The following is a 115343-nucleotide window of genomic DNA, read 5'->3' as shown; positions in this document are numbered from 1 at the left end:
ATCGGGAAGTGACCCTTAGCCGTGCTCGCGCCGTCATCACCTTTCCGGCGGTATTTATGTTGGTGGGGAGTATGAATCCGTGTCCGTGCGGTTATTTCGGCTATGAGGAAGATCGCGCCTGTACCTGTACACCCCATCAAATTCAACGCTATCGCTCCAAACTTTCCGGTCCCTTGCTGGATCGGATCGATATCCATGTAGAGGTACCACGGGTGGATTACGGCACCCTAACCGATACTGCTGTAGGCGAATCTTCGGAGACGGTACGAGAGCGTGTGGAAAAAGCCCACGCCATCCAATCGGAACGATTTACCGCCTCCGATATTCGTACCAACGCCTTTATGCCCCCGGCGGCGATCCGTCGACACTGTGAGCTTACCCGCGAATCCCAGCAACTTCTTAAACAATCCTTTGACACTTTGGGCCTGTCCGCCCGCGCCCACAACCGCATCCTGAAGCTGGCCCGCACCATCGCCGACCTTGCCGGAGAGGAACAAATCCAGACAGCCCATGTGGCCGAGGCGATCCAGTATCGAACGTTGGATCGAAAGTGGTGGGAGTGAGGGGGTTTAAACCGTAACAACAGGGATGGTGGTTTAGCGATTCTGGTCTGGTCAGCATCGCCAAGAATCCTATATTCTTGATTGACTTTTCGTGCCGTTTCTATTTTTGAGGTGGTGTTAAAATGAAAAAATATTTGACAGCACTTTGTCTTTTATTCATGGTTGTTGTTCAACTGATTGGATTACAAACCAATTGGGGGCTTGCTAGCTGGTTCATTTCATTTGTTTTGCTCCTTTTAGCTGCAACCTTTACGAAATATCTGGATAACAAAAAACATTAAAGACCGATGTGGGTGAAGTAAAAAAGTCCATTATAGGGATTATCGTAAATATCAAGAGTCACAGATGCTTAGTAGTCTGTGACTCTTTTGCTTCAAAAAAGGTTAAGGACAGGAGGAAGTTATATGGGTATGAAATATGTATTCCAAATGAATAATAGATCGGAATATTAATTCCAGAAAAACGGTGAAATAGACCGAAATCGTATGGTAATCCCCGTATATGAACGTAAGCCACCCCAAACCGGAATTTGTGTTTACTTTTCCCACGAGTATAATGTGAAATAAATATTCCGATACGGATTAAAATCGGAATGTAAATTTCATAAAAGGGGATTCAAAGCATGAAGGTTAAGGCGGATCTTCATCATCGTTTCATAGAAAAAACGGCAGCTTCACGCCAATGGTTTGAACGGGCGCAAAAGGTGATTCCAGGAGGGGTGACAGCCAACATCAAATATTTTGACCCATACCCGCTCGTGATGGCTTCTGGGTCTGGGGCGAGGTTGATTGATACAGATGGAAATCGTTATATCGACTATAACCTCTGTTATGGGGCATTGATGTTGGGGCATGGACATCCCGTAATACAAAAAGCGGTGAACGAACAGTGGGATCAAATGGGTACCACCGTGACGGGAACCCCTCATTATCTGGAAGTGGAGATGGCAGAGAAACTGGTATCACTCTATCCGGGAATGGATCAGGTCCGATTTACCAACTCAGGCCTGGAAGCAACAATGTTTGCTCTCCGTTTGGCGACGGCTTGGAGGGGGAGAAACACCATCGCCAAATGTTCGGGACATTATCATGGCGGGTACGACCAGGTTCTTGTGAGCGTCCAGCAAGGAGAAGTGGACGAAAACGGATTTCCGGCAGTGACAGCGGATTCCAAGGGGCTTTCCGCTTATTGGCGGGAGAATACGGTTGTTCTGCCCTTTAATGACTGGGAGCGAACGGAAGCCCTCCTTATCCGCAATCATGAGCGGCTGGGAGCGGTGATTCTGGAACCGGTTCAGAGTGGTTTCCTGCCGCCGGAGAGGGACTATCTGCTCCGGCTGCGGGAGTTTACGACCCTGTACGGCATCCCTCTTATCTTCGACGAAGTGAAGACGGGCTTCCGTCTGGGACTGTCAGGCGCCCAAGGACGGTACGGAGTAATTCCCGATTTGACCGCTTTGGGTAAGGTGCTGGGAGGGGGATTTCCCGTTGGTGCCGTAGGTGGAAGACAGGAAATCATGGAGATCTGCTCTCCCACAGAGAAAGGTGACATTTTGACGCTGGGAAGATCAGGGCATGGTGAAGACGTGCTATTCCACAGCGGAACGTATAATGGCCATCCCTCCGTCATGGCGGCTGGCATGGCTACGATCCGTGTGTTGGAAGAGCCCGGTGTATACGAACGGGTAGAGCAGGAGGCATTTTTTCTGCGACAGGGTATGGAAGAAATTTTGGACCGCCATGGAGTTCCGGGGTATACCATGGGGGATGGAACGATTTTCAACCTGGTGATGCCAACGGATAAGGGGTATCGGTCTACGAACCTCCTCCAAGGGGATAAGACGTTGCGCCAAAGGCTGGATTTCGCTTTACTGGAAGAGGGAATCTATCTTAAACCGATGAGTCGGTTCTCCTTATCCACGGCTCATACACATGAGGTGGTGAAGGAAACCCTCACCCTGTTTGAAGAGGGGGTGAAGAAAATCAAGTAAAGGCGGTTGATAGGGATGGAAGAACGGGATCGCGTATGGGATCGAATCCGGAATAAGAGTGGGGAGATGAGTCGGGCTCACAAAAAAATCGCTTCCTGTCTGGAGAAACACTCCGAAAGTGCCCCATTCCTGACTGCGGCGAAGCTGGCGGAAGAAGCTGGTGTCGGGGAAGCGACAGTGGTACGCTTTGCCGTCTCTCTCGGTTTTTCCGGATATACGGAAATGCAGAAAAGCTTGCAGCGGGAGTTTCGGGAACGGTTGACTACCGTGGAGAGGCTGAAGATATCTGAAGAGGTCTATCCGGAGGAGTCCCGGATTGCCTACGAAATCCTCAAGGATGACCTCTCCAACTTGAGGCAAACGATGAACGGACTGGATGGTGCCGCTTTTAAGGAGGCCGTCGATCGAATCAACGGTGCAAGCCGGATTCGGGTTGTCGCCTTTCGCAGTTCCCATGCTCTCGGATACTTTTTCACTTTCTATCTACACTTGATCCATTCGGATACGGAATTGATCGAAAGCTCGGATACGATGCTGGAGAAACTTTCTCCCTTAGGAGAGAAAGATCTCGTCGTCGGGATTGGTTTTCCCCGGGTTACCTCCCGTACGGTACAGGCCCTCCAATTTGTCCGCTCCCGCAATGTTCCGATTCTCGCGATTACCGATTCTCACACCTCTCCCTTGGTTGGAGCGGGTGATACAGTGTTGACCGCTTCCAGCCGGCTTCCTTCAATTGTAGATTCCTTTACGGCCCCCCTCAGTCTGATCAATGCCCTCGTTACCGCCGTCGGCCGGGAACACCACTCCATTACCGCCCGCCGCTTGCAGGAGATGGAGGAGTTGTGGAAAAAGGAAGGCATCTATTTCACGGGGGATTAGGGTTAAATAATCGTTTTGCCCAGATGATAAAAAGAAAATGGAAAGCTCTACACCCTTCGCTGTAGACTCGGGCCGGGGTGAGTCTTTCCACATTAGAGGTTTTCTCTCGATCCCTCATAAATATTCTATTATTCAGATTTTATTGCAAAACTGTATTGACAGCGCTTTCAATTGTACCTACAATCAAAGTCAAGGAGATATTTGTACGTACAATTAGACGGGGAGTGGTCCAATGAAGCATGGTAAGTGGATTGGGTCCGTTCTCACTGCTGTCTTTTTCATGATCGGGAGTACATCGATTGCTGTCGCTGAGGAAATTCCAACACCCGATTACCCGTCCTTTGAAGAGGAGGTTACGATTACTTGGTGGACTTGGACTGCCAATACAGACAAGGTGATTAAGGAATTTAACAACGTTTACCCCAATATCGAGGTGAAACCCTTTCTGATCGGAGCAGGGAAGCCCCAATACAACAAGTTAACGACAGCAATCATGGCCGGAACGGGGGCTCCAGACGTGGTACAAATTGAGTATCAGTACCTGCCGAAATTCATTGATTCAGGTGGCCTTCTCGATATATCGGAGTATGTCGACCGATACGAACCGTTTTTTCAACCGTGGACATGGGAGCAAACTAGACGTGGAGAACACGTTTACGCTATTCCTGAAGACATCGGGCCGCTAGTTTTACTCTTTCGGCCGGATGTATTTGAGAAATACGGCCTTTCACAACCAGAAACATGGGATGAATTTGCAGAAAATGCAAAAGAGTTACACCAAAAGAACCCCGATCAATCCATGGCTTATTTTCCCGTCAATAACGGCGGGTGGATTACGGGGATGTTGTGGCAGGCGGGTGTTCAACCTTTTCAACGCACTTCTGACGGGTGGAAGATCAATTTGAACAGTCCCGAAGCAAAAAAGGTGATTAATTTTTGGGGGGATTTGATCGATAAGGGGTATGTCGATGCGACCAATGACTATACCCCATCATGGGAGAGCAACATCGGCAAAGGCAAGTACGCCAGTGCCATTGGTGCCGCCTGGTCTCCCACCTATATGATTGAACCCTATGTAAAACCGGAGACGAAAAATTGGAAAGCGGTAGATATCCCGCAGTGGGAAAAAGATGGATCTTTTCAGACGGGAAACTGGGGAGGCTCCTCCAATGCGGTGACAAAGCAGTCGGCTCACCCCGAGGCGGCCGCACTGTTTGCCGCTTGGATCAATAGCAGCCGTAAAGGTTTAGAGATGGATATTAAAGGGATCAAAGAGGGAGGACGCGGACAGGTACCGGCGAACAAATACGGCGTTCAATTGCCGGAGTTTTCCGAACCCAACCCGGCACTCAGCAATCAGGTATCTGGACCTGTGTTCGAGAAAGCCGCCAACAGTGTCAATACATCCTTTCAGTGGAGTCCATGGACGGACTTTGTCTACAACCAGATGACGATTGAATTTACCAAAGCAGCGACAGGAGAACAATCCTGGGATGAGGCATTGGACAATCTGCAGCGCAGTGTGACGGTGTTTGCCAAATCGATGGGGTATAAGGTAGTCGAGGACGAAGAAGCGGGTACTTCCGGTGAATCGGTTGGGGGGGCGATTAACTCCCCAGCAATACCTGTTTTACTGGTGTTAGCTGGCTTGGGCGTACTTACTTGGAGAGTTCGCCGTTCAAGTGTGTAGCTTAAGTGTGTTCTGTAGGATCGACAACGCTGACATTTGAAAAATCATGGGGGAGAACTTCTATAAAAGTGAGGGATGGTTGATGAACCCGATCCAACGGCGAGCTCCATATCTCTTTTTACTCCCTTTTCTGCTGTTGTTTGCGTTGTTTTTTGTCTTTCCCTTTTTATATTCCTTGTATTTAAGCTTTTTTGTGAACCAAGGGGGTTCCAATCGTTTTGTAGGATTGGAAAACTATCTAACCGCCTGGCAGGACTATGATTTTTGGTACTCGATCTATCGGGTGGCCTATTATGGCGTGGTTCAGGTGTCTGTCATGCTCTTTTTGGCGCTAGCGCTGGCGCTTTTACTGGACAGTCCGTTTATCAAAGGGAAAACTCTTTTTCGTCTGATCTATTTTTTGCCCTATGCGGTTCCCGGTGTCATAGCGGCGATTATGTGGGGGTTTTTATATTCTCCGGAATTGAATCCGCTCCTTCATGTATTCGGTATATTGACCGGAGGAAAGCCTTTGGATCTTTTATCGTCGGACCTGGTTTTGTACGGAATCGCTAATATGGCTGTATGGGCATGGACCGGCTATAACATGACGATCTACTTTGCCAGTCTAACTTCAATTCCACTGGAGTTATACGAAGCGGCCAAGTTGGATGGGTGCAGCGAGTGGAAGATGGCACTTTACATCAAGATTCCCTTATTGAAGCCGGTCATCATTATGACTGCCGTTCTCTCCATCATCGGTTCCCTGCAACTCTTTAATGAGCCCTTCATTCTATCCAATCTCACCAGCATTCCTTCATCTTTCACGCCGAATATGGACATTTACAATATGGCCTTTGCCTATGGGAATTTCACGTATTCTGCCACTCTCTCCATTATCTTGGTACTGATTACGTTTATGGCTTCGATGTTGTTTATGATCGCCACCGCCGACGGAACAATCGGAGGGCGGAAACAAGTTCAGTCGGGTAAGAAAACAAAGCGGTTTGCTTCCGCTCGAATCGATGAAAAAAGGGAGGGAGTAGATACATGAAAGGGAGTTCATTCATGGTAACGAGTCTCCAACGGAAACATCATCGCAACGCTGCCGTTCAATCCGCTTCAAAAACGACGGTATCGATGGTGTTGTTGCTGGTGATGGCTTTCTATTTCCTACTTCCCCTGTATTGGCTCCTTGTATCGATGACCAAGTCGACGGAACAGTTGTTCAGTACACCGATGCTGACCTTTCCGGATCAGCTACATTTCTTCTCCAACCTAAAGTGGTTGCACACTCATCAAGGAGGCGTTTTTTGGCAGTGGGTGGTCAATTCCGTAATCTATGCCGGAGGGGCGGCGTTGCTGGGTACCCTGATCAGCGCCATGGCAGGTTATGCAATCGCGATGTACACCTTCCGCGGGAAACGGCCTCTCTTCCTCGCCGTTTTGGGATCGTTGATGGTGCCGGCAGCCGCCATGACCATTCCTATCTTTTTGCTGGTAAAGGCTTTAGGTTTGATCGATACTTACGCCGGTGTGATTTTACCGATGTTGGTTCAACCCTTCGGTGTCTATTTCATGCTGGTATATATCAAAGAAACGATGCCCAGGGAGTTGATCGACTCCGGTAGGGTGGATGGTTGCAGCGATTTCGGCATCTTTTTCCGAATCGCGTTAGCGATCATCCGTCCGGGGCTGGCCACATTGTTTCTGATCATTTTCATCAGCACATGGAACAACTTTTTTCTCCCCTTGGTTTTGCTCAGCAAGATGGAGCTTTTTCCTTTGACTGTTGGCCTACAGATCTGGATGGCCAACTTGAATACCGCAGGAGCCGGAGAACCTCTGTATCCGTTGATTCTGATCGGGGCATTTCTGTCGATTCTGCCGATGCTGATTCTGTTTCCCTTGCTGCGAAAATACATCGTTTCCGGCATCGCCATGGGAAGTATCAAATCCTAATCCATAGGGAGGAACTTCAATCATGAAATCCTTTCAAACGTCCGATTTTCGACTGGGTGTCTGTTACTATCCAGAGCACTGGCCGGAAAAGCTTTGGTCCGATGATTACCGTCGGATGAGGGAAATGGGCTTCTCTGTTGTTCGGATGGCTGAGTTTGCCTGGTCTATTTTTGAACCTCGGGAAGGGGAGTTTCAGTATGATTTGTTTGATCGGGCGATCGATCTCGCTCATGAACATGGGCTTCAGGTCATCCTTGGAACGCCGACGGCCACGCCTCCGGCATGGCTGACCCATCGTTATCCAGAAGTATTGAATGTATCACAGGAGGGAATTCAGTATCAACACGGTCAGCGACGCCATTACAACTACAATGCCCCAGTATACCGGGAGCTTTCCGCCCGTATCGTGAGAAAGATGGTGGCACATTACCGGGATCACCCGGCGGTGATCGGTTGGCAGATTGACAACGAGCTCAATTGCGAGATAGATGTCTTTTATTCGGAAGCGGATCACCAGGCGTTCCGGCAATGGTTGAAGGGTCAATATGGTAGTTTGGACCGGTTGAATGAGGCGTGGGGAACCGTGTTTTGGAATCAGACCTATACAGAGTGGGAGCAGGTCCATCTGATCCGGCCGACGGTGAGCGATTCTCCCAATCCGCACCAGGCACTGGATGAAAAACGGTTCTTCTCCGATAGCGCCATTTCTTTCGCCAAACTGCAGGCGGACATCATCCGAGAGACGGCGCCAAATCACTTTGTCACAACAAACGGCATCTTTGGACACTTGGACAGCCATCGGATGACCGATGAATTGTTGGATTTTATCTCTTTTGATTCATACCCCAACTTTAGTACCCTCTTTCCCGACGAAGGGGAAGAACCGCTCTTGGATCGCAAATGGAGTTGGAATCTGAGCATTGTTCGCAGCATTTCACCCCATTTTTGTATCATGGAACAGCAGTCCGGTCCAGGCGGCTGGGTGAATCGGATTGAGCAGCCATCTCCGAAACCGGGGCAGATGCGGTTGTGGACCTATCAGTCGATCGCCCATGGCGCCGATATGGTCCTTTACTTCCGCTGGCGGACGGCGCCGATGGGGACGGAGATCTATTGGCACGGGATCAATGATGTCCATAACCGCCCCAACCGCCGGTTGAAGGAGGCATCCCAGGTGGGGGAGGAATTGCAAAAAGTCGGTCGCTCTCTGGTCGGGAAGAACGTGAAGGCCGAGGTGGCGATTGTGAAGGATTACGATAACGAGTGGGACGGTGAACTGGATAACTGGCACGGCCCCTATGAGAAAACAAGCGTCCAATCCTGGTTTAAGGCCTTTCAGTATAACCATATTCCTGTTGACGCCCTCTTCTTAAAGAAGGGGATCACACTGGAAGAGTTGCGCAAATACAAGCTCCTCGTCTATCCCCATCCGACCATTCTCTCAGATGAAACGGCGCATCTATTGACGGAATACGTGCGTAGCGGCGGGCAGCTGATATTGGGGTGCCGCTCCGGGTACAAGAATTCATCCGGTATTTGCGAGGTGCGTCCATTCCCCGGCCCAATCGCGGAGTTGTGCGGTGTGACGGTGGAGGATTTTACACGAATCGGCCCTTATGAACAGCCACCTCGCGTAGAATGGTGGCATGGGGAGAATGTCACAACGATGGCGGAGGGTTTTAACGACATCCTGTATATCGACTCCCCCAGTGCTGAAATTTTGGCCACTTACCAAGACGGCTATTATCAGGGGAAACCGGCCCTGGTGAGAAACGAGTTTGGAAGCGGTACTTCCTATTATTACGGAGCCGTTTTTAACGAGGAAACGGCTGACTGCTTCATCAATCTTCTCGGCCTAAAATCTCCTACCGCGGATTGGTTAATTCTGCCGAAAGAAGTAGAATTGAGTATTCGCCGCGATGATTCGACTGGAGAAACGATCATTTTTCTCTTAAATTACGCGGCTGATTCAAGGACCATACACTTAAATCGCAAGTCAAAAGATCTGCTGACAGACCAGGTTCACTTCGGTTCCACCACGATCGCTCCCTATGGCACTCTCCTGCTTGATGGTTCAACAAAACAATCCCTCACTTGATCAATGAGGGGTTGTTATTCACATAAATTGCAGAAAAAGAATACATAGAAGCGAAATTTTAAATGAATGCTTGATGGGACGGAGATACGGGTGATCACTTTTTATACGATTCAAACTATCGAGCTTGGCCCTAGCCGTGTTGACTTTTCAATACATATACACCGGTTTTCCTATATCCAATTCATCCATTAATCGTATTGCGTGACCTTCCATCTTCTTCTATCATGGATGTATCTTCCATATGGAAAGGAGATTCCAATGATACAGAGAGTCGGGCTCATCTTTTTCCTTTCTCTCATTCTCCTCACAGGATGCTCCGGCGACAAGGAAGTAACTTCCGAGGAAGGGGAAGCCGTCGAAAAGCAAACGAACGCAGAAGACAGCGCAGCGAGAGAAGTAAATGATGAAAAGGATGAAAATAAAAAAGGGAACAACGGGGGCTATGTCCCACCGGATCCCTATGTCCCCCCAGACCCTTATATTCCTCCTGATCCATATAAACCACCGCCGTCCTATGTGCCGCCGGATCCATACGAACCTCCGAAGTACGCTCCCCCCGATTTTGACTATCAGCCGCCCAGCTATATCCCCCCGGATGTGAGCATAAGCTCTGGTAAAAAAGATGTGGTGATCACCATCCCTGAAAACGTCCTCTTTGATACGGATTCCTACAAGTTAAGGAAAGACGCCTATTATGCCCTGGGGCAGATCGCTCAGTCGATCAAGAAGTCGAAGAACGCCACCTTTCGAATTGATGGGCACACTGATAGTCGCGGGTCGGCTTCCTACAATAAACAGTTGTCGGAAAAACGGGCACAAGCAGTAAAACAAGCCCTGACGGATAAACTGGAGGTATCGGAATCCTTGTTGGAAATCCAAGGGTTTGGTGAATCGAAGCCTGTCGCCTCCAACGACACCACCGAAGGCCGCCAAAAGAATCGTCGGGTGGAAATCACTGTCATACCCGATTGAACAGAGAATGAGACTGCCTACTAAGGCAGTCTCATTTGATTAAGCGCTAAAACGAGGCATCGTTTTATTATCGGCAACATTAGGATAAGACCTCACGTTGGGTGAGGTTCAACTCTCTTTTTTGTTTGAAATAACAAAACAACGGAGGGAGAGACTCCGCCCGTTGTTTTTCCATATGGATATTAACCGATTAACGGCTTTTCCTCGGGATAACGGAAATTTTTTGTTTCTACCCGTTGGGCAATGGCAAACGCCAGGGTCATGGGGCCTAATCTTCCGGCGAACATCGTAATGGTGATCAGTATTTTACCCAACGGGGTGAGCTCAGAGGTAAGGCCTAAAGAGAGACCGACGGTGCCGGCAGCAGAGACCGTTTCAAATAAGGAAGTCATCAGATCGGTATGATCAGTCAAGGTAAGTAAAATGGTTACCACGATAATCAGAGAAAGAGCGATCACTAACACTGTCAACGCCCGGTACACTTGTTCATGGGGGATTCTGCGCTGAAACGCCACAACATCCGCCTTTCCGCGGATCATGGCCCATACCGCCAACAAGACAAGGATAAAAGTGGTTGTCTTAATACCGCCGCCGGTGGAGCTGGGTGATGCTCCCACAAACATCAACATAATGATGATAAATTGTGTGGCAGGGTACATATCAGCGATATCCATCGTACTAAAGCCCGCTGTTCGCGGAGTGACGCCTTGGAAAAACGAAGCAAAGAACTTGGTGGCGAGCGGCATGGAGGCCAATGTTTCAGGGTTTCTCCATTCAATGATCAGGATGATGACGGTACCGATCAAAATTAAACCGCCGGTGACCGACAAAACCAGCTTGGTATGAAGGCTGAGTCGCCTAGTGGAAGGGTATTGCAGGATTTCCGCGATCACCACAAACCCAATACCTCCCAAGATAAATAGCGCCGTGATCGTCAGGTTGATGAGAGGATCGCCTACATATCCGATCAGGCTGTCGCCAAACAGATCAAATCCGGCGTTGTTAAAGGCGGAGATGGTATGAAATAAGGCGAGATAAAGCCCTTCACTCCATCCCCATTCCGGAATCCAACGAATCGCCAACAGGGTGAAGCCGATTCCTTCAATGATCAAGGTGAGGGTTAGAACAAGTAATGCCAGTTTCACCAACCCTTGCAGCTTCGTTTGGTGAAAGGTTTGTTGCAGAATCAGCCGTTCTTTGATGCCGATTTTTTTGCCCAACAACAGGGCGAACACAATACCGAAGGTCATAAATCCAAGGCCGCCAACTTGAATTAAAAGCATGATGACACATTCGCCAAAAGTGCTAAAGGTAGAGCCGGTATCAACCACAACCAAGCCTGTCACACAGACGGCAGAAGTCGCTGTAAACAGCGCATCGAGAATGGGAAGTGGCTCCCCGCTCTCCGTTGCAATCGGTAATGACAAAAGTATAGTTCCAATCAAGATCATCATGCCAAAACCCAATACAAGGGCTTGAGCAGGGGTAAATTGGTACTTGGCCATGAATCCAACTCCTTCTCTTGTTTCCACAATCGCTAAATCTTGAGTCTTATATTACAACTTTCGAATGAGTGGACGCAACGAAAAGGAGTGTTGATTCAGTTTATAAATGCACCGCAAACAAATAAACAGCACCCGTTATCAGGTGCTGAGTTGTTACAAAGTAGTTTCTCTTTCAGCGATGAAGGGCTAACCGTTCGATGAGAGAAATCGCTTTCATATTGCGGCGAGCGTTCATTCACATTCTTCCTTTATCCGGTATATTTTTCGCGGTCTTCCCCGGGCGGGTGGTGCTTCTTCCCCGATTACTTCTGCAAGGCTGTGCTGTTCTAGTTCATGCAAAATGCGGCGAGCGTTTCGTTGAGTCATCTTTAGCCACGCGGCCACATCGGATGATGTGATGGAGTGGTGATGACTGCTGTTTTGTACAGACAACAGTTTGCTATACGTTTTAATGGTGATTTTTGCTTCTTTCAATTTTTCTCGGATTGCTTTGCTCTCCGTCCGGTAACCGAAAGAGAGCCGGTTTGGGCTTTCGAGTGGACCTTCGATTTGATTGTTGTCATCCACCATAAACGTGCTGCAAGGACCGTAATTCTGCGCATGCAGAAGGGCGAGCTGTGCGTTTTGCTCTGCAGATAAGGCGGTGTTGCCGTAGCCCACCCCGACATTTGTAGATAAGTCGGTAACGACAGCCAGCCTCTCCGGCAATAACGCAGGAGAAGTTTCACCGCTCTCCAGGCTGCCCCTGGTAGAAAAGAGGAGGAATTTTTCGCTCCCTAAAGCGATAAATGAACCAGAGATGGATTCGGTATATTCGAGAACGGTTTCCTGCAATCGTAGATGGAGTCGATGGATATCGTAAGAGAGGGTATTTTGAGAGATCAACTGATCCATCCCACCGATCTGGATCAATAAGACTGCGATCTGTGATTTTTTGAAATGAAGCGTTTCTCCCTGTTGTAGAGCCATGCTCAACATTCGCCGAATACTGCCTCTAGTTTTGGTGATGCGATACACAGGAACACCCCGGCGCTTTAACTCTTCATATACCGAATGTAGGCAGGTGACACATGCATCCACCTGCCTGTTGATAAACAGCGAATGATGAAAATCAATCAATTCCGCTGCCGGTTTATAGCCGCTATAGGGGAGAAGGTGAAGCTGCTCGCTCGACAACCCCAGCTCAGTATACGCCTCCATGACTTCCAGCCGGGAGAGGGTATCAAAACTGAGGCGGAGCAGATTTTTTTGATCACGGTATCCGATTTCCAACAGGGATTTCATCAAACCGGCCCCTTCCATCGGAGGAAAGAGGAATTGTTGCTTTAAGCCGCTTTCTTGTGCGATTGCAAAGGGGGCTTGGCCGGAGAAGACCCAAATATCAATTTGGTGTTCATATTGTTGGATGATGGCGTTGGTTTCCTCTACGTTTTGATAGATAAAGGGTAAAACCGTTAAATCATCGGCAAATTCACGACCGACTTCACAGATGAGATCCACAGAATCTTGTGGACCGACGATTCCTACTCGTGTTTTCATGGGTTCCCCCTTTGTGCTTAACTCTCATCCGCATGGAGTGCACACACCGCGAGCGTCTTGGCGGCAAGTGGCAACACCTGTTCATCGATATCAAATTTTTCGTTGTGATGTTCCGCTGCCAAGGTGGTGCCAAAAACGAGATAAGAGGCGAGCCCCCCACGTTGCTTCACCCGCTCCATCATATAGGTGGCGTCTTCTGAACCTCCGGCTTGACGGGTTTCCGTGATTGTTTCTATTCCGTTTACCCGTTCTGCTTGGGTGCGAATAAAGGATAGCAACTGCGGACTGGGATCGCTGCTCTGGGCGGCACCCATCATTTTGATCTCTTCCTTGACGTTGTGCATGGCCGCCGCCGTTTGGATGACTTGTAGTGCCCGCTCATACATAAAATGATTGATTTCGCTCGTCTCTCCCCGTGTCTCCACCTTCAACAACGCTGACGCAGGGATGATGTTACGCCCGCTTCCCGCCTGTAGAACACCGACATTGATCCGGGAAGCACCACCGCTGTGCTGAGGAAGGCTATGCAGATTGAGTGTAGCGGTAGCGGCAGCCAACAACGCGTTTTGTCCGTGTTCCGGACGGCCACCGGCATGGGAGGCGCGACCGGTATAGGTGATATCCAATTTGGTGGTAGCGAGATACCCACGGGCTCCGCAAATCACCTCTCCCAAAGGAACACCGGTCCCGACATGGGCTGCAAAAAAGCGATCCACATCGTCAAGCACACCCGCTTCTACCATCGATTTGGCTCCACGCACTCCTTCTTCGGCGGGTTGAAAGATCAGCTTGATACGACCCTTGATACGATCTTTCATCTGCGACAATATCTGGGCGATTCCCAGACCGATGGTGGTGTGGGCATCATGACCGCAGGCGTGCATCATATTAGGGTTGACGGAGGAAAAATGTTGCTGTACGGGAAGGTGATCTGCTTCTGTCGATTCCTGTATATCTAAGGCATCCATATCAAATCGCAGCGCGACAACAGGACCGGGACGCCCGCCGTCAAGAATACCGACAACGCCGGTAAATCCGCCGGAAAAATGAGGAAGCCACTCCGCAATCGCCCCTTGCTTTAATGCTCGTCGCTCCTCTTGCTCCAAAAAAGATGGAGATGGAACGCCCATACGCGCCTCTTCCTTGATTACTTCTCGACCGGCCTGTACTTCAAACCCCCAATCAGTCAATAAGGCAGCTACCTTGGAAGCGGTACGAAACTCTACCCAACCGCTTTCTGCATAGCGATGAAAGTCTCGGCGCCATTCGACCATAGTGGGAGTTAGTTCATTTACTCTTTTGCTGATCTCGTCAATCATCGGTTTCGTCTCCTTTTTATGGCTTTCATTTAGGGGCTATTTGTAATTGACATAATAATTCGTTATCCCTATACTAGCATAAACGGATTACTTAAGGAACTATTCCTAAAAACAATTGACAAGAACTTGATTGGAGGGGAGGAGTTTCCATGGAAGATGTGTTTCACTATATTGAGCAAAATCAAGCTCAATATATCCGCTGGTTGCAGGAGATTTGCCGACAGCCCAGTGTAGCCGCCCAAAATCGGGGAATGGATGAGACGGCGAAAATGGTGCTCGATGCGATTCATACCATTGGTGGACAAGCGGAGTTGATTGAAACTTCCGGATATCCAGTGATATTAGGGACTTTCGGCAAAGAAGGCTTAAAAACATTATCCTTTTATAACCATTATGATGTTCAGCCGGAAGATCCGGTTGAGCTGTGGGATTATCCTCCTTTTGGCGCGGAGATCCATGACGGTAAAATGGTTGCGCGGGGAGTCGCGGATAACAAAGGCAACTTGATGGCACGCCTGGCGGCGATTCATGCCTATCAACAGGTGAGAGGGGAACTGCCGTTATCGATCAAGTTTATTGTTGAAGGGGAAGAGGAGATTGGGAGTGTCCATCTGGAAGAGTTTATCGAGAAACACGGGGATCGGCTTCATGCCGATGGCTGCTTGTGGGAGTTTGGATATAAAAACGCGAACAACCGTCCTCAAATCTCCCTCGGCGTGAAGGGGATGTGTTATGTCGAACTGGTTTGCCGTGGGGCAAATACGGATCTGCATTCATCGACGGCAGCCATTATTGAAAATCCCGCATGGCGCTTAGTGTGGGCGTTGTCAACATTAAAAACTCCAGATGAAAAAGTTTGCATCCCCGGCTTTTATGACAATGTGTTACCGCCGGATCATCTGGAAAAGCAGATCTTGGATCAGATGGAATACGAGGAAAAGGAAACATTGCAACATCTGGAACTTGAGTCCTTTTTGTCCGAATTATCTGGTTTCGATTTAAAAGAAAAACTGATTTTTCAACCCACTTGTACGATTTGCGGATTTGAATCCGGCTATACGGGGACGGGAGCCAAAACGGTTTTACCGGCAGAAGCAAGAGTGAAACTGGATTTTCGCCTTGTTCCTGAGCAAGATCCGGAGGAGATTTTAACCCATTTGCGCACCCATCTGGATCAGCATGGTTTTGAGGATATTGATATCATTCCGTATAGCCTTGAACATCCAGCTAAAACCAGTCCAAGCGATCCCTTGGTGGATACCGTACGGACAACGGCCCGCCAGGTCTATCAGACGGATCCAGTTGTGATGCCGATGTCACCGGGAACAGGACCGATGTACTCATTGTGTCAAAAACGAGGAATTCCGGCGGTATCGGTGGGCGTGGGTCATTTTGCTTCCAACAATCATGCTCCCAATGAAAATATTTTCGTAGAGGACTATGTACAAGGCATTAAACATATTGCGGCTATTATCGAAGATTTTGCTCAGCGAGAGGCGAAAGGGGCGAATGGATGATGCCATCGATTGAAGCCGGTTCACCATTTTTGCAGAAAGCCTGTCAACTGCAAGGTGAATTGACGGCATGGCGTCGCGATTTTCATCGACACCCTGAACTGGGGTTTGAAGAAGAGCGAACGGCGGCAATAGTTGCGGATCATTTGGAGAGTTTGGGGTTGGAGGTGAAAAGAGGCGTTGGCAAAACCGGTGTTGTCGGCTTGCTGCGGGGGAAAGAGCCGGGACCTTGCATTGGGATTCGTGCCGATATGGATGCACTGCCGATTCAAGATCAAAAGGAAATCGCCTATCGTTCCACCATTCCAGGCAAAGCTCATGTTTGCGGCCATGATGCCCATACCAGCATCCTGATGGGAACGGCACAGTTTCTCTCGCAACAGGCTAAGATTGCGAGAGGAAGTGTAAAATTTATCTTTCAACCGGCGGAAGAAGGTTTAGGAGGAGCCGAAGTGATGATCCAAGACGGAGTTTTACAGGATCCGCCGGTGGACGCCATTATTGGATTACATGTGAACACCACAATCCCGACGGGCCGCATCACTTTGGTGAAAGGGGTTGGTTGTGCCGCTGCGGATGAAATTTTGATCCGAATTATTGGAAAAGGGGGACATGCTGCCCAACCCCATCAAGCGGTGGATTCTGTCAGTGTGACGGCAGAAGTCCTTTCCGCACTGCAACATATCGTCAGCAGACAGATGGATCCCTTGGAATCGGCGGTAATCACCATCGGCAAAATCCAGGGGGGAGCGGCGGGCAATATTATTGCACCGGATGTGAACATGATCGGTACCGTTCGAACGCTCAATCCGTTGGTGCGGGAGCAAATGCCGGAACGGATTGAACAGGTGATCAAAGGGGTGACGACAGCCCTTGGCGCTGACTATGAATTTACCTATAACAAGGGCTACCCTTCAATCGTCAATGATGGTGTGATGGTGGACCGGATGAAGCACACAGCGACACGCGTGCTGGGTTCCGACCGCTATGAGATGGTGAAGCCAACGATGGGGGGAGAGGATTTTTCCTATTTTACACAACAAGTACCAGGAGTCTTTTTCCGTTTGGGCGTGCGAAATGAAGCTAAGCAGTGTACCTATCCAGGACATCATCCCATGTTTAACTTGGATGAAGCAGCGTTGCCTATCGGTGTGGCGCTTTTCTCTCAGTTTGTGCACGATTATTTAAATCAAGAGGAGGACCTGTCATGAAACGATTTGGCATGATGGTCGTTACAATGGTGCTTGCCGCTGCATTAACTTTGACAGGATGTAACAGCGGGGGTAGTGGTGCTGTGGGAAATGAAAAGGTGTTAACGATTGCCCGAGGCGCCGATATGGTTAGCTTTGATGTCCATAATCACAACAACACATCGACGGAAGCGATTCACGTCAATATGTTTAATTATCTGATCAAACTGGACGAAAATCAGGAACCGCAGCCGGATTTGGCTGAATCCTGGGAGCAAAAGAATGATACGACATGGGAATTCAAGTTAAAAGAGAATGTAAAGTTTCATAATGGAGATCCGTTTACGGCGGAGGATGTAAAATTTTCGCTGGAACGTGTAGCCAAGGATCAATCGTTGTTGGAGCATACCAGTTATAAGCAGATCAAAGAGGTAAAGGTGATCGATGATCACACGGTTGAGATTATTACGCACAACCCGGATCCGGTTCTGCTCAATCGCTTGTCGCGCCTGGGTTCCAGTATGCTTCCCTCCAAATATATCGAAGAAGAGGGGTGGGACCAATTTTTAAAACAACCGGTTGGAACCGGCCCCTATCAGTTTGAAGAATGGATTCGCGATGATCGGGTCGTATTGAAAAAATACGATGATTATTTCGGAGAAAAACCAAAATGGAATCAAGTGGTGTTTCGCGCGATTCCAGAGGAAGCCACTCGGGTGGGAGAATTGATGACCGGTGGCGTTGACATTGTTGAAAATACTCCTCCAAGTGATATTGAGCGTATCAACGGCAATGAGGGAACCCATGTCCAGGAAGCGCCGACCCAACGGGTGATGATGCTGGTGGTACGGATGAGTGAAGGGAATGTAACCGCAGATCCCAAAGTGCGGGAAGCGATTGAGCTGGCGATCGACAATCAAGCGATCACCGATAATATTTTGCAGGGGGCGGGAACCCCGACGCGAACACGGGTAACACCGGGGACTTTTGGGGCTAACCCAAAATTGTATGATAAATATGAATATGATCCCAAAAAAGCGAAACAGCTGTTAAAAGAAGCTGGTTTCGAAAAAGGATTGAAGCTGACCTTGAGTGCCACCAACGGCCGCTATCTCAAAGATAAGGAGATCGCGGAAATGATTGCGGCTATGCTGTCTGAGGTGGGAATTCAGGTGAAGCTGGATATGTTGGAGTGGAGCAAATACAACGAGAAATACCAAGGGAAAAAGTTTGACGAGCTCTATATGATCGGCTATGGAAATTCCATGTTTGATGGTGGATATGCTTTTGAACGGTTGTCTCCTGAGGTGGCTAAAGGGGAAACGGATTATAACAATGCAGAAGTGGAGAAGTTGCTGGAACAAGCGATGGAGAACATGGATGAAAAAGAACGGGAACAGCAGTATCAAAAGGTGCAAGAGTTGGTGGCCGCGGATCGTCCCCATATCTATCTGCATCAGGTGAAAGGAATTTATGGGGTGAATGACCGGATTAACTTTAACCCTCGCTTGGATGAGTTAATTATCGCGGATGATATTGAACTGAAGTAAACAACAGAAGTGACAGTGGCTTTGTCTTCATGTGGGTACTTAATGTTTGATGGAACGAGGTTGGTGGGGCGATTCCTCCAGGCAAGGACATAGCCACATCAACCGGGGTACCCATGCGGTTTTATAGGATTCAAGTGATTGAGAGAATCATTTTTTGGAGGTGAGACGGTGAAATATTTTTTTAAAAGTTTGTTGCAAGTGATTCCGGTCCTCTTTATCATCTCCCTAATTGTGTTTATTTTGGTGAATGTAACGGGGAATCCGGTTGATTTGATGTTACCGGAAACGGCAACCGAAGAAGATCGAGCCAACCTGATTCAGGCTCTCGGTTTAGATCAACCCTTACATGTTCAGTATTTTCGCTTTTTGAAAAACGCGGTTCAGGGGGATTTTGGTGAGTCTTTCCGTTACAATCAACCCGCATTGCCGATTGTGCTGGAACGCCTTCCGGCCACGATCGAGCTGGCCGTCACCTCCATGATCGTCGCGACGTTGTTATCGATTCCGTTGGGGATTTTGTCGGCGGTTAAGCGAAATACGTTTTTGGATGTTTTGATCACCGGGGGAGCTGTTTTGGGGAAGGCAATGCCCAACTTTTGGCTGGGTATTATGCTGATTTTGATTTTATCAGTCACGCTAAAAATATTCCCGGTTTCCGGACATGGTACGTTTCTCCATCTGGTGTTGCCTGCGATCACATTGGGTACGGGCATCGCCGCTGAGATGACCCGCTTGATCCGGTCCAGTATGTTGGAGATCCTGGGACAGGATTATATCCGTACCGCTCGCAGTAAAGGGTTGATGGAAATCATTGTGGTCAATAAGCATGCTTTGCGAAATGCACTGATTCCAGTGGTGACGATTATGGCCTTACAAACGTCTACCCTAATCGGGGGCACATTGATTACGGAAACGGTCTTCTCTTGGCCGGGGATGGGCCAATTATTGATTCAGGCGGTCAATACTCGCGATATGGCATTGGTGCAGGCGGCGGTATTTGTGATTGCGCTGTTTGTCATTCTTGGCAATCTGTTGGCCGATTTAACCTATCGCTATCTGGATCCGCGCATTAAATACAATTGAACGGGGGTGATACGCTTGTCAGTGTCCGTAGAACAGGCGGAGAAAGGGACTACGATCGAGGATACCAGTCAACCGATTCAAACCGGGAGACGTTGGATACGTGTATTGTTAAAAAGTAAAACGGGCACGATCGGCTTGCTGATCATCCTGAGTGTGGTATTGGTCGCCATTTTTGCCGATGTGATTGCGCCACATAACCCAGTGGCGACCAAAGCTGCTGATCGATTGATGCCGCCGATGTGGATTGAGGGTGGGACAGGCGACCATCCCCTCGGTACGGATAACCTGGGGCGGGATGTGTTGAGCCGCATCATTTATGGTTCACAGATATCGTTGCTGGTGGGGATATGTTCGGTGGTGGTGGCTGGTGCCATCGGCTTAGTGCTGGGGTTGTTGTCCGGCTACTTCGGGGGCTGGATTGATCGGGTCATCATGCGAACGGTCGACTCCTTTCTCGCCATTCCCAATATCTTATTGATGTTGATGGTGCTGGCGGTGATGGGACCTGGTTTATTAACGCTGATCCTGGTGTTGGGCGTAACCAACTGGGTGAATTACGCCCGGGTGATCCGCGGTGAGGTTCTCAGCATTAAAGAACGGGATTTTGTGCGAGCGGCAAAGTCGATCGGTTCCAGTCATACGCGGATCATGGGGATTCACATTCTACCCAACATCCTCTCTTCTTTTATCGTTATCTCTACCTTAAGTGTTGCCACAACCATCATTATGGAAGCGTCTCTCAGTTTTCTCGGATTGGGAATTCAACCGCCAACGGTTTCCTGGGGAGGCATGTTGAGTGACGGTAGGCAGTATCTAGCCACAAGTTGGTGGGTAGCAACCTTTCCAGGCATCGCCATCACAATCACGGTTCTAGGCATTATCTTTCTCGGTGATTGGTTGCGTGATATGCTGGACCCTCGTATGAAGGTGAATGGCAGGTGAGAAAATGTGACCACTCCTTTACTTGAAGTAAAAGATTTACAGGTGCGATTTCAGACGGATGCAGGAATGATCCCATCGGTCCGAGATTGTTCTTTTACGGTAAACCCCGGAGAAATTGTGGCGATTGTAGGAGAGTCCGGTTGTGGAAAAAGCGTTACTTCGCTTTCGATCATGGGACTGCTTCCTGATTATGGGCAAGTGGCCGCAGGAGAAATCTTCTTTGATGATCGCGACTTATTGAAGCTAAGTAAAAAAGAGCGGCGAAAGCTACGCGGAAATGAAATCGCAATGATTTTTCAGGAACCGATGACATCTCTCAACCCCGTTTTTACGATTGGCAATCAAATCGGGGAAGTGATCCGTCTTCATCAAGGATTGGACCAGACGCGGACCAGGGAGAAAAGCATCGAGATGCTGAACCGGGTGGGCATTCCTCATCCGGAACGAGTGATTCGTCAATTTCCTCATCAGTTGTCGGGAGGAATGCGACAACGGGTAATGATTGCCATGGCTTTATCATGTAATCCCAAACTTTTGATCGCCGATGAGCCCACAACCGCCCTAGACGTTACGATTCAGGCGCAGATCTTAGAAATGATGAAAAAGCTAAATCAGGAACAAGAGACGGGTGTCATCTTGATTACCCATGATCTTGGGGTGGTGGCGGAATTGGCCGATCGGGTGGTTGTGATGTACGCTGGCAAAGTGGTGGAACAATCCCCGGTTTTTGAGCTGTTTGCCAACCCCAAACATCCGTATACCCGCGGATTGCTCCAATCGATCCCCAAAATGGACGAGCGGCGGGAGGAGTTGGATTCGATTGTCGGTCTGGTTCCCAATCCGTTGCAGATGCCGAGCGGCTGTGCGTTTCATCCCCGTTGTCCATTAGCCAGCGACCGCTGTCGCGGTGAATCACCAGCATTGACGACACTTAGCGAAAATCATACTGTCCGCTGTTTTCACGCGTAAGGGGGGATCTTGTATGGACGAAGCGGCAACATCACAAGCACTCCTTGAGGTGAAGGGGTTAAAAAAGCACTTTCCGTTTAAACAGGGCATCTTTTCCCGCAACGCTGGGGTCGTTCGGGCAGTGGACGGGGTGGATTTTACGATTCAGCCAGGGGAGACTTTTGGTATTGTGGGGGAATCCGGTTGTGGAAAGTCAACGACCGGGCAGCTCATTCTAAAGCTGATGGAACCGACAGCAGGGGAAATACGGTTTCAAGGCCAGAACTTGACGAATGTGACTGGAAAGCAGATTCGACAGGTGCGACGCGATATGCAGATGGTGTTCCAGGATCCCTATGCCTCTCTCAACCCGAGGCTGACGGTCCGGAATATTGTGGCGGAGTCGTTAAAGGTGCATGGATTAGCCAAATCCGATTTGGATGATCAGGTGGAAGAGTTACTAAATGTGGTTGGACTCGGTTCCCATCATTTGTTGCGCTATCCACACGAGTTTAGCGGGGGTCAGCGCCAACGAATCGGGATTGCGAGGGCTCTCGCCTTAAAGCCGAAACTGATCATCTGCGATGAACCGGTATCCGCCCTTGATGTTTCCATCCAAGCTCAGATTCTCAATCTGTTGAAAAAGCTGCAAAAGGATTTTCAGTTAACCTATATTTTTATCGCCCATGGATTACCGGCGGTAAAACATGTAAGTGACCGCATCGGGGTGATGTATCTGGGGAAGATGGTGGAACTGGCGAGTCAGGAAGCCCTTTTTCAACATCCGCACCACCCTTATACGGAAGCATTGCTATCGGCGATTCCGGTACCGGATCCGACCAAGAGGAAGGAACGTATCGTTTTACAGGGTGAGTTGCCAAATCCCGCTGATCCGCCTAATGGATGCCATTTTCATACCCGTTGCCCCTATGCGAAAGCGATATGTCGCGAGGAAGAACCCGTCTTTAAACAGATAGAGAAGGGTCACTATACGGCTTGTCACTTTCCGTTGTGAGAGTTGCCGGGATTTATAAGATTTTTGTCCGGATGTTATCGATCAAGGGCTTGGATCTATCGGGGAGCTGGAGGAATTTGTTGAGGTGATGGGTCAAGTTTACTTATGGTGGGATTAATGAAGTAAATTCTGAGTTGTAGGAGGAGAGACCCCGCATTAGTCCTGTCAAGTCACGTGGAGCCGGGTAATCGGTCAAGATCGACAAAATCCTGGTACTGGCCCTGATCCATACAAGAACCCTGACACCTTTTAGTGTCAGGGTTCTTGTATGAATCTTAACCGGTGTATAGGGGTTGTTTTATCTTGCGAGTATAGATGTGTGGACATTCAGCGCACGGGCACACCCGGTCCAAGCGGTAGGCCGATCAGATACCACGCGATGATCATCACGATCCAGATGCCCAGGAACAACAGTGCATATGGCATCATAAGAGAGATAACAGTGCCGATGCCGGAATTTTTTTGATACTTACTGATATAGGCAAGCATCATTGGCATATACGGGCTCATCGGGGTGATGGTGTTGGTGGAGGAATCGGCGACTCGGTATGCAAGTTGGATAAAGGCCGGGTTATAGTCCATCAGCATCAACATCGGAATAAAGACAGGTGCCATCAACGCCCATTGAGCGGAGCCGCTGGTGATAAAGAGGTTGAGAACGGCCGTCAATAAGATAAAAGCGATTAACACAGGAAGGCCGGTCATATTGAGGCTCATCAACAGATCGGCACCGTTTACCGCCAGGAACAATCCCATGTTGGTCCACTCAAAATAGGCGATAAACTGGGCTGCAGTAAAGATTAATACGATAAAACTGGACATATCTTTAATCGCTTCACCCATCAGCTGTGGCACATCGCGTTGGGTTTTGATCTTGCCTAGCATCAGTCCATAGGTGACGGACACAGCGATAAAAAAGAACAGAATAATCGGGATAATACCTTTGATAAAGGGAGAATCAAGGATATCTCCCGTTTCAGGGTTACGAAGGAGGGCTCCTTCCGGAACAACGGTTAACGCCACTAGCCCGACAAAGAGTACGGCAACGATTCCACTTACCTTTAAGGCGCGGTTTTCTTGAGCCGTTAAGTTTTCCAAGGTGGCTTTTTCATCCCCACGGTAAGCGCCTAAGCGAGGTTCCACCACTTTATCGGTGATCCAAGTGCCCAACAGGGCGAGAACAAGGACCGAAGCGGACATAAAATACCAGTTGTCTAAAGGGGTGACCGTCAGGTTTGGATTAATCGTTTGCGCTACTTTGGTACTGATTCCCGACAACAAAGCATCAGTACCGGCGATAAAGAAGTTAGCCGTAAAACCGGACCCCGCTCCGGCCATACCCGCTGCCAAACCGGCGAGGGGATGGCGCCCCAAGGCGAGAAACACCATCGCCCCCAGGGGTGGGATAATGATCATCGCCGCATCCGAGGCCAGGTTTCCCAAGATGCCGGCAAAGACAATGGCAAAACTGACAATGGAGCTGGGAACGTTAAGGATCATTTTACGAAGGACGGCTTGGATTAGACCCACTTTTTCGGCCAATCCAATTCCCAGCACCATACATAATACCAAGCCTAAGGGTGGGAATTCGGTGAAGTTAGTTATCATATTGGTTATGGCCCAGTGGAACCCTTCCGTGCTGAGAAGGCTTTTAACCGGAACCGTTTCACCATCTCCAGGGTGAATAACGGACAGTCCCCAGTGGGAGAGCAAGGCGGAAACAACAATGATGATTACGCAGAGATAAACGAATAACATAAACGGGTGCGGCAATTTATTTCCCACGATTTCAATCCATTTGAAAAATCCGCTGTCTTTTTGTGATGGTGTACTTGGATTGGTGTTGCCGATTGACATGGGTGTTTCCTCCTTTTTTGCCGTGTTACGTCGAGAGGTTGATCGCGGCCTGAACAAATAGCTTTACGCCGTGCTCCAGGGCGTCTTCATCGATATCAAAGCGGGGATGGTGGTGGGGGTAGATGATGCCTTTCTCTTCGTTTCCAGCACCCACAAACACAAAACAGGCGGGCACTTTTTCGGCGAAGGCAGAAAAGTCTTCACCACCCATGGCCGGCGGCAAGTCTGCCAACCACTCTTCCCCAAATGTTTTCACCACCGTTTCCTCCATAAGTTTAGCTACTTCCGGATTGTTTACAACCGAGCTGTATCCACGACGGTAATCAAATTGATAGGAAGCGCCGTGAGCTGCAGTTACACCTTTTACAATCTGGTCGATCAGGGTAGTTGCTTGTTGGCGCACTTCTGGTTGAAAGCTTCGCACCGTTCCCGCCAATTCGACTGTATCGGGGATGATATTATAGGCGCTCCCGCCATGAAATTGGGTAATCGTAATCACCAGTTGTTCCAAGGGGTTTACGTTTCTAGATACGATATGCTGGAGATTGCCGATCACTTGGGATGCGATCGCGATGGGGTCGATGGACTCCTCCGGCTGGGAGGCGTGTCCGCCCTTGCCTTGGATGGTGATATCAAAGCGATCAGAGTTGGCTGTGACAGGTCCGGTTCGTACACTGATCTGACCGATGGGGATGGTAGACATGAGGTGGATGCCGATGATCTGGTCAACACCATCGATTACTCCCGCTTTTACCATCTCCTGTGCTCCACCGGGATGAAGCTCTTCCGCATGTTGAAAGATAAAACGGATCTCACCTTTTAGCTGATCCTTCCACTGCGAAAGAATCTTGGCAGCACCGAGCAGCATAGCCGTGTGTGCATCATGGCCACAGGCATGCATGACTCCTGCTTTTTTGGAGGTATACTCACATCGGTTTTCCTCCTGAATGGGGAGAGCATCCATATCGGCGCGCATCGCCAGAACCTTGCCCGGTTGTGTACCGATCAAGCGGGCGACTACGCTTGTTTTGGTAGGGCGCTCAAGTACCAGTCCATCAATTGATTGCAAGGTATCGAATACGAATTGTGAAGTGTTTTCCTCTTCAAATGAAAGTTCTGGATTTTGATGCAAAAATCGTCGCCATTGAATCACTTCCTCTCGGATTGCCGCATTTAGAATGGTTTCGCTATTTTTCATCAATGATGACCCTCCTGGTTATCGAAAGTTTGTATGATAGGGAAGCTTTCTACGCTATATTAACAAAAGAGAGATTGTTTCGTATAAGCGAATACCAGCAAAGCGTCTGCGGTAAGACTATCGATCAGCCAACTATTTCGTGTCAGTAAATATAACATAATAACTTCGATTATACGCAAGATATTTTGTTTGACAAGGCTTTTATCTATTTTTATTACAATCAAATGTTGGAAACGAACGACATATCATGGGCGTTCGTTTCTCTTGTTATACTAATAAGGAAAGAATTCTTTGCTGGGGATGTGGTGGTCGATGAATGATCAAGATTGGCGTATTTTAACAACTTTATATAAAGAGAAGAACATCACAAAAACAGCAGAGAAGTTGTGCATCTCCCAACCCGCTTTAACCTATCGTTTACGACAAATGGAAAATGAGTTTAATATTACAATCGCTTATCGCGGTAGGAGGGGAGTGGAATTTACGGCTGAGGGTGAATACCTGGTCAAATATGCACAAGAGATGTTATTACAGTTGCGCAACACCAAGGAACAAATGTGGAATATGGATACGAAGGTGCAGGGGATCTTGCGCTTAGGGGTGTCCAGTATTTTCGCTAGATATAAACTGCCGCTACTGTTAAAACACTTTCGCCAACAGTATCCCGATGTTGAGATTAAGGTTTCAACTGGTTGGAGTGAAGAAGTGATGACGATGGTATATAAACAGGATGTTCATATCGGGATTATTCGCGGGGAATACAAATGGCCGGATCAAAAATATTTGTTGATGGAAGAACCGCTCTATGTCGTCTCAAAAGAGGCGATTGAGTTAGAAGAATTGCCTCGCTCCTCTCGGATCAACTATCAGACGGATTCAACGTTGCGTACCATCATCGATCATTGGTGGATGGAGCATTATTTGCAGCCATCGTCGATTACGATGGAAGTGGATAAGATGGAAACCTGCAAAGAGATGGTACTGCATGGGTTGGGATATGCGATTTTACCGGGGATTTTTTTTGATGACAGTGAGGAGCTGTGTAAGATTCCACTCATCGCCAAAGATGGGGGGGCGATTCTGCGCAAGACATGGATGATTTATCGGAAGGATTCGCTGAAGATCTCCGCAATCCGAGCGTTTGTAGCATTTATGAAGGAAAAGAAAGAGGCACCCTAAGGTGCCCAAGACTGTTAAGAGAAAAGAGTAGCGCTTTTGTTGTCAACGAGTGTTATTAAAGGCCCCACCGTTTAACGGCTATCCTGTTTTACGACTGCTGGGGTCTTTTCTCGTCTCTTAAACCGTGTTGTTTTCCCGCTTAAACCTGACTGCAAGCCAAGGATAAAACATTACCACTACTGCCAACAGCAAGATCAAGAGGGAAATGGGAGAGGTGTAAAAGGGAGCAAGGCTTCCTTCGCTAATCAATAATTGCCGTCTGAGGTTTTCCTCCATCATTTTTCCCAATACCAATCCCAACACAAGGGCTGCCGGTGAGAAGGCGTATTTTTTCATCAAAAATCCCACCACACCGAACAGAAGCATCATCCAAACCTGGAACATCCCATTGGATACGGCATAGGATCCGATAATGGACAACAGGATGATGATGGGGGCCAAGAGATAGTACGGCAGTTTTAAAATGGCAGCAAAAGCTTGAACGGCGATCCGACCGCTACTAAAAACGAGGATGCTACCGAGCAACATGGAGATAAAAATACCGTATAACAGTAACGGTTGTTGACTCATCAACTGTGGTCCCGGTTGTAACCCTTGCAAAGTTAAAGCGGCCAAGATGATCGCGGTGGTGGGGCTACCGGGAATGCCTAAGACCAATGTGGGAATCATCGAGCCTCCCGCCGCGGCATTATTGGCCGCTTCCGGTGCGATAACGCCTTCTTCTGCGCCGTGGCCGAATTTGTCGGGATGTTTGCTGGCTCGTTTGGCTTCACCATAGCTGACAATGGAAGAAATCGATCCGCCGGTTCCCGGTAAGATCCCGATTATGGTTCCAATCAGCGCTGATTTGATCAGCACCCATTTATGGTGGAAGAATTCTTTTAGTTTTAAAATCTCCAGAGAGACCTGACTACCCATATTCATGTTGCCGCTCTTTTCACGGGTAGTCACTTGATGAAGTACTTCGGCCAGGGCGAATGCACCGATCATAAGCGGAATTAACTCCACCCCGTTTAACAACTCCACATTACCGAAGGTAAAGCGCTCCACTCCTACAATCGGATCGACGCCCACCGTGGCTAGAAAGATACCAAATAGACCGGAGATGAGAGCTTTTACCATATTGTTTGTTCCTACCGATGCGATCACCGTCATTCCCAATACGGTAAGCGCAAAGTATTCGGCACTGTGGATCTTAAGCGCCACCTGAGAAAGAGGGGGAGCCAGCAACAGCATGATAAGGATGGAAACAACTCCACCAAAAGCGGAGGCGCTGATCGCTAAACCCAACGCTCTTCCGGCTTTTCCCTGTTGTGCGATGGGATAACCGTCAAAGGTGGTGGCGACGGCTTCCGGTGTGCCCGGTGTGTTAAAGAGGATGGCGGTGATCGATCCGCCATAAGCGGAGCCGGTATAGATCGCCACCAATAAGATGATCGAGGGCAGGACTTCCATATAGTAGGTAAACGGTAACATTAACACGATTGCCATCGAAGAGCTGATCCCGGGGAGGGCACCGAAGAATACGCCGATTAACACCCCGATAATGATCAGGAAGAGATTTGACCAGGTGAAGGCTGATTCCAATCCTTCCAAAAACAAATCCATTGTTATCACATCCCCTCTCAATACACAAAGTGACTGAGTTGTTCGATCGCTTCGATTCCCGTGGGCAGGGGAACGGACAATACTTTGCTAAATATCAGGGTAAAAACGGTGGAGATCAACACCGATGAAAGGAGTATCTTTGTCATCTGTTTCTGACCCAGGAGATAAAAGAGACTACCGACGAGCAAAAACGAGCTGATCAAAAAGCCGAGAAATTCGCTCAACCCGATAAATAGCGCGATAAACCCCAATATGCCGAAAAAGCGGATGCTGATTTTATTGGCATCGTTCTTCCCTTGTTTTTGCTGCTTTTTCACGGCTTGATAGAGCGATATGGCTAACAGTAGCATGATTAAGATTAAAATTCCCTGAGAAAAGCCGGCGGGTCCGATTGGATCCGCTTCACGGCTATTGTTAATGGCAAAGGAATTTTTAAAAAATAGAGCCGATATCGCCAATAAAATCAGGTGAAGAATGATCTCTCCCATGGTACTCCCTCCTCTTTGATGCGTTATTCTTTTAAGCCCAAATCAGTCGCTACTTCCTCGAAGATTACGTATTGCTCTTCCCATTCCTGGTGGAAAGCTTCGGGGTCCTTATATCCCTCGTTTAGATCCGCCAGATTTTGGGCGGCGTATTCTTTATACTCGTCGGTTTCATATGCGGCTTTCATTTTGACGATCAATTCTTTTTTGATGTGATCCGGTGTCCCTTTTTTTACTGCAAATCCCCGCCAGGAACCGATGGTCACGTCATATCCCTTTTCCACCGTCGTGGGGACCTCTTTAAATTCCGGCACTTTGGAAACCCTTTCATCATTGAGGATAACAAGGGGTTTTACCTTTCCATCTTGCACATAGGATGCCGCGCTGATCAGTTTGTCCATATACATATCTACTTCTCCACCCAAAACCGCCGCTTTTACTTCAGAACCGGAACGATACGGAACAAAGGTGGTTTTGATGCCGGTCTCTTTGGCTAATGATCCCAAGGTTAGATCGTCGAGTCCTCCTGGGCTGACTCCCGCTACTTTGATCTTTCTTTTCTGTCCTTCCTCCAACAATTGATCAAAGCTGTCAATCGGGGAATCGGCGGGCACCAACACCACATAGATATCGGATTGAATCTGTGCCAAAGGTTCAAAATCCCGCATCAATTTCACTTTGCTGGTACCGATGACGTCAGCGATCACATGGGAGGGAGTGACCTCAAAGACGGTATAGCCATTCGCTTCCCGGCCATGAGCGTAATACATCCCAATTACTCCGCCACCGCCGTCTTTGTTGATCGGCTGAATTGGATGAGCAAGATCCTGGTTCATAATGTCGGCAAACTTCCGGGCAAAGGTGTCGCTGGCGGATCCTTCCCCAAAGGGAACGACCATCTCAATCGGCCGATTGGGATAGGATGAGGCGGTAGAAGCTTGATTCGCTTGTGGGGTACATGCGGCTATAACGAATGAAAGCGTTATCAATAATGGGATTATCAATTGTTTCATCAGAATGAACCTCCTGTTATTCATTTTCGTTCATTTCTGAAAATGGGGTTACAGTGTTAATAAAAGGCTGGTGTAGCCGGATGCGAGGCTACTTTCTAGTGTTATAACCTTTTCATCACTTGGATGAAAGCGGATAGGTTTAAAGCTATGGCGACACCAGTCTGAATTTTTTCATCGATGAATCAGATATGACTAGACGTTACTGGAAGAAAGAGTGGCCGTCGGTACAAAGGCAAAGCCATCCATCAAACGTCGGGCGGTCCGACCTATTGCCGCCCGTTTAACGGACCAGTCGGAATCATGGTGCTGTACTGCCGCTTCCGCGTAAATCACACCGGAAGGGTGTCCAATACGGATTCCATCTTTGCTAGTAGAGAAGATGCGGTTTGGCAATGTGTCCGGGATGTGGGCGGCAGTAGCCAAAGCGACCGCACCGCTTACGGCGAAAGCTCGGTGTAAGCGTCCCATTGAGATATAGGCGGAAATGATGTCGATTTCTTCCTGACGAATGATACGGTGAGTCGTTGTTGTAAATTCCTCTGCCCCGTGGATGACCGCAATTTTTGGAAGGGCGTTAGCCCCTGCTGAAACGGAGGCTTTATCGTGAATAATTCCAGCCAACATCCCTGCTTTTAAGCGAATTTCCTCTAGATCTTGCAGCATTTCTTCGTTGGTTTCCAATTGGTGATGCAATTGTGCCCCAGGGATATTCCATTCGCTTCCCTGAACAAAGACCAAGGTGTTGACAGAATCGACAATTGACACTTGAAACTGGCGACCATTATCAAGAGTGATACGATCGATCGGATGGTTGGTAGGCAGTGTTTTGCCAGTAAATGTGCCACCAGCGTCCAAAAAATTGAGCATGATTTTGGATGCGGAGCCAGGAACACCATCGATGGAAAAGTTCCCCTCGTACTCGATTTGACCGTTGCGAACGGGAATTTCTGCCACAATTCGTTTGCCGGTGTTTGTATTGTAAATATGGACTTCGGTGACCGGCTCCGTCAAGGTGACAAATCCTTCCTCCGCGGCATATAAGCCGACTGCTGAAGCCATGTTTCCACAACTTACCTTATAATCGATCATTTCTTGATTTAGACTCACCTGACCGAACGTATAGTCAATATGAGCTTTCGGCTGAGACGGAGGACCAACTAAGGCTAATTTACTGGTAAGTGATGTTCCGCCTCCCAAGCCGTCGATCTGATTGTGATCCGGACTGCCGAAGATTCGAAGCAAAACACGGTCTCTTATTTTTGGCTCGGTAGGGAGGTCGGTAGTGCGGATGATCAGTCCTTTACTGGTTCCCCCTCGGATGAGGGTGCTTCGTATTTGATAGGTCTGCCCATAATCAAACATGCCTTTCACTCCAGCTCATCGATTTTCTACTTTCAGTGTAATACGGGTTTATTAATAAAAAAAATACAGATATTCAATGCAAATCGATAAAATCATTTTATTTAAATACAGATAGGAGAAACATTTTTATGCCCAAGCAAGTTTGATTCCTTTTCCGCATAAATAAAAGGGTACATCGCATAAGGGTGAGCGGTAACTCTTTTCATATTTAGAGGGAACAGGACGTGCACGAGTAAAAAGATTCGAACTGTTTAATAAGAAGGAGGATGTACGGTGGATGATTTTAAGCATGAACTGAAAAACTTGAGTGTTGACGAATTTGTGCCGGGTCAGGTAACTTCTTGGGATCATCAAGCCCAGTACGATCCGGCGCTGGCACAACGCTGCGGCGGTTGTTTCCGCTGTGGTGGCGGCTGTTTTCGCTGTGGAGGATTTCGTTGCGGGGGTTGTTTTCGCTGTGGAGGATGTGCTTGTGGTGGATTTTTCCCCATTTTTCCCCCACCATGCTTTGGCTGTGGGGGCTGTGCCGGTTGTGCCAATTGTTTTTAAACAAAGTGGGCTATCGTGAGAAGAGCATCATTCCTGCCGCTGGCAGGTTTTTTTCTTTTAACGTACAAACGGACAAATCCTTAAACATACACATCAAATTGATGACTCGGATGATTCAACCTAAGGCGAGGAGGTGCGCGATTTGAATCTTTCCATGCGTTTAAAAGTGAAAGCCGACACATTTTATCTTCCTAATCCCAACGGTGGAGTCTATTTTTGTAACAATGAAGGTTCGTTCCGTTTACAAGGTCAGACGATTGATCGATGGATTGAAAAGTTGTTCCCTGTTTTTAACGGAGAACACACCTTGGAAGAATTGACACAGGGATTACCGGAACCGCACCAGAAGCGGATTATCGAAATTGCAGAGGTTTTATTCAACCATGGATTTGCGCGCGATGTCAGTCAAGAGCACCCTCATCAGTTGCCGCAAGCGATTTTGACAAAAGCGGCTTCACAAATTGAGTTTCTGGATCACTTTGGCGGGTCGGGCGCATTTCGTTTTCAGGCCTATCGTCAGGCTAAAGTATTGGCGGTCGGATCCGGTTCGTTTTTGATCTCGTTGGTGAGAGCTTTGTTTGAATCGGGACTGTCCCGGTTCCATCTGCTGATCACTGACGCTGAACCGACCAATCGTGAACGTATAGCGGAATTGACAACCGTTGCAGCCCAAAGCGATCCAACGGTGGCAGTGGAGGAAATCGCGTTGGAAGCGGAAAGCTCCTGGCGCGATGCGGTACAACCCTTTGATACGGTTTTATATGTGTCACAACAAGGGGATATGGCGGAACTGCGGGCACTAAATGAGAGCTGTAGAGAGGAGGAAAAGGTATTTCTCCCCGCCATTGCATTAAAGGGGATGGGATTGGCGGGACCGTTGGTACATCCGGATTCGACAGGGTGTTGGGAATCCGCCTGGCGCCGGTTGCACCGAACCGCACTGGAGAAAGAATCCTGTGCCATATCCTCCACTGCTGCAGCAATGTTGGCCAATGTGATCGTGTTTGAATGGATGAAGCAGGTGACGGGGGTTGCTACAAAACAGGAGAATCAACTATTTTTGTTGGACCTGGAGACTTTGGAAGGGGATTGGCATTCGTATTTGCCTCATCCGCTGGTCGGAGAGCAGGCGGTGATTGGGCAGGTTCAGGATCTTGAATGGCGGCTGCAAGAAGGGTCGGACAAACGCGATTCAAATGAGTTGCTTTTTCATTTTAGTCGCTTAACTTCAACGCAAGTGGGAGTTTTCCATATATGGGAGGAAGGGGAGTTGCAACAGCTTCCCTTGGCCCAGTGTCGGGTGCAGGTTGTCGATCCGCTGTCGGAGGGACCGGCTGAGCGGTTACCCGCGATCATCCGCACCGGCTTCACTCATGAGGAGGCGCGACGGGAAGCGGGATTGGCCGGGCTTGAGGCGTATCTTTCCAGAATTTCTTCCAAGCTTGTGGATGGTGTAAAACAGTCGGGGATGTTCGGTGTTGGTGTGGGTGAAACGGCTGCGGAGGCGTTGTGGCGTGGCATTGAGAAGTGTTTGACTAAAAATTTGTACCAACGGTTGGCCAAGTGGAAGCCCACCATTGATCATGTACAGTTGGATGCGGTTGAAGATGAGCGTTGTCGTTTTTATATCGAGACGTTAACAAACATGCGAGGATCACCACTAATTGGTTTAGGGGAAGAGCTGTTTCAATTTCCAGTGGTTTGGGTGGGAGCGGGTGGAAGGTGGTATGGCAGTGTCGGTCTCAATCACACAGAAGCGTTGCGCAAGTCGTTACAGCAGGCGGTATCCCATGCACAAAACGAGGAGGGGCCGTTAACGATACAAGCGTTGGCGGATGCAGATGTGCATTTGACAGAGAAAGCGAAGCAAAGGTTGGTGATCCCAGCTTCTGAAGGTGGGCCGAAAGTGGCGGAGCTACAATCGGTCTTACCGGATTTGCAACGGGACGGTAAGCAGCTTTTGGTTTTTGATTTGGCGATTGAATCGTTTTTAAAGGAAGAATGGGCCGCTGTATTTGGAGTGTGGTTGCAGGAGGAGGAATCGAGATGAGTCGTGTGGTGCTCATGGGAGAAGGTGTGTTGGCAGAGCTTGTCTATGATGAGTTATCAAAGCAATACCCCCTCCTTCGTTTGCATGAGTGGGAGGCGGGAGTGGCGGGAGCGGCGGAATTGGCTCTGGTGGTGCATGATGCTTGGTATCCCGCTGTTCACTACCAGGCGGAAGAGCAGTTTCGATCGGCTGGGATTCCATGGTTGCGCGGTTTTGTCTCCTTTGGCGAAGGAGTGGTGGGACCGTTGGTACGGCCCGATTCGCCGGGTTGCTCTCGCTGTGCGGATGGGAGACGGCTGATGGCGGGACGGGATCGCCAAGAGATACGGGCATTACAACAGAAGTTGGAGGAGCACGGCAAAAATCTCCGTGATCCATGGGGATCACGCACCGGCCTGTTGCAGGTGGCCCATTTGTTGGCGGCAGAGGCGCGGCGGGTGTTGCAAGGGGAACCGCCACATTTACAGGAACAGATTGCTCTTATCAATCTAAAAACTTTAGCCAACTCCCACCACCTTTTTTTACCGGATCCGCTATGTCCGGTATGTAGCCGTCTACCTGCCGATACGGCGGATAATGCCCGAATTTCGCTGAAACCCAGTCCAAAAATGAAGGCAAACCATTACCGTTGCCGCCCTTTGGATAATCTAAAGAAAGTGTTGGCGAAGGATTATTTGGATACCCGCACAGGTGTATTAAATGGAAAATGGCATGATCTAGACTCGCCATTTGCGGCTGTTGCTGTTAATTTACCCTTGTTTGCGGCGGATGAGTTGTCAGCCGGTCGAACCCTTTCCTATGAGGAAAGCGAGCTAACCGCCATTCTAGAGAGTTTGGAACGGTACTGTGGTCTGGGGCCACGAGGCAAGCGAACCACCATCCGCGACTGTTATCGCAATCTAGAGGGGCAAGCACTTCATCCACTTACAGTGGGAGTGCATGCGGAGGAGCAATATGCACGACCGGGTTTTCCCTTTCAACCTTTTGATCCTGAGCGGGTGATGGATTGGGTCTGGGGTTGGTCGTTTTTACAGGAGCGTCCACTTCTGGTGCCACAGTTGCTGGCCTATTACAGCTTAGGATGTGGCAACGGTTTTGTCTATGAAACGTCCAATGGTTGCGCCTTGGGGGGAAGCTTGGAAGAAGCGATTTTCTACGGCTTGTTGGAAGTTGTGGAACGGGATTCATTCCTGTTGACGTGGTATGCACAATTGCCATTACCGCGCCTTGATCTCGCTTCCGTCGATGATGGCGAATTGAGGTTGATGGTGGAACGGCTACGCGTGGTGGCGGGGTATGAACTCCATCTTTACAATGCGACGATGGAAAACGGAATTCCCAGTGTGTGGGCGATTGCCAAAAACCGCAAATCGGAAGGCACCAATCTCATCTGTGCCGCTGGCGCGCATCCGGATCCGCTGCGGGCGGTAAAAAGTGCAATCCATGAATTGGCCGGGATGTTACCACTAAATGAGAAATGGAAACAAAACCGGGAGAAGGCTTACCAAATGTACCACGATTCGTCACAGGTACGACAGATGGAGGATCATTCCACATTGTATGGTTTGCCGCAAGCGGAGGAACGGTTACATTTTTTGTTGGATGAAAACCGACCATGGCAATGCTTTGATGAGGCGTGGAAGCCTCCAAAAAAGAATATGGATCTCACTGCTGACTTACAGGAACTCCTGCAGAAATTCCATCGCTTGCAGCTGGATGTGATCGTGGTGGATCAGACAACGCCGGAAATCAGACGAAACGGGCTCTTTTGTGTAAAGGTGCTGATTCCGGGAATGTTGCCAATGACTTTTGGACATCATCTGACACGTGTGACAGGGTTGGAAAGAGTGTTAAAAGTACCGGTGAAACTGGGGTATGCCAAACAGCCGCTGACATATGCAGCACTGAATCCCCATCCTCATCCGTTTCCATAAGCCGGAATAGGAGGGAGAAGGATGAGTTTGGCGTTATTTCTACATCAACTGCATCGGGAGATCGAGAAGTTGCAACCGCCGGACTGGGAAGTGGATTGGGATGATGCGCCTCATCCCTATAAGCTATATCGCGGCTTACCCGTAGTGCCCCTTTCTGCGGAAGTACCGCTGACATTGAGAGAATCGAAAGTGCCGCAAGAGCCCGATCTTCAAGATATCGGTCATTTTCTTTGGTATGTATATGGGCTTACCCAATACAGCCCATCCATCGATTCAGACGCCTTCAGTCAGGCGCAGAGGATGCGACGTTTTGTTCCTTCCGGTGGGGCGCTGTATCCCAATGAGTTCTACGTCTATCTAAAAGTAAAAGGATTACCCGTCGGTATGTACCATTATGATGTCGCCCATCATCGTTTAGTGTTGTTGCGGGAAGGAAATATCGACACTTATCTGGCGCAGGCGTTAGGGGATCGCTGTCAGGTGTCGGCTTGTTTTGGGACGGTATTTGTTTCCACGCTATTTTGGAAAAACTTCTTTAAATACAATAACTTCTCTTACCGCCTGCAAGGACTCGATGCTGGTGTGTTGATTGGACAGTTGTTGGAAGTGGGTAAGCGATTCGGCTTTTCAGCAGGAATCTACTTTCGTTTTTTGGACCGGGCCGTCAATCATCTGTTGGGGTTGGATGAGACGGAAGAGAGTGTATATGCTGTTATTCCTTTGACGATTCAACCCGCCATCACTTGGTTTGCCGATCACACAGGGGAGAGGATTTCCGCTTCCCAACTATGCCGTGAACTGCCGGAGATCCATCATCATTATGTTCAACGGTCGCACCGCGTAAAGGCGTATCCGCGCTTGATCGAGATAAACGAAGCGTCGATGCTGGAGACGCTGTCTCCCTTTAACGGGGTTGAAACAAAGAGAGGGATTGAGACTGAGGGTGAGAAAATCCCATTGCCTACTGCCGATCGCTTGACGTATGATCTGGCGGAGGTTTGCCGTAAGCGGGTTTCACCGGGGTTGGATTTTGTTTTCCAGAAGAAAGATCGAGAGCAACTGGCGGCACTGCTGTTTGAAGTGACGGCTTCCTTACCCTATCGCAACGATTTGGATGAAGGGCGAGAAAATCCGGATTTCCGTTTATCGTTGCTGGGTTGTTTCTATGGTGTTGAGGGTGTAGCGAAGGGTGCGTACCACTATGATCACACTTCCCATTCTTTGCACCGGATTCGATCCGGCGATTATCGCTATCCGTTGCAACAGGGAATGTCCTTTCCAACTGTTAATCTGTTACAAGTGCCGTTTTGTTTGCATATAGCGGGTGAGCAGGATCACTATTTGCCGCAACTGGGTTATAGAGGTTATCGCATTCAACAGATGGAAGCAGGCATACTGTTACAGCGGTTACTGCTGACAGCAGGTGCTCTCGGGATGGGGGGACATCCGCTGCTCGGATTTGATGGAAGTAGATGTGATCAGCTATACAAACTAGCCCCACAAAAAAAGACCACCCTGATCCAAATCCCGGTCGGTCCCTATCGGATACGGCCGCGATTGGGCGGAGGTCTTCATTGTTGATGGTGCAAGCGGGTATAAAAAAGACAGACGGAATCCCGTCTGCCGGAAAAATTAGGACTCATCATCCAACAGATACTTCTCCACATCATCTAGCAACAGATTGGCCGCTTTAACACCGCCGGCAGTCGTCCATACCACATCGTTTACCTTATGTGCATTCCCTTGCTTGACGACATTCAATTCTTTCCACAACTGTTCCTGCAACCACTCTTTTTCCATTTCCGACCCTTCTGTCTCTCCCTTTTCATCATAGGTGTAATAAAGGAGGATATCCCCTTCCATCTCTGGAATCCGCTCTTTGGTTACTTCCGCAGCAAAATCGTCTTTATCTTGAGCTTTGGGGCGTTTAAAGCCGATTTCCTTCAGAATGGTGCCGCCAAAGGTGTCATTGTAATAAATACGGGTGCGGCCCGGCATAAACCGAACCATGGAAACTTCCGTTGATAAGCGATCCCCCGCTTGTTCCCGAATCTTCTCTACCCGCTGATCAAAATCGGCGATTACTGCTTCCCCTTCCGCTTTTTTGTTGACGGTATCCGTATACAGTTTAAAGTTATTTTTCCACTGTGCACGCAACTCTTCCGCAAATACGGTTGGAGCGATGTCGGAGAGTTGCTCATAAATCTTTTCCTGTCTCATCTTGTTTCCAATGATTAAATCCGGTTTAAGGGTCATGATTTTTTCCAAGTTGGGTTGGTGTTCCGTCCCGACGTTTTCAACCCCATCCATCTCTTTTTCCAGATGTTTATACCATGTACCCTCACCGGAAAAGGCTTGAACCGCTCCTACCGGTTTGACTCCTACCGCTAATAAGGCTTCCAAGCCTTCATTGGTAAGGACGACCACTCGTTGTGGCGATTCCGGTACTTCCGTCTCACCCATGGCGTGCTGAATGGAGCGGGTTTCTCCTTGGCCTTCTGCATCCGATTCCGTTGCAGGATTGCCGCACCCCATCAAAATCAAGACAAAGGATAAACAAAAAACAAACAAACTTCCCATATGATTACGCGTTAATATCACTATGTTCGCCTCCAACATTGATAACGATTATCATTTCCGATAATAGTGGTGACGGTTCTTGATGTCAAGTATCAATTTTCTCTAATCATGCTCTTATAAAAAATAGGGAGGATAACAGGGATGATTGAAGAATATAAATTTTTAACAGATTAACTGTCACTTCTCAATTGAAATATGAGGTGATTGTATGGCTAAAATTGCAGTGGATCCTGGGCATGGAACCAATACCCCAGGGAAGCGTACGCCTACAGCAGTGCCAGAGTATGGACGGGTAGTGAAGGAGTATGAATTTAACAAACCGGCGGCTCAATTTTTGAAGAAGGCATTGGAGCGAAATGGCCACAGTGTGGTCTGGACTGGGGGAGATGAGGACCCTTCTCTATCCACACGATGTCAGCGGGCCAACAACGCTAACGTCGATCTGTTTATCTCCATCCACTATAATGCCGGTGGTGGTTACGGTGTGGAAACGTACATTGTCGCCCGTGGCGGCCAGGCGGAAAAATTGGCCAACCGCGTTCAACCCGAATTGGTCAAGGTTCGCGATCAGCGAGATCGGGGAGTAAAAGTGGCCAATTTCCAGGTGTTGCGGGATACGAAGATGCCAGCCATTTTGTGTGAATGCGGCTTTATGGATGATCCTCGCGGGATTGAACAAGCGTGGATGTTGGACGAAGATTTTCAACGGGGTGTGGGTGAGGCGATTTGTAAGGGGGTGCAACGATATTACGGTGCACCTTATAAAGAGCCGCAACCGGAATGGTCGGAAGAAGAGCTTAATAAGCTGAACAGCGCACCCAACGGAGCCCGTTTTTCCCGTACATTGAAGCGCGGGATGAAGAACGGCAAGGATATCGCCGCTGTGCAAACCTATCTGGGTGGACTAAAAGTGGATGAAGATTTTGGACCGCTTACGGAAAGTGCTTTAAAAGAATGGCAGCAAAAAAACGGCATCAAGGTGACGGGAGAAGTGGGGATTGCCAATTGGCGCTATATGTTTGGCGAGAAGCCGACATGGAAACCGGAGGATATCGAAAATTTAAATGAAGCGCCCAACGGTGCCAAATTTACACGAGATCTACGACGAGTGATCCAATCGGGAAAAGATGTAGAAGCGGTACAAACAAAATTGAATATTGTGGTAGACGGTTGGTTTGGCCCAAAAACAGAGGCGGGGGTAAAAGCGTATCAGCAGAAGGCGGGGTTAGTCGTCGATGGGTGGGTCGGCCCAAAAACATGGGCAGATATGTTTGGAACAAAACAGGCATCTGCGGAAAAGGAAGATGTGGAAGAGGCAGTTACCTCAAGCGATGAGTGAAAGGTAGAACACAATGAACGATTCCCATTGAGAGCGAATGAGAAGGGAGCCGGTTAATCAGCTCCTCCCTTAGGTTATTGATCCCCTGTTTCCAACTGTAGTTGGGAAGCGGGGGGTTGTTTATGTGTGATTAGTCACTCATGTCTCGGCATCTTCCCCAATCGGAGTGTGAGGTCCTCGTCTCGACCTACTCTGTTTCGTGGGTGTGAAAGCGATGGATAGATGTAATCAGTTGAATGGGAATACGGTATATTTGAAACCTTACTCCATTGAATACGCGCAAGGTGATCGAGAGAAGGCCAACATGGAGTATTGTACCGACCACAGTACCCAATGTGGTTTTGATAATCACGGTACGGCCGAGATAAAGAGTGGATTGTTTGCGGATGCAGAGCTGGGTGAGACGGGAAACACGTCTATGGTGACGGTCGTCGCTGTCGATGATCAGCTCAGCTCATCCCTCTCCATTTTGGTGGTTATATTTTATTCTATGTCAGCTTGAGCATGATGGTAGAGTATTTGTTGAGAATGATTATGCGGTTTTCATTTGTAAATGCTTTTTAGGAGAAATTTTGAACGTATTATGAAAAAACGAATGATTACTTGACGAGCACCCCCATTGTAACTATTATTGTTACATCTAGTTTGAGAATATCAATTATAAGGAGGATGGCAAATGAAAAATGGATCGGAATGGGGAACGTTGATTCTAAGGTTGGCATTGGGGGTACTCTTTCTCGTCCATGGATGGGACAAGTTTCAAAACGGTTTGGATGGGACGGCTGGATTTTTTGTAAGTGTTGGCATTCCGGGCTTTTTTGCTACAGTAGTGGCTGTGGTGGAGTTGTTGGGTGGTCTGTTGATGATTGTAGGTTTGGCGACTCGGGTGGTAGCGATTCTGTTTGCGGTGGTTATGGTGGTAGCGATTGCCACAGTCAAATGGGGAGCCGGATTTTTGGGTGGCTATGAGCTGGATCTGGTCTTGTTAGCAATGTCGATTCATCTTTTTCTGGTCGGTGGTGGAACGTACGCATTGGACACTTTATTCCGTAAACGAAATGATGCTTCAAGCGCAAAAGCGAAGGCTTAAACAGGAATGGATTGAATGGTTGGACACCGATCCATCAGATCGGTGTTCTTATAGTGGGGTGAATGTTAGACGAAGGATTGATTTGTCGGTATACTGATCATAGGTGATTGCGATGAGAATTAATACGCGTTTTTCGGTAGCGGTTCACATTTTGTCGCTGTTGGATTTTGAAAAAACAAATTCATGCACTTCCGACTGGATTGCAGGAAGTGTCAATACGCATCCGGTGGTTATCCGACGGATATTGGGCATGTTGAAGCGAGCAGGACTAGTGGGGGTTCATCAAGGCAAGGGTGGAACTTACTTGGCGAAACCGCTTACGGAAGTGACATTGTTGGATGTGTATCGGGCTGTAGAAGTGGTGGATAATGGTTTGTTCCGTATGCATGAGAATCCTAACCCTGCCTGTCCGGTAGGTGCCAATATCCAAAGTGTCATTGAAGTCTTGTTTCATCAAGCCCAGGATGCGATGGAATCCGTCTTATCTCAGGTAACGATGGATCAGGTGGTTACGAATTTGGTGTCTCAAATCAATGCAAAATCATAAATCCCGCTTCTGCACAAAAGCACCCGTTGGGGTGTTTTTTTGCCTATTAAAAATCAGTTTCGCGAGGTTCTGTTGTTTGGATATGGCGTATGATTTCAAAGACGTTGAGATCACCGATGACCACTCCCTGCTTGTCCACCACCGGTAATTCTTCTAGCCGATTGATCAGCATATAATGTAATCCCACTTCAATGGAATCCTCCAGTGTCACCGCTGGGGTATTGTGCATAATCATGCTGGCGGTTAATTCTTGTCTATTTTTACTGATCGTCTCTTTTAGGGAAGGAGAAAAATTTACCTGATCAATATTTCCGTTTTTGACGGCGATCAGTTTCAAATAACGCCATAAAGTGATACAACCCTGTAGTTGTTTTTGCTCATTAATCACATATACACTGCGATGGATGGGATGCATCTCCTGAAAGATTTGCTGGATTTGCTGAAAAGGAGTCGTCATTGGGAGAATATTCACCTGTTGAGTGATTGTTTTGTAAACGTTTTTAACTTTCACCGCACTCGCCCCTTTGTTTTTTATTTTTTATTGAAACCCCCTTGAATAAAAAGGTTTATTATTTATTACCCCTAAAGGAACAAAAATCAACCAAATCGAAGAATGGATTTTTCGGTTCCATATAAACATGGTTCGGATTCATTTGTAATAATGATACAATAAAATAAGAATGTGTGGTTAATGGGGGTTGAGAATGAATAAATTTTGGGATTATCTAGCATTAACGATTGGTTCAATATTTGTTGCCGCCGGTTTGGAATTGATTTTGGCACCGAACGGATTGGTGGATGGGGGCGTGACTGCTCTGGCCATCATCGCCAACCATATATGGGAAGTTCCCATCTGGATTGTATTTATGGGACTAAACTTGCCGATTCTTCTCTTTACAGCCAAAGATACCGGTCGGAAATTTGTGATACGGACCTTGTATGCCAATGTGGTTACCTCGATTGGCTTAAATGTATTAAAACCAATCCCGGCAATAACGACTTCAGAAGTGTTGATTGTATTGTATGGTGGGTTGTTGCTGGGGCTTGGGATTGGATTGGTTGTAAAAGTGGGGGGTGCCGTTGACGGTACGGAGATGTTGGCGGTTTGGTTTAAACGACATTATCATGTTCCCATCAGCACTTTTTTGCTGGGTATCAATGCCTTGATCTTTACAGGGGCGGCATTTGTATTTGGCTTGGAAAAGGCGATGTTTTCCCTGGCGGTCTTTTATATTGTTACCAAAATGATCGACTTTGTGCTTGATGGAATGAATCAGGCGAAATCGGTTACCATCATCTCAGAAAAGCCGGATGAAATCGGTCAACATCTCATACAGGAGCTAGATGTAACGCTCACCTATCTGAAAGGGGAGGGCGGTTACTCCGGAGATGAGCGAAAAATCATTTATTGCATCACAGATCGCTTACGTTATGGAAAGTTAAAAGAAGCCGTTTTGGAAATTGATCCAGCTGCGGTATTGGAAGCTTCTGATGTGGCAGAAACGGCAGGGGTTAAGTATCAAAATCTATTTCCCCCCAATAAGGAGGAAAATTAATGCCGGGATTCCCGGCTTTTTTGTTTTTGGCGAAAAAGAAACACCCTCTGTAAAAGGGTGCGAGTGTGAGATAATCTTCTTTAAACAATGGGTTTTTAGAATACAACCAGTGAAAAGATGGTAGCGATCACCAGCAAGAAGATCAAAAGACGTCTTAACCCAAATCCATAACCACCATAACCACCATAGCCACCATAGCCGCCGAAACCGAACAAGCCCATGTTTTACCCTCCTTTTTTGTATTCATCGCTAATGTACGCTACTTCTGTTATCGAGGGAAGGTTGAATGTCAGGGTCCTATTAAAATTAGGCAATCGTTTGCCGGATTTAATATATGCGAATCCGGTGCACCACGCATAACAATAAAAAGGAAAACATCACAATCGATCCTACCCAATAAGCGGCCAACGTTACATGGCCTGTTTCAGTGGCGAGATAGATAGCGGTGGGAATGGTTTGTGTTTTGCCAGGGATGTTGCCTGCAAACATCAAGGTGGCACCAAACTCGCCCAATCCTCTGGCAAAGCCTAACAGGTAGCCTACTGCCAGCGATCGCCAGGATAATGGGATCGTTACATACATCAGAAGCTGCACTTCTCCGGCACCCATGGAACGGGCGACATCTTCCAAATCCGAGTCTACCGATTCAAAACCGGTTTTTAATGTTTGGTAGATCAAAGGGAAGGCGACTACGGTGGCGGCAATAACCGCTGCCCACCAGGTAAACACCACCGGTTGCCCCAACAGCCACTCAATCGCCTGGCCGAGCCAACTGTTTCGACCGAGGAGAAGCAAGAGACCAAACCCCACGACGGTGGGGGGAAGCACCAAAGGGAGCATCCAGATGGTTTCTACCAGTACCTTCCCCGTAAACGACCGTCCTTTCATGATAGCGGCAATGATGATGGCGACGGAGAAAGCGAGGATACTAGCAACGGTGGTAACCTGTGCCGATAGGAGGATGGGAGACCAAAATTCCTGATTAATCATCTGAATTGCCTATCACATGAAATCCATATTTTTTAAAAATCGCTTCTGCTTCCGCACTCTGCAGCCACGTAACCCATTCTTTGGCTTGCTCCGGATGGTTGGAGTCTGAAAGCAACCCGATCGGATATACGATTGGTTGATGGCTGTCAGAATCAAAAGGTTCAACAACGACGGCCCGTTCTGATGTCTTAGCATCAGAGCGATAGACGATTCCCGCATCAACATTGCCGGTTTCTACATATGTGAGCGTCTGGCGAACATCTTTAGTAAATATCAGTTTTGATTGAAGAGAGTCCCATAATTTGAGACTTTCCAATGCTTGTTTGCCGTATTCACCGGCGGGAACTGTTTCCGGCTGTCCGATTGCTACCTTTTTTACCGCAGAATGATTGAGATCTGCCGAGCTTTTAATTTGATTGGTGCCTTTGGGAACCACTAAAACCAATTCATTGGTAAGTAGGTCCCATTGGTTTTTTTGATCGATGTATCCTTGAGCGGTAAGGGATTCCATCTCTTTTGTTCCTGCGGACAGAAACACATCGGCGGAAGCCCCTTGTTCAATCTGCCGTTTTAAATTGCCGGAAGAAGCGAAAGAAGGAAGTAGTTTAGTATGAGGATGCTCTGCTTCGTACTTCGCTTGCAGCTCTGTGAAAGCATCCGTTAAACTGGCGGCTGCCAGCACCGACAATTCGGTGGTTTCGGTCGAGGAATTTTGGTTGGAACAGCTGATGATGATAAATAGACAAAAAAGAGAGAACATGGTTATGATCAAGCGATGCATAGGTTTGTACCCCCGTCTGCGCTTATCGGATATCGGATCGATATAACTGTATTATACCGGATGAGAGGCTTTCTTTTTATTGTTTACCCGCCCACAGTTTGATGCTAAGTTGTAACAGAAATAGATCATCTGGATTCATGAGTGAGCGGCCGGTGAGGGATTCGATTTTACGGAGGCGATAGAGTAAGGATTGGCGGTGCAGATTTAATTCCCGGGCGGTCTGGCTGACATTACACTGGTTTCGCAAATAGGAGTTGAAGGTTTCGATTAAGTCGATCCCACGCAATTGGCTGTAATCGAAAAGGCGGCTCATAGCGGACCAGGTGATCTCCTTGATGTCCGGGTGTTCCGCCAGCTGTTCGAGTGCGCGGTAAAGGCCAGTGTCAAAGTGGAAATAACGGGTACCGGAGCTTTTGTGGCGGCGGCCGATATTGAGCGCAGAGAGTGCGGCTTGGTAACTTTGGTGGAAGGTGTGTACACCGGCTCGATTTTCACCGACTCCCCAGGATACGGAAAAATCCGGGAATCGTTCATGTAGGCGTCCTTCCAAGATGTCGAGAAACGATTGAACCGTATCGACGATGCGATCCATCGGTACCTCCAGGTAGATTACAAGTCGGTCAGGTTGGTGGCTGGTCATGATATGGCGGTGTACCGCCCTGCCGGCGTAGGCGACTTCATCGATAATTTCCCACAACGGAGAGTTGGCCGGTTCACGCTTGCCGATTTTGTGTTCCGCTTCTCCTAAGATGCAGACATAGGGGCAGGAGGTTTCATACCCTAATGCGCTACCTCGGGATTTGATCATCTCCTCAGAGGTGATTTCCCCTTTGGCCAAACTCCAGATAAAATCGCTCTTTAAGCGTGATTCCGTTTCGATGGCGGCATTCTCCTGGAGATAACAAAAGGCGGCTGCGGTGGCGGCGTGATCCAGGTAAATTTGCTCCTCCCGCTGTAGAGGCTCCTCCTCTGCGGGTATTTTGGGCAGAAGGAGAAAGAGAGAACCTTGCTGTTTTTGAGCGGAGCGGATAGGTACTTCAATACAGGTGTTTTCCGGCAGATCTACTCGTTTCCACTCTCCTTGCGAATAATTGTGGAAGGCGCTTTGAATGGGATAAGGGTGGACAATGGAATTGTGTACATCTCGCATCTGATCCCGCCAAAATTGGAGCAAGCGCTGTGCAGCGGGACTGCTGCCCATCACCTCTCCTTTTCGATCGACAAACAACACCGGATTGCCCAGCTTTCGCTGCATTACGCCCGCCAGTTTTGTCAAGTTACTCCCTTGTAGAATCATCTGCAGCAATGCTTTTTGCGTATCCCAGGAAAAGGAGGCGAGGTGATCACGCCGTTGATCCAACTCCCGCAAAACCATTTTCATAATATCGGCAAAACGGATGTGCCAAGGGATCTCAATCAGCGGCATATCGTTTTTGTCGGCAAGTTGGATCGCTTCGGCGGGGATTTCCCGGATATGACGGCCCGTAGCCACCGCCAGGCAAGCAGCGCCAGAGTCGATCAATGCTTGCACAAAATCGCAAAAAAGAAGGGAATTGTGGCCACAGCCAACACCCGTGCTCAACACCCACTCATTGCGGCGGACAAAATTTTCAACAGGCATTTCCATCACCGAGATCGATTCTACGGGGTTATCTAGCAAGGACGATCTAGAAGTTTTGATGATTGCACCATGCATAATATTTCGTTGCAATACTTCTTTGACGGTTAAACGCATGGAACGCTCACCTCCAGATGATTAAACAACACCCCATCTTTTGATGGTATCAAATTTATTACACGGTTACACTCTTTGAAAGGAAATCTTCCATAGAGATATGAATGACAGTGGCGTGCTCAAATTGGGATCGTTCCCCGTCCATGCTGTTCACTATTTTGATGAAAAAGAGGGCGGCTCCTTTATACAATATTGTAATTGTTCAGTTTTCCAACGGTGCGTAAACTAAAGATAAGACATCATGTTGGGGGGTGGCCGCAATGAATGATTTACCCTTTTTATTGCCGGAGTACGTAGAGCGCCTCCATCGAACAAAAGAGAGCATGGAAGCGGCAGGAGTGGAAGTGCTGTTACTGACGGATCCCGCTAATCTATACTATCTATCCGGTTATGATGCCTGGTCTTTTTATGTGCATCAAATGCTAGTCGTCATTCTGGAAGAGGAACAACCGATCTGGATCGGACGTGAACAGGATGCCAATGGTGCACGTCTGACCACATGGATCCATCGGGATAATATCATTCCATATCCGGATGACTATGTACAATCGCTTCAGAAGCATCCGATGGATTTTATCGCGGACTGTTTAACGCAGATCGGTCAAGCTGATAGGCGGATCGGGGTAGAAATGGACTCTTATTATTTTACTGCACAGGCGTATGAACGATTAAAAAAAGGTATGCCTGATGCACGCTTTCAAGATTGTACCCTCTTGGTCAATCGGGTTCGCATGGTGAAGTCGGATCAGGAAATCGCCTATATGCTCAAAGCGGCACGGATCGCCGAAGGGGCGATGCAGATGGCGTTGGAATCGATCGCCCCCGGCGTGAGGGAGTGTGATGTGGCTGCCAACATCTTTCACGCCCAGGTGAGCGGTACTCCACACTTCGGCGGCGATTACCCGGCGATCGTTCCTTTGCTGCCGGCGGGTGAAAAGACCTCCACCCCCCACTTGACTTGGACGGATCGCACGTATAAACAGGGGGATACCGTCCTGGTGGAACTGGCGGGATGCTACCGGCGATATCATTCACCTTTGGCGCGCACGGCTGTGATTGGAGCTCCTTCCAGTTTAGTACGAGATTTGGCGGAAGTGGTGATCGAGGGTCTCAATACCACGCTGGATGCGGTAAAGCCCGGAATGACCTGTGAAGAGGTAGAATGGGTATGGAGGAGTTCAATTGCGAAAAATGGGTGGTTAAAAGAATCCCGCATGGGATATTCCGTCGGGTTAAACTATCCTCCCGATTGGGGAGAGCATACGGCTAGCTTCCGGCCCGGCGACCAAACGATCCTGCAACCGAACATGACTTTTCACATGATACCGGGAATGTGGTTTGATGCATATGGGGTGGAGTTAAGCGAAACCTTTCGCGTCACCGAAAACGGCTGTGAAGTGTTGGCGGATTTTCCGCGAGAGGTTTTTCAATGCCCTGTTGACTCTGGGGTTTATCATCCTCTTGGGGGGAGCGGGGCATAAGGCTCCTCAGACAAAAATAGTGGAAAGGAGTGGGTGAGAGATGATTAAGTCACATCAAGAGATACTGGATGGCACCCGATCCGTATGGGGGGGAGAAGAAGAATCCCTGCTTCAGGGAGCAACACAAGTGCCGGTTGTGCACAGTGTTTCCTATGGCTATCCCGATATCGATACTTGGCATGAGGTGGCATTGGGGAAGAAGCGGGGACACATCTATGGCCGCAACACTAATCCTACCGTTGAGGTGTTTGAGGAAAAAGTACGCCTGTTGGAAGGGGCGGAGGCGGCCACCAGCTTTTCCACTGGAATGGCGGCGATCAGTAATGTCTTGTTTACGTTTTTGTCACCGGGGGATCGGGTGGTGTCGATTAAAGATACCTATGGCGGCACCAACAAGATCTTTTTGGAATTTCTCCCTCGTTTTCATGTAGAAGTGCAATTGTGTGACACACACGACCATGATGTACTGGAAGAAGAGATTGCACGTGGGTGTCGGGTACTCTATTTGGAGACACCCACCAATCCTACGCTAAAAGTGATCGATATTCAACGGCTGGCCCGAGCGGCCCATCGTGTCGGTGCGATTGTGGTGGTAGACAACACCTTCGCCACTCCCCTCAATCAGAAACCGCTAACACTAGGAGCAGATTTGGTTATTCACAGCGCGACCAAGTTTTTAGGCGGGCATGCTGATGCCTTGGGCGGGGTGATCTGTGGATCAAAACATCTGGTAAAACAGGTATACCATTACCGCGAAATCAATGGAGCAACATTGGATCCGATGGCGGCTTACCTGTTGCTCAGAGGGATGAAGACGCTTCATCTGCGCATCCGTCAGCAGAATCATAGCGCTTTAACGATTGCTCGCTTTTTAGAGAATCATTCGGATGTAGATAACGTCTACTATCCAGGGCTGGACTCCCATGTACACCATGGGATTGCCAAGGAGCAGATGAAAGGTTATGGAGGGGTGCTCAGTTTCGCCTTAAAAGGCGGATTAGAAGCGGTGCGCCGCTTTTTGCCCCGGCTACGCCATGCACATCTGGCGGCCAATCTAGGCTCTGTGGAGACGGTAGCAGGGCCGCCGCGAACCACCAGCCACGTGGAATGCAGCGAAGAGGAACGGCAGGCGATGGGGATTCCGGAAGGGTTGATCCGCTACTCCGCCGGCATCGAGGAGACCGATGATCTATTGCAGGATTTAAAACAGGCGCTGGAAGCAGTACACGAAGCCGGAGTGAAAACATCATAAAACTAGGTCTGTGGAGGACAAAGGTTCATCTGGTAGATCTCCCACGCGATCCGAGCGATGTTTTTATCGGTTTTGGTGTAACTAACGACAGGAAAGCTGAAGTCGTTTTTGCAGAAGGGCATGGGCGGGAGTCATTCTTCTCCCTCCACTATCAAATGGAACAGGAGATCCGAATCGATCCCCGCCACCTCCATCGCACATTTAAACGAATTACGGGATCGATATAAAAAGACGCCTTCCGTTAGGAGGGCGTTTATGTTTGACAACTACAACTTTTTTTTGTAATCAAGTACAAAAACCAAACAGCGTGGTTTTGTTCATCGGCGGCAGCACGTTGAAATGCTGTTCGTATCACGGGATTTCTGGCTCGATCGGCAATGTCTAGGTAATGATCGACGGTTTCTTGTTCATCTTTAAAAGCGAAATCCAGTCCTTCTTTGTACGATTGGGGACAGGGTTCTGTTATGGTCGGGGTTGGCTGTCTGCCCGTCAAACGGGTGTAAATAGCAGAGAATGTTTGAAAGTGACGAACTTCATCCTGTCTGATTTCTTTTATCTGTTTGCGGGCTTCTTCAGTAGGGGCAACCGTTGCCAGATGGGCGTAACAAGCGATGGCACTGTATTCGCCGTTGATCGCCTGGGCGATGTTTGTGATTAACGGGGTATCTAGTTCTTGCTGAATTATTGCATACCGATACAATTGCGCTCCTCCCGTCATTTGCCTTGGAAAAGTATATGCAACAGCTCACTGTGATGTGCCCATGTTGTCTAAATGAAGTGTGTATATGAGTAATAAAGTGAAAAGGGTCTGGTTAAGGCGGTTCTGATTTAAATATTAGCGATTGAATAAACAAACATTTTGATGTATTATTATTCATCATGATCGTTCATCGCGGAGGAAATTAGGATGCACAAAATCGAGGAATTATCGCTAAATGCCTGGCCTTCATTACAAACAATGGTTTACGATGGCTGGTTGATCCGTTTTGCTAACGGCTATACCAAGCGGGCCAATTCGGTAAACCCCATCTATGGAACCAGCAACTTCACCGAACGAAAGATCAAGTATTGTGAGGATTTATATAGCGAACGGGGGCTTGTTCCCACATTTAAAATGACCTCTTTTGCCGAGCAGAAAAATTTGGATGAGGTCCTTGAGCAAAAAGGCTATATGACGATGCATCATACGAGTGTGCAAATGTTGGAGCTAACGGATCTAAAACAACCAACCCATCCATCAGTTAATATTGCAGAAAGGTTGACAGAGGAGTGGTTTGCCGCTTTTTGCCGATTGACTCAGGTCGATGTTAACAATATCGCAACTGTTAAGCAAATGTTGTTATCGATTATTCCGCAAACATGTTTTCTTGCCCTTTATCATAAGCAGGAAATTATCGCTTGTGGAATGGGGGTGTTAGAAGAAGGTTACTTCGGTATATTTAATGTTGTCACTGCCATCAATCACCGCAAGCAAGGGGTTGGAGAGCAATTATTATTACATTTGCTAAAATGGGGAAAAGAAAATGGAGCAAATCGGGCTTATCTGCAGGTGGTCCAGAATAATGAAGCGGCGATCAAACTCTATATGAAATTAGGGTTTCAAACCGCGTACCAGTACTGGTTTAGAGTGAAACAGTGATGTGGGGGAGAAAAATGTAGTCGGGGATGGAATTATAGGGGGATTATCATTGGTTTGAGTTAGTGATAAGGGGAAAAGTTGGATCCCTGGCAAACAACCCGTTCTAAGCCCAAGTTATCTATTAACACTCGGCCGAGGTCAAATCATTTTAGGATTAGTGGATGTGTCAAGAGAGCCCCACAAGCTGTGACTGCTACGGCGATGACGATCCAGATGATCATCCGTTTTAAGTCAGCCATTACAATTACGTTGTTATCAATTGATTTAGAAGGCACTCTTTTTCTCTTCATCGTGTGCACCCTTCCGTCGCTTAGAATGAAGCAAAGGCTTTCCCCAAACCGCCCAAACGGCGTTATACGGTACAACCCGTGTTATGCGATGATCGAAGTGAACGGTATCTGGTTGAAAGCGAACAGGGGCGAGCCGTGTATAAAAGGCAATCCGTTCTCCTTTGATCAACCACATCCATTGTTTTAATGGTTTCATAATCATCACCCTTCACAGGGTCGACGATATGGAAAGTATTTATTCTTCAACTTTGTGCGAAAGAAGGAATTAGTGTGGATCTGTCAGTGCTTCTTTCATTTATTGGACTGTCAGTTTTGCTTACATTGACACCGGGACCCGATATCTTATTTGTAATCACACAGAGTATCGCTCGTAACCACCGGGATGGAATGGCGGTTGCCTTGGGTTTATGTACGGGATTGCTGGTCCATACCACTGCGGCGGCGTTGGGAGTGTCAGCAATTTTACATCAGTCCGCCGTCGCGTTTCAGCTATTAAAAGTTGCCGGTGCCATTTATCTGTTATGGTTAGCATGGCAGGCATGGAAGGGGAGTCGCTATGCTTCATTTGGAGAGACGACGACCCCAATTCAATCCAGTTTCTTTGCGCTATACCGTCGCGGTGTGTGGATGAACCTGCTCAACCCCAAGGTATCACTCTTTTTTCTCGCCTTTCTGCCGCAATTTATAACCTCGACAGGAGCGCCAGTGGCGGTGCAGATGACGTTTTTGGGATTGTTGTTCCTGGTGCAGGCCTTAGTCGTCTTTCTAACCGTGGCTCGGGTGGCACAATCCTTGGGCAAAATCTTGTTTCGCAATCCAGCCTGGGCCAAACCGATTGAGCGTATAAAAGCGGTGATCTATTTGTGGTTGGGAGTTCGGGTGGCTTTGATGGAACGATAAATTGAATGTAAATAAAATTGACATAAAGATGATGATCAGTTATCGTCGAAAATCGCCCTATATAATAGGAAGAAACTCAATCACCACGGAATGTTTTAAGGGTGAGTATGGGCGTTTCAAAGGGTTTTGTCATCAAGTGAAGGGTTAACAACGGTACCTTTCTCTAAAATGAATGTGAATAAATATGACATTCAACATCGCTAGTCTCGGAATTGATTTAAGTTGGTGAAGAATTCCTGTAGGAATTCGTAAAACAGTTTTTCTGAGGGGGGCAAATCTCGGTTGGTGGGAATGATGACACCGACGGTGCGGTTTAGTTCCGGTTCGCTGACGGCAATTTTGACCGTACCCCGGGGTACGCGATCCATTAAGGTGATTTCCGGTAGAAGGGTAACTCCCAATCCGGCGGCAACCAGACCTTTGATTGCGTCAATATCCTCGCCCTCAAACGAAACCTTCGGTTCAAAACCCATTTGTTTGCAAGCGTTGACGACCAAGCGATTGAGAACAAATCCGGAAGGGAACAGGACAAAAGATTGATGCTGCAACTGATCGAGGCGTAAGGCGGGTTGGTCGGCCAATTCGTGATTGGTGGGGAGAAGGGCGACTAGTTTTTCCGAGAAAAAGATGTGCCCTTGGTATTCGCCCTTGTCTGTCGGTACGGGCGCGATAAAAGCCAATTCCACCTCGCCTTTGACCACACTATCGATTAAATGGTGAAAGGCGCCTTGTCGTAGTTGAAACCCGATGTGGGGATAGCGGGCGCGAAAGGAGGAGATTACCGTCGGCAAAATATGGGAAGCGAGGCTGCTGGGAAAACCGAGTCGGATGGTTCCGCGTTCAGGGTCCAAAAACTCATTAATCTCCTGCTTTGCTTTCTCGATTTCCCGCATCGCCGCTTCCGCATGTTCCAAAAAGATGCGTCCGAGAGGGGTGAGGCGGACATTGCGCCCTTCCCGCACAAACAGGCGGACACCCAACTCTGTTTCTAAGTTGGCAATCTGGCGGCTTACTGCGGATTGGGCCACATGTAGAGCGTGGGAGGCTTCGGTTACATGTTCGCGGCGAGCCACTTCGATAAAATACTGAATTTGCCTCCATTCCATCGCGCTTCCCTCCCTATCCATCTCATATTGAGATCGTTTATATCTTAATTATATATTGTTACTATTGATTACCGCAATTACAATTAGAACCACTAACTTCGTGACATGGAAAAGGGATTCTTATTGGAATTTCTAATTGATGAGAGGTGAGTGCTATGGCCCGTCACGAGTTTCCACAAAAACAAGGGCTTTACGATCCGGGATTTGAACACGATGCCTGTGGAATCGGTTTTGTCGCCAATCTTCGCAACAATCCATCCCATACCATTGTGAAGCAAGGATTGGAAATCTTGCGCCGAATGGTGCACCGCGGAGGACAACAGGATCCGGAAACCGGCGATGGGGCCGGTATTATGCTGCAACTTCCCCATGATTATTTTCAGAAAGAGTGTGGGAAGGCAGGCATTAACTTGCCGGAATTGGGCCGTTATGGGGTAGGCATGCTCTTTTTGCCCCAGGATTCGGAACGTCGTAAGCAGGTTGAACAGCAGTTGGAGGCGATTGTCGCTGAAGAGAACAAACGGTTGTTGGGTTGGCGCGATGTCCCCGTTGATCCTGAAGCGATTGGGAAAACCGCCCGTGACAGTCAACCGTTTATCCGCCAGGTATTTATCGGCGCGGAAGGGGAGTGGGAGAGCTCGCTCGCCTTTGAACGAAGATTGTATCTCATTCGAAAACGGTTTGAAAAAGTGGTGAGCGATGACGTTTATGTGGTCAGCCTCTCCAGCCGTACCATCGTATATAAGGGGTTGTTAACCCCACACCAAGTGGATGCCTTTTACCTGGATCTTAAAAATCCGTCGTTTACCTCTCTTTTTTCCATGGTGCACAATCGCTTTAGCACCAATACATTTCCCAGCTGGGAACGAGCCCATCCCAACCGTTACCTCTTGCATAACGGGGAAATCAACACCTTACGCGGAAATGTCAACTGGATGTTGGCTCGGGAGAAAATGTTTGCCACGGACGCCTTCGGCGATGACTTAAAGCATGTGTTGCCTGTGATGAACTTGGAGGGAAGCGATTCCTCGATCCTGGACAACTGTTTTGAGTTTTTGGCATTGTCCGGGCGTTCGTTACCCCATGTGGCGATGATGATGATTCCGGAGCCGTGGGATCAAAATGTGCATATGGCCAATCCGTTGCGGAAAGCGTTTTATGAATACCACAGCTGTCTGATGGAACCGTGGGACGGTCCGACGGCGATCGCCTTTTCCGATGGCCGCCAAATCGGGGCAGTGTTGGATCGAAATGGGTTGCGACCGGCCCGCTACTATGAGACGACGGACGGCACCTTAATCTTCTCCTCGGAAGTAGGTGTGGTCGATGTAGCGGAGGATCGAATCGCTCGCAAAGGACGCTTGGAGCCGGGGCGGATGTTGTTGGCCGATCTGGTGGATGGTCGCATCGTTGATGATAACGAGCTGAAAGAGCGGATTGCGCGGGAGCATCCCTACCGCCAGTGGTTGGTTACCCACCTGTTACCGGTGGAAAAGCTGCCAGAGCAAAAGAGGCAAGCGGAGTGGGATGATGATGAGTTGCTGCAGTTGCAGCAAGCGTATGGTTACACCTATGAGGAGCTGACGAAAAACTTGGCTCCGATGGTGACGGAAGGGAAAGATCCGATCGGTTCGATGGGAAACGATACGCCGTTGGCGATATTGTCTGATCGTCCCCAACTGTTGTACAACTACTTTAAACAGTCCTTTGCGCAGGTGACCAACCCGCCGATCGATGCGATCCGGGAAGCGTGTGTCACCTCCACCTTGACCAATCTGGGGGCAGAAGGTAATCTGCTGGACCCGCAGCCGGAACACTGCCGTCGCATTCGGTTGCGCACGCCGATCATTTCCGATACCGATTGCGCCAAATTGCGTAGCAATCCCCATCCGGAATTTCGTTCCCGCACATTAAGCATTCTGTTTGACGCCCAACAGGGAGCAAAAGCGATGGAAGCGGCGTTGACGGACTTGTTTGCTAAAGCGGATCAAGCGATTGAAGACGGTTGCACACTTCTGTTTTTATCCGATCAGGGGGTGAATGCCGCTCAGGCGCCGATTCCGACATTGTTGGCGGTAAGCGGGTTGCATCACCATCTGGTGCGAAACGGCACCCGTACTCGTGTCAGTCTGATTGTGGAGACAGGGGAAGCACGAGATGTGCATCAACTGGCGATGCTGTTGGGGTATGGAGCCGATGCGATCAATCCGTATCTGGCGTTGGCTTCCTTGCGCAAAATGGTGCGGGAAGGCGCCATTGCCGACTTTACGGAAGCTCAGGCGGAAAAAGAATATCTGCGCTCGGCGACCGATGGGATTGTGAAAGTGATGTCCAAGGTGGGGATCGCCACCATTCAAAGTTACCGTGGTGCGCAAATTTTTGAGGCGATCGGCATTGCCCAGGATGTAATCGATCGTTATTTTACCCGGACCAGCTCGCAAATTGGCGGAATCGGTGTGGATGTGATTGCGCAAGAGATGCTGATGCGCCATCAAGCGGCTTATCACGGACGGGAGCACCGCGATTACGGTTTGGAGCCGGGCAGCGATTTCCAATGGCGACGTAACGGGGAATATCATGCCTTTGCTCCTGTCACCATTCACACGTTGCAACAGGCATGCCGCAAAGGGGATTATGAAACTTTTCGCCGCTATTCCCACATGGTGGATGAGGAAAACTTGGCCTTTTTGCGGGGATTGCTCGACTTTGACAGCGGACGAGATCCCGTCCCACTGGCTGAGGTAGAGCCGGTGGAATCCATCTTTCGTCGCTTTAAAACCGGTGCGATGTCGTATGGTGCGTTGAGCGGGGAGGCACATGAAGCGCTGGCGATCGCCATGAACCGTATCGGTGGGAAGAGCAACAGCGGGGAAGGGGGAGAGTTTCCCGACCGTTTCACCCGTGATAAAAACGGAGATTGGCGCCGCAGTTCCATCAAACAGGTGGCATCGGGTCGATTTGGAGTATCTAGCCACTACTTGACCCATGCCAATGAAATTCAGATAAAAATGGCGCAGGGAGCAAAGCCGGGTGAAGGCGGCCAATTGCCGGGGAATAAAGTGTATCCCTGGATTGCGGAAGTACGGGGGTCAACGCCGGGGGTGGGACTAATTTCCCCACCACCCCATCACGATATTTACTCGATTGAAGATTTGGCGCAGCTGATCCATGATTTAAAAAACGCCAACCCAGCTGCCAAAATCAGTGTGAAGCTAGTATCCAAACCAGGTGTAGGCACTATCGCCGCCGGTGTAGCCAAAGGACTGGCCGATGTAATCGTCATCAGCGGTTACGAAGGGGGAACCGGAGCCTCACCCCGCACCAGTATCAAACATGCGGGCTTGCCGTGGGAGCTGGGTTTATCGGAGGCCCACCAAACCTTGCTCTTAAACCGGTTACGCGATCGGGTCACCCTGGAGACGGACGGGAAGATGATGACTGGACGGGATGTGGTGGTGGCTGCACTCCTCGGGGCCGAGGAGTACGGATTTTCAACAGCGCCGCTGGTGGTACTGGGCTGTATCATGATGCGGGCTTGCCACTTGGATACCTGCCCGGTGGGCGTTGCCACGCAAAACCCGGAGTTGCGCAATAAATTTAAGGGCAATCCGGACCATGTGGTGAACTTTATGCAGTTTGTCGCCCAGGAAGTACGGGAGATCATGGCTCAACTCGGATTCCGCACCATGGATGAAATGATTGGACGTAGCGATGTCTTACAGGCGCACGAACGTGTAAAATCTCACTGGAAAGCGAAATACCTCGACTTGGCACCGCTACTCTATCAACCCAATATGCCTCTGGAAGTAGGAGACTACGGTAAAAAAGAACAGGATCATCATCTGGATGAGGCGTTGGATCGTAGCCGCTTAGTCCCATTGTGCCTGCCGGCACTGGAAAAGAAAGAGCGGGTTGAAGCGACCCTGTCGATTCAGAGCACCGACCGTGTGACCGGAACCCTTCTCGGCAGTGAGGTGACCAAACGCTTTGGAGCGGAAGGACTGCCGGAGGATACGATTCGCCTGAACTTCAAAGGATCAGCAGGACAAAGCTTTGGTGCATTCCTGCCCAAAGGGGTCTCCTTAACATTGGAAGGGGATGCCAACGATTATGTGGGCAAAGGGCTTTCCGGCGGCAAGATTGCCGTCCGCCGCGCGTCTCTACTTTTGTACCGGAAGAAAACGTGGTAATCGGTAATGTGGCCTTTTATGGCGCATCCGCCGGGGAAGCGTATATCCAAGGGATGGCGGGAGAACGGTTTTGTGTACGTAACAGTGGGGTTCAAGCTGTTGTCGAGGGTGTAGGCGATCACGGCTGTGAGTATATGACGGGAGGACGCGTGGTCATTCTCGGTCCCGTCGGGAAAAACTTTGCTGCTGGAATGTCGGGCGGAGTCGCCTATGTATTGGCAAACGATTTTGATGCCTTTGCCGATCGCTGCAACCGGGAGCTCGTGTGGTTGGAAGGCATTCGCGATCTGGAAGAAGCGGAGTCGGTCCGAGAGCTAGTCCACCGGCATGTGGTTCATACCGGTAGCTCACAGGGACAGCGTGTCCTATCCAACTGGGAGTCGTCGGTACGCCATCTGGTCAAGGTGATCCCACGGGATTACAAACAGATGCTGGATCTGATCGAGCGATTGATTCAAAGCGGGATGGAGCGGGAGGAAGCGATCGCTACGGCTTTTGAACAAAAGACCAAAGGCGATGCCGCACCCCCGTCCCGACAACCGGTACTAACGTGAAGGAGGGGAGTGGCGAATGGGGAAAACGACGGGATTTATGGAATATGACCGAAAAACGGCAGAGGAGCGGGACCCGCGGACGCGGATCGGGGATTGGAATGAGTACCAATTGCCGATGGCGGAAGCAGAACTGAGAAAACAAGGGGCACGCTGTATGGATTGTGGCACTCCCTTCTGCCACACGGGAATTCTGATCGATGGAAAAGATTCCGGTTGTCCGCTGTACAATCTGATTCCGGAATGGAATGATCTTGTTTACCGGGGGCGCTGGAAGGAAGCGTTGGAGCGATTGTTACACACCAACAACTTCCCTGAATTTACCGGGCGTGTCTGCCCGGCTCCCTGTGAGGGGGCTTGTACGGTTGCCATCAATGATCCCGCAGTAGCCATTAAAAGTATCGAGCGGGAGATTATTGACCGGGGCTTTGCCGAGGGTTGGATTGTTCCAGAACCGCCGCAGACCCGTACGGGAAAACGGGTCGCCATCATCGGTTCAGGCCCTGCAGGCTTGGCGGCGGCAGACCAATTAAACCGTGCTGGCCATACTGTATCAGTCTATGAACGGGATGATCGTATCGGCGGCCTGCTGATGTATGGCATTCCCAATATGAAGCTGGAAAAAAGCTTGGTCGATCGCCGTGTCAATCTCTTGCGGGAAGAGGGCATCGCTTTTGTCACCAATACGGAAATCGGCAACGATATTACGATGGAGCAATTGCAGAACGATTACGATGCGGTCATCGTATGTACGGGTGCACAAAAACACCGGGAATTGCCGATTGAAGGACGGAAGCTAGATGGAATTCATCTGGCAATGCCGTATCTAACCCAATCGACGAAGGCGTTGTTGGATGCCAACTATGAGGCTAATATTAACGCCACAGGTAAGGATGTCATCGTCATCGGCGGTGGAGATACCGGTGCGGACTGTGTTGCTACCGCTCTGCGGCAGCGTTGCAACAGTGTCGTCCAATTCGGCCGCCATCCCCGTCAGCCGGATGAGCGAAGCGAAGACAATCCCTGGCCGGAGTATCCCTTTGTCTTTACGCTGGATTACGCCTATGAAGAAGCAACGGCGCAATTTGGACGCGATCCGCGCCAGTATTCTATTATCACCAAGCGGATTGTCGGAGACGAAAACGGCCATGTCAAGGAACTGCATACCGTGGAAGCGGAAAAGATTCCCGCTGAAAACGGAGGATACACCTTCCGCGATATTCCTGGATCGGAAAAAGTGTGGCCCACCCAACTCGTTTTGCTCGCCATCGGATTTGAGGGAGCGGAAGATTCGATCTTGGTCGGATCCGATCTTGAGCATAAAAGACGGAAAGTGAAAGCGGAATACGGCCAATACACCACCAACCTGGAGGGTGTGTTTGCCGCCGGTGATGTTCGTCGCGGTCAAAGCTTGATCGTATGGGCGATCCATGAAGGACGAGAAGCCGCTCGCGAATGTGACCGCTATCTGATGGGAACTACTCGCTTGCCATAAAGATATGGATAAAAAAGTCGGCCAATCGGCCGGCTTTTTTGCGTGGGGTTTAGTTACCTATCGTCTTCTCAGGAGTGAGTGGATCGCTAAACCATTCTTCCGCAGGCTGGATCTCTTTTTGAATGCGATAGATTTCACGCATGCAGTTTTGGAATTCCCGCTCGTCCCTACCGTCCCAGCATTGCGCGAGCAGGTGAAGGGTACGATAAATCTGTTTTTTATACCCATGCTTTTGTGACAGGGATAGCGCCTGTCGATAGCTCTGAATGGCTTGGTCACGCTTATCGTGGGATTGATAAAAATGACCTTGAATGATCAACGCCTGGATCAAGTGAAGCGCGTCGTGATCCTCTTCCCCGTATTGAATCGCTTTTTCGATCATGGTGTATGCTTCTTTTGACTGGTCCTGTTGCATCAATAGCACACTGAGAAGAGCGTAGGTATGGGCATAGCTGGGTTTATCCTCTGTAGGTAATGGTTTTTGTTCACATAGAAGGGCGGTTTTAAAACTTTCCTCCGCTTTATCCCACTCTTGTCGGTCCATGTGTACTGTGCCAATGACGGTCCAAAAGGTAAACATAGAGGAAAGATTATGGTTTCGGCGTGCAATCGCTTCTCCCTCATAGGCGAATTGCAACGCTTCATCCCACATCTTGAGCCGACGGGAAAGCTCAGAGCGAAGCCGATAAAAGGTAAGGATCATTTGGACCTCATCAGCATCTGTGAGGGAATTCCAGTGTTCACTTACGACTTGCATACTTTCCGTCAATCGGCCCAGCTGTTCCAGACAAACGGCTCGATTGCAATGTAACTGATACCATACCGGTTGAGGGGGGGCGACCGGGTGGTAGGAGCGAATACCGCTATCCATGTGGCGCAGGGCGTGTTCTAGCTCATTGCTCCCAAATGCGCACAGACCCAACTCAAGGTGACAGCGGGCTTCAATATTGCTTTCCGCGGAGGCATATTGGGCCAAATGGAGACCTTTTTGAAAGGCGCGTTCCGCTCGTTTCATATTACCCCGCTTTACATAACAACATCCCCTGAGATATTGAATTTCCGCTGAAAATGGATGCCGATCCTCCAACTCCAGCCTATTTAACAGATGGAGTGCCTCATTCGCTTCTCCAAATTCCAATCGTGATTGTGCCAGACGTAACTGGATAGACAACTCTTTTAACTGTTCTTGCTCGTCCATCATCAGATTAGGTAATTGGTCAGCATCAATCTCTAGTTTTTTTAAAAGATAATATGCTTTATCTTTGCTGACATGGGGCATACCCCGTTCAATGTTGCTGATCGTTGCAGGAGAGATATTGTCGTCAGCCAAATCCTCCAATCGCAACCCGCGATCTTTTCGTACCTTTCGGATCACTTCACCCAGCTCATGAATCTCCAATTTTTTCATAAACCTCAGCCTTTCTTCACCAAGTGTTTCACTTATTCTATCTTATCAAACGTAATATGGAAATAGTACGTATCATTGGTTGGGATGCGTTTTCCTATCCTATTTTTTCTGCGGATGATGTAGAATATCCTGTTCCATGACAACCGGGAAGTGTCGGTGATGGGCTCTGTCGCATAACATACATCAACTTTACCTGAGGGGTGAGGGTGGGTGGCGAAAAAAAAGAAACGGAAAACAAGTGAGCGACAGGTCCAAAAACCAGTTCGACAAAAAAAGAGAATCAAGGAGAGCGATTTGTATGAAAGCCGGGTGGTAGCGCCCCTACGCCGTCAGTTGCGTCGGGCTCAGGAGGCGGGACATCTCCAGGCGATTGATGAGATCTGGGGAGAATTGCAGGATGCGCAAAAACAACATCGAATGTTAATTGACAGAGGCACTTTTGTAGAACGTCCGTAACCGAAAGATGCTCAACCCACTCTTGATTTTCCCTGTGCTTGTTGGCTACGATGGGGGTAAAGCGGATGAAGGATCTGTCCGGATCAAAGGGGTGACTAGTTTGAATCGAGATTGGAGTATACAGGAAATCACCATTTCATATTCACAATTGGCCGTGTTTAATTCGGAGATAAAGACGCCTTACCCCGATTGGACGGAGGATCATGTCAGGCAGGGATTTGCTTGGATGGACGGCTCTGTCTCCTTTGGAGCCTTGTCCGATTCCACTTGTGAAATATGGGTGCGCATAGCTGAGCGAGTGGTGGAAAATGATGATGCGATTCGTTCCATTATCGTACCTTTTACCGCTTGGGACGAAACAATCAGTGTGGCTAGTGTGTTGTCCACTGAGCTTCAGTATGAAGTACCCCAAAATCGTTACGAGTTGGTGTTTCATGCGATTCCGTTGGAGCAGGATTCCGGTAGCGGGTTGTATCGTGTACGCTATGAACTTGTCTTTGTTCCCAGTGATTCACCTCAAGCGCGAATTTTAAAACAGGATGCAGCGCTTTCCTCGCCTGATTCCCTTGTGATGGTGGCGGAACCGGCGATTTAACAGACTCCCAAAATAAGCGAAAACCCAGTATCCCTTTTTGGAGATTCTGGGTTTTTTCTTTTTTACGCTCATTTGGCTTTTTTACGCCAGGACAAGATACGTTGTCGCGCTTCTGGGTCCACTTGGGAGAAAGAAGTAAAACCGGGGGTAATGTTTACTTCATAGATCCAAACATGGCGCTGACGATCGATTCCTAGATCGACTCCTAATTCATACCAACGGGGATAGGCTCGGCTGATGGTTTCGGCGGATTGTTTCGCCAGATTCTCCATTGTCTGAATCACTTTTTCCTTTTCTTCCGGTGAGTACCCGAGATCTTTGGTGAGTAAGTGATCGATAAAACGCGGTTTTCCACCGCTGTGCCGATTGGTGACAATACTTTTGGAACGTGCAACTCTGCCGACCAGTCCCGCCACTTTCCACTCTCCGTCCACACGCAAGACATGGGCGCGAATATCAAAAGGAACCCCTTTTTTTGTCACACTTTCAATGCCTTGTTGGACGACATAATAGCGGTTCATACGGACACGTTGAAACAGGGACCAGACCTTGGACAGATTGGCACGGTGGGATGTTCTTTTTGTATCACGGATCCGCATCTTGAATCGACCTTTGGGTAGGCGGTCCACCCGGATAATTCCCTTCCCGTGGCAACAATCGTTCGGTTTGAGATAGACAGAGGGAAAACGGAGAAGCATTGCGCGAAGGGATGAAAAGGATAAAAAGCGAGTGACGGGAATCGATGCGGATGTATGTGGTTTTTTCTTGAGCAGTTTTACGTTTCCCATTTTGCTGATGATACTCATGGTAAGAACACCGTCCCGTGCGATTTATGAAGTCGGTTCGATGTATCATATCGAGAATCAATCGAGTCTGGAAGTGTAGATGTCCACAGGCCGAACCCAAAAAATACGTTATTTAATCTTCTTTTCTATTTTGAAATTAGGTTTTTCCATCAATCAATTTCTACTCTACAAACATACGATGAGACATAACTTCAAAAATAGAATGGATGATAAATCATGCCAGTTCGAAGAGTGAAAGGAAAGCTGTTGAAGTATGGAGTAATGAGCCGGGACTCCCGGTTGAACCGACATCTACCGCAAACGAGACAGCTCCGGGAATCTGAGCTGCGAAGCATGCTCAAGCGATACTCTACTCTATTTATAAAACCGGATAAGGGTAGCGGCGGACATGGAATTATTCGTGTTCGGCGCTTGTCGGAATCAAAGATGAAAGTAGAGTGGGGAAGAAACCGAAGTGTCGTTCATCCGAAGGCATTGACACCGATGCTTTGCGAAATTACCAATCCCTCTCACAGATATTTAATCCAACAGGGGGTCTCATTATCCCGTGTAAACGGACGCGCTTTCGATATTCGCGTCTTTATGCAGAAGCCGAAAAATCGTTGGGTCGTTTCAGGGAAAGTAGTTCGTGTGGCTTCACGGGGACGGTTTTTAACCAATTATCATCAAGGGGCTAAACCCGCACCCGTCCCTCAGGTATTGCATCAGCTTTATCGCGGTGAAAAAGCCGCTAAAATGATGCAAAAGATTGACTCTCTCTCATGTTTCATCACGGGTGTTGGATGCTCGCTTTCCCGGGATACGGGAATTGGGGGTCGATATTGCAGTAGACCAGAAGGGGAAGTTATGGATTTTGGAAGTGAACACCAGTCCCGCTTGTAGTACATTCCGTCTGTTGCGCGATAAGACGATGTATCGTCGCATTATCAAAAATAAGCGTGTGATTTATCGGGGTTACCGTTGAACAGTTTTAATCTAGAGGAGGTTTATCGTTGTGGCTGATCAGATTTTGTATCGAAAAGCGGAAGAAGTGTCAGGGCTGCAAAATTACATTGTCTCGTTGACAGAAGAAGAAAAGGAAGCAGTGGCTCGCATCATTGAATCGCTCCCTGCACTCGATGTTCGGCGAATGGAGAATGAAACGTTAACCCAAATTCAAGTGGCGGCACAACAACTTCCATCACGTTTAGTCGAGCATCTGGTCCGTTTCCGCCGCGAACCGAACCGTTACGGAGTGATCATGTTCCGCAACCTGCCTACAGATGCCGAATTGCCCGCAACACCGGCCGATGGTGGCTTTCCTGCGGATAAATCCACTTTTGTCAGTGAATATTGTTTATTGCAGTTTTTGCTGTTCTTGGGCGAACCGATCGCTTATGAGGATGAAAAAGCGGGTTTGTTGATTCAAAATGTCTGTCCGGTAAAAGGACAGGAAAAAAGGCAAGAAAATACTAGCTCTAACCATCTCAATTATCATACAGAGGATGGTTTTCATCCCTATCAACCGGATTACCTGTCTCTAATCGGTTTGCGCGCTGACCATGATAGAGTTGCGCAGACTCTGACCGCATCCGTTCGGGAAGTGTTGCACACCATTCCCAGTACCGCTCTTACTCTATTGCGGCAGCCGCTTTATCGCTTATCCCCCTCTTCTTCCTTCAATATCACGGGGGAGGATTACAGCGTTGTTTTACCAGTCTTGAGCGGCAGTCTGCTTGAGCCGCAGATGTGTGTTCACTTTAGCTCCATGGAGGCAGTCAACCGAGAAGCGAAATGGGCGTTGGATACATTGCGAAATGCATTATTGCATGTGGGGATCGGTTTTCAACTCAATCCCGGCGATTTACTGATTATGGATAACCGCCTGGTCGCTCATGCGCGAACCACGTTTACACCTCGCTATGACGGCAAGGATCGTTGGTTACAGCGAATGTTTACCGTAGTCGATTTTCATCGTTCTAGTTTTAGTCGTGGACAGGGAGGATATGTGTGTTCCCCATTATATGTAGAATCCATTAAAAATGGGAATTCAACTTCACTCCAGGCTTCCAAACCGGTTGTAATCGATTAACCGCCCTTTCGGTTTTCTCTTGACAATAGCCTTGATTTATCTTAAAATGGTAGGCACAAAACCTACTATTCCACTTAATTTTATGGGTGTTGGAAAATGGGATCTATTTGGCATCAATCAAGGCGATGTCCGGCACCTTTTGAACATCCGACTTTCGGCTGACCGAACCAACGGAGGCCCTCTTTCATCCAAGGGGATGGATAGAGGGCTTTTATTTTCCCTTTTGCCTCAACAGATTAAATATCGGGAGGGTCAATCATGAAACGGATGGGCAGGGTGCAAGTGACTGAAGGTTTTGCTCTACGACAAATTATCGATTTTGTACAAGTGGCCCGCTTGTATCAGAGTGATGTGATGTTGACGGATGACAACTACTCCACCAACGGGAAAGGTGTGTTAGGGCTGATTCCATTTTTTCATCAAAGGGAGAAAAGGGAATCGTTCCTGCTGATCATTGACGGAACCGATAGCGATGTGGCGTTTAAGCAGTTGGCTGCTTTTTTTGAACCGGTGGAAGCGTCAGATTGGAACGCTATCTCATGGAAATCAGTAAAGAGGGAGGTACTCTAGTATGGACAACCCCACTCATGATCCCAAGGTTTATCGCATATTGGAAGCGTTAAAAGGATTGGAGTACGGCTCTTTGCTGATTACAATTCATGATTCAAAAATGGTCCAGCTTGAACGGACGGAGAAGCATCGCTTTGTTACCGAAAGGAAGCAGGAAAACGATAACAGACATCGCTGACATCATCGTGTACTTGTATCGATCAGGATAACATTGGTAGAAACCTTCTCTGTATCCGATTCGTTGACGATTATAGGGGATTGATTACGGAGAGGAGTGAAGAGATGAAATTATATTGGAAAAAAGCTGTAACAGCTATTGCCTTAATCGGGCTTTTGACGCTCGGTTTTTCCAGTCAAACAGAAGCGGCAACACAGAAGGAGCAGGGCGGGATTGAGAGCTGGCTCTCCCAATCACTATTTGACATTCAAACCCAGTGGATTCAGATTGAGGATAGCCAATGGGCCTCTTTATTGAAGGAGTTGGCGCAAGCAGAGACAAACCAGACGGCGAAGCCAGAGGAATCTCCTGCAAAAGAAAAGCCAGCGAAACCGAAACAACAACCCTCCGCCGAAGGAAATTCTCAATCAAAACCTGCTTCCGGCAGTGAAAAAGCCGCTACTCCGTCGGAGAATGAGAGCGGATCCTCTGTTGAATCGAAGGTGTCCGACATTCAACCGATTGAGGTGGAAGTGGTGAAGCTGGTCAACCAAGAACGGGAGCAACGGGGGCTGAAACCGCTGCAAGCGGATGCGAAGCTTTCCAAAGTGGCTCGAGATAAATCGCAGGATATGATTGACAATCATTATTTTTCCCATGATTCTCCCCGTTATGGTTCACCCTTTGACATGATGAAAGCATATGGGATTTCTTATCGATCCGCCGCTGAAAACATCGCCGCCGGTCAAACATCGGCGAAACAAGTGGTTGATGGTTGGATGAACAGTGACGGTCACCGTGCAAATATCTTAAACCCCGATCTGGATACGATTGGAGTGGGATATGCCAAGGGTGGTAGCTATGGTCACTACTGGACGCAGATGTTTATACAACGGTAACGGATCTCAATCCTATAAGATGGCATACACCTCCAATTTCTTGGGGGTGTATTTTTTGGAGGAAAAGCATCTACAGTTTGGTAAACTACAACATATGGAGAGTGTAACGGGGGAAATTAAAAGGGTGGTGAGGAATGATGAGTGAGGATCGACTAACAATCATCGGTGGAACCGTGGTGACGGAAGCGGGTTCCATCGAAAAAGGTTATATCCAGATTGAGGCGGGGAAAATCGTTTCCTTCGGTAAATGGGAGGAAGGGGTGCAAAAAGACGGAGATGAGACGATTACACTCCCACCGGGATGCTGGATCTTGCCCGGTATGATCGATGTACATATTCATGGGGCAGATGGAGCCGATACCATGGATGCTTCCGAGGAATCGCTGGAACGGATTGCCCGTGCTTTGCCGCGGGAAGGTTCGACAGCCTTTTTGGCTACGACGATGACACAGGCGCCAGCGGCAATCGAACAGGCATTGCAGGTAGCGGGGGCATGGATGGAGGCTGGTGTGGTTTCCGGTGGGGCGGAATGTCTGGGTATTCATTTGGAAGGACCCTTTATATCGGCAAAACGGGCAGGGGCTCAACCGTTGGAGCACATCCACCCTCCTGATGTGGAGTTGTTTCGGCGATGGCAAGCGCTGAGTGGTAATCATATCCGTCTGGTAACGCTGGCACCGGAGGAGCCGGGAGGGATGGAGCTGATTGCTCATTTGAGAGGTACCGGAGTGATTGCCTCCATCGGTCATTCGGATGCTTCTTATGTCCAGGTAGTAGAGGCGATTGAAGCAGGAGCTTCTCATATCACCCATCTGTTTAACGGCATGCGCGGTTTTCATCACCGTGATCCCGGTGTCGTGGGGGCGGCTTGGTTGCGGGAGGAGTTGGGTGTAGAAATCATCCCCGACGGCATCCATTCCAGCGAGGATTCGCTCCTCCTCACTTATAAGCAGGTTGGGCCGGAGCGCCTGGTGTTGATTACGGATGCGATGCGGGCCAAATGTCTGCATGACGGTACATATGACTTAGGAGGACAAAGGGTGACAGTGGGGGGAAGAGAAGCACGCCTGTCAGACGGAACACTGGCTGGAAGCATCTTACCCATGCACGAAGGAGCGCTGCGGATGCAGCGGGTGGCGGCTTGCAGCTGGGATGAGATCGCCCGGATGACGGCTTTGAATGCCGCGCGGGAACTGGGGATCAGCGACCGCAAGGGAAGTATCGCCGTAGGAAAGGATGCGGACCTGGCAGTATGGGGAGCGAATGGTGAGATTGTTCTTACGATATGCCGCGGGAAGGTGGCGTATCGAAGGCCAGCGAGTGCGTAGTGATACAGACGGAAAGCATTTGTCTGAACAATCATGAAACCCTCTCGTATCTGCGAGGGGATAAAAAACTCAAACACGGGAGGGGAAATCCCCCCTCGCTATTCCGGTATCTTTTCTTCTCCATATTGTTCCTGTAACAAACGTAGAAATGCTTGATACGCTTGGTCAAGATAGACATCTTTGCGATGAATAAAGAAAAAATCAACCGTTTGGTTTGTTGCTGGTAAAGGGTGCATCACCAATTTTCCTCAGCGATCTGTTGTAGCGCCAGCGACTTTGGGATAATCGCCATCCCGAGCCCGGTAAGAGCTTACAATCAAGTAGTAAGGCTAGTGAGGGGGGAATAGGATGGATGCTTGGAAGGATTTTCGAGCATGTGGACTTAAGCATTGTCATGCGAAGGTAAATAATATTCAATTACACTTTGTCGAGGGTGGGGAACACCATACAGAGACCGTCATCCTATTACATGGATTTCCGCAAAGCTGGGTGATATGGCGCTATGTTATTTTCGACTTGTTAAAGCGCTATCATGTGATAGCCGTCGATTTGAGAGGGTATGGAGATTCCGATAAGCCAGAGGGAATGGCAGGTTATGATAAAGCCAATATGGCTAGAGATATCTATGTATTGATGAAGCATTTACAATTGGCAAAAGTGGCGTTGGTGGGGCATGACCGCGGTGCAAGGGTGGCAAGAAGGTTTGCGTTGGATTACCCCGATCATGTTGTCGGTCTCGGTTTGATCGATATTCTTCCGTTGGAATATGTATATGACCACCTATCTACCTCTGAGGCGGCGAAAAAGTATTGGCATTGGGTTTTTCAAATTGTACCTGAGTTGCCGGAAGAGCTGATTGCAGGTCGGGAGGAGAGTTATCTTTCGTTTTTATTTAGACGGGCCCCTCATTTGCTTGAACGATTAAAAGCGGATGGAGCTTGGGATGAATACGTGCGCATTTGGAAGCAGCCGGGCAGTTACCAGGCGGCATTGAACGATTACCGTGCAACTCATGAGATTGATTTGCCTCGATACCGAATGGAAAAAGAAGCGAATCGAAAAATGGACACGCCCTGCTTGTTGCTATGGGGGAAGGATGGTAATTTAGCGGAACAGCCTGTTCTTGATATATGGAATCAAGTAGCAACAACGGTCACGGGGAGAGAAATCGCGAATTGCGGTCATTATGTTCCGGAAGAACAACCTGCAGTTGTTGTAAGGGAGATTATGCCGTTCTTGGATACGGTTTTTAAAACGAGAGAGACATAGAGGATAGTCCCTATCTGGGAAATTTCGTTTAGTAAGAGGATGTTAGTAAATCCGACCCTGGAAACAGCGGTTTTATACGGAGACTTTTTTACTTTCCCCGATCTCTTCGGCCCCACACAAAATAAAAAATCTTTACTTTTCCCACCTCCCATCGTATAATTAAAGGTTAAACTTTTAGCCGAAATGGGAGTGAGTGCGTGAAGCGACGGTGGATGGCGGTGGGTGTTGGTGCAGGGGTTACGTTTTTGTGGGCGTCGTCGTATATTTTGAATCAATTTGCTTTTGCTGAGGGGATTGGACCGTTTTGGCTGGCAGGATTGCGCTATTTGGTTGCTGCCGTCACATTGGGTATGGTGATCGGATGGCGGGTGGAAGGATTGCCAGTCCTGACACTTCCATTGGTGGGAATCGTGTTGTGGCTGGGCGTGGTCAATGGAGCCATCGCCTATTTTTTATGGACATGGAGCCAACGTTGGTTGAAAGCGTATGAAAGTAGTGTGCTCAACAACCTAGTCCTAATCCAAGTAGCACTGCTGGAAGTATGGTGGCTGGCTTTCCGACCCGCTTGGTGGCAGGTACTGGGGTTAGGGTTGGTCTTTGCGGCGATTTTGTATATTCAGTTGCGGCCGTCTGAAACTGCTTCAAGATCCGTGTGGGAAATGGTCCAGCAATGGAGTTTACTTTAATCCGGTGAGCGACTCTGTCCACGCAAAGCGACCGAGGTGAGACTTGTGCTTGGGAGTGCATGGAACGAAGATGGATAACTACCCCGACTGTTCGGTGATTGGCTCTGTTAATAGCCTTGAGGGAGGACAATTGTCCTCCCTCGTTGATGTATTGAAGATTAATTTTGCCGTTGTACGTATCCAGTCAAAAATGACAGCATGGCATGGACTCCGGCTTTTACGGTGGCTCCGGCAAGATCGCGATGAGGGTCGAGGCAGACCAAGTCCATGCTGCTCACTGCGGGATGACGTCCGGCGATCAAGCAGGCGTCAAACAGCTCATCAGTGCGCATGCCTCCCGGTGTGGCGGCGGGGACACCGGGGGCATAGGCGATATCCAATACATCCATATCCAGAGTGAAGTGGATGGTGTCTACTTGTTGTGCCAAAGCATCCAGCTCTTGTTGTACGGATGCTGCTACTCCCTGCTGGCGCGCTTGTTTTAGGGTGATCCATGTTAAGCCAACCTGATCGGCATACTCCCTTAGTGAACGGGCGTTGAAGAAACCGTGTAGACCAATGTTCACCACATCATGGCCATGGATTGTGCCGTTTTCGATCAGGTTGCGGATGGGTGTGCCGTTGCTGGGGCCGTTATCATCCAGGGGGCGCAGATCAAAGTGGGTATCTAATTGTAGGATGCCTACTCGCTGTGTCGGATGCGCCTCCTTCCATCCTTTGAGGGCCATAGCGGTTATGGAGTGGTCTCCTCCCAGCAACAGTGGAAACGTGTGCGGGTGATAGCGGCGCATCGCTGCTACTGTGTCGCGAATATTGCGATGGCATTGGGCGATATCGGTCACGTGTTGGCGCACATCGCCCAGATCGAGCACGCGAAGAGGGGTCAGATCGACTCCCTCTTCCAAGTGATACGGGACAAAGGAACGCCACGCTCTTCGCATGGCGTCCGGGTTTTCACTTGCGGCGGAAGTGCTGATGGAAGAACGGGATAACGGAACACCCAATATCGTGACATCCCAGGAATCCCAATCGATGATGGTGATATGATGAGGGTCTAGTGTTTGGATCCATTGATGCACCTTGGGCTCCTCAACTGAAAAAGATCGATCCCAGTGAAAAGTGGGTGGTTGAATCATGGGGTAGGGGTACATAGTGGTGCCTCCTTTTGTTTTACGGGTCTTAAAGCGGCAACGAGGAGACGAGGGAACCGGCCTCCACTACGATTTTCCCGTTTTTGACGACGGTATGGGTGTGATTGCTGCCGAAATGGTACTGCAATCCGCGATGATCGCTGACATTATGAATGACGAGATCCGCTTGTTTGCCCACTTCTAAGCTACCGATCCGATCGGCACACCGAATGGCGTGAGCGGCATTGATGGTGGTTGCGGCTAACACCTCGGCAGGAGTCATTCCCATCCACAAACAGCCGAGGTTCATAATGAAGGGAAGAGAGACAGTAGGCGAAGAGCCGGGGTTACAATCGGTGGATAAGGCTACCGGCACACCAGCGTCAATCATACGCCGTCCGTCGGCGGCGGCAGTCATTAGAAAGAAAGCGGTACCTGGAAGGAGTACGGCAATCACACCAGCGGTAGCCATCGCTTTAATTCCAGCATGAGAAGCTTTTAACAGGTGATCAGCGGAAACGGCTTGAAGGGAGGCGGCTAACTCTGCTCCGCCGTAGGGTTCAATCTCATCTGCATGGATTTTGGGCAGTAAACCGTGCACCACACCCGCTTCCAAGATACGCCGGGACTGCTCAGGGGTAAAGACGCCTCGTTCACAGAAGACATCATTAAATTGAGCCAGCCCGCGTCGGGCTACTTCTGGGATCATTTCGTTGATCACTTCGTCTACAAAGTGATCCGGGTTCTCCCGTCGATTGACGGGGATGACATGAGCACCCATAAAGGTAGAAACGATGTCGACAGGGTGTTTTTCGTTCAGTTCCTGGGCCGCTTCCAGCTGTTTCAGTTCATGCTCCAGGTTGAGGCCATAACCGCTTTTGGCTTCGACAGTGGTGACGCCATGGAGCAAAAAGCGATCAAGGCGGTGGGCGCTCTCTGCGATCAGTTGCGCTTTGGATGCTTGACGGGTGGCGGTGGTGGTGGCATGAATCCCGCCGCCAGCTTCCATGATATCCATGTAGGATCGACCTTTAAGCCGCATATCAAATTCCGCTTCACGGCTGCCGGCAAAAACGAGGTGTGTATGGGGGTCGACCAATCCAGGGGTTACCAATTTTTCGCTTGCATCAATGATCAGGGCGTCCCCTAATTGATTCCGGTATTGGTTGCAGATTACTTCATCGCGATCAACGGCTTGGATCACACCGTTCTCAATCCAGATGCTCCCGTTGGCGATCGGATGTAGTTCCCCCATAGCCGCTCCTGTCAGTGGAGATTGGGAACTTCCGGCAAACGTGATCAACTCTGCGGCGTTGCGAATATAGATGGGACGAGTCATGGGGATGTATCCTTTCTATGGAAAAATAATGGCTAGGCCTTGTCGGATTGTAGCATCGGCAAATCCATTCCTTGATCGTGGGCGGTGCGGATGGCGGATTCGTACCCGGCATCGGCATGCCTGACTACGCCCATACCGGGATCGGTGGTTAAAACGCGCTCCAGCCGCTGTGCCGCCTCAACAGAGCCATCGGCGACGATTACCATACCGGCGTGGAGTGAATAACCCATGCCGACGCCGCCGCCATGATGAACAGAGACCCAGCTGGCGCCGCCAACGGCGTTGATCAAAGCATTTAAGATAGGCCAGTCGGCGACGGCGTCGCTGCCGTCTTTCATCCCTTCGGTTTCCCGGTTAGGAGATGCAACGGAACCGGAATCGAGATGATCCCGTCCGATTACAATGGGGGCTTTTAACTCACCTTGTGCCACCATCTCGTTGATGATGCGACCAAAGCGGGCCCGTTCACCGTAACCGAGCCAACAGATTCGGGCCGGTAACCCTTGAAATGCCACCTGTTGCTGCGCCATCCGAATCCAGCGACACAGATGAGTATTATCGGCAAACTCTCGCAGGATCACTTCGTCGGTTTTATGGATATCCGCCGGATCGCCGGAAAGGGCTACCCAGCGGAAGGGTCCTTTGCCCTCACAAAATTGCGGTCGAATATAAGCGGGAACAAAGCCGGGGAAGGAGAAGGCGTCTGTCACTCCTTCATCGTAAGCGACTTGACGGATATTGTTGCCGTAGTCAAAGGCGACGGCACCCCGTTTTTTCATCTCCAGCATCGCTTGTACATGGATCGCCATACTCTCCTTAGCGCGGGCGACCAAGGTGTCGGGATGATGGGAACGCATCTCATCCGCTTCAGCCAACATTAGCCCCTGTGGCAGGTATCCGTTTAACGGATCATGGGCAGAGGTCTGGTCCGTCACCACATCAGGGATAAATCCGATTTCCACCATTTTGGGCAAAACCTCAGCCGCATTGCCCACCAATCCAATCGAAAGTGGATTCCCCTCCGTCTTCGCCTGCTCAGCCAAACGAATCGCTTCACTCAGATCGGTTGCCATATGGTCGAGGTAGTGGGTATCCAAACGGCGCTGGATACGACTCTGATCCGCCTCCACCGCGATCATGACGCCTTCATTCAGGGTGACGGCTAATGGCTGTGCTCCACCCATTCCACCCAACCCCGCTGTGACGACAATCCGGCCTTTTAAACTTCCGCCAAAATGTTGACGAGCACAGGCGGCAAAGGTTTCATATGTCCCTTGTAAGATTCCCTGGCTGCCGATGTAGATCCAGCTTCCTGCCGTCATCTGGCCGTACATCATCAATCCTTTTCGGTCCAGCTCATGAAAGTGATTCCAATCGGCCCAGCGCGGAACCAAGTTGGAGTTGGCCAACAGCACCCGCGGCGCATCCCGGTGTGTACGGAAGACTGCTACTGGCTTACCGGATTGGATGAGAAGGGTTTCATCATTTTTCAATCGTTTCAGCGTCTCTACAATCGCCTCATAAGACTTCCAATCCCGTGCCGCTTTTCCAATCCCACCATAGACGACAAGATCCTGGGGCCGCTCCGCCACTTCCGGGTCCAGATTGTTCATCAGCATGCGTAAAGCCGCTTCCTGTACCCAACCCTGGGTGTTTAAAGTGCTTCCCCGCGGGGCTTGAATCACCTTTTTCAATGGTGGCCGCTTTTCCATCAACCATTCCTCCTCGATCGGTGGTGTCGATTGTTACCCGTTTGTCTTATCGGCAAAAGTGGAAGGCATCAGTACTATATTGGTTTTCCTCTTTAAACCTGAAAAGTCCTCCCCATCGTTATAGGGAGGACTTTTCACCGTATATAAAACTCCGTCTCATGACCCTCTTTTTTTGTCTGTTTCTGGATGCAAGTTTGTTTTGTCTGACGGAAGACCAGACATTATTTTCTGGGGAACATGAAGTTTTATCCCCTATATCAGTTATTCGCATACAAATATAATTTTGTGTCCAAATATAAATAGACGGAAGAGTGAGAATATGAGGATGGTGAAATCGAATGCAGGATAGAAGCCACATAACGATGATATCCGACGATTCACCGTATTGATCCTACATATAGGGTATAGCGAGCAAATAAGATGAATACATCTTGTTAGCATGTAGGAGGAGGGATGGATAAGAAAATGGATTGAACGGCGGAAAGTTTGTGCGGATTGTTGGGCGGACTGGCTGGCGATAAGGAAAGATTGAATGTCATTTGCTATGATAAGTAAGGAGAATATTCTTTTCGTTTACAAAAAGCAGATTTTGGATTGCTTGTGAAAAGAGGGGGAGTTAAAGCATGTCCAGTGATGCGTGGGTGACGGATCCCTTTGCTGTGGGGGCTGTCATCACCGTGCTAATTGCTGTCTCGTTCTGGTTAGATCGCCATTTTCGTTTTTTTTCATTTTTGGGTACAGCTATTTTGGTTATAACAGGGGCGGCGATTCTCGTCAATCTACAGGTGATTCCACCTTCGATCGGGCAGGCGGAAGGGGAGCTGAATCCGATCTATGTCTTTGCCGGGGATTATGGCATTCCACTAGCGATTGTGTTGTTGCTATTGTCGACGGATCTGACTAGCCTGCGCCGCTTGGGAAAGCCTGCTATCATCGCGTTTATCCTCGGTGCGTTGGGAACGGTTATCGGTGCGATGGTGGCGATTGGAGTGACGGCTACCGGTATCGGGGATGAAGCGTGGAAAGTAGGAGGTCAGTTTACAGCCAGCTATATCGGGGGCGGGGTGAACTACGCCGCAGTAGGCGATGCCTTGGGCACCTCAGAGACAATGTTTGCAACCGGTGCGGCTGCGGATAATATCATGACCAATCTGTGGATGGTGATGACGGCATTATTGCCTGTAGTGTTGCGAAGTTTTTATCCTTCGATTCGTGACAGAAGGGGAGAGATCGCTCCTCCGATGGGAACGGGCTTAACGGGAAAAGCGATTTTTACTATCCACGGTTTGGTCACACTGGCGGCTGTTACTTTTGTGATTGTAGCGATTGGCGAGTGGTTGACCCCGGTGATCAACCAGGCAGTCGGTGTGGAAATTCCTTCAGTCTTGTGGTATACCACATTGGCGTTGTTGGTTGCGTGGTTGACTCCTATTAACCGCCTTGCGGGTGGGGAAGAGATGGGCAATTTTATCTTGCATTTCTTTTTTGCAACCATGGGAGCTGGGACAATCCTTCATACGCTGGTGGAAAAAGGTCCGATCGTCTTCTTGTTTTTGGCGATTCTGGTATCCATCCATGCGTTTGTACTGTTTGGAGCGGGACGTTGGTTCAAAGTGGAGGTGGAGGTGTTGGCCACCGCCAGTCAAGCTTGTATTGGCGGCCCTTCCACCGCTGTTGCCCTGGCTAGCTCCAAGGGTTGGTACAGTCTGGTCACCCCAGCGGTACTGTTGGGGGTGTTGGGCTATGTCGTCGGCAACTACCTTGGCGTAGTAATGGGACAACTAATGCAATGGATATTGGGTGGGACAATATAACGGTTAAGAAAAACGTCGTAATGATCATCGGAGGAGAATGGAGCGGACTCCTCTTCGCTGAAAAGGAAAGAGTCGTGGAAACGGAAATCGGGCCCTGGTCCATATTCAAAAAACGCCGGCTTTTTGCCGACGTTTTTGCTTTTTCTAATCAACAGAGGGCCTGTGATCCATCAAGTGGAGGATATACTCCTTCAGGTCGACGATGCGCGGATGTTTGGGCCGTTGATCCGTCCCGGCGATAATGAGAGGGAGGTGGGAATCGATGCGATGAAGGGAACCGTGTCCACCGCCGCCTATATGTGTGGGGGAATGTTGTGCCACCAGTTCATAACCCGGTGCAGGAGTGACGATCATAAAGCGACCGGAATGGGAGTGAAAGGCCGCATACAGGCGCATCAGTCCATCGGGATATTCGCCGAAGTCAAGGCTGTTGTCTGGGCCTTCCGCTAGATCTAGGGCCTTGAATTCTCCCTCTATCTCCCAGGATTGGCCGTAGGGATCGGTCCAGGCGGAACCAGGGCGGAATCGTAGCTCTTGATCTTCGGGTTGACGGTGTACATGGATCCACCCGTCTTCCTCCCAAGCGATCAGGTCGATTCGTTCATCATGGAGCCGTTGCTGCATATCAGAGATTGTGATGGAATCATTCAACAGGTAGAGATAAGCCATGCGCTCATTGACACAGAGAACGAGATCGGTGTCAGTGGTGGCCTGTTCCCCAGAAGGGAGAATTCGATAATCCGCCAGTAGCTGGTGTAGCGGGATGGCCGGATCTTGCCCTTTTGGATGGATTCCGGTTTGTCCGCTGTCTCCGCATACCACCCATACATATTGTTTTAAAGCATCGTTCCAAGAATCAAAGCTGTTGAGCAGATTGGCCAGCTCCCGATCCAAGGTGCGAATGGCGCTTTGGTCGGAGGGCCCTTTTTTATGCAGGGGTTTATCCATATCCGGTAGATAGACAAAGGTGAAGTCAGGCATACGGTCTTGTTCGATTAGGTAACGGGTGACGGCCAAGGGATAGGCATCATTTAATCCCAGGCTATCGGTCAATCCGTCTGGTGTAGAGGTGACGTTCGACAACGGATTGGAAAACATGCCGAGGGCTAGGAAATCAGGACCCTTTACAGATAGGCGTGCCGGGAGTGTTGTGGGACCTGACAACCATGGCGGAAAAGATAGCACATGGTCGGTGTTTCCCCTGTACAGCATTCCGTTGATTGAGCCAGTGCGGGTTCCTCGTTTGGCCAATTCCTCATAGACGGTGGATACATTTGAACTGAGATGCTCTTGGTTGAGGCGGATGACGGCATCCTCCAGCACTTGATTGATGCCGTCTCGCATCACTTCACCGGTACCGGTACCATAGTTGACGATTCGCTTTTCTTCGGCGTTATACCAGATTAAACCGGGAACCCGATGTTGGTCGGGGTAAGTACCGGTCAACAACGTACTGTCGATGGTGACGGACATGGTGGGAAAGGAGCTGACCACATTCCGCTGATACTGCCCGTTTTTAAGCAGGAACGACAGAGCGGGGAGCTCTCCCTTTTTGATACCCTCATCAATGGCGTGAGACATGATGGAATCCACCATCAACCAGATCACTTTCTTGCGCCCGTCCCCTGCACGCATGCGGGAGAGATCATGTTCCTCCTGCTTTGGTTTTGTCCAGAAAAAAACGATATACAACAAAATGAGGATAACGAAAATAATGATCAACCATTTCAATATGATCACCTGCTTATGGGTCGGATGTCCAAATTTTGTCTTTCCACGCTTCTTTTTATACACCGTAAAATGAATGACTACTCACTCATAAGGTGATATAATGAAAAAAGCTTAAAGGAAGTACGGTGATGTCCATGAAACACACATTTTCGTTAGTGGTTCGCTCTACTGATGTGGATATGCTGGGCCATGTAAACAACGCCAAATATCTGCAGTATATAGAATGGGCTCGCTTTGATTGGATGCGGAAACTGGGACTGGAATTGAAAGAGATTCAAAAGCGGGGTTCCTTACCTGTAGTCGCTCGCATCGAAATCGATTACCGTCGGGAACTAACATTGGATGAAGCGGTGAAAGTTGTATCTGAGCCGCTTCGTATGGGTAAAAAAAGTTATGTCATCTTACAGCAAATTTTTAACGAAGAAGAGGAATTAGTCGCCAAAGCGGAAGTAACGATCGTGACAATCGATATTCACACCCGTCGAGCGACAGATATGCTGGAGGAAATAAAGCTAATTTTTGAAGAACAAGCGGCTAACTCGTGAAAAGCGTAAAACGTAGAATTTCAGCAAAAAGCAGAGCCCTCTGTTTCTTGGGGACTCTGTTTTTTTGATTACCTCAGCCGATCAATCATAAATATTACGGTTTGATGCAGAAAGAATACCGCTCATTGACAATGATATAAACCATCGTTAAACTGATTACGATTAACAAAACGAAATAATTACGATTTAATTGAAGGGAGAGCGGGAAATGTCTAAAATCAAAATCCCAGTGACGGTATTGAGTGGTTATTTGGGCGCAGGCAAGACGACGGTTCTCAACCATGTGCTCAATAATCGTGAGGGGTTAAAAGTGGCTGTCATTGTAAACGACATGAGCGAGATCAATATTGATGCCGATTTGGTTCGGAATGAGGGAGGCCTCTCCCGAACGGAAGAGAAATTGGTGGAGATGTCCAATGGCTGCATCTGCTGTACTCTGCGGGAAGATTTGTTGGTAGAAGTGGAACGATTGGCGGTGGAGGGGCGCTTTGACTATATTTTGATTGAATCGACAGGCATCGGTGAGCCGGTACCGGTGGCACAAACTTTCTCTTATGTGGATGAAGAAGCCGGGATCGACTTAACCTCTCTCTGCTATATTGACACCATGGTTACCGTGGTGGATGCCAATCGTTTTTGGCATGATTATTCCTCCGGTGAGTCGCTGCTGGATCGAAAAGAAGCGGCAGGAGAAGAGGATACCCGCGATGTGGTCGATTTATTGATCGATCAAATCGAGTTCTGCAATGTTCTGATCATCAATAAATGTGATCTGGTAGAGGAAGAGCAACTGGAACAGATGGAACGGCTCTTCCGTAAATTGGCGCCGGAAGCCCATATCATACGTACCACTCATGGTCAAATCGAACCAAAGCAAATTGTAAATACCGGTTTATTCGACTTTGACCAAGCGAGTCAATCGCCAGGGTGGCTCAAAGAATTGGAGCAAGGTGAACATACGCCGGAAACGGATGAATATGGGATTTCCTCTTTTGTTTATGAGCGTCGGACTCCCTTTCATCCGGAACGCCTGTATCGCTGGATGGAAGAATGGCCGGAAGAGGTGGTGCGGGCAAAAGGGTTGGTGTGGCTGGCCAGTCGCAGCGACATGGCATACAGCCTCAGCCAGGCGGGACCCTCGATCCAGATCGGTCCGGTGGCGTATTGGGTACATGCACTGTCGGAGACGGAACGGAAGGTGATCCTGATAGAGCAGCCGGAAGTGTTGCAAAAGTGGGATTCTCAGTGGGGGGATCGCATCAATCAGTTTGTTCTGATCGGGATCGATATGAAGCGGGAGGAGTTGGAGGCTTCTCTGGATGCGTGTCTATTGACAAAGGAAGAAATGAGAGGAGACTGGTCGCGGTTGTCGGACCCATTTCCCGCAGTAGAGGTACAGACCCACGCTTAATTGGGGTGGTCGGCGAAGGAGAGGGAGTGCAATGACTGAGCGACAAACCGATGTATTGATCATTGGAGCGGGTGCAGCTGGAGTAGGACTGGGAGCGCTGTTTGCACAAACTGGCTTTGATCGGTATCTAATCCTGGAACGGGAGCAGGTGGGAGCCAGCTTTTTCGCTTGGCCACAGGAGATGCGCTTAATTACTCCCTCCTTTCATGGGCATGCCTTTGGCCATTTGGATTTAAATGCAGTGATGCCGGGAACTTCACCAGCTTTCTCTTTGCGAAGGGAGCATCTATCGGGAAATGAGTACGGCCAATACTTGCAAGCGGTAGCGGATCACTTTGATTTACCTGTGCAAGTGGGAGTGGAAGTGAAACGGGTGCAAAAAGAGAACGATCACTTTTTCGTCCACACCGATCAAGGCGTTTATACTGCCCGTTTGGTGGTGTGGGCGGCAGGGGAGTTTGCTTATCCCGATCAAATGCCTTTTCCCGGAGCGGAGCATTGCCTGCATAACAGTGAAGTGGAATCGTGGGGATCTCTGTCGGGGGAAGAGCGTCTGGTGATTGGTGGATATGAGAGCGGTATGGATGCTGCTATCCATTTAGTCCATGGAGGCAAAAAGGTGATCGTGATCTCGCGGGGAACGCCATGGCTCAGTGATGAACCGGACCCGAGTGTCTCTCTTTCTCCCTACACCCGGGAACGGTTGTTGGAAGCGCTGGAGACCGGCTGTTTACGTTTATGGGGAGAGAAGGAGGTTGTTGAGGTAAAGCAGGAACAGGATCGCTACCGTGTGCGACTGCGGAGCGGGGATGCGGTGATGACAACCGAGCGCCCCATCTTAGCCACCGGTTTTCGTAGCAGTATGGAGAAAGTACGGGAGCATTTTAAGTGGGAAGGTAAACATGTTGTCTTGACGGATCGGGATGAATCCACCCAAACACCGGGGCTGTTTCTGTGTGGTCCCCGCGTGAAACACGGCGAGGTCATCTTTTGTTTCATCTATAAATTTCGGCAGCGTTTTGCTGTGGTGGCGGAGGAGATGTTGAAACGGTTAAAGGCTCCCTATGACGCTGCCGTGTTTCGGGATTATCGGGACAACCAGATGTATCTGGATGATTTGTCCTGTTGCGATGATGAGTGCATATGTTGAACCCACCGCAGACAGCCGTATTGGTCGGTTTTGAATCAGCGGGGAAGTCGACGATTTTTTCCCGTCTTACCGGCAATCGCGTCGGGGAAGAAGCGGCTGCACAGGGAAGCACGGTGATGGTGCAGACGGGGATGACAACGGATGCTGACCTCACACTGATCGATACGCCAGGCATTCGTCTGAAGACGGATAGCGAAACGACTCGCATCGCCCTGATGGAAGCGGATCACGCCGATATCATTGTGTTGGTGGTGCGAGGAACCCATGCCCGCTCGGAACTGGATCGGTTGCTCAAGGAGGATATCATCACTCACCGCCGATGGATGGTGTTGTTTACCTTTGAGGATCGGGCACCCGAATCGCTTCCGCAATTGATGGCTTATTACCGGCAACGGTTGGAGGTACCCGTTATTTCCGTCAATGCACGGGATATGTCGGAGGAGGGGCGAAGGCGGATTATCCGCTTGATGAGGGGAGCGGAGGCGCAGGAGCAACAGCGACAACTGAAAGAGCCGCCCATTTTTCATGAAGTGGAGCCACCTACAACCTGGTGGGATCATCCGATCTTTGGACGATGGGTGGCGCTGGCAACGTTATTGGGGCTATTTGCGGTCCCAGTATATGGGGCCTATCTTTTCTCCGGTGTGCTGGAACCCGGGTTGGATCGATGGGTGATCGGTCCGATTCGGTTGCAGGCGATGGGATGGCCTGCTTGGCTGCAAGCGGTATTAGCCGGGGATTACGGGTTGTTTACATTGGGGATGTATTCCTTTTTATGGGCGTTTCCGGTGGTGTTGTTTATGGGGGCCAGTATTGCCGTCACGGAGGAAACGGGTTGGAAGGACCGCATCACCGGTGCTCTCGATCCGTGGCTGCGCCATCTCAGGTTAAACGGACGCGATTTGGTGCCGGTATTAACCGGGTTTGGCTGCAATGTGGTGGCGGTGTTGCAAAGCCGAGCCTGCTCTGCTTGTACCCGCGCTTCCTGCGTTTCCTTTATCGCCTTTGGCTCGGCTTGCAGCTATCAGATCGGGGCAACCTTGTCTCTCTTTCATTCAGCAGGTCGTCCATGGCTGTTTTTGCCCTATCTCCTGTTATTGGTAGTGGTGGGGGCGATCCATTTGCGGGTGTGGTTTCCGACTCAAGCTAAGATGCAAGCGCTGCTGCCGCACAGGCGGTCGTTTTTAAACGTACCGACATGGCGGGGGTTTCAGTGGCGCATACAAAACATCATCAAGCAGTTTGTATCACAAGCGATGCCGATTTTTCTTTCCATTTGTTTGATTGCCTCCCTGATCGATTACTGGGGTTGGATGAACGCCTTCGCCGTCACGATCGGACCGCTCCTCACATGGTGGGGTCTACCGGAAGAGGCGGCTTTGGGGCTCTGGTTTTCCGTCTTGCGCAAAGACGGCATGTTGGTGTTCAATCAAGGAGATGGATTGATGCTACAAGCCCTTGATCCGGTTTCACTGTTTATACTGATTTTTCTCGCCTCAACTCTAACCGCTTGTCTGGTTACCTTGTGGACCGTGCGAAAAGAATTAGGGTGGTCTGTTTCTGTCGGTTTGATGGGTAGACAGCTGCTTACTTCGCTGGTGAGTGCAGGGGTGTTGTTAGTGGTAGGACGGCTGCTGGAGGGTGTCTCGATGATGGTGACCGGATGAATCTCCTAGGGTATTCCCTGAAGGGACGTTCGTGGAAGTTTTCTCATTTTCCAAACATAAACAGGGAAAGGGCAATAGAATAAAAGGGAGATCGCAATGAGGGGGGAGGCGACAGAGTGAACCGACGACGTTCTTCTCAAGTAAGGGTACGCCGTGCTGCGGGGGTGAAGGTGAAGCGCACCTCTACTTCTAGCTTGTTCAGCGGATCATTTTGGCAACCCTTTACACAAATATGGGGACTGTTTCAAGCGTGCCGTCAGTTTTGGGGAGTTTGTAAAAAGTGGTGGGGACCCTTAAGCAGCTTTTTGACGCCACTCGGACGTGGGCTTGGAATTGGCAAAGGGTTTATTTAAGGGAGCTTGATGAAACTCCGGACAACGGTGTGTTGTCCGGAGTTTTTATCGGCTGATGGATGGGATGTTTATCGTTTTAGTGTGAGATTTTTTAAGTTTTTCACCGCAACGGCGGTTTCCCCGGTGTTGATATATTCGATCTTAACACGGTGTCCCGGTTCCAGAAAGATTGTATAGGGAGATTGGGAGGAGCGGACAGAGAAGATCGGCTCTTCCCCCTCCAGGATAAATTGGATCAGGACGTCGTCTTGGCGGTCGGTTTTATGGACGGACTCCACTTTTCCGGAGATCGTCTCGATATCTGCACGGTCGGTCGCCACATCGGTATCTGGTTGCAAGTCTGAAGTAACCGCGTATTGATACTGGTTGAGCGCTTCCTGTTTGGATTTGCCATATCCGACCACTTTTTCATCCCGTGCATTGACAAACACAATCTGGCGTAGCACGCCGTTGCTGTCCAAGGTGGGAACGAGCCAGGTGTATTCGCCATAAATGTTGTACAAAATCGGATTGGCACCGCGCCATTGTTTTTCACGGAATGTTTTTTCCACCACTTGCGTGGCGGCACGGCCGTTTAGCATGCCGTTGGCCCCGGTGTAGTAGGTGAGCTTTCCGGTACGGGAGTTAAACATGGTGTATCCGACCATGGAGCCAGACTCCTCTTCATCTCGGGTATGATCGGTAATCCAATGCATCGCGACATTGTCTTTATCAAAGGCAGCCACGATGTCGAATAAGCCTTCCCATTCCGTCGGGCGGTGGACATCACGCATACCGAAGATGGAATTCCAGAAGCCGTGTTTGTATAATCCAAACCACCTGTTTCGTTCCCACGCTACGTCGGCGGGAAAGATTTGGTCTACAAATGCTGGTACGCGATCCAAGGGATATTGCTTCATTTCTCCCGATGCGGGATCGACTAAGATCACCCCTTGAATATCCTGGACAGCGCGAAACTTTTCAAAACGGCCGTAGCTGACGGCATAATAGGGTTTCCCGCTTTCATCCGGTTCAAATGAAGCATCCACTAACAAAAGGTCCGGGTATTGCAGGCGAACCTGGCGAAATAGATTATCTGAAAAATAGGCGGAGGGAACCACTTTCATCTTCGCTTCAACAAATCGGGCTTCTGCCCGGTGATCCTCAGCACTGACACGGATGTAACCCGGTGTGTATTCGCTTTGCCGCCACTTAAAAAAGTCTTGGTATTCCACTGGAGTCACCCAAAACAAGCTTCCATCTATTTTTTGTATCGTTGGATCGCCTAAATCGTAGTAGAAATAGTTTTCCACCTTTCCCAGGAGTTTTTCCGTTTTATAAAGGGCGTATTTTTTAGGTACTACAGGCAGGTGCTCTTCATTCATCGGTTCCAAACTTTGTTCGGATATTTCCGCTTGTGTAAATTCATATTTATCCTTGGCGATGGCGAAAGGGTAGACTGTTTTCATATAAATAAACGCCAAGAGGATAACACCCCCCAACACGCCACCCAAAAAAGTAAAAGGAATATCGACAAATAACAGGAAATCAACAATCAAGCCGACGCCTACTACCCAGACAAACCATGTCAAATAGGCGGCCGGTGTTTGATCGATCAAAACGACATAAAAGACGAAAAAGCTATAAAGAAGCCCTAACAAATAGCGTATCAACTGTAATTGCCAAAACATCCGCTCTTTCCATAACTTTCTCCATATGACGGGCGAAAGTGTGACAAACAAAAAGGAAAACAAAACAATGTGCCAAACCATATTGACCCCCCAGTCGATATTTAGTTGTATTGTGGAGGAAATCAAGGCTCCCAATATATCTTAAGCTTTTCGCGGTGGGTTCACCATGGTTTTCTCGTCCGTTTCCGGGGTGGCGAGGGGTAAAATAAAAACCCCCAGACATATGATGTTGTCCGGGGGTTTTTATTGGTCATAACGTAATAATGCCAAATAAAAACGCGAATGCCATCAAAACAATGCTAAGTCCCCACATCCATGGGAAGGAGTAACGAATATGGCCACCCATCTCTACTTTAGCTAAGCCAATCGCCAACCAAACTGCTGGAGCCAAGGGGCTGACAAAGGTTCCGATGATATTTCCCACAATCATGGCATACGCCGTTGAGGTGGCAGCGATACCATGACTGCTTGCGATTTGCTCAACGACGGGCAAGAGGGCAAAATAATAGGCATCTGTGCTAAGAATCAAATCGAATGGAACGCCAAAGATTCCGATGATCACATGTAAAATAGGGGCGATAAATGCCGGTAAAATCGTTACAAGATCAGTCGCAATCGAATCGAGCATTCCCGATCCCTTTAATATACCCAAAAACGAGCCTGCAGCCAGAATAATCGAGGCCATCAATAATGCGCTGGATGCATGGGCACGTATTCTTGCCATCTGATCGCTTACCTTTGGATAGTTCACAATCAAAGCGATGGATACCCCGATCATAAAGGTATACTCCGCTGGAATCGTTCCCTCTACCAAAGCTGCGATCACACCTAAAGTCAATAATAAATTAAACCATAGCAGTTTGGGTCTGGCTAGAGATTCATCTTTCTTCTCATCAGTGGCGGTCTCTTCGCTGTCATGATATTCAGTCGTAGGTGTCGATTGAAGTTTAGCAATCCGTCGTTTTTCCCGAACTCCCAAAAAGATCGCTAACACAATCACCAGTAATAAACCAGTGATCTGGATCGGGATCAGCGGCTTCCACAATTCTGTGGGGTTGATATTGAGCACCGCCGATGTACGACCCAGCGGCCCTGCCCATGGAAACATATTAACCACACTGGCACTTGCTCCAACTAATAAAAGAAGCAGATAGGGACTCATCTGTAAGCGCCGATATAAAGGAAGCAACGCAGGTATTGTAATCAAAAATGTGGATGCACCGGAGCCGTCCAAGTGGGCGACCGCAGCGATGATGACCGTACCAACTGCGATACTCACTACATTTCCGCTGGTTAACGCAATCATTCGTCGAATCAGCGGGTCAAATAGCCCGGCATCTTGCATTATCCCAAAATATAAAATCGCAAATATAAACATGACGACTACATTGATGACAGACTGAATGCCTTCTTCAAAAAAACCGCCAATATCAGTAACACCAAAACCCGCCGCAAAAGCACCGATGATCGGGATCAATACAAGGCCGACGATTGGCGCCACTCTTCCTGTGACCAGTAGAATCACAATTGTAAGTAATGTTGCAAATCCAATCAGACTCAGCATGGTTTCTTCCCTTTCTCTGATAAGATGTGAGGTTTCAGAGTGTGTCGGTCACCTATCCATTATGAAAACGCTAACACATAAAAAAAAGAGAGATGAAGTTTTTATTCATAAATCGGATAAAAATCGTTACGTTTCTTTTGTTTCTTTTGTTTATGGGCGAGTGGGGGGTTCTTTTTTTGTTCGTCTGTTATATTATATATATAACAAACAAACGACGAGTATAGAGGAGATCGATATGCTGATTCAATTGGATGTACAATCCGAAACTCCGCTATATACACAAATCATGCATCACATTATGGAGGGTATAGCAACGGGGCAGTTAAAACCGGGTGATCCTCTCCCTTCTGTACGATCTCTCGCGGTTGATCTAGGCATTAACTTTCATACGGTCAATAAAGCGTATCAATTATTGAAGGAGAAGGGCTTTGTCCAGATTCATCGACAGAAAGGGGTTGTGATTCAACCGGGCGGCATGCCTAAAAATGATGATTTCTACCGAGAGAAATTACAAAAAGAGATTCGACCATTATTGGCGGAGGCGTTATGTCGAGGGATGGACCAGGAGCAGTTTTTACAGGTGTGTCAAACGGTGTATCAGAAAATTCACGATGGAGAGGAATGATTCAAATGGAAAAATATCTGGAATTGATTTTTTACTTGATCATCCAGATCCCTGTGTATGTTCTGCTTGCCTTAATGCCGTACCTCACTCGAAAAACGGAAAGCTTTGGCTTCAGTATTCCACGGGAGGTATATAATCGACCGGAATTAAACGGCATGCGTAAACGTTATGTCCTCTTTGTGACTGTTTGGACGGTGTTGGCCGTCTTTGGATATATCGGATGTTTATCAGTGATAAAAGTAGAGCCAGGTATCTTGATGGCTATGTGGACAGGGGGATATTTGTGCGGATCATTTGTCGTGTATCTGTTGTTTCATTTTCAGATGAAGCGATTAAAAACGGCCAATGAATGGCACAAACTGAAAAGGCAAACCGTGGTGATCGACACGCAGTTTCGCAATCGGAATATTGTCCACTCCAATGGGTGGTTTATTCCTCCATTTCTAATCGCGATTACGACAACCATTCTCTTAATCGTCAATTATCCGTCGCTTCCGGACCAACTGCCGCAGCAATACGATTTTCAAGGCAACATTACCAATACAGTAGCAAAATCCTATGGATCGGTGCTTGGGCTTTCGATTACGCAAATATCGATAACCGTTTTGTTGCTCTTGATGAATGTGATGATTGGACGTACCAAACAACAGATTGATGCTGACCGTCCCAAACAATCACTGGAGCAGAATATTATTTTTCGCCGCAGCTGGTCCGCTTTTACAATTGGTTCCTGCTATTCGCTCGTGCTTTTATTTACCTTGATGAATGTGGCGATGTTTATTCACATTCCCCCATTTGTGTTAATGATCGCGACACTGATACAGGTTGTAATTATGGTTGCATGGGCAGCGTTATTATCATTTAAGGTTGGACAAGGAGGGGATCGGCTCCAAGCAACATCGTCGGAAAAGTCGGGTGCCGTTAACCGCGATGATGATCAATATTGGAAATTAGGCCAGGTTTATTGTAATCCCCATGATCCGGCAATATTTGTGGAGAAGCGCTTTGGTATCGGCTGGACGATTAACGTTGCCAGACCAGGTTCGTGGTTGATGTTGATCGGGCTGTTGGTGATCATTCTTATACCCATTTGGCTTAGCCGTTAAATAATGATAAGGGAGGGTTTTTCCTGGCGAAGAACGGATGTGGAACAGAGGCAACAGTCCAGAACGAAGTACAGTTTTATTTGCTACAAATAGCTACACTTTTCTGGTTGTTTTGTGGTTTGTCTGGGAGCTGACGACTTTTCATCTCTAAAGCAGGGTGTATGAAACAAACAGCGGCTGTCTCTAGTGAAGGGGACAGCCGTTTACCAATTTGGCGGAATAGATGCCAACACGGCTGTTTTTTTGTATGCTAAAAGTAGTTAGGAGGAGAATGATGAGCAAAAGCAACGATCATTTGAATAAGAAATGGGAGTCGGGAATTCATACCGATTTTTCTAAGGAAATGACTTATGGTGATTATCTGCAATTGGATCACATCCTCAACAGCCAGCGGCTGTTGTCGGGTCATCATGATGAAATGTTGTTTATGATTATTCATCAAGCGTCGGAATTGTGGATGAAGCTAATCCTACACGAATTAGATGCGGCAATCCGCTCGATCCGCAATCAGGAGTTGGAACCGGCCTTTAAGATGTTAGCACGGGTATCCCGGATTCAAGAGCAGTTGATTCAATCTTGGGGTGTTTTGTCCACCTTAACCCCTGCTGAATATATGGAGTTTCGTGATCGTTTGGGGCACTCTTCCGGTTTTCAATCCTACCAAAACCGTCTGATCGAATTTTCGCTGGGTCACAAAAATCAGCGGGTGTTAGAAGTATTTAGCCATCAGCCGCAGCTGTATCAACTACTGGAGAAAGTGTTGCATGCCCCCAGTCTGTATGATGTCTCCATCCAAGCTTTAGCCCAACGCGGTTTGTCGGTGGATGCATCTCGTCTACAGCGGGATTGGAGTCAGGATTATGAAGCCCATCCCAGTGTAGAGGAAGCATGGCTTCAGGTTTACCGCGATGTTGAAAAATACTGGGATCTATACGAACTGGCAGAAAAATTGGTCGATATTGAGGATCGGCAACAACAGTGGCGTTACAACCATATGAAAACGGTGGAACGAATTATCGGTTATAAGACGGGTACCGGCGGCTCCAGCGGTGTCGGTTATTTAAAACGGGTGTTGGATCACCGCTTTTTTCCGGAGTTGTGGAGTTTACGCACCCGTTTGTAGATTGGAGGAGGTATAACAATGACGAATGCGATGAAAGAACAAGCAGCAGCCTGGGATCAAGCAGATGTCCTCAGTCGTTTTCGGGAGGAGTTTTATCTACCTGCAGGGGAAATTTATCTTGACGGCAATTCGCTGGGACTCTTGTCAAAACGTGCGGAGAAAAGCGTCTGGGAAGCTCTTTCCGCTTGGCGTGAGCGTGGCATTGACGGATGGATCGAAGGGGAACGGCCGTGGTTCCCATTTGCGGAGCGACTAGGGGCGATGATGGCGCCGTTGGTGGGAGCAGATGCGGAAGAGGTAATGGTGACGGGTTCCACGACGGTGAATCTGCATCAAATGCTGGCTACTTTTTATCGGCCGCAGGGAGCGCGCACCCATATCTTGGCGGATGTTCTTAATTTCCCTTCGGATATCTATGCGATACAAAGCCAGCTCCGTTTGCATGGGCTGGATCCAGCGGAGCATTTGCTGCAGGTGAAGAGCGAAGACGGCCATACCCTGGATGAGGATGCGATCATTGCGGCGATGAGTGATGAGGTGGCGGTGGTGGTGCTGTCGGCGGTGTTGTACCGCAGCGGGCAACTGCTGGATATGGAGCGGATTACGCAAGCCGCTCGGGAACGAGGGATTTTGATCGGATGGGATTTGTGTCACTCGATTGGGGCGGTGCCGCATCGGCTGTCGGAGTGGGGTGTTGATTTCGCTTTCTGGTGCAATTACAAGTATTTAAACAGTGGACCAGGGAGCGTCGGTGGATTGTTTGTACACAAGCGCCACCATGGTCGGCTGCCGGGTTTGGCCGGGTGGTTTGGCTCAAATAAAGAAGTGCAGTTTGATATGGATCATCACTTCACTCCTGCCAGTGATGCCGGTGCCTATCAGATCGGCACCCCGCATCTGTTGAGTGCCGCTCCTGTCTATGGATCGCTGGAGCTGTTTCGAGAGGCGGGAATGGAACAAATTCGCAGGAAATCGCTCAGTCTGACCCGTTTTTTGATGGAGTTGGTGGAGACGGAATTGGCCGGTATGGGTTTTTCCATCGTCAATCCTCGCGCCGATAATCGCCGTGGCGGACATGTGGCCTTGGTACACGAGGAGGCGGTACGAATCGCTCACGCACTTAAGGAGGCTGGCGTTATTCCCGACTTTCGCGCGCCCAATATTCTCCGCTTGGCACCGGTGGCGCTCTACAATTCTTACACAGATGTATGGGAAGCGGTACAGCGCCTCAAACGGATTATGGTGGAAAAAGAGTATGAGCGGTTTGAGAAAAAGCGAGGGGTAGTCGCATGAGTGGCTGGATCGATATTTCCCAGCCGTTGCATGCCAAGGTGCCGGTCTGGCCGGGGGATACTCCGTTTTCCTATGGGTTGACATGGACAAAGGAGCAGAGCGGCTCCGTCAATGTGGGCCAGATCACCATGAGCACCCATACCGGCACCCATATCGACGCTCCTTTTCATTTTGAGAAAGAGGGAAAGCGGGTAGGAGAGCTGGATTTGTCGGTATATGCTGGTCCGACACTGGTGGTGGTGCTGGAGGGAATCGAGCGGCTCCATCCCGAGGCGCTGGCGCAAACCGATATCTCCGGCGTAACACGGCTTCTCATCCGTACCGATGCCTGGATTGACCGCTCGCGCTTTCCGGAGACGATTCCTCTGGTAGATCCGGCGTTGGCACCGTGGTTGCAAGAACGGGGAGTTCAACTGTTGGGACTGGATCTTCCTTCAGTTGACCCGTTGGATAGTAAGGATTTGCCTGCTCACCACGCCTTGGCTCGCCATGGCATACACATTTTGGAGGGAGCGGTTTTGGATGGCGTCAAGCCTGGCCGGTATGAGTTGGTCGCTTTTCCGCTACCCTTGCAAGATGCCGACGGCAGTCCGGTGCGGGCGGTATTGAAGCCGATTTAAGGCTTTTACAAAGGCGCGGGACTTTCGGGTAGTGTACCCTTCAGTCTGTGTCGGACAATCGTCAAATTTAAAGGTTGTCTGATCGCCCCGTTACCTCAATGAAAACGGTGAAAAAGCCAAAGCTCTCCCGCGAGAAGGGAGAGCTTTTCACAAAACAAAAATCATCGGGGAAACCCATTGACTGTGATTTGCCTCTATCAATCGATTTTCAACTTTCTGGCCATAGTCATGGCGGACAGATTCGTCTCCCGTTTTTCGATCCCATTGTGACACCGCCCATGGGTGGGAAGTATCCGAGCGGACTTTATACGGTCAAGGAAACAGTGCTTTATACCAATAGAGGAATTGGGACCACCATATTGCCGTTTCGGTTTTGGTGCCGCCCTGAAATATCGGTGTTTACGTTGACCCGTGATTGATGGCGATCACCCATGCTTCTCCCCATCTTGGATATATTCAGGAAACTCGCGTAAAAACGTACGTACCACCGCCTCGTATTCCTCATCGGGAATATCGATTAAGTCTCCATTTTCAAGAGCGAAAAAGAAGGGGGGACCATTGGGATTCTCACGGTTGTAGTACATGGCTATCACCCTCTCGCGATAGCGAAACGTCGCACCTAGCACAACCGGCACCAGACCGTCTTCCGTCTCTAACTGACAAAAAAAGATCGAGTCCACTTGATCCAATATCATCTCTTCATAGGTTTCGCCGGGATAGAGCAACTCTAGCGTCTCATTCCGTTCTTCCGCGATATACAACTGCTTTTTCGCCTCTTTGGGCCACAGCAGAAGCAGGTGTTTCACATTTTCGTAGACAAAGACATATTGATGGGGTGTTTGAAAGTGGACTTGCAAAGGTTATCCTCCTATGTTGATACGTATGATGGTTCCTCAACTATATCACGGGTGATGGGAGTGAGGCTAGTAAACGAGACGGAGGAAGGATTACAAAAACGCTGATTTTCTTTTATTGCGTCTTAATTGATGACTGTTACGGTAGTAAGGAGTGTCAAAATGAACAAGATGATACCCTTTTACTATCGGTGTAGCGGGGTGAATAGATGTCTATCTCCGAATGGCTTTCAGAATTGAACGAAAAGCAAGTGGGGAGCGTTCACATATGGTGGGCCTCATTGGATCAGCCGCTTTCCTTAGTAGAAAACATGGAAAATTGTTTGTCGGCGGAAGAAGTGGACCGTGCTCGACGTCTGATTCGGCCACGGGATCGAGAACGATTTATTGTAAGCAGAGGGTTGTTACGTTACCTTTTATCGTCTTTGACAGGAAAAAAGCCGGAATCCCTTCGTTTTCAATATGGCCCGTATGGAAAGCCGATGTTACAGGGATATGATTGGGCATTTAATCTTTCCCATTCCCACGATTATGTTTGTATTGCTGTTTCCGCTCATTCCCCTGTAGGTGTAGATTTGGAACGGATCCGTCCCGAGATGGAAGTAGATAAGCTGGCGGATCTGGTGATGAGCGCTTCGGAGAAGGCGGAATGGATCCAATTGCAGGAAAAGGATCGGCAAGTGGCTTTTTTTCGATTATGGACGCGCAAAGAAGCAGTGGTTAAAGCGGCAGGAGAGGGATTATCCCGTTCTCTTCCCGGTTTTTCAGTTGGGTGGCAACCGGATCATTACGAACATGTAGATTGTGAGGGAGCCCAATGGGAAGTGGTTTCGATTCATATTACTCCAGGGTATGAGGCGGCGTTGTGTGTACGAAAAGGGTTTTTGTAAGCGAGGATAATCAGCCCCTGGAACCAATCCAGGGGTTTTTTTATCTTATTACGAAGAGGATTCCTGATCCAATACGGTGATATAAGCGATCATCGGACCTTTGTTTTCTTTTTGCTGATGGTTGTGGCAGATTAAGCGAAAGGTACCTGCTCGGTCGGCTTCAAAGCGAACGGTGGTGGATTGTCCTTTTTTAACGGTTCCTGATTGATTATAGCCTTCCAGGGTGAAATGATGCTCCTTGCCGTGGATTCCGTGTAGAACTAGACGAACCCGGTCTCCTTTGTGAACAACGATCACTCCAGGGTCCCAGCGGTACACCTCGATCACTTTTCCTCCGATCCGGGTTTCAAACTCGGTGGTGACCAGATGGTACGTTTGCTCTTCGTGAGGCGGCGTTGCCACCTCCTCCACTTCTTCCATCATTGTGTTACCGTTCGTCCATGGAATGGGACGCAGGGCAGTCGTTCCGATCAGAACAAATACAAATGCGAGACTAAGCTGCAACCACTGGCGGGAAGTGATCAATGGACTCCCTCCTTATTCTTTTTAGTTAGTGTTAACCGAAAGCAACCGCTTTAATCCAGGGGGACTCCAAAATTTAGAAATTGAATCAATTTGATCGGTTTGCATATAATAAGGTTCAAGAACAAATGTTCCGGATGTGAGTGCAATGATTGATGAAACCTTGCGGCAAGCAATTCGACAAGAAGTCCCTGTGCAAATGATTTACTTGGATCAAAAGGGATGTATCACACAGCGATGGGTACGAGTTCAGTCGATAAGTCGAGCAGATATTCTGGTCTATTGTCTGCACAAGCGCGCGTATCGACGATTTAAACGGGAGCGGGTGTTGGCTGCCGCATTGGAAGACTGGTCTTTTTCAAGATGCGGGATGACGGGGAGTACGGGTATGATTGGGGTTGATTGAGGAAAGGGGCTTGATGGCTAGGGGGCATCTTTCGCTCGAGTGATTGTTTTCCCCGCCGCAAAAGCATGCTATACTGTACAAGGAAGTTGTATCGCGGAACTTATCCGTTCCACGCAAAGACAGGCCTCTATAAAAAGGCTAAAATGCAGGAGGGTGGATCATGAGCACCGATGTAAACTCCAACAACCACGAAAACCGGGAAAACGATTTTCTGGACATGGTCGTGGGAACGATGGTTTTTACCGCCTTTTTTATGGGCATCGCGCTGGTTGGGGGCGTGTTGGCCTTTTTCCTCAAGTGAAAAATGAAACACGGCGGAGGGCTGAGCGATCAGCCCTCCCTTTCGTGGGTGTTGTCCGGCGATGGTTGGCGTGGTTGCTGATTCCGTCGCTGCTGGGAGGATGTTCCCTCGATTATGGACCGTTGTCCCAGGCGGAGACAGCATCTTCGCAAACGGACGACCGCTTTGATCAACCGATCCGATTAGTGGTCAACGGTGAGGAAAAGGTGGTTCAGGAAGCCGGCTTAATCACTCCGGAAGGAAAGCGGTTGGACATGACCCAACGCGCCTACATAAGGGATTGGAACAAGCTGCTGCAAGCATCAGGAAAATCCGTTTCAGCGCATGATCTGATTGATCGCGACTATCCGTTGGTTTGGGTTATCCGTATTCGAGGAGAGGAGCCTTTTCTTTTTCGCCTGGGGAGTGATGGCGCTTATTGGCGCGGAAAGCGATACCGGGGAGAAGTGGCCCACGATCTTTATGCGGTATCGATGGCTGCATTGGCCCAACAACGGTTGACTGAGATTACCGCCGGATCATCTTTCCGCCTGCACGCTCGCGATACCGGCCAACAATCGGATTGGTCGGATGAGGGAGACGAACAATGGATCAATATGTTGACCCAGTCGGAATTTCAAATCTCCGATCCGGGAGAGCTGGAAGGCGCTTCGCTTTTTCCTGCTTATGAAGTGGAAGTGCGTGGATTGAGTCAGCCCGCTTCGCTTCAGCTGTTGGATGAGCACCGCTTTTTGCTTGTTTACGGTGCGGAAACGTATTTGTTTGAAGGGGAAGATAGCGGCTACAGACGGGCGCAGGAGCTCTTGCTTCCACAATCGCTTTCATCGGAGGATATTCGATCGCTTTTGGAGGGAGAGTTAATGGCGACCGGCGTACCAGAGCAAAAACAAGATCCGTATCCGCCGTCCGCCGATGGGGAAGAGGCGGTACGCCAATGGCTGCGCAAGGCGCATGCCTGTAATCATAACAATCGAGCGGCGGTTGGCAAAGAGCTGCTTCTTACGCTATACTTTCAGAGAGCCGAACAGGTTCGTCCAGTGGAGATTTTTGAAAACGGTTATCGTCTGGAAAAAGGGCCCATCATCCCTTGCCATGGCATTGACCGACAGGCTCGTTCCTTAGCCGGAAAAGGGTGAGCGAAAATCCCCGCTCGATGTGGCTGGGGCCGGTCTTCAAGTGATCGCAACCAAAAACGGAAACATTTTGATGGATAGGGGGATGGAGCATGAACGTACATGAGTACCAAGGAAAAGAAGTCTTAAAACAGTACGGAGCGGTGGTTCCCCGCGGCCAAGTGGCTTTTTCGCCAGATGAGGCGGTGGAGGCGGCCCAAAACCTCGGTGGTGACCTCTGGGTGGTAAAAGCCCAGATTCACGCTGGTGGACGTGGAAAGGCCGGTGGAGTGAAGCTGGCTCGCAGCTTGGATGAAGTGAAAGCGATTGCCACCGAGCTTTTGGGCAAAACGTTGGTCACGCATCAAACCGGTCCAGAAGGAAAAGAAGTAAAGCGCCTCTTAGTCGAAGAAGGATGCGCCATCCAAAAGGAATATTACGTCGGTGTGGTGATCGATCGCTCCCACAACCGTGTTACGATGATGGCCTCGGAGGAAGGCGGAACCGAGATTGAAGAAGTAGCTGCCAACACTCCGGAAAAGATAAAAAAAGTGACGGTAGATCCCGCGGTGGGCCTGTCACCTTTCCAAGCCCGTCAACTAGCCTATGCCATCGGTATTCCCAAAAATCTGACCAACCAAGCGGTCAAATTTATGCTGGGACTGTATCAAGCCTTTGTCGATAAAGATGCTTCCTTGGCTGAGATCAATCCGCTGATCACCACGGAAGACGGTCGTGTAATGGCGTTGGACGCCAAGCTGAACTTTGATTCCAACGCGTTGTATCGCCATACCGACATTGTGGAGTTGCGGGATCTGGATGAGGAAGACCCCAAAGAGATCCAAGCCTCCAAATACGACCTCTCCTATATCGCACTAGACGGCAATATCGGTTGTATGGTGAACGGTGCCGGTCTTGCTATGGCCACTATGGACATCATTAAACACTACGGCGGGGAACCGGCCAACTTCCTCGATGTGGGAGGCGGTGCCACCACTGAGAAGGTGACGGAAGCGTTTAAAATCATTTTGGACGATCCCCATGTAAAAGGGATTCTGGTTAATATCTTCGGTGGCATCATGAAATGTGACGTCATTGCCAACGGCGTGGTGGAGGCGGCCAAACAAGTCGGCTTGGATCGTCCGCTAGTGGTCCGGTTGGAAGGGACTAACGTCGAACTGGGGAAAAAGATCCTCAATGAGTCTGGCCTTGCTATCACGGCTGCGGATTCGATGGAAGATGCCGCGCAGAAGATCGTTTCACTGGTGAAGTGACGGGCTCCACACCAACTCAACGGGAAAGGCGGGTTCAACCTTGAGCATCTTTGTCAATCAAGATACGAAAGTGATCACCCAAGGTATTACAGGATCCAATGGGCTATTCCATACCAAGCAAGCAATCGAATACGGCACCAAGATCGTCGGCGGGGTGACCCCCGGCAAAGGCGGCACCGAGGTGGAAGGAGTTCCGGTCTTCAACACGGTGAAAGAGGCGGTAGAAGCTACCGGCGCCAACGCTTCCGCCATCTATGTCCCCCCCGCTTTCGCCGCTGACGCCATCATGGAAGCGGTGGATGCGGAATTGGATTTGGTCGTTTGCATCACGGAAGGAATTCCGGTGTTGGATATGGTAAAAGTACGCCGGTATATGGAAGGGAAGAAAACACGCTTGGTCGGTCCCAACTGTCCAGGCGTCATTACCCCCGGTGAGTGCAAAATCGGAATTATGCCCGGTTATATTCATACTCCCGGAAAAGTAGGGATTGTCTCCCGTAGCGGAACGCTCACCTATGAGGCGGTTCACCAACTGACCACTCGTGGGATTGGGCAATCCACCGCCGTCGGAATCGGTGGGGACCCGGTCAACGGCACCGATTTTATCGATGTGCTAAAAGAATTTGAACAGGATGCGGATACAGCAGCAGTCATTATGATCGGGGAGATTGGCGGTACCGCGGAGGAAGAAGCGGCAGAGTGGATTCGCGCCAATATGACCAAACCGGTGGTCAGCTTTATCGGTGGTCAAACCGCACCTCCAGGAAAGCGGATGGGTCACGCCGGGGCGATTATCTCTGGCGGAAAGGGTACGGCAGCGGAAAAAATCGCGAAGCTGAAAGAGTGTGGCGTTGCTGTTGCTCCCACCCCTGCAGTTATCGGCGAAACGCTCAGCCAGGTTCTGGAAGAGAAAGGCCTTCTGGCGGATTGCATCACGAAGAACTAACAACAAATAGGAGGGGACCTCTTACAGGAGGTCCCTTTTTTTATTATCAATGAAGGTTAGGAAAGGGAGTCGGGTACTCTCAAAGTGACAGACTCTTTGAACTTACAGACCAACAAGAGGGAGGACAGCTGATGCCGCTAATCAGGTGGGAGAAGCGGGATGGTCTAATCGCGATGCATCAGATTCAGGGAATCGGATGGCATACCTTGTGTCATTTGTTGGATGCGGGGTGGGACCCTTCTACCCCGTGGACGGAAACGGTGGCAAAAAACGCGCGGGAGCGGGGAGTCCGTTCCGGAGTATTGACGCGGATCGCTTCTAAATGGACAGCCGAATGGGTTAACCAGGTCCGCTTGGAGATGGAGAAGCGGAGGATACATACCGTTACCCGTTGGGATACCGAATACCCTTCCCTGTTAAAGGAGCTGCCACAACCGCCATGGGTATTGTATGTAAAAGGGGATGCGAGTCTGTTGGCCCAACCAGGGTTAGCAATTGTAGGAACGCGTAAGCCGACAGTCTATGGAAAAGATGCGGCTGCCACCTTGGCTGAAAAAGTGGCTGCAGCTGGGTGGGTGGTTATCAGTGGCATGGCGGCAGGGGTGGATGGCTTAGCTCACAGTGCCGCTTTGGGGGCGAGTGGGAAAACCGTGGCGGTATTGGGTTCGGGAGTGGATGTCGTCTACCCCAAACACCATCGTGATCTGTATGCGCGAATCGTGCAGGCGGGCGCAGTTGTATCGGAGGTGCCGCCAGGTACACGCCCCCATCCGGGGTTGTTTCCACAGCGGAATCGTATTATCAGCGGATTGAGCTGGGGGACGATCGTGGTGGAAGCAGCGGAAAAAAGCGGCTCCCTCATTACCGCCGATTGCAGCATGGAACAGGGGAGGGAAGTATTTGCCGTACCAGGACCAATCCATTCCACACAGAGCCAAGGAGCATTGCGACTGATTCAACAAGGTGCCAAATGTGTGGTAACAGTGCAGGATATTTTTGAGGAATTTGATCACCGTCTCGATGCTCCTGTACCTTCTGATCACAGTGAAGATACGATGGAAGAAAAACTGGAACTGACGGAGGAAGAGGCGGTTTTGTTGGCTTACTTGGAGCGAGGACCGCTATCCCTGGAAGAGTTGGCCGCTTCCGTTGAACGGCCACTTGATTTTCTCCATCAGGATTTGATCCAGCTGCAGTTGAAAGGGATTGTGAAACAACTTCCGGGTGCACGCTTTCAAAGGAGAAGGGGATAACCCTGGCGGTAAAAAGAAAACAACCGATCGGCGATCACCGACCGGTTGTTTTTTGGATGGAGAATGAAAATCAAAATTCAGAGTCAGAATCAAAATCGGAGTCAAAGTCAGAGTCAAATCCGTCTGTTTCTTGGTTAAACTCTTGTTCCATATCATTCAAATCTTGTTGGATATCTTCAAAATTTTGTATTTCTTGATTCAAATCGTTTACATCCCCCATGACGCCGCCAATCAAGCCGCCAATCAATACTGTACCGACAATGGCGGAAATGATGCTAAGGGCGATCGAAACACAAAAAATGATGATACCCCACTTAGACCACTGACGTTGCTTGTGTAGAAAGTGCTCGACGCTTTCCCACGCTTTTGCTTTCCAGGCCAATTCATTTCCTTTAAGTCCTAGATAAATGGCGACTCCAAGATTAACAACAGGAATAAAGCATAACAGAGAAATCCAAACACCATGGGCAATTCCCCAAATCCAGTTTAGGAAAAAAGCACCCCAGTTCCATTTTTGAATCTCAGCGGGGACTTCTTCGGGCTGATACGATTGTACTTGTTCTTCCATCATGATGTCTCCTTATTTATCATAATAAAAATATCGACAATGCATCTCAAGATTACAATAAAGCGTGCTTCGATTTCCACAAAAATCGCATATTTAGTTCGATCTTACTATTTTAAGGATTATATAGGGGTATAAGGAGTAGCTTGCAGGTAGAATCCATCCGGGTGAGTATAAGTGAGTCAGCTCGTCGTTGGCATGAATCGTGCAAAGGAAGGGTTTTTACTGGATTTTGGGGGGGAAGCATGATATGGTACCAACTGTAGAAAAATCATTTGCGAATTCGTGCATATTGCTTGTTAAACCATAAATTTGATATCTTACAAGGGTATGGTGGAAAAAGAACGGGGCAGATTGATTTTTATCTGCTACGATTGAGCGTCTTCAAGAAGGGGGTTGCTTGATGGCTGATTCACTCGTCATCGTCGAATCGCCCGCCAAGGCCAAGACGATCGGGAAGTACTTGGGAAAGAAATATATCGTCAAGGCATCGATGGGCCATGTGCGGGATTTGCCCAAAAGTCAATTGGGCGTGGATACAGAAAATCGATTTGAACCGAAATACATCACGATTCGTGGCAAAGGGGATGTACTAAAAGAGTTGCGGGATGCGCGCAAAAAAGTAAAGCGCGTCTATTTGGCGGCGGACCCTGATCGAGAAGGGGAAGCGATCGCCTATCACCTCGCCCACAGTCTCAATCTGGAGTTGGATGAAGAATGTCGGGTGGTGTTTAACGAGATCACCAAGCAGGCGGTAAAAGATGCGTTTCGCCATCCACGCAAGATCGATATGGATCTGGTGCAGGCTCAACAAGCCCGCCGTATTTTAGACCGTTTAGTAGGTTACAACATCAGTCCTATCCTGTGGAAAAAAGTGAAAAAAGGGTTGAGCGCAGGCCGCGTACAGTCGGTGGCGGTGAAGTTGATCATCGACCGCGAAAACGAGATACGCACTTTTAAACCGGAGGAATACTGGACGGTTACCGCTCACCTGATCGTTGACAAAGAGACGTTTGAAGCCAAGTTTTACGGCTATGGCAAGAAAAAAGCGGATCTAAAGAATGAACAGGATGTCCAACGCCTGTTGGAAGCGATCAAGGGTAAGCGATTTACGGTGGAAGAAGTAAAGAAAAGCGATCGTCGACGCAACCCGGCGCCTCCGTTTATCACCAGTTCATTGCAGCAGGAAGCGGCGCGCAAGCTTAATTTTCGCGCCGGGAAAACGATGGCGCTGGCACAGCAGCTATATGAAGGGGTCGATTTGGGGAAAAAGGAAGGCACCGTCGGTCTTATCACTTATATGCGTACCGATTCCACCCGTATTTCCCCGACTGCCCAGGAAGAGGTGGGAAACTATATCAAGGAGACATTCGGTTCTTCCTATCTGCCGGCGAAACCGCGTACCCATAAGAAAAAAGCGGGTGCCCAAGATGCACACGAAGCGATCCGTCCCACTTCAGCCCTGCGCACACCAGACTCCTTAAAAGGGTACTTGGGCCGGGATCAGATGCGGCTGTATAAGTTGATCTGGGAACGGTTTGTCGCTAGCCAGATGGCACCGGCAGTGTTGGATGCGGTCTCCGCAGACATCCGTGTAGGCGATGCCCTTTTTCGCGCGACCGGGTCGAAGGTGAAGTTCCCTGGTTTTATAAAGGTGTATGTAGAGGGCAACGACGATAACAAAAAAGAAGAGGATAAATACCTACCCGCCTTAGAAGTGGGGCAACCATTAAAACGAAAATCGATCGACCCGAAACAACATTTCACCCAGCCGCCGCCGCGCTATACAGAGGCCCGTCTGGTGAAGACGTTGGAGGAAAAGGGAATTGGACGTCCCAGCACATACGCGCCTACAATCGATACCATCCAAAAACGGGGATATGTCCAACTGGAGGATCGTCGTTTAGTTCCTTCGGAGCTGGGTGAAATCGTGATCTCCTTGATGGAGGAGTTTTTCCCGGAGATATTGGATGTAACCTTTACGGTTAATATGGAAGAAAAACTGGATCATGTAGAAGAGGGTCAAGTAGACTGGGTGGAGATTTTGGAGCGGTTTTATGAGAAATTTGAAAAGCGGCTGGTGGTAGCTGAGGAGCAAATGAAGGAAGTGGAGATCAAAGATGAGGTCGCTGATGAAGATTGTGAAAAGTGCGGTCAGCCCATGGTGTACAAATTTGGCCGTTATGGCAAGTTTCTCGCCTGTTCTGGCTTCCCAGACTGCCGCAACACCAAGCCGATTATCAAATCGACGGGGGTAACCTGTCCCAAATGTAAACAAGGGGAAATCGTGGAACGTAAGAGCAAAAAACAACGTACCTTTTACGGTTGCAACCGCTATCCTGAGTGTGACTTTGTCTCTTGGGACAAACCGGACCCGCGTCCCTGCCCGCGCTGTGAAGGGCTGATGGTGGAAAAACGGCGTAAAAAAGGAACCTTGATTCGCTGTACCCAATGCGATTATGAAGAAGAAAAAAACTAGCGTCTCATCGCATATCTGGCGCCAGCTTATAAGCTGGCGCTAAATTGATGCGCGATTGATATAGCGAAAAATTACAGCTCCCCCTTTATCTGAATATTAGTTTATATCTCGTCTCCCCAGTTGCGGGGTGAAAGGGCGTATGATACGATGAGGTGGAGTTTGGGAAGGATTGACACTTGACGACAACAATAACAAAACCGAACGAGATTGCTGCGAGTGGAATCGCTGCTTTTTTGTCTGGAACGAAATAACGAGTGACTCCGTTATCGATGACGGAGCGGGAGGTTTACATGGAAACGTTTCACGCGACCACGATTTTTGCGATCCAGCATGGACAAAGCGGTGCCATGGCGGGGGATGGCCAGGTAACCTTCGGCAATCAGATGGTGATGAAACACCAAGCCAAGAAGGTGCGCCGCCTGTATCGCGGCAAAGTAGTAGCGGGTTTTGCTGGATCGGTGGCAGATGCCGTCACCTTATTTGAAAAGTTTGAGGGTAAGCTAGAGGAATTTCACGGCAATCTTCCGCGGGCAGCGGTGGAACTGGCCAAGGAATGGCGTGCAGATAAAGTATTGCGCCGCTTGGAAGCGATGTTGATTGTGATGGATAAAGAAGATCTCTTGCTTGTCTCCGGCAACGGTGAAGTGATTGAACCGGATGATGGTATGGTAGCTATCGGTTCGGGAGGGAGTTATGCACTTTCCGCTGGGCGGGCATTAAAACGGCATGCAGCGGATATGTCGGCCAAGGAGATCGCCGAAGCGGCTTTGCGGATTGCCAGTGAAGTCTGCGTGTTTACCAATGACCAGATCGTAGTAGAGGAGGCGTGATGATGGCTGCATCAGAAGCATCGGCCCGGCAGCGGTGGACGCCGCGCCAAATTGTATCGGAATTGGATAAATATATCGTGGGTCAGCAAGAAGCGAAGCGAGCCGTAGCGGTGGCGCTCCGTAACCGCTATCGCCGCACGATGTTGCCGGATGAACTGAAGGATGAGGTGGTTCCAAAAAATATCCTGATGATCGGTCCTACCGGAGTAGGGAAGACGGAAATCGCTCGCCGTCTCGCCAAATTGGTGGGGGCTCCTTTTGTAAAAGTGGAAGCGACTAAATTTACGGAAGTGGGTTATGTCGGTCGGGATGTGGAGTCGATGGTGCGCGATTTGGTGGAAACCGCTATCCGTATCGTTAAGGCGGAAAAGCTGGAACAAGTGAAAGAGAAAGCGGAAGAGATGGCGGATGAGCGGATTGTATCCATCCTGGTTCCGTCTGATAAGGGGCAGGGGGCCAATTTTAAGAATCCCTTAGAAATGTTTTTTCAAACCAATCAACAGACCGATCGCACCGATCAGGAAGAGGATGAAAAGCATCGCAAGGTTGAACAGCGTCGCCTGCAAATCCGGCGCCAACTAAAGGCTGGAATGCTGGAGGATGAGGTTATCGAGATTGAAGTGGAAGATCAGATGCCGATGTTTGATATGTTTGCCGGCTCCGGTGCGGAGCAGATGGGCATCAATATGCAGGAGATGCTGGGGCAGTTTATGCCGAAAAAGACGAAAAAACGTCGTCTTCCCGTAAAAGAGGCCCGCAAGGTGCTGATCCATGAAGAAGGACAGAAGCTGATCGATATGGATCAGGTGCAACAGGAATCCTTGAAGCGGGTGGAGGAATCGGGGATAATTTTTATCGATGAAGTGGATAAAATTGCAGGCAAGGATCAGCGGGGAGGACCGGATGTTTCCCGTGAAGGTGTACAGCGGGATATTCTGCCAATCGTGGAAGGCTCTACGATTATGACCAAATACGGCCCGGTACATACCGATCATGTTCTTTTTATCGCGGCCGGTGCATTCCACATCGCCAAACCTTCGGATATGATTCCTGAGTTGCAGGGGCGGTTTCCGATCCGGGTGGAATTGAAGGATCTGACTACCGCAGATTTTGTGCGTATTCTGACGGAACCCAAAGGGGCTTTACTCAAGCAATATACCGCTCTACTGGAAACCGAGGGAATTAAGGTTACCTTTACCGCTGAGGCGATTGAGGAAATTGCCCGCTTGGCAGCAGAGGTGAACCGCGACACGGAAAACATCGGTGCCCGTCGCCTCCATACGATGTTAGAGCGTTTGCTGGAGGAGCTTTCCTTTGAAGCGCCGGATATTACTTTGGAGGAGATTCAGATTACACCTGTCTATGTGCGGGAACGGTTGGGGGATATTGCGGGCAATCAGGATCTAAGCCAATATATTTTATAACAGGGGGGGTTGGATGGATCTGTTGACAAAAGCGCGGGAGATTCATCGTCTCCTGCTGACCACCGGCGGACAGGCCGTCAGTTTTCAGGATATGGCCCGTGTGCTGCGGGATGTGATTGTGGCCAATGTGTATGTACTCAGCCGCAAAGGGAAGGTCTTAGGATATGCCGATGTGCAACTGCATGACGCTGATCGTCTCAATCACGATGTGAGAAGAGACGGTCGGGTTCCCGACGATTATAACCACCGCTTGAAGCAAGTGACGGAAACGGTCGCCAACCAAGACGAAGCCAGTAATATCAGTTTTACTTACCAGGTGGAGGATGGTCACGAGCATCGCTACACCACCATTGTTCCCATTATTGGCGGAGGAGAGCGGTTGGGTACCCTTTTGCTCACCCGTCTAGACGAACCCTTTGTCGATGATGATCTGGTTTTGGCTGAATACGGTGCGACAGTCGTCGGGATGGAGATTATTCAGGGTAAGGCAGGGGAGGCGGAGGAGGAGGCGCGTCATCGAGCGATGGTAAAACTGGCCATCGACTCCCTCTCCTACAGTGAAATGGAAGCGGTCATTCATATTTTTAATGAGTTGGACGGGGAGGAAGGAATTCTCGTTGCTAGCAAGGTGGCTGATCGGGCTGGCATCACCCGTTCCGTCATTGTTAACGCCCTTCGTAAATTGGAGAGTGCGGGAGTGATCGATTCCCGCTCACTGGGCATGAAGGGAACCCATATCAAAGTGCTAAACGATCAATGGCTATCAGCCCTTGCCAAGAAAAGCGACGGCATAAATTTTGTTTAAACAGGGAAAGAAACTTGCTCCCTCCCTGGGGGTTGTGTTATATTAACCAATGGTGTGAACAACACACGCGGGTGGATGAAGCCGAAAGGTGCCGAGAAATCGGTTTCGGCTTTACTGGAAACCTGCGGAGGCTTAAACCAAAAGGAGGCATGATCCATGGCTGTCGTATCGATGAAGCAGCTTTTGGAAGCGGGTGTTCACTTCGGGCATCAGACTCGTCGTTGGAACCCCAAGATGGCAAAATACATTTTTACGGAACGGAACGGGATTTACATCATCGACCTGCAAAAAACGGTCAAGATGATGGAAGACACCTACAACTATGTGCGTGACTTGGCATCCCAGGGCGGCAGCGTCCTCTTTGTCGGAACCAAGAAACAAGCGCAGGACGCCGTCAAGGAAGAGGCTGAGCGCTCCGGCATGTTTTATGTCAATCATCGTTGGCTGGGTGGGACCTTGACCAACTTCCAAACCATTCGCAAGCGTATCAACCGACTGCATAAGTTGGAAGCGATGGAAGAGGACGGCACTTTTGAGGTGTTACCTAAAAAAGAAGTTGTCATGCTAAAAAAGGAACAAGCTCGTCTGGAAAAATTCCTCGGCGGGATCAAGCATATGAAACAACTTCCCGATGCGGTCTTTATCATTGATCCGCGGAAGGAGCGGATTGCGGTGGCGGAAGCGCGTAAGCTGGGCATTCCGATTATCGCGATTGTCGATACCAACTGCGACCCCGATGAGATCGACCACATCATCCCCGGAAATGACGATGCGATCCGCGCTGTTCGCCTCTTTACGTCGAAAATGGCGGATGCCGTCCTGGAAGGGAAACAGGGAGAACAGACTGCGTCCTGATTGAACGCAAAAAGGGTGGCCACGGGATGCGTGACCACCCTTTTTCTACGATTTCGTGACAAGAACTGAAGGAGGAATGGAAGATGGCGATCTCCGCCGCTCAAGTAAAGGAACTGCGCGAAAAAACCGGCGCAGGCATGATGGATTGTAAAAAAGTGTTGACTGAAGCCGATGGCGATATGGAAAAAGCGATAGAATTGTTGCGTGAAAAAGGGTTATCCAAAGCAGAAAAGAAAGCGGATCGTGTCGCTGCCGAAGGGGTTGTAGAATCCTACATACACGCCGGCGGACGCATCGGAGTTCTAGTGGAAATCAACTGTGAGACCGACTTTGTGGGCAAAACGGATGAATTCCGTTCTTTTGCCAAAGATATCGCCATGCAGATCGCCGCATTAAACCCGCTGTATGTGCGCCGGGAAGAAGTGCCGGAGGAGGAGCTTGACAAAGAACGGGAAATCCTGCGTAGTCAAGCACTACAAGAAGGTAAGCCGGAACACATCGTCGACAAAATGGTGGAAGGCCGTCTTGATAAATTTTTTGAGCGTGTTTGCCTGCTGGAGCAATCCTATATCAAAGACGGTGATAAAACGGTCAATGAGCTGGTAAAAGAGAAAATCGCCAAAATCGGGGAAAACATCGCCATTCGCCGCTTTGTCCGTTATGAGCTGGGTGAAGGATTGGAAAAACGGGAAGATGACTTCGTTCAAGAAGTGATGAGCCAAGTCAAGCAGTAAAAGCAGTGGGAACACCGGTGTGTTCCCTTTTTTTGCACAAAGTAGAGGGGAAATCCCCTGCTTTGTCGAATTGCATTACCGGGTGGAACGGGGGAATAGAATGGAACGGCCGAGGTTCAAACGGGTTGTGTTAAAATTGAGCGGTGAAGCACTAGCTGGGGAGCAAGGATACGGCATCGATCCCAAAATGATCGCTTCCATTGCAAAAGAGCTAAAAGAAGTTGTGGAGATGGGGGTGGAAGCGGCCATCGTTGTCGGTGGCGGGAATATCTGGCGTGGGATGGCGGGCAGCGCCAAAGGGATGGATCGTGCCACCGCCGATTATATGGGGATGCTGGCTACGGTGATGAACTCGCTCGCTCTGCAGGATGCACTAGAACAAGAGGGTGTCCCCACCCGTGTGCAAACATCGATCGAAATGAGGCAAGTGGCGGAACCTTACATTCGGCGACGTGCCATTCGACACCTGGAGAAAGGGCGGGTCGTCATCTTTGCATCGGGTACCGGGAACCCCTATTTTTCCACCGATACGACAGCGGCGCTGCGGGCGGCAGAAATTGAAGCCGAAGTGATCCTGATGGCCAAAAACAAAGTGGATGGGGTTTACTCCGCCGATCCCAGCCGGGATCCCGCAGCGGTCAAATATGATACTCTCACCTATATGGATGTACTGAACCAAGGGTTGGGAGTGATGGATTCCACCGCATCGACCCTTTGTATGGACAACGATATTCCATTGATCGTTTTTAGCATTGAAGGTGATGGAAACATTCGACGCGTGATTAGCGGTGAACAAATCGGAACGATTGTAAGGGGGAATGCATAAATGATCTCCGATCTTAAACAGAATACCACGGAGCGGATGGAAAAGACGATCCAAACCCTTAAACGGGATTTGGCGACGCTGCGGGCAGGCCGTGCGACACCCTCTCTGCTGGAAAAAGTGACGGTAGAGTATTACGGCAGTGAGATGCCGATCAATCAGATGGCCAATGTATCGGCGCCGGAACCGCGTTTGCTGGTCATCCAACCTTGGGATAAATCGGCATTGGCCGATATCGAACGGGCAATTTTAAAATCGGAGCTGGGGCTGACGCCAAGTAACGACGGTAACCTGATTCGTATCGCCATCCCGGCGCTGACGGAGGAGAGGCGGGCGGAGCTGGTTAAAGTCGTAAAAAAGACCGGTGAAGAAGCGAAAGTCGCCATTCGCAATATCCGGCGTGACGCCAATGACGAAGTAAAAAAGATGGAGAAGAACGGTGATATCTCGGAAGATGATTCCCGTCGCTCCCAAGATGAGGTACAAAAATTGACGGATCGTTTCATCAAAGAAGCGGACCAAGTGGTAGAGGCCAAAGAGAAAGAGGTTATGGAAGTCTAAGCATCTTCACCCCCTTCCCGGGAAGGGGGTTTTGTTTTACAGCAACAGCCCTCTGCTTTTGTGTAGAAAAGCGAGAGCAAATCAGGCATACTAGAGTTAACCGGCGTTTTTGGGGACCGTGGTGGAACCGCACGCTGCTGGGTCCGGAACCGCCGATAGACTACAAATACAGACGGGTTTTCATCTGGGAGGAACGCGGAGGAATGACAATGATCCAAAGGCTAAAAGATTGGTTGGTTGGTTACCAGTCCGCTCCCGATAAAGATGATGGCGAGTGGATTCCTCATTTGCAGGATGGGCCGCTTCCAAAGCACGTTGCCGTCATTATGGATGGAAACGGGCGATGGGCGAAAAAACGGGGGTTGCCGCGCATGGCGGGACATCGTGCGGGCATGAAAAGTGTCCGCCATGTCACACGAGCCGCAGACGACTTAGAAAAAATCGAGGCGCTTACACTGTACTCCTTCTCGACGGAAAATTGGAAGCGACCAAAAGATGAAATCAACTATTTGATGAGTCTACCTGAGGAGTTTATTCGTACGGATTTGGATGAATTGGTGGAGCGAAATATCCAAGTTCGGATGCTGGGAAACAAAGAGGAGCTACCGTCCCACACCGTAGACGCAATCGGAAAGTTTGAGGAAGCGACCGCTGATAATACGGGTATGGTCCTTAATTTTGCGATGAACTATGGTTCCCGGTTTGAGATCATCCAAGCGACCCGCAAGATTATAGATGATGTAAAATCGGGCAAGATGAATAGGGATGATGTGGACGAGACTCTCTTTAATCAATACCTTTTGACCGCCAACCTACCGGAACCGGATCTCATGATCCGAACCAGCGGAGAAATGCGTATCAGCAACTTTATGACCTGGCAATTGGCCTACAGCGAACTCTGGTTTACTGATGTATTGTGGCCGGATTTTGGCCGGAAGGAGTTTTTTGAGGCGATCCAAGATTTTCAACGCCGCTCGCGCCGATATGGGGCGGTGTAAACGGAGACGGGTGAAAAGCGGATGAAACAACGGATTGTAACGGGGGTGTTGGGAGGCGGTTTGTTTCTCGGTGTGCTATGGTCAGGGGGCTGGATGTATACATTGATGCTATCAGCCCTGGCGACAATCGGGTACGTGGAATTTTGTCGGATGAAAGCGATCAGCTGGAACCGCCCCCAGGCTTGGGTCGGCTTTGTCACCTTGTGGTTGATTCTGATGACAGGCCCCTCCGATCAAGGTTATCTATCATCCGGTGGAATATTGGAACATCCCAATAATATTCTCATCGGGCTCATCCTGTTTTTTTTATTGATGGTAGCGAGTCGCAACCGGTTGACGATTGGTGAGCTCGCCTACCTCTTATTAGGGTCTTTATACATAGGTTATGGCTTTTCTTACATGATCCAGGCCCGACTGATCACGGACGGGTTGGCATGGTCCTTGCTGGCGGTGCTCGTTACATTTGCCAGCGATACCGGTGCCTATTTTGTGGGAAGGCGGCTGGGCAACCGCAAGTTGTGGCCATCCGTCAGTCCCAATAAAACAGTAGAAGGTTCTGTAGGTGGAATGCTGGCTTCTTTACTGGTCAGCGCAATCATCGCCTTTATCTTTCCGGAGTTGGGAACGTTTTTCGCGGTAGTGGCCATTGGCTTGTTGATCAGTGTAGCGGGACAATTTGGCGATCTAATCGAATCCGCGATTAAACGGAGCGCAGGGGTGAAGGATTCCGGTACGTTGTTGCCTGGTCATGGTGGTGTGTTGGATCGTTTTGACAGCTTATTGGTGGTATTTCCGATCCTTCATCTGACACAATTGATCTAGGGCTTGTCTGGAACGGTTCACGATTGATCAGACACTTGGGGGAGGGTGAGGTTCGATGAAGAGGATCGCAATCTTGGGTTCCACCGGCTCGATTGGCCGTAGTACGCTGGAGGTGGTCAGACAGCACCCGGATCGTTTCCGGGTTTCAGCCTTAGCAGCGGGGAACAATGTAGACGAAATGGTACGTCAGGTGGAAGCTTTTCAGCCACAGCTGATTTCGATGGCGACGGAAGAAGCGGCTCAAGCGGTACGGGAACGGATCTCATTTCCGCTGGAAGTAGCCGTGGGAGAAGAGGGTCTGCTGGCGGTGGCAACCGCTCCTGATGCAACGGATGTCATGTCCGCGCTAGTGGGCAGTCAAGGACTTCCCCCTACGTTGGCGGCGATTCGCGCCGGTAAAAAAATTCACTTGGCTAATAAGGAAACCTTGGTGATGGGTGGAGAGATTGTGATGTCGGAAGCAAAACGGCATCAAGTGCCCATTCTGCCTGTAGACAGCGAGCATTCCGCCATTTTTCAATGTATGAACGGGGAACGGAAGCAGGATATCCGGCGGCTGGTCATCACCGCTTCCGGCGGTGCTTTCCGGGATTGGTCGCGGGAGGAGTTGGTTCATGCCACCCGGGATCAAGCCTTAACCCATCCCAATTGGTCAATGGGGCCCAAGGTGACGATCGACTCGGCTACATTGATGAATAAAGGGCTGGAGGTGATGGAGGCACGATGGTTATTCGACCTTCCCTACGATCAGATTGATGTGTTAATCCATCCAGAGAGTATTATCCATTCCATGGTGGAATATGAGGACGGGGCGGTGATGGCCCAATTGGGCACCCCGGATATGAAAGGTCCGATCCAGTACGCGCTCAGCCACCCGGAGCGGTGGCCGCTGGAAACGAAACGATTGGACTTGGCAGCGATTGGGCGGCTTCATTTTCGGGAAGCGGATATGAAACGGTATCCCTGCTTACGGATGGCTTATGAGGCGGGACGAGCTGGGGGTACCGTTCCCACCGTATTGAATGCAGCCAATGAGATCGCCGTTGCACGCTTTTTAGACGGGGGGCTCTCCTTTTTGGAAATTGAAGCGATGATTGAAGAGGTGCTCTCCCGGCATACACCCCAAAGCAATCCAGATTTGGAAGAGTTGTTTGCAGCGGACCGATGGGCACGGGATACGGCACGTCGTTGTGGAATCCAGGCAGGCTGATGTCTGGGATCAATCGAGGCGGTGATAGATTGTGGATCAATTACAAACGATCGTTTCCTTTATATTGGTAATTAGCGTCTTGGTGTTTATTCATGAGCTGGGACATTTTCTTTTTGCCAAACGGGCGGGGATTCTGGTACGTGAGTTTGCGATCGGCTTTGGACCGAAGATTTTCTCCGTCTTTCGCGGGGAAACCCTGTATTCCATCCGGTTGTTGCCTTTGGGTGGGTATGTGCGCATGGCCGGGGAAGATCCGGAAATTGTGGATCTCAAAACGGGAACACAGTTAATTCTGGATAAAGAGGAAGACGGACGGGTGCTGCGCATCCGTGCACCCAAGCCAGGGCAGGAAGGCGCCGGTGGGCAGGAGATTCCGATGGATCAAGGAGACCCGGTGGAAGACGATCTGCCGCCTCACCTTCCTTCTGTCGCTTCCACCACAGGCGGCAAATTATTGGATATGGATTTGGAAGATCGCTTATTTATTTTGTTGGAGGATGAATCGGGACGGGAAATCCGGCATGACCTCCATCCACAAGCGCTGATTCAGTACGATGAGCAAAACACGATTCAGATTGCTCCCCTGGATCGACAATTTGGCTCCAAATCGATTCTAGATCGCTTTTTGACGATTGCTGCCGGACCGGTGTTTAACTTTATTCTCACCATTATCCTGATTGGAATCGTAACGATGTTCATCGGTTTGGAAACACGCGTTTCGATCAATGGTGTCGTTGAAAACTCGCCGGCAGAAGGAGCGGGCATTAAGAGCGGGGATATTGTCCGCGAAATTGAGGGAAAACCTGTCACCAGTATTACCGATATTCGAATTCCGCTGGTTGAATCCCAAGGGGAGCCGGTGGATATGGTGTTGGAGCGGGCCAATCAAACTTATGAGACTCGCATTCGTCCCGAACTGTCTGAGGATCAGAACTCCTACCTCATCGGAATCGAGATGAGACAGGAAATGAGGGATGCCACGCTATCGGAGTCTGTGGTGCAAGGGTTTAAGGGAACCTATGAGATGGCAGTGGTTCTCTTCCGGAGCTTGGAGCAGCTCATTACCGGTAAGGTGGGGGTTGATAACCTGGCAGGACCGGTGGGAATTGCCGACATTACGGGACAAGCCGCAGAAGCGGGATGGATTCCATTATTGCGCTTAACGGCGGTTTTAAGCCTTAATCTGGGTATCCTCAACCTGTTGCCGATTCCGGCGCTGGATGGAAGTAGGTTGGTGTTTATTCTGGTGGAAGCGGTGCGGGGACGGCCGGTTGATCCCCATAAAGAGAGTGTGATTCATTTTGTTGGGTTTGCGTTGTTGATGATGTTGATGTTGTTTGTTACCTATAACGATATTGTGAGACTCTTTTTTAACGGGTAACGGAAGGGTCGAGGAGGGGGAACCATGAGACAACAGACGATGCTGGCCCCTACCTTGCGGGAGGTGGGAGCGGAAGCGGAGATGGCGAGTCATCGCTTGATGCTGCGGGCGGGGATGATCCGGCAACTGGCGGCGGGGGTGTATTCGTATTTGCCGCTGGGGTACCGCACATTGCGCAAGGTAGAGCAGATTGTACGAGAAGAAATAGATCGGATCGGAGCGCAAGAAGTGCTGATGCCGGCGATGAATCCGGCGGAACTGTGGAAAGAGTCGGGACGTTGGGATACATACGGTCCGGAATTGGTTACCATGCAGGATCGGCATCAACGTGAATTTTTGCTGGGACCGACTCATGAAGAGGTGATTACCCACCTTTTGCGCCACGAAGTTCGTTCTTATAAAAAATTACCGATGTCTCTCTACCAGATTCAGACGAAGTTTCGCGATGAACGGCGACCACGATCCGGACTTCTGCGGGGACGGGAATTTGTGATGAAGGATGCTTATTCCTTCCATGGAGATCTGGAAAGTTTAGACGTCACTTATCGAGATATGTATAATGCTTATGTCCGCATTTTTAGCCGTCTCGGGTTGGATTTTCGAGCGGTGGAAGCCGATTCCGGAGCGATCGGCGGTAAGGAGAGCCATGAATTTATGGTGCTGTCTGATTCCGGCGAAGATACGCTGGCGGTCTGTGAGAAGTGTGACTATGCTGCCAATGTTGAGACGGCTCAGGCAAGGATGCCGAAGGAAGGTTTTACTCCTCCCGTTGACGCGGATCGCGTTCCGGCTCCGTCAAAAGTAAGCACACCAGGTGTTTCGGCTGCTGCTGCGGTGGCGACCCATTTAAACGTCCCGCTGGAACGTGTGATTAAGAGCTTATTGTTCTTAGTAGATGACAAGCCGGTGTTGGTATTGGTGCGGGGAGATGATGATGCCAACGAGGTGAAGGTGAAAAATGCTTTAGACGCCATTGAGGTAACACTGGCGGATGAGGCAACGGTGCGTCGCATCACCGGCGCTCCCACTGGATTTGCCGGACCGGTTGGATTGCAGGAAGAAGTGCGAGTGGTGGCAGATGATGCGGTACGGGGCTTGGCTGATGCGGTGATTGGTACCAATGAAGCGGATGCCCACCTGATCCATGTCAACCCAGAGCGCGATTTTGATGTAGATGTGTACGCGGATCTCCGCACTGTGAAAGAAGGGGACGCTTGCCCCCGTTGTAACGGTACCATCCGTTTTAAACGCGGAATTGAAGTGGGACATGTGTTTAAACTAGGGACAAAGTATAGCGATGCCATGGACGGAACTTTTCTGGATGGGGAAGGAAAAGAGCAGCCCTTCATCATGGGATGTTACGGCATTGGTGTCTCCCGAGTGATGGCTGCCATCGTGGAACAGCATCACGATGAAAGCGGTATTCGGTGGCCGTTGGCGGCGGCACCGTTCCAGGTGCATCTGATTGTGGTTAACGCCAAAAAGGAAGAGCAGGCGTCATTGGCGGAAGAGCTGTATTCCCAGTTACAGCAAGCGGGTGTAGAGGTATTGTATGATAATCGCTCGGAACGGGCGGGGGTTAAATTTAAAGACTCCGATCTCATCGGAATCCCTCTGCGCCTCACGGTAGGCGGAAAAGCCGATCAAGGCCTGGTTGAATACAAATTCCGCCGTTCCGGTGAAAGCGGCGATCTGTCGGCAAATGAGCTGGACGTAAAGCTGCCTGAACTATTGAAGCGGGTGGACGGTTGATCATTTTTGACGATAAGGAAGAAAAAAGCGGAGCTCCTCTGATTGGAGGCTCCGCTTTGTTATTGGGTGTTAAAGAATTTCCATTCTTTTCACCGCTACCTTCTCGTCCCGTGTCTTTCTTTCTGGTAGACTCAAACAAGAGGAGTATGAACGATTTAATAGATATAGAATTTGGTTGGGGGTGACATGATGTCGGTAACAGAGGCCCGGCGGGAGCGCTGGGAAGCGGTGATGAAACGGGCACAGCTGCCTACAGAAATGGCAACCTATTTTACAGAGGCTTCCATCGAAAAAGTGAAGGTAAGCCGCAAACAGAAGATGTGGACGTTTTATCTCCGATTGGAAACCCCTGTCCCTCCCAATGTGATGTTTGCCATGCAAAAGCAAGTGGCGGAGGCTTTTCACCCGGTGGTGCAGGTACAATTTGTGGTTCGTTATCAACAGGCGGATTTGGAACAACTGATTGAGATGTATTGGCACTGGATCCGAAAAAAGGTGGCGCAAAATTTGTCCCCCTCTGCGGCGGGCTGGCTTTCCCGTGCTGAGTGGACAATGGTGGATTCCACCCTCACTCTATCATTTCCCAGTCGGATGATGACACAGATGGCTGTTGCCAAACAGCTGGATCAGGTGGTTTCCTCGCTGTTTCAAGAGGTATCCGGCACCCGCATCCAAGTGAAACTACAGGTGGATGCCAACTCACAAGCACAGGAGCAATTTCGAGAACAGCGCGAACAAGAAGAGAAAAAACTGATTCAAGAGGCGATGGTTTCACTGGAAGAAGCAGCCTCAGCTCCAGATGAGGGAGGAGCGGAGGAAGAGGGGCCCGTTACCATCGGGTATGATTTTAACGATGAGCCTATTTTGATCAAGGAGATCACCGATGAAGAGCGGCGGGTCTGCATTAAAGGAAAAGTATTTAAAGTGGAGATGCGGGAGCTGCGCAGCGGACGAACGCTGCTCACTTTTAACGTCACCGACTATAGTGATTCCATTGCGGTAAAAGTGTTTGCTCGCGACAAAGAAGACGCCGCTACTCTTACCCGCATCAAAGACGGCATGTGGGTGGCCTTACGGGGATCGGTCCAGTATGATACTTTTGCTCGCGATCTGGTGGTAATGGCCAACGATATCCGCGAGGTGAAGCCGTATAAGCGGATGGATACCGCTGATGAAAAACGGGTGGAACTTCATCTACATACGGCGATGAGCGCCATGGACGGGGTATACGATCCTGGGGAAATGGTGAAACGGGCGGCGGAATGGGGCCATCCCGCTGTGGCGATTACGGACCATGGGGTGTTGCAAGCGTATCCGGATGCCTTTTCCGCCGGTAAAAAGCATGGGATAAAGATCTTATACGGCTTAGAAGCCTTTGTGGTGGATGACGGGGTTTCCGTCGTCATGAATGAAGAGAAGCGGTTGCTGAAAGAAGATACCTATGTCGTCTTTGACGTAGAGACAACGGGGCTGTCGGCGATGCACGACGAAATTATTGAATTGGCCGCCGTCAAAGTGGAAAACGGCGCGATCGTCGACCGCTTTGAATCCTTTGTCAATCCTCATCGCCCGCTGTCGGCCACCATTACGGAGCTGACCAGTATCACCGATGATATGGTAAAGGATGCCCCTGATCTGGATGCGGTTTTGCCCGATTACCTGAACTTTATCGAAGGTACGGTATTGGTGGCGCACAATGCCCGCTTCGATATGGGCTTCCTGCAAGCCGGTGCTAAAAAGATTGGACGTGAGCCGGTTAAGAATCCCGTCATCGATACCTTGGAGTTGGGGCGCCTCTTGTATCCGCGCCTTAAAAACCACCGCCTCAACACTTTGTGTAAGCAATTTGACATTGACTTAACCCAGCATCACCGCGCCATCTATGATGCGGAAGCGACGGGGTATCTGTTGTGGAAAATGCTTGAGGATTGTGTGGAGCGTGAACTTCCTCGG

Annotated in this window: 103 protein-coding genes and 3 pseudogenes (2 of these 106 cut by a window edge); 76 read left to right on the top strand and 30 right to left on the bottom strand. The window is 49.4% G+C overall.

Annotated features, from left to right (window positions below; all coding sequences use genetic code 11):
* From C8J48_RS08120 to C8J48_RS08085, 9 genes are all read left to right on the top strand, one after another.
* Nucleotides 1–563, top strand: partial view of a YifB family Mg chelatase-like AAA ATPase gene (locus tag C8J48_RS08120; RefSeq protein ID WP_107725795.1) — the final stretch only. It extends 970 nt beyond the left edge of the window; the window shows 563 of its 1533 coding nt (coding positions 971–1533); its start codon lies off the left edge, out of view; its stop codon occupies nucleotides 561–563.
* Nucleotides 564–685: 122 nt separating this feature from the next.
* On the top strand, nucleotides 686–844 hold the full coding sequence (locus C8J48_RS18720; protein WP_170105295.1) for a hypothetical protein: 159 nt from the start codon (nucleotides 686–688) through the stop codon (nucleotides 842–844).
* A gap of 341 nt (nucleotides 845–1185) precedes the next feature.
* The gene (locus C8J48_RS08115) at nucleotides 1186–2553 is read left to right on the top strand and encodes an aspartate aminotransferase family protein (RefSeq protein WP_107725794.1); all 1368 of its coding nucleotides are present in this window, start codon (nucleotides 1186–1188) and stop codon (nucleotides 2551–2553) included.
* Between the two features lie 15 nt (nucleotides 2554–2568).
* On the top strand, nucleotides 2569–3432 hold the full coding sequence (locus C8J48_RS08110; protein ID WP_107725793.1) for a MurR/RpiR family transcriptional regulator: 864 nt from the start codon (nucleotides 2569–2571) through the stop codon (nucleotides 3430–3432).
* Nucleotides 3433–3664: 232 nt separating this feature from the next.
* Nucleotides 3665–5122, top strand: coding sequence for an ABC transporter substrate-binding protein (locus C8J48_RS08105; RefSeq protein WP_107725792.1), 1458 nt, complete (start codon nucleotides 3665–3667; stop codon nucleotides 5120–5122).
* 82 nt (nucleotides 5123–5204) lie between these two features.
* The gene (locus tag C8J48_RS08100; protein ID WP_170105293.1) at nucleotides 5205–6155 is read left to right on the top strand and encodes a carbohydrate ABC transporter permease; all 951 of its coding nucleotides are present in this window, start codon (nucleotides 5205–5207) and stop codon (nucleotides 6153–6155) included.
* A gap of 14 nt (nucleotides 6156–6169) precedes the next feature.
* Entirely contained in the window at nucleotides 6170–7063 is an 894-nt protein-coding gene (locus C8J48_RS08095; RefSeq protein ID WP_170105291.1) for a carbohydrate ABC transporter permease, read from the top strand.
* A 22-nt stretch (nucleotides 7064–7085) separates the two neighbouring features.
* Nucleotides 7086–9161 (top strand): beta-galactosidase, encoded by a 2076-nt coding sequence (locus C8J48_RS08090; protein WP_107725789.1) that lies wholly within the window; start codon nucleotides 7086–7088, stop codon nucleotides 9159–9161.
* A gap of 258 nt (nucleotides 9162–9419) precedes the next feature.
* Nucleotides 9420–10133: an OmpA family protein gene (locus C8J48_RS08085; protein ID WP_170105289.1), complete on the top strand. Its 714-nt coding sequence runs from the start codon at nucleotides 9420–9422 to the stop codon at nucleotides 10131–10133.
* Between the two features lie 182 nt (nucleotides 10134–10315).
* Here C8J48_RS08085 and C8J48_RS08080 read toward each other — a convergent pair whose 3' ends face one another.
* From C8J48_RS08080 to C8J48_RS08070, 3 genes are all read right to left on the bottom strand, one after another.
* Entirely contained in the window at nucleotides 10316–11638 is a 1323-nt protein-coding gene (locus C8J48_RS08080) for a TrkH family potassium uptake protein (protein ID WP_107725787.1), read from the bottom strand.
* Between the two features lie 231 nt (nucleotides 11639–11869).
* On the bottom strand, nucleotides 11870–13177 hold the full coding sequence (locus tag C8J48_RS08075; protein WP_107725786.1) for a hypothetical protein: 1308 nt from the start codon (nucleotides 13175–13177) through the stop codon (nucleotides 11870–11872).
* Between the two features lie 17 nt (nucleotides 13178–13194).
* Entirely contained in the window at nucleotides 13195–14496 is a 1302-nt protein-coding gene (locus C8J48_RS08070) for an amidohydrolase (protein ID WP_107725785.1), read from the bottom strand.
* Between the two features lie 149 nt (nucleotides 14497–14645).
* On the opposite strand from C8J48_RS08070, the gene C8J48_RS08065 reads away from it, so the two are divergent.
* The 8 genes and pseudogenes from C8J48_RS08065 to C8J48_RS19355 all read left to right on the top strand — a co-directional run.
* Complete coding sequence (locus tag C8J48_RS08065; protein WP_107725784.1) at nucleotides 14646–16013, top strand: M20/M25/M40 family metallo-hydrolase; 1368 nt, start codon at nucleotides 14646–14648, stop codon at nucleotides 16011–16013.
* Nucleotides 16010–17221: a M20 metallopeptidase family protein gene (locus tag C8J48_RS08060; protein WP_107725783.1), complete on the top strand. Its 1212-nt coding sequence runs from the start codon at nucleotides 16010–16012 to the stop codon at nucleotides 17219–17221. Before C8J48_RS08065 ends, C8J48_RS08060 begins: the two co-directional genes overlap by 4 nt.
* Nucleotides 17218–18750, top strand: coding sequence for an ABC transporter substrate-binding protein (locus C8J48_RS08055; protein ID WP_107725782.1), 1533 nt, complete (start codon nucleotides 17218–17220; stop codon nucleotides 18748–18750). Before C8J48_RS08060 ends, C8J48_RS08055 begins: the two co-directional genes overlap by 4 nt.
* A 168-nt stretch (nucleotides 18751–18918) precedes the next feature.
* The gene (locus tag C8J48_RS08050; protein WP_211316608.1) at nucleotides 18919–19833 is read left to right on the top strand and encodes an ABC transporter permease; all 915 of its coding nucleotides are present in this window, start codon (nucleotides 18919–18921) and stop codon (nucleotides 19831–19833) included.
* 54 nt (nucleotides 19834–19887) lie between these two features.
* On the top strand, nucleotides 19888–20775 hold the full coding sequence (locus C8J48_RS08045) for an ABC transporter permease (RefSeq protein ID WP_245891194.1): 888 nt from the start codon (nucleotides 19888–19890) through the stop codon (nucleotides 20773–20775).
* Between the two features lie 6 nt (nucleotides 20776–20781).
* Entirely contained in the window at nucleotides 20782–21744 is a 963-nt protein-coding gene (locus C8J48_RS08040) for an ABC transporter ATP-binding protein (RefSeq protein WP_107725780.1), read from the top strand.
* A gap of 13 nt (nucleotides 21745–21757) precedes the next feature.
* Nucleotides 21758–22738 (top strand): ABC transporter ATP-binding protein, encoded by a 981-nt coding sequence (locus tag C8J48_RS08035; RefSeq protein WP_107725779.1) that lies wholly within the window; start codon nucleotides 21758–21760, stop codon nucleotides 22736–22738.
* A gap of 34 nt (nucleotides 22739–22772) precedes the next feature.
* Nucleotides 22773–22856, top strand: a pseudogene (locus C8J48_RS19355) (hypothetical protein); the annotation flags it as partial.
* Nucleotides 22857–23065: 209 nt separating this feature from the next.
* Here C8J48_RS19355 and C8J48_RS08025 read toward each other — a convergent pair.
* Nucleotides 23066–24595 carry an AbgT family transporter gene (locus C8J48_RS08025; protein ID WP_107725778.1) on the bottom strand — a complete coding sequence of 510 codons (1530 nt, stop codon included), beginning with the start codon at nucleotides 24593–24595 and terminating at the stop codon, nucleotides 23066–23068.
* A gap of 25 nt (nucleotides 24596–24620) precedes the next feature.
* Nucleotides 24621–25793 (bottom strand): M20 family metallopeptidase, encoded by a 1173-nt coding sequence (locus C8J48_RS08020; protein WP_107725777.1) that lies wholly within the window; start codon nucleotides 25791–25793, stop codon nucleotides 24621–24623.
* A gap of 312 nt (nucleotides 25794–26105) precedes the next feature.
* On the opposite strand from C8J48_RS08020, the gene C8J48_RS08015 reads away from it, so the two are divergent.
* Nucleotides 26106–26972: a LysR family transcriptional regulator gene (locus tag C8J48_RS08015; protein WP_107725776.1), complete on the top strand. Its 867-nt coding sequence runs from the start codon at nucleotides 26106–26108 to the stop codon at nucleotides 26970–26972.
* A 117-nt stretch (nucleotides 26973–27089) separates the two neighbouring features.
* On the opposite strand, the gene C8J48_RS08010 is transcribed toward C8J48_RS08015, so the two are convergent.
* The 4 genes from C8J48_RS08010 to C8J48_RS07995 form a co-directional block, all read right to left on the bottom strand.
* Nucleotides 27090–28580: a tripartite tricarboxylate transporter permease gene (locus C8J48_RS08010; protein WP_211316607.1), complete on the bottom strand. Its 1491-nt coding sequence runs from the start codon at nucleotides 28578–28580 to the stop codon at nucleotides 27090–27092.
* A 17-nt stretch (nucleotides 28581–28597) separates the two neighbouring features.
* Nucleotides 28598–29068: a tripartite tricarboxylate transporter TctB family protein gene (locus tag C8J48_RS08005; RefSeq protein WP_107725775.1), complete on the bottom strand. Its 471-nt coding sequence runs from the start codon at nucleotides 29066–29068 to the stop codon at nucleotides 28598–28600.
* A 23-nt stretch (nucleotides 29069–29091) separates the two neighbouring features.
* Nucleotides 29092–30078 carry a Bug family tripartite tricarboxylate transporter substrate binding protein gene (locus C8J48_RS08000; protein ID WP_170105287.1) on the bottom strand — a complete coding sequence of 329 codons (987 nt, stop codon included), beginning with the start codon at nucleotides 30076–30078 and terminating at the stop codon, nucleotides 29092–29094.
* A 192-nt stretch (nucleotides 30079–30270) separates the two neighbouring features.
* The gene (locus C8J48_RS07995) at nucleotides 30271–31440 is read right to left on the bottom strand and encodes a 2-methylaconitate cis-trans isomerase PrpF family protein (RefSeq protein WP_107725773.1); all 1170 of its coding nucleotides are present in this window, start codon (nucleotides 31438–31440) and stop codon (nucleotides 30271–30273) included.
* A gap of 273 nt (nucleotides 31441–31713) precedes the next feature.
* Here C8J48_RS07995 and C8J48_RS07990 point away from each other — a divergent pair, with 273 nt between their 5' ends.
* The 4 genes from C8J48_RS07990 to C8J48_RS07975 all read left to right on the top strand — a co-directional run bounded on the left by C8J48_RS07990 (nucleotide 31714) and on the right by C8J48_RS07975 (nucleotide 37554).
* Nucleotides 31714–31989 carry a heterocycloanthracin/sonorensin family bacteriocin gene (locus C8J48_RS07990; RefSeq protein ID WP_107725772.1) on the top strand — a complete coding sequence of 92 codons (276 nt, stop codon included), beginning with the start codon at nucleotides 31714–31716 and terminating at the stop codon, nucleotides 31987–31989.
* A gap of 133 nt (nucleotides 31990–32122) precedes the next feature.
* Nucleotides 32123–34039, top strand: coding sequence for a putative thiazole-containing bacteriocin maturation protein (locus C8J48_RS07985; protein ID WP_107725771.1), 1917 nt, complete (start codon nucleotides 32123–32125; stop codon nucleotides 34037–34039).
* Nucleotides 34036–35973 carry a TOMM precursor leader peptide-binding protein gene (locus tag C8J48_RS07980; RefSeq protein ID WP_107725770.1) on the top strand — a complete coding sequence of 646 codons (1938 nt, stop codon included), beginning with the start codon at nucleotides 34036–34038 and terminating at the stop codon, nucleotides 35971–35973. The genes C8J48_RS07985 and C8J48_RS07980 overlap by 4 nt, the downstream gene beginning before the upstream one ends.
* Before the next feature lie 21 nt (nucleotides 35974–35994).
* Nucleotides 35995–37554, top strand: coding sequence for a SagB family peptide dehydrogenase (locus tag C8J48_RS07975; protein WP_107725769.1), 1560 nt, complete (start codon nucleotides 35995–35997; stop codon nucleotides 37552–37554).
* Between the two features lie 51 nt (nucleotides 37555–37605).
* Here C8J48_RS07975 and C8J48_RS07970 read toward each other — a convergent pair whose 3' ends face one another.
* Entirely contained in the window at nucleotides 37606–38553 is a 948-nt protein-coding gene (locus C8J48_RS07970) for an ABC transporter substrate-binding protein (RefSeq protein WP_107725768.1), read from the bottom strand.
* Between the two features lie 208 nt (nucleotides 38554–38761).
* On the opposite strand from C8J48_RS07970, the gene C8J48_RS18940 reads away from it, so the two are divergent.
* From C8J48_RS18940 to C8J48_RS07950, 4 genes are all read left to right on the top strand, one after another.
* Nucleotides 38762–39892: an N-acetylmuramoyl-L-alanine amidase gene (locus tag C8J48_RS18940; RefSeq protein WP_107725767.1), complete on the top strand. Its 1131-nt coding sequence runs from the start codon at nucleotides 38762–38764 to the stop codon at nucleotides 39890–39892.
* Between the two features lie 214 nt (nucleotides 39893–40106).
* Nucleotides 40107–40394: a hypothetical protein gene (locus tag C8J48_RS07960; RefSeq protein WP_107725766.1), complete on the top strand. Its 288-nt coding sequence runs from the start codon at nucleotides 40107–40109 to the stop codon at nucleotides 40392–40394.
* A gap of 174 nt (nucleotides 40395–40568) precedes the next feature.
* The gene (locus tag C8J48_RS07955; protein ID WP_107725765.1) at nucleotides 40569–40982 is read left to right on the top strand and encodes a DoxX family protein; all 414 of its coding nucleotides are present in this window, start codon (nucleotides 40569–40571) and stop codon (nucleotides 40980–40982) included.
* Between the two features lie 112 nt (nucleotides 40983–41094).
* On the top strand, nucleotides 41095–41529 hold the full coding sequence (locus C8J48_RS07950; protein WP_107725764.1) for an Rrf2 family transcriptional regulator: 435 nt from the start codon (nucleotides 41095–41097) through the stop codon (nucleotides 41527–41529).
* 46 nt (nucleotides 41530–41575) lie between these two features.
* Here the strand turns inward: C8J48_RS07950 and C8J48_RS07945 are convergent, their stop codons facing one another.
* Nucleotides 41576–42040 (bottom strand): CBS domain-containing protein, encoded by a 465-nt coding sequence (locus C8J48_RS07945; RefSeq protein ID WP_146160464.1) that lies wholly within the window; start codon nucleotides 42038–42040, stop codon nucleotides 41576–41578.
* A 193-nt stretch (nucleotides 42041–42233) separates the two neighbouring features.
* Between C8J48_RS07945 and C8J48_RS07940 the strand changes: the two genes are divergently transcribed.
* Nucleotides 42234–43085, top strand: coding sequence for a YitT family protein (locus C8J48_RS07940; protein ID WP_107725762.1), 852 nt, complete (start codon nucleotides 42234–42236; stop codon nucleotides 43083–43085).
* 95 nt (nucleotides 43086–43180) lie between these two features.
* On the opposite strand, the gene C8J48_RS18935 is transcribed toward C8J48_RS07940, so the two are convergent.
* From C8J48_RS18935 to C8J48_RS07925, 4 genes are all read right to left on the bottom strand, one after another.
* Entirely contained in the window at nucleotides 43181–43306 is a 126-nt protein-coding gene (locus C8J48_RS18935; RefSeq protein WP_211316606.1) for a sporulation protein YjcZ, read from the bottom strand.
* Between the two features lie 106 nt (nucleotides 43307–43412).
* Nucleotides 43413–44075: a molybdate ABC transporter permease subunit gene (modB, locus tag C8J48_RS07935; protein ID WP_107725761.1), complete on the bottom strand. Its 663-nt coding sequence runs from the start codon at nucleotides 44073–44075 to the stop codon at nucleotides 43413–43415.
* A complete protein-coding gene (gene modA / locus C8J48_RS07930; RefSeq protein WP_245891098.1) occupies nucleotides 44068–44856 on the bottom strand; it encodes a molybdate ABC transporter substrate-binding protein in 789 nt (262 codons plus the stop codon). The genes modB and modA overlap by 8 nt, the downstream gene beginning before the upstream one ends.
* A gap of 76 nt (nucleotides 44857–44932) precedes the next feature.
* Entirely contained in the window at nucleotides 44933–46591 is a 1659-nt protein-coding gene (locus C8J48_RS07925; protein WP_107725760.1) for a PucR family transcriptional regulator, read from the bottom strand.
* A gap of 260 nt (nucleotides 46592–46851) precedes the next feature.
* Between C8J48_RS07925 and C8J48_RS07920 the strand changes: the two genes are divergently transcribed.
* The gene (locus C8J48_RS07920) at nucleotides 46852–48072 is read left to right on the top strand and encodes a M24 family metallopeptidase (RefSeq protein ID WP_107725759.1); all 1221 of its coding nucleotides are present in this window, start codon (nucleotides 46852–46854) and stop codon (nucleotides 48070–48072) included.
* Nucleotides 48073–48112: 40 nt separating this feature from the next.
* A complete protein-coding gene (locus C8J48_RS07915; protein ID WP_211316605.1) occupies nucleotides 48113–49324 on the top strand; it encodes a cystathionine gamma-synthase family protein in 1212 nt (403 codons plus the stop codon).
* Nucleotides 49325–49577: 253 nt separating this feature from the next.
* On the opposite strand, the gene C8J48_RS07910 is transcribed toward C8J48_RS07915, so the two are convergent.
* Nucleotides 49578–50042, bottom strand: a complete 465-nt coding sequence (locus tag C8J48_RS07910; RefSeq protein WP_107725758.1) for a ferritin-like domain-containing protein — start codon at nucleotides 50040–50042, stop codon at nucleotides 49578–49580.
* Nucleotides 50043–50231: 189 nt separating this feature from the next.
* Here C8J48_RS07910 and C8J48_RS07905 point away from each other — a divergent pair, with 189 nt between their 5' ends.
* Nucleotides 50232–50963 carry a GNAT family N-acetyltransferase gene (locus C8J48_RS07905; protein ID WP_107725757.1) on the top strand — a complete coding sequence of 244 codons (732 nt, stop codon included), beginning with the start codon at nucleotides 50232–50234 and terminating at the stop codon, nucleotides 50961–50963.
* A gap of 264 nt (nucleotides 50964–51227) precedes the next feature.
* Here C8J48_RS07905 and C8J48_RS07900 read toward each other — a convergent pair whose 3' ends face one another.
* The gene (locus tag C8J48_RS07900) at nucleotides 51228–51449 is read right to left on the bottom strand and encodes a hypothetical protein (RefSeq protein ID WP_107725756.1); all 222 of its coding nucleotides are present in this window, start codon (nucleotides 51447–51449) and stop codon (nucleotides 51228–51230) included.
* Nucleotides 51450–51523: 74 nt separating this feature from the next.
* Between C8J48_RS07900 and C8J48_RS07895 the strand changes: the two genes are divergently transcribed.
* A complete protein-coding gene (locus C8J48_RS07895; RefSeq protein ID WP_107725755.1) occupies nucleotides 51524–52153 on the top strand; it encodes a LysE family translocator in 630 nt (209 codons plus the stop codon).
* 200 nt (nucleotides 52154–52353) lie between these two features.
* Here C8J48_RS07895 and gltC read toward each other — a convergent pair whose 3' ends face one another.
* On the bottom strand, nucleotides 52354–53259 hold the full coding sequence (gltC, locus tag C8J48_RS07890; RefSeq protein WP_107725754.1) for a glutamate biosynthesis transcriptional regulator GltC: 906 nt from the start codon (nucleotides 53257–53259) through the stop codon (nucleotides 52354–52356).
* Between the two features lie 155 nt (nucleotides 53260–53414).
* On the opposite strand from gltC, the pseudogene gltB reads away from it, so the two are divergent.
* Both gltB and C8J48_RS07880 read left to right on the top strand, forming a co-directional pair.
* Nucleotides 53415–58003, top strand: a pseudogene (gltB, locus tag C8J48_RS07885) (glutamate synthase large subunit).
* A gap of 16 nt (nucleotides 58004–58019) precedes the next feature.
* Complete coding sequence (locus C8J48_RS07880) at nucleotides 58020–59495, top strand: glutamate synthase subunit beta (RefSeq protein ID WP_107725753.1); 1476 nt, start codon at nucleotides 58020–58022, stop codon at nucleotides 59493–59495.
* 49 nt (nucleotides 59496–59544) lie between these two features.
* Here C8J48_RS07880 and C8J48_RS07875 read toward each other — a convergent pair whose 3' ends face one another.
* Nucleotides 59545–60903 (bottom strand): helix-turn-helix domain-containing protein, encoded by a 1359-nt coding sequence (locus C8J48_RS07875; protein WP_107725752.1) that lies wholly within the window; start codon nucleotides 60901–60903, stop codon nucleotides 59545–59547.
* A gap of 210 nt (nucleotides 60904–61113) precedes the next feature.
* On the opposite strand from C8J48_RS07875, the gene C8J48_RS07870 reads away from it, so the two are divergent.
* Both C8J48_RS07870 and comJ read left to right on the top strand, forming a co-directional pair.
* Nucleotides 61114–61359, top strand: a complete 246-nt coding sequence (locus C8J48_RS07870; RefSeq protein ID WP_107725751.1) for a hypothetical protein — start codon at nucleotides 61114–61116, stop codon at nucleotides 61357–61359.
* Between the two features lie 100 nt (nucleotides 61360–61459).
* Nucleotides 61460–61954: a competence protein ComJ gene (gene comJ / locus C8J48_RS07865; protein ID WP_170105285.1), complete on the top strand. Its 495-nt coding sequence runs from the start codon at nucleotides 61460–61462 to the stop codon at nucleotides 61952–61954.
* Nucleotides 61955–62022: 68 nt separating this feature from the next.
* Here the strand turns inward: comJ and C8J48_RS07860 are convergent, their stop codons facing one another.
* On the bottom strand, nucleotides 62023–62760 hold the full coding sequence (locus tag C8J48_RS07860; RefSeq protein WP_107725749.1) for a YheC/YheD family protein: 738 nt from the start codon (nucleotides 62758–62760) through the stop codon (nucleotides 62023–62025).
* Nucleotides 62761–62976: 216 nt separating this feature from the next.
* Here C8J48_RS07860 and C8J48_RS19350 point away from each other — a divergent pair.
* The 7 genes and pseudogenes from C8J48_RS19350 to nagA form a co-directional block, all read left to right on the top strand.
* Nucleotides 62977–63459: pseudogene (locus tag C8J48_RS19350) on the top strand (YheC/YheD family protein); the annotation flags it as partial.
* A 49-nt stretch (nucleotides 63460–63508) separates the two neighbouring features.
* On the top strand, nucleotides 63509–63724 hold the full coding sequence (locus tag C8J48_RS07850; RefSeq protein ID WP_107725747.1) for a YheC/YheD family protein: 216 nt from the start codon (nucleotides 63509–63511) through the stop codon (nucleotides 63722–63724).
* 30 nt (nucleotides 63725–63754) lie between these two features.
* A complete protein-coding gene (locus tag C8J48_RS07845; protein ID WP_245891096.1) occupies nucleotides 63755–64831 on the top strand; it encodes a TauD/TfdA family dioxygenase in 1077 nt (358 codons plus the stop codon).
* A 258-nt stretch (nucleotides 64832–65089) separates the two neighbouring features.
* Nucleotides 65090–65401, top strand: coding sequence for an HPr family phosphocarrier protein (locus C8J48_RS07840; RefSeq protein ID WP_107725746.1), 312 nt, complete (start codon nucleotides 65090–65092; stop codon nucleotides 65399–65401).
* Nucleotide 65402: 1 nt separating this feature from the next.
* On the top strand, nucleotides 65403–65579 hold the full coding sequence (locus C8J48_RS07835; RefSeq protein WP_107725745.1) for a YezD family protein: 177 nt from the start codon (nucleotides 65403–65405) through the stop codon (nucleotides 65577–65579).
* 104 nt (nucleotides 65580–65683) lie between these two features.
* Entirely contained in the window at nucleotides 65684–66457 is a 774-nt protein-coding gene (locus C8J48_RS07830) for a CAP domain-containing protein (protein ID WP_107725744.1), read from the top strand.
* Between the two features lie 134 nt (nucleotides 66458–66591).
* Nucleotides 66592–67785, top strand: coding sequence for an N-acetylglucosamine-6-phosphate deacetylase (nagA, locus tag C8J48_RS07825; RefSeq protein WP_170105281.1), 1194 nt, complete (start codon nucleotides 66592–66594; stop codon nucleotides 67783–67785).
* A gap of 98 nt (nucleotides 67786–67883) precedes the next feature.
* Here nagA and C8J48_RS18705 read toward each other — a convergent pair whose 3' ends face one another.
* The gene (locus C8J48_RS18705; RefSeq protein WP_170105279.1) at nucleotides 67884–68021 is read right to left on the bottom strand and encodes a hypothetical protein; all 138 of its coding nucleotides are present in this window, start codon (nucleotides 68019–68021) and stop codon (nucleotides 67884–67886) included.
* A 112-nt stretch (nucleotides 68022–68133) separates the two neighbouring features.
* On the opposite strand from C8J48_RS18705, the gene C8J48_RS07820 reads away from it, so the two are divergent.
* Both C8J48_RS07820 and C8J48_RS07815 read left to right on the top strand, forming a co-directional pair.
* Nucleotides 68134–69054, top strand: a complete 921-nt coding sequence (locus tag C8J48_RS07820; protein WP_107725742.1) for an alpha/beta fold hydrolase — start codon at nucleotides 68134–68136, stop codon at nucleotides 69052–69054.
* A gap of 197 nt (nucleotides 69055–69251) precedes the next feature.
* Nucleotides 69252–69740 carry a DMT family transporter gene (locus tag C8J48_RS07815; RefSeq protein WP_245891095.1) on the top strand — a complete coding sequence of 163 codons (489 nt, stop codon included), beginning with the start codon at nucleotides 69252–69254 and terminating at the stop codon, nucleotides 69738–69740.
* A gap of 158 nt (nucleotides 69741–69898) precedes the next feature.
* Here C8J48_RS07815 and C8J48_RS07810 read toward each other — a convergent pair whose 3' ends face one another.
* The 3 genes from C8J48_RS07810 to hutU are packed head-to-tail and all read right to left on the bottom strand — an operon-like array spanning nucleotide 69899 to nucleotide 73921.
* Nucleotides 69899–70891 (bottom strand): agmatinase family protein, encoded by a 993-nt coding sequence (locus tag C8J48_RS07810; protein WP_107725741.1) that lies wholly within the window; start codon nucleotides 70889–70891, stop codon nucleotides 69899–69901.
* Nucleotides 70892–70919: 28 nt separating this feature from the next.
* Nucleotides 70920–72209 (bottom strand): imidazolonepropionase, encoded by a 1290-nt coding sequence (hutI, locus tag C8J48_RS07805; protein WP_107725740.1) that lies wholly within the window; start codon nucleotides 72207–72209, stop codon nucleotides 70920–70922.
* Between the two features lie 32 nt (nucleotides 72210–72241).
* A complete protein-coding gene (gene hutU, locus C8J48_RS07800) occupies nucleotides 72242–73921 on the bottom strand; it encodes a urocanate hydratase (protein ID WP_107725739.1) in 1680 nt (559 codons plus the stop codon).
* 623 nt (nucleotides 73922–74544) lie between these two features.
* On the opposite strand from hutU, the gene C8J48_RS07795 reads away from it, so the two are divergent.
* Nucleotides 74545–75735 (top strand): DUF819 family protein, encoded by a 1191-nt coding sequence (locus C8J48_RS07795; protein ID WP_107725738.1) that lies wholly within the window; start codon nucleotides 74545–74547, stop codon nucleotides 75733–75735.
* 144 nt (nucleotides 75736–75879) lie between these two features.
* Here C8J48_RS07795 and C8J48_RS07790 read toward each other — a convergent pair whose 3' ends face one another.
* Nucleotides 75880–77466 (bottom strand): alkaline phosphatase family protein, encoded by a 1587-nt coding sequence (locus C8J48_RS07790; RefSeq protein WP_245891094.1) that lies wholly within the window; start codon nucleotides 77464–77466, stop codon nucleotides 75880–75882.
* 128 nt (nucleotides 77467–77594) lie between these two features.
* On the opposite strand from C8J48_RS07790, the gene C8J48_RS07785 reads away from it, so the two are divergent.
* The 5 genes from C8J48_RS07785 to C8J48_RS18540 all read left to right on the top strand — a co-directional run bounded on the left by C8J48_RS07785 (nucleotide 77595) and on the right by C8J48_RS18540 (nucleotide 82592).
* Nucleotides 77595–78011: an acyl-CoA thioesterase gene (locus tag C8J48_RS07785; protein WP_245891093.1), complete on the top strand. Its 417-nt coding sequence runs from the start codon at nucleotides 77595–77597 to the stop codon at nucleotides 78009–78011.
* A 208-nt stretch (nucleotides 78012–78219) separates the two neighbouring features.
* Entirely contained in the window at nucleotides 78220–79422 is a 1203-nt protein-coding gene (locus C8J48_RS07780; protein ID WP_107725737.1) for a GTP-binding protein, read from the top strand.
* A 31-nt stretch (nucleotides 79423–79453) separates the two neighbouring features.
* Nucleotides 79454–80572 (top strand): NAD(P)/FAD-dependent oxidoreductase, encoded by a 1119-nt coding sequence (locus C8J48_RS07775; protein WP_107725736.1) that lies wholly within the window; start codon nucleotides 79454–79456, stop codon nucleotides 80570–80572.
* Complete coding sequence (locus C8J48_RS07770; protein WP_170105277.1) at nucleotides 80569–82239, top strand: nucleoside recognition domain-containing protein; 1671 nt, start codon at nucleotides 80569–80571, stop codon at nucleotides 82237–82239. Before C8J48_RS07775 ends, C8J48_RS07770 begins: the two co-directional genes overlap by 4 nt.
* Before the next feature lie 116 nt (nucleotides 82240–82355).
* A complete protein-coding gene (locus C8J48_RS18540) occupies nucleotides 82356–82592 on the top strand; it encodes a hypothetical protein (RefSeq protein WP_146160463.1) in 237 nt (78 codons plus the stop codon).
* Nucleotides 82593–82660: 68 nt separating this feature from the next.
* Here C8J48_RS18540 and C8J48_RS07765 read toward each other — a convergent pair whose 3' ends face one another.
* Together C8J48_RS07765 and C8J48_RS07760 are read right to left on the bottom strand one after the other, a co-directional pair.
* Nucleotides 82661–84343 carry a hypothetical protein gene (locus C8J48_RS07765; protein WP_107725734.1) on the bottom strand — a complete coding sequence of 561 codons (1683 nt, stop codon included), beginning with the start codon at nucleotides 84341–84343 and terminating at the stop codon, nucleotides 82661–82663.
* A gap of 169 nt (nucleotides 84344–84512) precedes the next feature.
* Complete coding sequence (locus C8J48_RS07760) at nucleotides 84513–85826, bottom strand: CitMHS family transporter (protein WP_107725733.1); 1314 nt, start codon at nucleotides 85824–85826, stop codon at nucleotides 84513–84515.
* Between the two features lie 235 nt (nucleotides 85827–86061).
* Between C8J48_RS07760 and C8J48_RS07755 the strand changes: the two genes are divergently transcribed.
* The 5 genes from C8J48_RS07755 to kynB all read left to right on the top strand — a co-directional run bounded on the left by C8J48_RS07755 (nucleotide 86062) and on the right by kynB (nucleotide 90593).
* Nucleotides 86062–86451: a GntR family transcriptional regulator gene (locus tag C8J48_RS07755; RefSeq protein WP_107727642.1), complete on the top strand. Its 390-nt coding sequence runs from the start codon at nucleotides 86062–86064 to the stop codon at nucleotides 86449–86451.
* A 5-nt stretch (nucleotides 86452–86456) separates the two neighbouring features.
* A complete protein-coding gene (locus tag C8J48_RS07750) occupies nucleotides 86457–87557 on the top strand; it encodes a DUF1648 domain-containing protein (protein WP_170105275.1) in 1101 nt (366 codons plus the stop codon).
* Nucleotides 87558–87831: 274 nt separating this feature from the next.
* On the top strand, nucleotides 87832–88680 hold the full coding sequence (gene kynA / locus C8J48_RS07745) for a tryptophan 2,3-dioxygenase (protein ID WP_107725731.1): 849 nt from the start codon (nucleotides 87832–87834) through the stop codon (nucleotides 88678–88680).
* Between the two features lie 18 nt (nucleotides 88681–88698).
* Entirely contained in the window at nucleotides 88699–89973 is a 1275-nt protein-coding gene (gene kynU, locus C8J48_RS07740) for a kynureninase (protein ID WP_107725730.1), read from the top strand.
* Nucleotides 89970–90593, top strand: coding sequence for an arylformamidase (kynB, locus tag C8J48_RS07735; RefSeq protein WP_107725729.1), 624 nt, complete (start codon nucleotides 89970–89972; stop codon nucleotides 90591–90593). The genes kynU and kynB overlap by 4 nt, the downstream gene beginning before the upstream one ends.
* 425 nt (nucleotides 90594–91018) lie before the next feature.
* Here the strand turns inward: kynB and C8J48_RS07730 are convergent, their stop codons facing one another.
* Complete coding sequence (locus C8J48_RS07730; RefSeq protein ID WP_107725728.1) at nucleotides 91019–91450, bottom strand: hypothetical protein; 432 nt, start codon at nucleotides 91448–91450, stop codon at nucleotides 91019–91021.
* Nucleotides 91451–91656: 206 nt separating this feature from the next.
* Between C8J48_RS07730 and C8J48_RS07725 the strand changes: the two genes are divergently transcribed.
* Nucleotides 91657–92337: a 4'-phosphopantetheinyl transferase family protein gene (locus tag C8J48_RS07725; protein ID WP_107725727.1), complete on the top strand. Its 681-nt coding sequence runs from the start codon at nucleotides 91657–91659 to the stop codon at nucleotides 92335–92337.
* Nucleotides 92338–92385: 48 nt separating this feature from the next.
* Here C8J48_RS07725 and C8J48_RS07720 read toward each other — a convergent pair whose 3' ends face one another.
* Nucleotides 92386–92862 (bottom strand): cupredoxin domain-containing protein, encoded by a 477-nt coding sequence (locus C8J48_RS07720; RefSeq protein WP_107725726.1) that lies wholly within the window; start codon nucleotides 92860–92862, stop codon nucleotides 92386–92388.
* 145 nt (nucleotides 92863–93007) lie between these two features.
* Here C8J48_RS07720 and C8J48_RS07715 point away from each other — a divergent pair, with 145 nt between their 5' ends.
* From C8J48_RS07715 to dprA, 6 genes are all read left to right on the top strand, one after another.
* A complete protein-coding gene (locus C8J48_RS07715) occupies nucleotides 93008–93265 on the top strand; it encodes a hypothetical protein (RefSeq protein ID WP_107725725.1) in 258 nt (85 codons plus the stop codon).
* Between the two features lie 160 nt (nucleotides 93266–93425).
* Complete coding sequence (locus tag C8J48_RS18700) at nucleotides 93426–93566, top strand: hypothetical protein (RefSeq protein ID WP_170105273.1); 141 nt, start codon at nucleotides 93426–93428, stop codon at nucleotides 93564–93566.
* A gap of 65 nt (nucleotides 93567–93631) precedes the next feature.
* On the top strand, nucleotides 93632–94702 hold the full coding sequence (locus tag C8J48_RS07710; protein WP_146160462.1) for a hypothetical protein: 1071 nt from the start codon (nucleotides 93632–93634) through the stop codon (nucleotides 94700–94702).
* An 89-nt stretch (nucleotides 94703–94791) separates the two neighbouring features.
* Entirely contained in the window at nucleotides 94792–95952 is a 1161-nt protein-coding gene (sucC, locus tag C8J48_RS07705) for an ADP-forming succinate--CoA ligase subunit beta (protein ID WP_107725723.1), read from the top strand.
* Between the two features lie 40 nt (nucleotides 95953–95992).
* Nucleotides 95993–96898 carry a succinate--CoA ligase subunit alpha gene (gene sucD, locus C8J48_RS07700; RefSeq protein WP_107725722.1) on the top strand — a complete coding sequence of 302 codons (906 nt, stop codon included), beginning with the start codon at nucleotides 95993–95995 and terminating at the stop codon, nucleotides 96896–96898.
* A gap of 131 nt (nucleotides 96899–97029) precedes the next feature.
* Entirely contained in the window at nucleotides 97030–98151 is a 1122-nt protein-coding gene (dprA, locus tag C8J48_RS07695; RefSeq protein ID WP_107725721.1) for a DNA-processing protein DprA, read from the top strand.
* A gap of 70 nt (nucleotides 98152–98221) precedes the next feature.
* Here dprA and C8J48_RS07690 read toward each other — a convergent pair whose 3' ends face one another.
* Nucleotides 98222–98719, bottom strand: coding sequence for a hypothetical protein (locus tag C8J48_RS07690; RefSeq protein ID WP_211316604.1), 498 nt, complete (start codon nucleotides 98717–98719; stop codon nucleotides 98222–98224).
* Nucleotides 98720–99119: 400 nt separating this feature from the next.
* On the opposite strand from C8J48_RS07690, the gene topA reads away from it, so the two are divergent.
* From topA to C8J48_RS07615, 14 genes are all read left to right on the top strand, one after another.
* The gene (gene topA, locus C8J48_RS07685; RefSeq protein WP_107725720.1) at nucleotides 99120–101195 is read left to right on the top strand and encodes a type I DNA topoisomerase; all 2076 of its coding nucleotides are present in this window, start codon (nucleotides 99120–99122) and stop codon (nucleotides 101193–101195) included.
* A 290-nt stretch (nucleotides 101196–101485) separates the two neighbouring features.
* On the top strand, nucleotides 101486–102025 hold the full coding sequence (hslV, locus tag C8J48_RS07680) for an ATP-dependent protease subunit HslV (protein WP_107725719.1): 540 nt from the start codon (nucleotides 101486–101488) through the stop codon (nucleotides 102023–102025).
* A gap of 2 nt (nucleotides 102026–102027) precedes the next feature.
* Nucleotides 102028–103449 (top strand): ATP-dependent protease ATPase subunit HslU, encoded by a 1422-nt coding sequence (gene hslU, locus C8J48_RS07675; protein WP_107725718.1) that lies wholly within the window; start codon nucleotides 102028–102030, stop codon nucleotides 103447–103449.
* A gap of 13 nt (nucleotides 103450–103462) precedes the next feature.
* Entirely contained in the window at nucleotides 103463–104254 is a 792-nt protein-coding gene (codY, locus tag C8J48_RS07670) for a GTP-sensing pleiotropic transcriptional regulator CodY (protein WP_107725717.1), read from the top strand.
* Nucleotides 104255–104410: 156 nt separating this feature from the next.
* Nucleotides 104411–105109: a 30S ribosomal protein S2 gene (rpsB, locus tag C8J48_RS07665; RefSeq protein WP_107725716.1), complete on the top strand. Its 699-nt coding sequence runs from the start codon at nucleotides 104411–104413 to the stop codon at nucleotides 105107–105109.
* A gap of 83 nt (nucleotides 105110–105192) precedes the next feature.
* Nucleotides 105193–105843, top strand: a complete 651-nt coding sequence (gene tsf, locus C8J48_RS07660; RefSeq protein WP_107725715.1) for a translation elongation factor Ts — start codon at nucleotides 105193–105195, stop codon at nucleotides 105841–105843.
* 100 nt (nucleotides 105844–105943) lie between these two features.
* Nucleotides 105944–106669 carry a UMP kinase gene (pyrH, locus tag C8J48_RS07655; RefSeq protein WP_107725714.1) on the top strand — a complete coding sequence of 242 codons (726 nt, stop codon included), beginning with the start codon at nucleotides 105944–105946 and terminating at the stop codon, nucleotides 106667–106669.
* Nucleotides 106670–107227 carry a ribosome recycling factor gene (gene frr, locus C8J48_RS07650; RefSeq protein ID WP_107725713.1) on the top strand — a complete coding sequence of 186 codons (558 nt, stop codon included), beginning with the start codon at nucleotides 106670–106672 and terminating at the stop codon, nucleotides 107225–107227.
* A 209-nt stretch (nucleotides 107228–107436) separates the two neighbouring features.
* Nucleotides 107437–108225: an undecaprenyl pyrophosphate synthase gene (locus C8J48_RS07645; RefSeq protein WP_107725712.1), complete on the top strand. Its 789-nt coding sequence runs from the start codon at nucleotides 107437–107439 to the stop codon at nucleotides 108223–108225.
* Nucleotides 108226–108246: 21 nt separating this feature from the next.
* Nucleotides 108247–109047: a phosphatidate cytidylyltransferase gene (locus C8J48_RS07640; protein WP_107725711.1), complete on the top strand. Its 801-nt coding sequence runs from the start codon at nucleotides 108247–108249 to the stop codon at nucleotides 109045–109047.
* A gap of 55 nt (nucleotides 109048–109102) precedes the next feature.
* Nucleotides 109103–110257 carry a 1-deoxy-D-xylulose-5-phosphate reductoisomerase gene (locus C8J48_RS07635; RefSeq protein WP_107725710.1) on the top strand — a complete coding sequence of 385 codons (1155 nt, stop codon included), beginning with the start codon at nucleotides 109103–109105 and terminating at the stop codon, nucleotides 110255–110257.
* Between the two features lie 31 nt (nucleotides 110258–110288).
* Nucleotides 110289–111638 carry an RIP metalloprotease RseP gene (gene rseP / locus C8J48_RS07630; RefSeq protein WP_170105271.1) on the top strand — a complete coding sequence of 450 codons (1350 nt, stop codon included), beginning with the start codon at nucleotides 110289–110291 and terminating at the stop codon, nucleotides 111636–111638.
* Nucleotides 111639–111662: 24 nt separating this feature from the next.
* A complete protein-coding gene (locus C8J48_RS07625) occupies nucleotides 111663–113390 on the top strand; it encodes a proline--tRNA ligase (protein ID WP_107725708.1) in 1728 nt (575 codons plus the stop codon).
* A 186-nt stretch (nucleotides 113391–113576) separates the two neighbouring features.
* A protein-coding gene (locus C8J48_RS07615) for a PolC-type DNA polymerase III (protein ID WP_425430450.1) crosses the window boundary here: on the top strand, nucleotides 113577–115343 show its 5' end (the start). It continues 2532 nt past the right edge of the window; only the first 1767 of its 4299 coding nucleotides appear in the window; its start codon is at nucleotides 113577–113579; its stop codon lies beyond the right edge, outside the window.

Source organism: Desmospora activa DSM 45169, assembly GCF_003046315.1.
GTDB classification, from domain to species: domain Bacteria; phylum Bacillota; class Bacilli; order Thermoactinomycetales; family DSM-45169; genus Desmospora; species Desmospora activa.
Note: the sequence above shows the minus strand (reverse complement) of the source record. Positions and strands in the feature narration are given on the sequence as shown.

Coding starts and splice junctions, on each gene's coding strand:
- C8J48_RS18720 (WP_170105295.1), top strand. CDS start 686: ATGAAAAAATATTTGACAGCACTTTGTCTTTTATTCATGGTTGTTGTT.
- C8J48_RS08115 (WP_107725794.1), top strand. CDS start 1,186: ATGAAGGTTAAGGCGGATCTTCATCATCGTTTCATAGAAAAAACGGCA.
- C8J48_RS08110 (WP_107725793.1), top strand. CDS start 2,569: ATGGAAGAACGGGATCGCGTATGGGATCGAATCCGGAATAAGAGTGGG.
- C8J48_RS08105 (WP_107725792.1), top strand. CDS start 3,665: ATGAAGCATGGTAAGTGGATTGGGTCCGTTCTCACTGCTGTCTTTTTC.
- C8J48_RS08100 (WP_170105293.1), top strand. CDS start 5,205: ATGAACCCGATCCAACGGCGAGCTCCATATCTCTTTTTACTCCCTTTT.
- C8J48_RS08095 (WP_170105291.1), top strand. CDS start 6,170: ATGGTAACGAGTCTCCAACGGAAACATCATCGCAACGCTGCCGTTCAA.
- C8J48_RS08090 (WP_107725789.1), top strand. CDS start 7,086: ATGAAATCCTTTCAAACGTCCGATTTTCGACTGGGTGTCTGTTACTAT.
- C8J48_RS08085 (WP_170105289.1), top strand. CDS start 9,420: ATGATACAGAGAGTCGGGCTCATCTTTTTCCTTTCTCTCATTCTCCTC.
- C8J48_RS08080 (WP_107725787.1), bottom strand. CDS start 11,638: ATGGCCAAGTACCAATTTACCCCTGCTCAAGCCCTTGTATTGGGTTTT.
- C8J48_RS08075 (WP_107725786.1), bottom strand. CDS start 13,177: ATGAAAACACGAGTAGGAATCGTCGGTCCACAAGATTCTGTGGATCTC.
- C8J48_RS08070 (WP_107725785.1), bottom strand. CDS start 14,496: ATGATTGACGAGATCAGCAAAAGAGTAAATGAACTAACTCCCACTATG.
- C8J48_RS08065 (WP_107725784.1), top strand. CDS start 14,646: ATGGAAGATGTGTTTCACTATATTGAGCAAAATCAAGCTCAATATATC.
- C8J48_RS08060 (WP_107725783.1), top strand. CDS start 16,010: ATGATGCCATCGATTGAAGCCGGTTCACCATTTTTGCAGAAAGCCTGT.
- C8J48_RS08055 (WP_107725782.1), top strand. CDS start 17,218: ATGAAACGATTTGGCATGATGGTCGTTACAATGGTGCTTGCCGCTGCA.
- C8J48_RS08035 (WP_107725779.1), top strand. CDS start 21,758: ATGGACGAAGCGGCAACATCACAAGCACTCCTTGAGGTGAAGGGGTTA.
- C8J48_RS08025 (WP_107725778.1), bottom strand. CDS start 24,595: ATGTCAATCGGCAACACCAATCCAAGTACACCATCACAAAAAGACAGC.
- C8J48_RS08020 (WP_107725777.1), bottom strand. CDS start 25,793: ATGAAAAATAGCGAAACCATTCTAAATGCGGCAATCCGAGAGGAAGTG.
- C8J48_RS08015 (WP_107725776.1), top strand. CDS start 26,106: ATGAATGATCAAGATTGGCGTATTTTAACAACTTTATATAAAGAGAAG.
- C8J48_RS08010 (WP_211316607.1), bottom strand. CDS start 28,580: ATGGATTTGTTTTTGGAAGGATTGGAATCAGCCTTCACCTGGTCAAAT.
- C8J48_RS08005 (WP_107725775.1), bottom strand. CDS start 29,068: ATGGGAGAGATCATTCTTCACCTGATTTTATTGGCGATATCGGCTCTA.
- C8J48_RS08000 (WP_170105287.1), bottom strand. CDS start 30,078: ATGAAACAATTGATAATCCCATTATTGATAACGCTTTCATTCGTTATA.
- C8J48_RS07995 (WP_107725773.1), bottom strand. CDS start 31,440: ATGTTTGATTATGGGCAGACCTATCAAATACGAAGCACCCTCATCCGA.
- C8J48_RS07980 (WP_107725770.1), top strand. CDS start 34,036: ATGAGTCGTGTGGTGCTCATGGGAGAAGGTGTGTTGGCAGAGCTTGTC.
- C8J48_RS07975 (WP_107725769.1), top strand. CDS start 35,995: ATGAGTTTGGCGTTATTTCTACATCAACTGCATCGGGAGATCGAGAAG.
- C8J48_RS07970 (WP_107725768.1), bottom strand. CDS start 38,553: ATGGGAAGTTTGTTTGTTTTTTGTTTATCCTTTGTCTTGATTTTGATG.
- C8J48_RS18940 (WP_107725767.1), top strand. CDS start 38,762: ATGGCTAAAATTGCAGTGGATCCTGGGCATGGAACCAATACCCCAGGG.
- C8J48_RS07960 (WP_107725766.1), top strand. CDS start 40,107: ATGGATAGATGTAATCAGTTGAATGGGAATACGGTATATTTGAAACCT.
- C8J48_RS07955 (WP_107725765.1), top strand. CDS start 40,569: ATGAAAAATGGATCGGAATGGGGAACGTTGATTCTAAGGTTGGCATTG.
- C8J48_RS07950 (WP_107725764.1), top strand. CDS start 41,095: ATGAGAATTAATACGCGTTTTTCGGTAGCGGTTCACATTTTGTCGCTG.
- C8J48_RS07940 (WP_107725762.1), top strand. CDS start 42,234: ATGAATAAATTTTGGGATTATCTAGCATTAACGATTGGTTCAATATTT.
- C8J48_RS18935 (WP_211316606.1), bottom strand. CDS start 43,306: ATGGGCTTGTTCGGTTTCGGCGGCTATGGTGGCTATGGTGGTTATGGT.
- modB (WP_107725761.1), bottom strand. CDS start 44,075: ATGATTAATCAGGAATTTTGGTCTCCCATCCTCCTATCGGCACAGGTT.
- modA (WP_245891098.1), bottom strand. CDS start 44,856: ATGCATCGCTTGATCATAACCATGTTCTCTCTTTTTTGTCTATTTATC.
- C8J48_RS07925 (WP_107725760.1), bottom strand. CDS start 46,591: ATGCGTTTAACCGTCAAAGAAGTATTGCAACGAAATATTATGCATGGT.
- C8J48_RS07920 (WP_107725759.1), top strand. CDS start 46,852: ATGAATGATTTACCCTTTTTATTGCCGGAGTACGTAGAGCGCCTCCAT.
- C8J48_RS07915 (WP_211316605.1), top strand. CDS start 48,113: ATGATTAAGTCACATCAAGAGATACTGGATGGCACCCGATCCGTATGG.
- C8J48_RS07910 (WP_107725758.1), bottom strand. CDS start 50,042: ATGACGGGAGGAGCGCAATTGTATCGGTATGCAATAATTCAGCAAGAA.
- C8J48_RS07905 (WP_107725757.1), top strand. CDS start 50,232: ATGCACAAAATCGAGGAATTATCGCTAAATGCCTGGCCTTCATTACAA.
- C8J48_RS07900 (WP_107725756.1), bottom strand. CDS start 51,449: ATGAAACCATTAAAACAATGGATGTGGTTGATCAAAGGAGAACGGATT.
- gltC (WP_107725754.1), bottom strand. CDS start 53,259: ATGGAATGGAGGCAAATTCAGTATTTTATCGAAGTGGCTCGCCGCGAA.
- C8J48_RS07880 (WP_107725753.1), top strand. CDS start 58,020: ATGGGGAAAACGACGGGATTTATGGAATATGACCGAAAAACGGCAGAG.
- C8J48_RS07875 (WP_107725752.1), bottom strand. CDS start 60,903: ATGAAAAAATTGGAGATTCATGAGCTGGGTGAAGTGATCCGAAAGGTA.
- C8J48_RS07860 (WP_107725749.1), bottom strand. CDS start 62,760: ATGAGTATCATCAGCAAAATGGGAAACGTAAAACTGCTCAAGAAAAAA.
- C8J48_RS07840 (WP_107725746.1), top strand. CDS start 65,090: ATGAAACGGATGGGCAGGGTGCAAGTGACTGAAGGTTTTGCTCTACGA.
- C8J48_RS07835 (WP_107725745.1), top strand. CDS start 65,403: ATGGACAACCCCACTCATGATCCCAAGGTTTATCGCATATTGGAAGCG.
- C8J48_RS07830 (WP_107725744.1), top strand. CDS start 65,684: ATGAAATTATATTGGAAAAAAGCTGTAACAGCTATTGCCTTAATCGGG.
- nagA (WP_170105281.1), top strand. CDS start 66,592: ATGATGAGTGAGGATCGACTAACAATCATCGGTGGAACCGTGGTGACG.
- C8J48_RS18705 (WP_170105279.1), bottom strand. CDS start 68,021: ATGCACCCTTTACCAGCAACAAACCAAACGGTTGATTTTTTCTTTATT.
- C8J48_RS07820 (WP_107725742.1), top strand. CDS start 68,134: ATGGATGCTTGGAAGGATTTTCGAGCATGTGGACTTAAGCATTGTCAT.
- C8J48_RS07810 (WP_107725741.1), bottom strand. CDS start 70,891: ATGTACCCCTACCCCATGATTCAACCACCCACTTTTCACTGGGATCGA.
- hutI (WP_107725740.1), bottom strand. CDS start 72,209: ATGACTCGTCCCATCTATATTCGCAACGCCGCAGAGTTGATCACGTTT.
- hutU (WP_107725739.1), bottom strand. CDS start 73,921: ATGGAAAAGCGGCCACCATTGAAAAAGGTGATTCAAGCCCCGCGGGGA.
- C8J48_RS07795 (WP_107725738.1), top strand. CDS start 74,545: ATGTCCAGTGATGCGTGGGTGACGGATCCCTTTGCTGTGGGGGCTGTC.
- C8J48_RS07785 (WP_245891093.1), top strand. CDS start 77,595: ATGTCCATGAAACACACATTTTCGTTAGTGGTTCGCTCTACTGATGTG.
- C8J48_RS07780 (WP_107725737.1), top strand. CDS start 78,220: ATGTCTAAAATCAAAATCCCAGTGACGGTATTGAGTGGTTATTTGGGC.
- C8J48_RS07775 (WP_107725736.1), top strand. CDS start 79,454: ATGACTGAGCGACAAACCGATGTATTGATCATTGGAGCGGGTGCAGCT.
- C8J48_RS07765 (WP_107725734.1), bottom strand. CDS start 84,343: ATGGTTTGGCACATTGTTTTGTTTTCCTTTTTGTTTGTCACACTTTCG.
- C8J48_RS07760 (WP_107725733.1), bottom strand. CDS start 85,826: ATGCTGAGTCTGATTGGATTTGCAACATTACTTACAATTGTGATTCTA.
- C8J48_RS07755 (WP_107727642.1), top strand. CDS start 86,062: ATGCTGATTCAATTGGATGTACAATCCGAAACTCCGCTATATACACAA.
- C8J48_RS07750 (WP_170105275.1), top strand. CDS start 86,457: ATGGAAAAATATCTGGAATTGATTTTTTACTTGATCATCCAGATCCCT.
- kynA (WP_107725731.1), top strand. CDS start 87,832: ATGAGCAAAAGCAACGATCATTTGAATAAGAAATGGGAGTCGGGAATT.
- kynU (WP_107725730.1), top strand. CDS start 88,699: ATGACGAATGCGATGAAAGAACAAGCAGCAGCCTGGGATCAAGCAGAT.
- kynB (WP_107725729.1), top strand. CDS start 89,970: ATGAGTGGCTGGATCGATATTTCCCAGCCGTTGCATGCCAAGGTGCCG.
- C8J48_RS07725 (WP_107725727.1), top strand. CDS start 91,657: ATGTCTATCTCCGAATGGCTTTCAGAATTGAACGAAAAGCAAGTGGGG.
- C8J48_RS07715 (WP_107725725.1), top strand. CDS start 93,008: ATGATTGATGAAACCTTGCGGCAAGCAATTCGACAAGAAGTCCCTGTG.
- C8J48_RS18700 (WP_170105273.1), top strand. CDS start 93,426: ATGAGCACCGATGTAAACTCCAACAACCACGAAAACCGGGAAAACGAT.
- sucC (WP_107725723.1), top strand. CDS start 94,792: ATGAACGTACATGAGTACCAAGGAAAAGAAGTCTTAAAACAGTACGGA.
- dprA (WP_107725721.1), top strand. CDS start 97,030: ATGCCGCTAATCAGGTGGGAGAAGCGGGATGGTCTAATCGCGATGCAT.
- C8J48_RS07690 (WP_211316604.1), bottom strand. CDS start 98,719: ATGGAAGAACAAGTACAATCGTATCAGCCCGAAGAAGTCCCCGCTGAG.
- topA (WP_107725720.1), top strand. CDS start 99,120: ATGGCTGATTCACTCGTCATCGTCGAATCGCCCGCCAAGGCCAAGACG.
- hslV (WP_107725719.1), top strand. CDS start 101,486: ATGGAAACGTTTCACGCGACCACGATTTTTGCGATCCAGCATGGACAA.
- hslU (WP_107725718.1), top strand. CDS start 102,028: ATGGCTGCATCAGAAGCATCGGCCCGGCAGCGGTGGACGCCGCGCCAA.
- codY (WP_107725717.1), top strand. CDS start 103,463: ATGGATCTGTTGACAAAAGCGCGGGAGATTCATCGTCTCCTGCTGACC.
- rpsB (WP_107725716.1), top strand. CDS start 104,411: ATGGCTGTCGTATCGATGAAGCAGCTTTTGGAAGCGGGTGTTCACTTC.
- tsf (WP_107725715.1), top strand. CDS start 105,193: ATGGCGATCTCCGCCGCTCAAGTAAAGGAACTGCGCGAAAAAACCGGC.
- pyrH (WP_107725714.1), top strand. CDS start 105,944: ATGGAACGGCCGAGGTTCAAACGGGTTGTGTTAAAATTGAGCGGTGAA.
- frr (WP_107725713.1), top strand. CDS start 106,670: ATGATCTCCGATCTTAAACAGAATACCACGGAGCGGATGGAAAAGACG.
- C8J48_RS07645 (WP_107725712.1), top strand. CDS start 107,437: ATGATCCAAAGGCTAAAAGATTGGTTGGTTGGTTACCAGTCCGCTCCC.
- C8J48_RS07640 (WP_107725711.1), top strand. CDS start 108,247: ATGAAACAACGGATTGTAACGGGGGTGTTGGGAGGCGGTTTGTTTCTC.
- C8J48_RS07635 (WP_107725710.1), top strand. CDS start 109,103: ATGAAGAGGATCGCAATCTTGGGTTCCACCGGCTCGATTGGCCGTAGT.
- C8J48_RS07625 (WP_107725708.1), top strand. CDS start 111,663: ATGAGACAACAGACGATGCTGGCCCCTACCTTGCGGGAGGTGGGAGCG.